The following is an 88,448-nucleotide window of genomic DNA, read 5'->3' on the forward strand; positions in this document are numbered from 1 at the left end:
GCTCGAGCGCCGCAGGAACGAGATCCGCGCCGCCAATGTCGGGCTCGAATTCGACGCCCATGAGGCGATCGCGCCGGGCGCCAAGATCGTCAAGGACGGCCAAGAGATCGGCACGGTCAACTCGACCACCTACAGCCGCTACCTGATGAAGTCGATCGGCCTCGGCAGCGTGCCCCCGCAGTTCGCCGCGATCGGAACCGCCCTCGAGGTCGAGACCCCCGACGGCCCCGTCGCCGCCGCCGTCGTCCGAACCCCGTTCTACGACCCACACCGCCTCAGAACCCACCCCCTCGAAGAACGCGCCTGAAAACGCGCGCTCAGAACGGCTCGCGCCGAAAGGCGCGGCCGAACGAACCAGGATCGATGAGGGCGTCCCGCGACGCCGAGGAGAAGAGAAATGGCCTCACGCATTGCGATTATCGGCGCCGGGCCAAGCGGCCTGGCCGTCCTTCGCGCCTTCGAGTCCGCCCGCCAGAAGGGCGCGGAAGTGCCCGAGATGGTCTGCTACGAGAAGCAGTCGAACTGGGGCGGCCTGTGGAACTACACGTGGCGCACCGGCCTCGACGAGTTCGGCGAGCCGGTGCACGGCTCGATGTACCGCTATCTCTGGTCGAACGGCCCGAAGGAGTGCCTGGAGTTCGCCGACTACTCCTTCGAGGAGCATTTCGGCCGGCCGATCCCGTCCTACCCGCCGCGCGCCGTGCTGCACGACTACATCGCCGGCCGGGTCGAGAAGTCGGGCGTGCGGAAATACGTCAAGTTCAACCACGCGGTGCGGGACGTCGCGTATGACGCGGCGACGGACAAGTTCACCGTCACGGTCGCCGATCTGGTGGGCGACACCCGCGTCACGGACGTCTTCGACTATGTGTTCGTGTGCAACGGCCACTTCTCGACGCCGAACGTTCCTCAGTTCGAGGGCATCGACAAGTTCCTCGGCCGTGTGCTGCACGCCCATGATTTCCGCTGCGCCGACGAGTTCGCCGGCAAGCACGTCCTGATGATCGGCTCGAGCTACTCGGCCGAGGACATCGGCACCCAGTGCCATAAGTACGGCGCGCGCAAGATCACCTTCAGCTACCGCACCAAGCCCATGGGCTTCGACTGGCCGGAAGGCTTCGAGGAGCGGCCGCTGCTCACCCGCGTCCAGGGCTCGACCTGCTACTTCAAGGACGGCTCGTCGGTCGACGACGTCGACGCCATCATCTTCTGCACCGGCTACCTCAACCACTACCCGTTCCTGCCGGACGAGCTGAGGCTCCGGACCAAGACCCGGCTCTATCCGCCGAACCTCTACAAGGGCATCTTCTGGCTGCCGAACCCGAAGCTGATGTATATCGGCGCTCAGGATCAGTATTATACGTTCAACATGTTCGACGCGCAGGCCTGGTACGCCCGCGACGTGGTGCTCGGCCGGATCGCACTGCCGGCGCGGGCCGAGCAGGAGGCCGACGCCGCCAAATGGCTCGAGCGTGAAGAGGCGCTGGAGAACCCCTATCAGGCGATCGACTTCCAGACCGACTATGTGCGCGACCTGCTGAGCGCGACCGACTATCCGCGCCTTGACGTCGACCGCGTCGCCGAACTGTTCAAGGAGTGGGAGCACCACAAGGAAGCCGGCATTCTGACCTATCGGGATCGCTCCTATCCCTCGACCATCACCGGCAACATGGCGCCGGTCCACCACACGGTGTGGATGAAGGCGATGGACGACTCGCTCGAAGCGTTCCTCGAGCAGCCCGCCCGGCAGGCCGCGGAGTAACCCCCTCGGCGCGCCCGTCGTCCCGGGAGGGCGGGCGCGCCGATGAGATAGTGGTTCCGGCGCCTGGCCGGGACGCATGATCGGAAGCCTCGGGGCAACGCGAACGCCGCGTCGGGCGGATGGTCCGTCCGACGCGCCCAATCAGGAGACCGTCATGGACGCCTATTCAGGCACGACGTCGCCGCTCCGCGTCGACCGCTTCGCGGCGCAGGGAACGCAGCCCTTCGTGTTCGACCTCGCCGTCGGCGATCGCGTCCGGATCGTCGATCCGGAGGGCGGGCAGCCAGGGCTCCTGTGGATCCTCGGCGAGGTGGAGGCTGATGGCCTTGCGCCCGCCGCCGACCTCGACGACAGGGCGGCGCGCGAGGCGCTGGCGCGCCGTGGCGCGGATCTGTTGCGCATGGCGGGCTTCCGCCTGTTCTCGGCCGACGGCGAGCCGGGCGCCTCGGCGCGTTTCGAAGCCGCCTCGAACGCGGTCTGCGTGCTCCTTGCGGAGGGCTCGCCGATGGCCCCCGACCAGCAGACGCCGCCGACCGAACTGCTGATCGAGATCGAGACCGCCTCGCCCGCGAAAGGCGTCGCGCCGCGGCCGCTCGCCGAGCCGAAGCTCGACCTCAGGGTCAAGGCTGCGACCGCCTCCGCCTATCGGGTCGCGGCGGGCGACTACATCCAGATCATCGACGTCGACGGCCGGCAGTGCTCCGACTTCCTGGCGTTCGACGCCGCAGCGCTCGAGCGGGGCGAGGAGTTCGGGCTCGACCCGACCGTCACCCGCACGCTGATGGGGACCGCGAATCCGGAGCCGGGCCTGCACTCCAAATATTTCGACGCGCGGATGACGCCGCTGGTCGAGATCGTGCGCGACACGGTCGGCCGGCACGACGCCTTCCTGCTCGCCTGCACGGCCAAGTATTATGAGGACATGGGCTATCCGGGGCACGACAACTGCACCGAGAACTTCAACCGCACGCTGAAGCCCTACGGGGTCGCGCCGCGCGCCGGCTGGCCGGCGATCAACTTCTTCTACAACACCTTCGTCGGCCCGGATGACTCCATCGGCATGGACGAGCCCTGGTCGCGGCCCGGCGACTACGTGCTGCTCAGGGCGCTAACCGATCTCGTCTGCGCCTCGTCCTCCTGCACGGACGACATCGATCCCGCCAATGGCTGGTCGCCGACGGACATCCATGTCCGCGTCTACGACAAATCCGAAAATTTCTCCAAAGGCATAGCGCACCGCATGACGCCAGACGCCGCGCCCCGGCTGACCCGGGAGACCGGGTTCCATCCCCGCACCTCCGCGCTGACCCGCAAATTCTCCGAATACCGGGGATTCTGGCTCGCGGACTGCTACTCGGACAACGGCCCGATCGAGGAGTACTGGGCCTGCCGCGAGCGGGTCGCGATCATGGACCTGTCGCCCTTGCGCAAGTTCGAGGTCATTGGCCCGGACGCCGAGGCGCTGATGCAGCTCGCCGTCACCCGCAACATGAAGAAGCTCGCCATCAACCAGGTGGTCTATACCGCCATGTGTTACGATCATGGCGGCATGATCGACGACGGCACGGTGTTCCGCATCGGGCAGAACAATTTCCGCTGGATCTGCGGCGACGATTATTGCGGCGTGCATCTGCGCGAACTGGCGAAGAAGCACGGCTTCAAGGTCTGGGTGAAGACCGCGACCGATCAGCTCTGCAATGTCGGGGTCCAGGGGCCCCGCGCGCGCGACGTGCTCGCGAGCCTCGTGGTGACGCCGCCGGCCGAGCCCACGGTGAGCGAGCTGAAGTGGTTCCGCTTCACGGTCGGGCGGCTCAGCGGCATTCCGGTCGTGGTGTCGCGCACCGGCTATACGGGCGAGCTCGGCTACGAGGTGTTCTGCCATCCCGACCGCGCCCCGGAGCTCTGGGACGCCATCATGCAGGCCGGCGAGCCGCACGGCATCCGGCCGCTCGGCCTCCAGGCGCTCGACATGCTGCGGATCGAGGCGGGCCTGGCCTTCGCGGGCTACGAGTTCTGCGACCAGACCGATCCGTTCGAGGCCGGCATCGGCTTCGCGGTCCCGAAGGAGAAGACCGACCCCTATGTCGGCTCGGAGGCGCTGAAGCGGCGCCGCGAGACGCCGTCGAAGAAGCTGGTCGGGCTCGACGTCTCGGGCAATGAGACGATCGGGCATGGCGACTGCGTCCATGTCGGCCGCGCGCAGATCGGCGTGGTGACGAGCGGGATGCGCTCGCCGATCCTCGGCAAGACGATCGCGCTGGCCCGGCTCGACGTCACCTATGCGGAGCTCGGGACGGAGGTCGAGATCGGCAAGCTCGACGGCCAGCAGAAGCGCATCAAGGCGACCGTCGTCGCCTTCCCGCATTATGACCCGACGAAGTCACGCGTCCGGACCGAGGCCGAGCCCACGGCCGTGGCGACAGCTTCGGCCTCAGACCCGGCGACCGTCGCGTCCGAGGACCCGCGAGGCTCACAGATCAGAGCCTAGCCGCCGGAGTCGTTCTCTCCCGCCGCGTCGGCGCCTGCGGCAAACGCAGGTTCCGGCGCGGCGCCTTTATGCTCGGCGGGAAGGTCTGCAGACGGCCTGCCGCGAGATGTGCTGCATGGGACAGGCGACGGCTTGGAGCGCCCGATCGCCCGTCAACGCCCAGAAGCTCAGGCGGCGCTCGACTGATCTTCCGCGGCGACGAACGGGTCGGCATGACAGTCTGACGGCGCCACCCCATTGTCGCGGGCGTATTTCTGGCAGGCCGAGACCAGTCCCGGCGATCCGCAGGTGTAGATCTTGTGGCCGGTGAGGCTCGAAAACCGCTCGCCCAGCATCTTGAACACGTCGTTCGACCGCTGGTCGGGGTTCTCGGCCGTGCGGGTCACGACGGGGCGGAACGTGAAATTCGGGTGTTTCGCCGCCAAGGCCGTCAAGGCGTCCACCATGTAGAGGTCAGCCTCGTTCCTGACGGAGAAGTAGAGGCTGATCTCGCGACCCGGCAGATCCGACAGCGCGTCGAGAAGGATCGACTTCGCCGGCGCGAGGCCCGTGCCGCCGACCACCATCGTGATCGGTCCGGGATGGTCCTTCCTCAGATAGGCGGTACCGAGCGGGCCGTGCAGCATGAAGCGGTCGCCGGGCTCGGTCTTGTCGAAGAGCTGACGGCTGACGCGCCCGCCCTGCCGCGCGCGCACGTGGAACTCGAGATCCGGAGCGCCGGGCCTGTTTGCGAATGAATAGTCGCGCGGGGGCATACCGGGCAGCGTCAGGCTGGCGAACTGCCCGGCCGAGAAGCTGACCGGCATGCCCGAGGTCGCGCGGGCGGTGATGACGGCGATGTCCGGGGTGACGCGTTCGACCTTGCGCACCACGCATTCGGCGTCGCTTGGCGTGAACAGAAGATCGTCGTCCTCGAGATACTCGATCTCGCAGGGGCCTTTCGGAGCCGCCCGGCACGCCAGGATGATCCCTTCCGCCTTCTCCTCTTCGGAAAGCGCAGACGAGTCGTAGGGCTTTATGTGTTCAGCCGCGCCCTTGAGCACCTTGGTCTTGCAGGAGGAGCAGTTTCCCTGCCGGCAGGCATAAGGATAGTCGAGACCGGCCTTGAGCGCGGCGTCGAGGATGGTTTGCCCGGGCTCGACCTGAATGGAGGTCAGGAACTGCGGGATGTTTACGCGATGGGACATTGAGCGCCTTGTCGAGAGGACGATGCGGCCGGAGCAAACGCCTGCTCCGACCGCACGGATCGGCCAAGATCAGCGGCGGTCGGCCGTCATGGCGCGGTAGTACATCGACTGGAAGTGATGGATCCCGTGCTCGCTGTTCGAGGTCAGGTCCTTATCGATGACGAGGCGGCCCTGAGTATAGACCTGCGAGTGCAGACCCCGCTGGACGCTCTCGACGAGGCCGATGTCCTCCGGCTGCAGGATGTCCTTGACATAGGCCATCGCGGCGACCTCTTCCTCGTTCGGCGTCGTCTCGTCGAGGAAGTAGTCCCAGTGCTCATAGGTGAGCTCCGGACCGACGGGCATGATGTGCATGAAGGACAGGTTGCGGCGGCCGGGGAAGACGTTGAACGTCACGTTCGGCCAGAGGTACCAGGCGGCGTACATCAGCTGGTTGCCGGCCTTGTTGGCGTCGAACTTGTAGGCCGAGTTGTCTTCGCGCGCCGGCGCGATGTGGCTCGAGCAGATGCCGAAGTTCTTGGTCCGGTAGATGCCGTGGTCGAACAGCTCGACCAGCGCCGGATGCGCCGGCGGGCAGTGGTAGCATTCCTGGAAGTTCTCGACGACGTTCTTCCAGTTCGCTTTGATCTCGAAGGTCTGACGGCCGGCGAACTTCAGCGTCTCGGGCGTGTCGACATATTTCCGGACGTCCTCCTCGAAGCCGCCCGACTGCTCCGCGAGCGAGACGGCGTTCATGTCGAGGTTGATCCAGACGAAGCCGAGGAAGATCTCGACCTTGACCGGCTTGAGGCAGAACTCCTCGGAGTTGAAGCCTTCGACCGTGTCGAGGATGCTGTTGGTCTTCAGCTTTCCGTCGAGCTCGTAGCTCCAGGCATGATAGGGGCACACGATCATCTTCGTGCGGCCTTCGCCGGAAAGCAGCTGGTGCGCGCGGTGGGAGCAGACGTTGTGGAACGCGCGGATCTGGCCGTCGCGGCCTCGGACCACCGCGATGTTCTGATCGCCGACCTTGACGGTCCGGTATGAGCCCGGAGCGTCGAACTGGCTCATGTGGCAGACGAAGTTCCAGGACTTGTAGAACACCGCGGCCTTCTCAATCTCGAACACGTCGGGATTGAAATACAGCTCGGCCGGAAGGGTGTAAGAATGCGCTGGATCGTCGGGCTTGAATTTGTCGAGACCGAACAGCGCGTGGTCGTTCTGCTGAAGCATAAGAGCCTCCGTCCCTTGCTGATGCGCCCTCTGAATTCTTCGTCTGCGAGAGCTATTCTAAGGGTAGTTTCATTACAGTGCCGGCCGGGTCGCAATAGTGCCCATTGGCACCACTGTGACCCGCGGGTGATCTGGTCGATCGCCTGACCGCGCCGACGAGAACGCGGCCAGGCGACGGGTCCTTGCCCGGTCAGCGGCTCATTTCAGCTTGTTCAGAGATGTGTCGAACGCGATCTTCGCGACCACGGCGCTCCCGCACCAGCTTCTGACGCCGGTGTTTCCGAAACACTCGTTCCGGGTGAGATTGGTGTCGCTGTAGCGAACATCGAGCGTCATGGCCTTGTAGGTTAGGCCGCCGCCCAGGTTCCAGGTCCAGAAGTCCTTGGGATTGAAGTTGAAGTCGTTCTTGCCGAGCCACTGCTTGCCGAGCTCGCCGGACACGTAGAAGGCGACGTCGGGAATCGAGCTGATCGGCAAATTGATCTTCGGGGCGAGCGACAGATAGAGGTCGTCGCCGCCGGTGTTGGCGTAGTCCGGGCTCCACCAGATGTTGCCGGTGATGGAGCCGAAATCGCCGATCGCGACGCTCGGAAGCGCCTTGATCTCCCAGTAATCGGTTTGCCGCTGGCCCGGGAAGGCCTTCGACTCGCCCGGATACCAATAGTAGAGATAGCCGGCGTCGAGCGAGAACGCGCCCCATGTGTGACGGAGGCCGGCGTAGAAATCGACCTCGGCGGAGGGATCGGTCAGTCCGTAGCGGTTCGGAAAGCTGACGCTGGAGGACCAGACGCCGGCGTAGATCCAGTCGAAGGCCTGAAGCTCGACATATCCCTGCACCGCGGGGTTCTTGGCGCTGTTGGACACGCCGCGGAACCGGTAATCGCTGACGCCCGCAATGCCGAACGCCACGTCGATCATCAAGGGTTCGGCGGGGGCGGGGAGCGCGCTCAGATCGGCCGCCACGCCGGCACTGGCGCTTGCCGACAAAGCCACGGCGGCTGCTACGGCCTTAAAGGTCGTTTTCATTTTCATCAAAGTCCCCCGAAGATCGCCGCACGTCCGGCGGCGCAAAAAAAGGGCTGGGCGCGGAGCGCCCAGCCGGTTCGTCAAGCGAGAACGAAGATCCAGTTCGCCAGCAGGACCACCGCGAGACCTCCGCCGAGCGCGAGGTACGGCAGCACTCCGGCCCGCTTTGGTCCGGTGACGTCGACGTCCGTGTGAGGGAATCGCCCGCCGTCTTGGACATAATGGCGGTAGAGGAAGACCGGGATGATCAGCAGGGCGGTGCCGAGCCCGGCCCAGAGCGCCATCGGATGCCAGATCTTCGCGCCCGCGCCCATGAAGAGCGCATTGACGAAGGAGAGGACTGTGCCGGCGGCCAGGATGGGCGTCGGCGCGCGGTAGGGCCGCGGACGATCCGGAGAATCGATCCGGTGGATCCATCCCGCGTTCAGGTTGAGGAAGTTGAACGTGATGTAGCAGACGTTAGAGACCGCCAGCAGGAAGAAGAAGCTGGTGGCGTCCGAGACCGCGACGGCGAGCACGAAGAGATTGAAGATGAAGTCCGTCCACATGGCGTTCGTGGGCGCGCCGTGGTGATTGAGCTTACCGAGATAGCGGGGCAGCCAGCCGTCCACCGACCCCTGGTAGAGGGTTCGCGAGGAGCCGGCCATCGACGTCATGATCGACAGAAGGATCGCCATGACCATCATGAGGATCAGCAGATAGAGGACCACCGGCCCGCCGCCGACCATGACGGCGAGCGCGCGTCCGACGCCTGAGCCATCCACGATCGACGGGTCGGTGACGCCCTCCACGCCGAGCACGCCCTGGAACGTGAAGGGCACCACGATGAAGAGGAACATGCACAGCAGGCCGGAGTAGATGATCGCTTTGGCGGTGTCAGTCGCCGGATTCTTGAACTCGCGCGTGTAGCAGACGGCGGTCTCGAAGCCGTAGGTCGACCAGCCGGCGATGAACATGCCGGCGAGCACGACGGTCCAGTCCGTCAGCGCCCAGCCCCCGCTCGCCGTCGTGAGAGGAAGGAAGTTGTTGACGTCCACCTTGCCCTGGAAGAGCGGAACGAGACCGACGATCGCCAGCGGAATGATGACCAGAAGGCCGAGATATTTCTGGACGCTCGCCGTGCCGCTGATCCCGCGATGCTGGATCGAGAACACGATCGCCATCATCACCGCGCCGATCCAGAAGGCGGCGTTGAGCGAGAAACTGACCGGGCCGATCTGGCCGGAGAACAGGGTCCAGTTCCGGATCGAGGGCGTGAGCGCGGCGATCGCCTGAGCCGCCTGCTGATCGGCCGGCACGTTGGCGAGCGTTGTGGCGTTGGCCGAGATCCAGGCCAGGACCTCCGGCGAATTCGCCGCCGGAATCGCCGCGAAGGCGTTCAGAACGTAGGCGGCGGCGATCGAGGAGCCCAGCGACAGGACCGAGGTCCAGGCCACCCAGTTGCACCAGACTGATAGCGGCGCGATCAGCTTGCCGTACCGGAGCCATGCCGACGCGCCATAGATCGAGGCTCCGCCCGACTTGTTCGGGTAGAGTCCCGCGATCTCGGCGTAGGTGAAGGACTGGATGAAGCCCATCACCATGGAAATCGCCCATATCAGGGCGGCCAGTTTTCCGACCGTTCCGGCCAGGCCGCCGATCGAGAACAGCACGAAGGCGGGGGCGCCGCTCGCCACCCAGAACGCGCCCTTCCACGATATGGCTCGGCGCATGATCGCGCCGTTTTCTTCATCTGCGGCCGCGACGTCGCTGATGGCTACCATCTACATCCCCGTCTTCTGTCGACTGGCTCCGGCACGCGCGACGCCGTACGCCGTCGCAGACGGTCGCCGCTGATGCTTGGCCGTTGAGCGTTGAGTGTCAGATCTTACGTGATACAGGCGTCGAGAGGCGCATGTATCTGTTGCGTCGCGACGGATCGCAGCGCAGTAGAAGGCAATAATCAGCGGGAAGGGCGGCTCGAGATCGCCCTTCGCGGCCGAACATATTGATGGTAACGAAACGTTGTTGCCTCACAATAGTGCCAGATGGCACTATCTGGCCGGCGGCGCGGGGCGGTCGCGGCGTGCGCGCGGCGCATGGACGACTTGGCTCAAGACGAGCGGCTCTTCTCGGCCAACTGAGCCTTCAGCTCGGAGGCGCAGGTCATCATCATCGCGATCAGCTCCCGCTCCGAGGTGACGCCGAATTTCCGGTACATGCGGAGGCGGTAGTTTTTGATCGAGCCCTTGGCGATCCCGAGTTTCTGCGCGATCGCGCCAGTGCTGTTGCCGTCGAGCAGCAGGGCGACGATGTCCCGTTCGCGAGGCGTCAACTGCTCGAAGATGGTCAAGGCCGCGTCGTGACCATGGTCGTCGTCCCGCAGCGCGAGCTGCACCAGCAGTCCGCCCGGCCCGATCGGGTTCATCTCGTCGAGCGGAACCACGTTGAACCGCAGTGAAGCAGCCTCCGTGGCCTCCGAGATCGCCGCGCAACTGAAGAGGTGTCTCAGCGCGCGCACCTGCTGATGGCGGTCTTCCGCCGCCCGCCATCGAGCCGTCGAAAACACCAGCTTGCCGCGGCGGTCGAACACCGCGGCGGCGCAATCCTCAAACGAGCCGAATCCTGCCGCGGCGCTCGTCATCGCGGCGAAAAGCGCTTTCAGATGCGCTGCGTGAAAGTCGAGCAGCATCGGAAAGACGTGGCGGAGGCGCGCGATGTCGCGCTCGGTGTAGCGTCCCTCCCGGCGCTCGAGGAACAGCGAGACGCAAGAGAGATCGGGCGACGGAAGATAGATCGCGACCTCGTCGGCGAACTCCATCCGCTTCATGAAGTCCAGCGTGTAGAAGTCGCGATCGACCGCCAGCGGCAGCGCCGCAGCCATGGTCTCGATCCGCGGCTGCGCATTTGCGCGCCACGAGCAAAAATACGGATCGCTCGAGATCGGCCGCATCTGCAGATAGTAGTCGACGATCGAGGAGCTGATGTCCTTCGTGTAGAGGACGTCAGGCTCGTCGCTCGCCGGGTACCGAACGATCCAGCTCGTCTCGTGCGGAAGCATCACGCCCACGAGCTCGAGGAGGGTCCGATGAAAATCCGGCTCCCCGATCTGCCGAGCGACCGCGCCGAGAGGACCGACCAATGCCTCCGCTTTGGTCACTCGACGCAACTCGATAGGCACATCCGCCACGCTCCACGGCCTTCACGTCACGGGGAGCGACGCTGGCAAGGTTCTTAGAACGAGTCAAAGCATCTTTTGGGCCAGGTGGAGCCAGACCGAGATACCGGGCCTTCGAAGGGCGAGGCTCATACGTTGAGCGGGCGCGGGCCGCTGAGGAACGGACTTCCCCGTAGATAGAACCGCAGCGGGCGATCCGCCTCGCGCGAGATGCCGATCCTGACGCTTTGGCCGATCTCGCCGGCAGGATCGTCGCCGCGCGCCAGCCACAGCGGGCCGTCGCGGCAAAGATCGATCCCGTCGAGCGAGCGGTCGACGCGCAATGCGGCGGCCAGCCGCCCCGGTCCGCGCGCCAGATCGCGCAGGACGCTCGTCCCACGGTTGAGCCGCATGATCGAGACGCCGTCGCGCGGCTCGATCGCCCTGATCAGGACCCCGGCGCCGACCCCTGGGGTCTCGCTCGAGACGTTCAGCATCCAGGAGCGGCCATAGATAAAATACACATAAGCGTGGCCGCGTTCGAGAAACAGCGAACGGTTGCGCTCGGTCATGCCGCCATAGCCGTGTCCGGCCGCGTCCCCGACCCCATAGGCTTCGGTCTCGACGATGCGGCCGCTGACGAGCCCGTCGGGCAGCGCGCGCGCCACGAGCTTGCCGATCAGAAAGCGGGCGAGCGCGGCGGTCTCGACCGGCAGCTCGGAGCGGGCGAGCGGCGCGAGGGCTCCCGGGCCGCCGGGTGCATCGGACGCGCTTGACCCGGTCGGCCCGCAAGGGAGCTCGCTTAAGCGCGTCACAGACGTATCGGGGCTCTCACAGGCGACCTCACCATCCGGATTCCATCATGGTGGCGGCGTAGGACGGCCGCCCGCCATAGCTCGGGACATATCTGGTGAGCCAGAGGCCGCGGGCGACCCGTGGCCTGCCCGACGATCGTCGACCGATTCCGAGTCTGCCTGACGATCGCCCGAGGAGCCTGGCGCTCGCGCTTAGGGGGTCAGTACGCGGCCACGCGGCTCGCCGCCTCGCAGATTTCGGCGTCGCTCGCGCGCCGCCACTGCGGATCGGTGGTGAACCTGTAGCTGCCGGGGCAGGCGGCGACGCGCGGCGGCACGCGGCTCTGGGCGAAGGCGTCGTAGCCGACCTTGAGCATCTCCCAGAACGGCATGTTCGGGTCTGCGGCGTGCAGGGCCATGTTCTCCTCCGTCATCCGGAAGGGGAACGCCTGGATCGGGATCGAACTTTGCCCCGACAGCAGCGCTTCGCGAACCAGGCCGTAAATCTCCTCCATCCGCTGATGGGTCATGGCGTAGCAGCCGACCGACTTGCAGCCGCCATGCACCATTAGATTGCTGCCGGAGCGTCCGAGCGAGCGGTCATAGGCGTTCGGAAACCCGATGTTGAAGGCGAGGTGGTTGCGCGAGAACGGGTTCAGGCTGCCGCGGTCGATCTCGTAGAAGCCTTCCGGGGCCTGGCGGTCGCCCTCCCGCTCCTTCGGTCCGAGCGCGCCCGAGAACTTGCAGATCGGGTAGGTGCGCAGCAGGCCGTAGCGGCCGTCGCGCTCCTGCTTCCAGACCTCGAGCACCGCCTCTTCCTTGAAGATGCGGATGAGGATCGGCGCCGAGCGCGGCATGTCGAGGCGGCTCATCAGGCTGACCGTCGCGATCGAGACGGACCCGGTCTTGACCCTGGGCCGCCCGGACGAGCACGCCGCAAGCGCCGCCGCCATGAGGATGATGAGAGCGACCGCGAACGGCCGCGCGCGCAACGACGACATACTCAAATCGTCGACTCCGAAGCTATGGCGGACCGCAATACTGGCGCGGCCCGAGCGGGCGCCCGGCTAGCCGGACCCTCCGCGTTGCTGCGCCGACAGGCGCTCGGCCAGCGTCGGCCCTAGCCCTCTAACGGCATGTTAATGCGGCCGGACCGGCGCCCGAGGCGCGGTCGCGGCGGAAGCCCGAACGGCTTTCGGCCTCAGCCCAGGCGGTCGAGGAGCGACGGAAGCCGGTCGACCGACCAATGCCGCATCTGCGGCTCGATCTTGCGCCCATGGACGGTCCGCATAGGCCGTGCGGCGCCGGGGCTCCTTTTCGCGGTATGCCACTGTCGCGCCGCCGCCGTTCTTAGCCTAGCATCCACGCCATCCGCTTGCCGGATCGCCCGGCTCGGTAACAAGAAAAGCCAAGACGACCGGAGGAACGCGATGATCGACCGACCCTTCAGGGCCTGCGCAGGAATGCTCGCCACCGCCGCATTCGCGCTCGGCACGTTCGCCGCGCCGGCCTCGGCGGACCAGTTCATCAATGTGCTGACCGGCGGCACCTCGGGGGTTTACTACCCGCTCGGCGCGGCGCTCGCCAAGATCTACTCGGACAACATTCCGGGCGTGAAGACTCAGGTCCAGTCCACGAAGGCGTCGGTGGAGAACATCAACCTGATCGCGCGCGGCCGCGGCGAGATCGGCTTTGCGCTGGGCGACTCCGTCAAGGCGGCGGCTGACGGGGACAAGGAGGCGGGCTTCCCGCAAAAAGTCGAGAAGCTGCGGGCGATCGCGGCGATCTATCCGAATTACGTGCAGATCGTCGCCTCCAAGGCTTCGGGCGTCACCGATCTCGCGGGCCTCAAGGGCAAGGCCCTGTCGGTCGGCGCGCCGGCCTCGGGCACCGAGCTCAACGCGCGCGCGATCTTCAAGGCGGCCGGCATGAGCTACGACGACCTGGGCAAGACTGAATATCTGCCCTTCGCGGAGTCGGTCGAGCTGATCAAGAACCGCCAGCTTGACGCCACGCTGCAATCGGCCGGTCTTGGCGTCGCCTCCATCCGCGACCTTGCATCGTCGCAGCCGATCCAGGTGGTCGCCGTCCCGGCCGAGATCGCCGAAAAGCTCGGCGCGCCGTTCCAGGCGGCCGAGATCCCCGCCGGCACCTATGAGGGTCAGGACGCGGCGGTGCCGACGCTCGCGATCACCAACATCCTCGTGACGTCGTCCGACGTGCCGGACGAAATCGCCTACCAGATGACCAAGCAGTTGTTCGAGCATCTGGACGTGCTCAAGGCCGCGCACAACGCCGGCAAGGCCATCGACCCGAAGACGGCCGCCAAGAACCTTCCCGTTCCGCTGCATCCGGGCGCCGAGCGTTACTACAAGGAAGCCGGCCTGCTCTGATCGAGTGCGTAATTTCGTTCACCGGGGCGGACGAAGAAGCCGCGCCGGTTTGGGAGGATCGTTTCTTTGACCGACCACGTCAGGGGCGGGCCTGCCCAGGCCCCCGGTGAACTCCTCGAACTGCACGACCCGCTATCGACCGGCTTTCCCGCGAGCCGCGAGGGCCGGGCGCTGTTCTGGATCGCGTTCCTGTTCTCCGTCTTCCAGCTCGCCGTCTCGGCGCATCTCTGGGATCTGCCCTCCCAGATCGTACGGGCCGTGCATGTCGGCTTCCTGTGTCTGCTGGGCCTTCCGCTTGTCGCCGCGATCAGGAACGAAAGCGTCGCGGTCAGAACGCTGTTCTGGATCCTCGGCCTCGCCGGCATGGCGGTCGCGGGCTACCAGTGGTGGGAATACAAGGCGCTGATCTTCCGCGCCGGGCTGCCCGAGCCGCAGGACACGGCGGTCGGCGTCGTCGCGCTCGTGGTGCTGTTCGTGGCGACCTGGCGACTTATGGGCCCGGCTCTGCCGATCATCGCCGGGCTGTTCCTCTGCTACTGCCTGTTCGGGACATATCTGCCGTCGCCGTTCGGGACGCGTTACTATCCGTTCAGTCAGGTCATCGACCACATGGCGTTCGGGGTCGAAGGCATCTACGGCATCCCGATCTACGTCTCGTCCTCCTACATTTTCCTGTTCATCCTGTTCGGCTCGTTCCTCGAGCGCGCCGGCATGATCAAGCTGTTCACCGACGTGTCGATGGGGCTGGTCGGCCGCGCCAAGGGCGGCGCCGCCAAGGTCGCGGTCGTCTCCTCCGCACTGATGGGCACGATCTCCGGCTCGGGCGTCGCGAACGTCGTCACCACCGGCCAGTTCACCATCCCGCTGATGAAGAGCTTCGGCTATCGCCCGGCCTTTGCGGGCGGCGTCGAGGCCACCGCCTCGATGGGCGGCCAGCTCATGCCGCCGGTGATGGGTGCGGTCGCCTTCATCATGGCCGAGACGCTGAACGTTCCCTACACGGCCATCGTCCACGCGGCGTTGATCCCCGCGATCCTTTATTTCGGTTCGGTGTTCTGGATGGTGCATCTCGAGGCCGGCAAACGCGGCCTCATCGGGTTGAAGGCTTCAGAGCTGCCTTCGGCGCTCGGCGCGCTCCGGCGCGGCTGGCACCTCCTGCTGCCGCTGATCGTCCTGGTCTGGCTGCTGTTCTCGGGCTACACCCCGCTCTACGCCGGCACCATCGGTCTCGCCATGACCGCCATGCTGATCCTCGGCGCTCCGCTCTCGAGCCAGATCCGGGTCCAGGCGCTGCGCTTCGTGTTCTGGATCGCGCTCGGGCTCGTGGCCGCCTCCTTCTTCGAATACGGCATACGTCCGGTGATGATCGCGATCGCCGCGATGGTTCTGGTCTGCGCCGTCTTCAAGGGCGGCCGGGAGACGCTTCGGCTCAGTCTCGAGGCGCTCGCGGAGGGCGCCAAAACGGCGCTGCCGGTCGGCATCGCCTGCGGCATCGTCGGGATCATCGTCGGAACCATGACCCTGACGGGTGTCGCCAACACGTTCGGCCAATACATCGTCTCGGTCGGCCACTCGTCGCTCATCCTTTCGCTGCTGCTCACGATGCTCACCTGCATCGTGCTTGGCATGGGCATCCCGACGATCCCGAACTACATCATCACCTCCTCGATCGCCGGGCCTGCTCTGCTGGCGCTGGGGGTGCCGCTGATCGTCTCCCACATGTTCGTGTTCTACTTCGGCATCCTAGCCGACCTGACGCCGCCGGTCGCGCTCGCCTGTTTCGCAGCCGCGCCCATCGCCAAGACGTCAGGGCTCAAGATCTCGTTCGAGGCCATCAAGGTCGCGCTTGCGGGCTTCGTGATCCCGTTCATGGCGGTCTACACGCCCGCGCTGATGCTGCAGGACGGCGGGCCGCTGGCGACAGAGATCGGCTACTGGCCCGCGGTCGCCTACATTCTGGTCAAGGCCTGTCTGGCCATCGCCCTTTGGGGTGCGGCCGCCATCGGCTATCTGTTCGCGCCGCTGAAATGGTGGGAGCGGCTCTGCGCGGCGGCGAGCGCCTTCACGCTGGTCGCCGCCTACCCGTTGACCGACGAGATCGGCTTCGCGCTGGCGGCGTTCATCATCGGCTGGCACCTCCTCCAGATCCGGCGCCACGGGGTGCCCGAGCCGGTGAACCAGACGGGCGGCGGCAGGGGCGCGTCGGCGCGACCCGCTTCAGGGATTTCCGCTCAATGAGGTCGGCTCGCGACGTCGGCGGCCGATGATCTGCGTTCTGGCGGCCGGCAAAACCGCGACTTTCGCGGCCGCAGCGTTCACGCTCGCATGGACGCATTCCGTCGAGAAGACGCGCTGGGAAGAGCGTTGGACCGGCGGCCCCAACGGACTGAGGGTGGTCGAAGGCCGGGTCGAAGGCTCGGGCGCCGGCATGGAGCCGCCCCCGGACGCCGTTCTCGAGGAGGGCGCCTATGTCTATCGGCCGACCCTCGCGCCGATCCCGGAACTCGTGCTCGCCGCCTCCGGGGCGACGGGCGGCGGCTGGACGTTCTGTGCGTCCGGCGACCCTTGCGTGACCCTCGGCGCCGCGCGAGGCGATCCCGTCAGGATCCGGTGGTGCGACGCGCCGGCGCCCGCGGCAAGCTCTGACGAGCGCCCATCGCGGTCCCCGTAGGCGGCCTGTCCGCCGCTTGCGGGGGCATCCGAATCCGCCAGAGGCCTGTGAAGGCGCGGACGAGAACCAATATCGAACTGAGCCTTTCGGCCCGCGGCGGCCACGGGCGAACGGCTAGACCCCGAGGAGCGCGAACGGCTCCGCAGAGACCGGAGCAAGACGTGGCACAGCCAGAAAGAGCGGACCAGCCGACGACTGCGGCCGCGCCGTTCGAATGGAGCGATCCGCTCCTGCTGGAGACGCAACTGACGGCGGACGAGCGGATGATCCGCGACGTCGCCCGACGCTACGCGCAGGAGAAGCTGCTTCCCCGCATCGCCGAAGCCTATGCGGAGGAGAAGACCGACCGCGAGATTTTTCGGGAGATGGGCGAACTCGGCCTGATCGGGGTCTCGCTGCCCGAGGCTTACGGCTGCGCGGACGCCGGCTATGTGTCCTACGGCCTCGTCGCGCGCGAGATCGAGCGGGTCGACTCGGGCTATCGCTCGATGAACAGCGTGCAGTCCTCGCTCGTGATGTATCCGATCTTCGCCTATGGCGATGACGTCCAGCGCGAGAAGTATCTGCCGAAGCTGGCGAGCGGCGAGTGGATCGGCTGCTTCGGGCTGACGGAGCCGAACGCCGGCTCCGATCCTGCGGGCATGAGCTCCCGGGCCGAGAAGGTCGCCGACGGATACCGGCTGACCGGCTCCAAGACGTGGATCACGAATGCGCCGATCGCGGACGTCTTTGTGGTCTGGGCGAAGTCCGCCGCGCATGAGAACCAGTTGCGCGGCTTCATACTCGAGAAGGGGATGCCCGGACTGAGCGCCCCGAAGATCGGCGGCAAGCTCGCGCTGCGCGCCTCCATCACCGGCGAGATCGTGATGGACGGCGTGGTGGCGCCGGAAGAAAGTCTCCTGCCCAACGTCTCCGGCCTCAAGGGGCCGTTCAGCTGTCTGAACCGCGCGCGCTACGGCATCTCATGGGGCGTCATGGGCGCGGCCGAGGACTGCTTCGAGCGCGCGCGGCGATATGCTCTCGACCGCAAGCAGTTCGGCCGGCCGCTCGCCGCGACCCAGCTCGTTCAGAAGAAGCTCGCCGACATGCAGACCGAGATCGCGCTCGGCCTGCAGGCGGCGCTTCAGGTCGGCCGCCTGATGGACGCCCGGAAGATGGCCCCCGAGATGGTCTCGCTGGTCAAGCGCAACAATTGCGGCAAGGCGCTCGACATCGCCCGGGTCGCCCGCGACATGCACGGCGGCAACGGCATCTCGAACGAGTTCCACGTGATGCGCCATTCCCAGAACCTCGAGGCGGTGAACACCTACGAGGGCACCCATGACATCCACGCCCTGATCTTGGGTCGCGCTATCACCGGGCTGAACGCATTCGGCTGAGCGGTCTGCGCGCCGGGGCGCACTGGCGCAGCTCCTTGTTCGGCGTGACGCAGGCTTGCTCTCCGCTCTGCCCTGGTGAGCTTGCGCAGGAGCAAGCAAACGCATCTCCCGCTTCTCCCGTCGAGTCCGTACATCAGCGGCGCGGGATCGCCTCCAGATCCCGCCCGACGCTTCAGCCGCCATTTCTCGGCGATCCCACCCAGAAGCGCGGCGACACGGAAGAACGCTCATGAAACGGATCGGCTTTCTCTCCTTCGGACACTGGTCGCCATCGCTCCATTCCGAGGCGCGCTCCGCAAGCGACGTGCTGCTGCAGTCGATCGATCTCGCCCTGGCGGCCGAGGAACTCGGCGCGGACGGCGCCTATTTCCGCGTCCATCACTTCGCGCGCCAGCTCGCCTCGCCGTTCCCGCTGCTCGCGGCCGTCGGCGCGCGAACGAAGCGCATCGAGATCGGCACCGGCGTGATCGACATGCGCTATGAGAACCCGGCCTACATGGCGGAGGACGCAGGCGCGGCTGACCTGATCAGCCGCGGCCGGCTGCAGCTTGGCATCAGCCGCGGCTCGCCCGAGCAGGTGATCGAGGGTTGGCGGCATTTCGGCTACGCGCCGGCCGAAGGCGAGACCGACGCCGACATGGGCCGTCGTCACGCCGAGGCCTTCCTTGAACTGCTAAAGGGGGAGGGTTTCGCCGAGCCCAATCCGCGCCCGATGTTCGCCAACCCTCCGGGCCTCCTGCGGCTCGAGCCTCATTCCGAGGGGCTGCGCGAGCGCATCTGGTGGGGGTCGGCCTCGAACGCCACCGCCGTCTGGGCCGCCAAGATGGGCATGAACCTGCAGAGCTCGACGCTGAAGGCGGACGAAACGGGCGAGCCGTTCCACGTCCAGCAGGCGAAGCAGATCCGCGTCTTCCGCGAAGCCTGGGCCGAAGCGGGGCATGCCCGCCAGCCTCGCGTCTCGGTGTCGCGCTCGATCTTCGCGCTGACGGACGACCGCGACCGCGCCTATTTCGGCCGGAGCGACAGCAGCGATCAGGTCGGGATCATCGACGACATGCGCGCGGTGTTCGGCCGGACCTATGCCGCGGAGCCTGACCGGCTGGTCGAGCAACTCCGGGCGGACGAGGCGATCGCGGCGGCCGACACGCTGCTTCTCACCGTGCCGAACCAGCTCGGGGTCGACTACAACGCCCACGTCATCGAGGCGATCCTGACCCATGTCGCCCCGGCGCTCGGCTGGCGCTGATGACCCCTGCTGGCGCATGTGCGGACTGACCCGCGACCGCTCGACGCCAGTTCAGACAGGCGCTGATCTGCAGAGCTGACCTTTGTTCAAGCCCTCGCGCCGGCTGAACCGAAACATTCGCTGCCGCTGATGTCACATCTCCCGTGAGCTCGCTCGTCATGTCTCCTGAAAGCCCGGTAGGGGGCGACACAGATGGAGAGTCACATGAAGATCGTGGTCATCGGCGGCACCGGCTTGATCGGTTCGCAGGTCGTTCCCCGGCTGAAAGCCGCCGGACATGAGGTCGTCGCGGCCTCGCCCAACACCGGAGTCAACGCGGTCACAGGCGAGGGCCTGGCGGAGGCTCTGACGGGCGCGAGCGTCGTGGTCGACGTCGCGAACTCGCCCTCCTTTGCGGACGAGGCCGTCCTCGACTTCTTCGTCCGCGCCGGCCGAAACCTCGCGGCGGCCGAGAAGGCCGCCGGCGTCGCGCATCACGTCGCGCTTTCAGTGGTGGGGACCGAGCGCCTGCTCGACAGCGGCTACTTCCGGGCCAAGCTCGCGCAGGAAGAGCTGATCGCCTCGGCCGGCATTCCATGGACGCTGGTGCGCGCCACCCAGTTCTTCGAGTTCGCCGCCACGATCGCCGCCGCTGCGACGGTCGACGGCGTGACGCGCGCAACCTCGGCTGCGATCCAGCCGGTGGCCTCGGCCGACGTCGCGGCCTTCGTCGCTGAAGTCGCGCTGGCGGAGCCGCTGAACCGCATGGTCGAGATCGCGGGACCCGAAAAGATGCCGATCGCCGAGCTCGTGGCGCGCTACTTCGAAGCTGTCGGCGAGCCGAGGACCGTTCTGTCCGACGACGCGGCAGGCTATTTCGGCACGATCATCGACGACCGCTCGCTGACGCCCGACGACGGAGCGCGGATCTCGGACAAGCGGTTCGGCGACTGGCTCGCCGCCCAACCTAAACCAGCCGTCTGAGCGGAAGATGCCGATGGACGCGGCCTACGTCTCGGCGCTCGCCGCGCTCGCCGGCTCGGCCATCGGCGCGCTGGCCTCGTTCGCGACCACCTGGCTGACGCAGCACTCCCAGGAACGCGCGACCCCGCTGGTGCAGGACCGCGCGCGCCGCGAAGCGCTCTATGGCGAATTCATCCGGGAGGCCTCGACCCTGTTTGGCGACGCCTTCCGGCATGAGCTCGACGATCCGGCCAAGCTCGTGAACCTCTATGCGCTGGTCAGCAAGATCCGGCTGTTCGGAGAGCCCGAGACGCTGAAGGAGGCCGAACGCGTCATGAGGCGGATCGGCGAGACCTACTTCTCGCCGAACAAGGACCTTGCGGCCTTTGCGGACATCCGACACGCAGGCGACCTCGACCCTCTCTGCGATTTCTCCAGCGCCTGTCGCGCCGAACTCGCCATCGCCCGGCGCTGACGGACGCTAGTGGGGCCTCGGCGACGCCACGCCCCCACCAAACCGCTCCACCAGGCGCCCCAATTTGTCAGGATTGCGCGTGAAGTAGATCCCGACGATCAGGCCGTTCTCGATCTCGAGCGCCACTGTCTGAAACGCGCCGCCCGGCTCCACGCTGAAGTAGCCCGGCAGGCCGTCGATCCAGAGATCGCGCAGCTTGCGCGCCTGCTGGATCCACGACTTGCGCGCCGCGCCCTCGAACATCCGCGACACCCGCTCGATCCCGATGATCGGCCGCGGAAAGGCGTGCGCCTTGCCGCCCCCATCGGAATGAACGACCACGGAGTCCGCAAGCATCGCCCGCAGAGCGGCGACGTCGCCGGACGCCGACGCTTCGAAGAACGCCTTCGCGATCCTGGCGCCTTCCTCCCGATCGACGGGGAACCGGGGCTTGGCCGCCTGAATATGTTTCCGCGCCCGCGACGCGAGTTGCCTGACGGCCGGAGGCTCGCGCTCAAGCGTGGTCGCGACGTCGTCGAGCGGGACCCCGAAGACGTCATGAAGGATGAACGCCGCCCGCTCGAGCGGCGAAAGCCGCTCCAGCGCCAGCATCAGAGTCAGGGTGATGTCGTCGTCGAGATCTTCCTCGGGGGTCGTGGCGAGCGGTTCCGGGAGCCAGGTTCCGAAGTAGGTCTCGCGCCGAACGCGCGCCGATTTCATGACGTCGAGGCAGAGTCTCGTGACCGCCCGCGAGAGGAAGGCGCCAGGCGAGGCGACCGCGGCGTGGTCGACCTGACGCCAGCGGATCCAGGCGTCCTGCACGACGTCCTCCGCCTCGCCGAAAGAACCCAGCATGCGGTAGGCGAGGCGCACGAGCCTCGGGCGTTCCGCCTCGAACGCCCTCGTCGCCTCGTCAGCGGCCAGCATGGCGCGCCGACCAGACCGTGAGGGCGATGGCGACGAGCGCGGGCGTCGTCACCGCCGGAAAGTCCCGCGCCAGCGCGTCGGGCCCGCAGATCCCCACTGCGACCTCCCAGAAGTGGAACAGCGCATGGCCTGACAGCCAGACCGCGCCCGCGCCCCACAGCAGCGTGCGAACGTCGGGGCGCGCCGCGCCAAGCGCGAATGCCGATCCAAGGAACACGAAGATCAGTCCGATGTCGCGGAGGAAGTGCTGGTTGAACGGACCGGTCGTGGTGACGCCCGGTATCGCGAAGTACCAGGCTTGCGGATCGGCCAGCATGTAAAGGCCGTTCGCCGCAAGGCCCGCGCCGAACAGAACTGCGAAGGTGAGGATAGCCTTGGTCATGAAGATGCCCCTAAACGGAATGGTCGGGGTCATGACGAACGGGCCTCGCTCAGTGTGACACGTCGCCGGAAATATCCGGCCTTCCGGATCGAACGCGCCAAGCCCTCCGCTCCTCTCCCGACATGAGGGCTAAGCCGGGATCCGCGCGCTGGCGGCGGGGATATTGGCTGTTCTAGGGAACTTCCCACGTCAGGCCGAGGTGCGGGCCATCAGTATGGCTTTTAGGACGCAGCTCAACTTCGTCCAAACCTCCTGTGGTCTGGATCGCGTCGGACGCCCACCAGATGGCGTCCGTGTGTTCATCTCCGGAATAGTCAGAATATTCAACCATAATTCCAACGGATATTATGACGTGCATGCCAATCGAAATATCTCCGGCATCAATACCGGAATGGAAGATCGGGTATGTCGCCGTTGGTCCGACAATCTGATTGACCTCAAGAGATGTCCATCCACCGCCGGCGCCAAATAGGTGATGGATTTTTTTAGTATTTAGGACGTTTGATTGAGATGTTTCCTTAAGTATCATAGCCCTTGTCTGACCGTTATTCCTAAGAACAAGTTTTATGTCGTAAGATAGGCTCCCATTGTCGCATTTAATTTTTGCCCATCCTTCGTATGCGTCAAGATATGGCCGGAGCTGCTGCTTTGCGCTGTCTTTAGCAACGCTGACAGCATCTTGAGCAGCTTTAGCCGCCTTTGCGGCAGCGAAGGCGGCCCACCCAGTGAAGATCAGGCTGATGACAAGCGCCAGAAACTCCAAGGCGGTGAGGCGAAGCGAGAGCCGGTTAAGCCTGTTACCCTCTTCTACAGCCATGACCGCCGCCCATTGGGCGCAGAGATCAGCGTCGTCCCGATCCTTGGGATGATCGCAATAGGGCTGATAGGGATTGGCAGTGACCGCGGGATTTTTTCCCGACGCCGGAGCAAGATGGTCGCGGGCTGGCTGATATTCTTGCTTGGGATATGATTGTTTCTCCGCGCGGTCGAGCTGCTGATAGCCGGCATGTAGTAACCCGAAAACGGCGATCAGTCCGACCATCGCGAGGACGTAGCGCCAACCGCTTCCAGACATTGCAGCATGAGCACCGCGGTGAGTTTCCCCGGGCGCGAGCTTATTGCGGATGTTCGGCTCTGTCTCGCTGACTCCCATCGCCGCCAGCTTCTCGCTCGGCGTGTTCGCGAAGCGGGGGGGGGGGCGCCGCCAAGAAGCTCATCCCACTTCGTCGTCGGAAGGCGGACGGCTCACCAGGGCTGGTCGTCCGCGCTGTCGCGGCCGGCGCATCCCTCCGCCAAGGGCGAAATCACGCCGTAGCGCATGCAGTAGTAGACAAGGTCGATGTCGGACGACACGCCGAGCTTCGTCTTCACCGCATAATGGTAGTTCGCGACGGTTTTGGTCGTGAGGTTGAGCGTGCTTGCGACCTCCTCGGTCGACTTGGCGTCGAGCAGCATCCGCAGCACCTCGAACTCCCGCGGCGACAGCCGTTCGAGCGCGGACGCCTCCTCCTCCAGCCGGGTCGCGGCGAGCGCCGCCGAGATCTCCGGACACAGCGCCGACCGGTTGCGCGCCACGCTCCGGACGGCGCCCGCCAACAGGTCCGGCGCGCTGCTCTTCGTCATGTAGCCCTTGGCGCCCGCGCGGAACGCCTGAAGGGCGTAGCTCGAATTGGCGTGCATGCTGAAGACCAGGATGCGGGCGCGCGGATCCCACTGGCGTATCTGGCGGATCACGTCGATGCCGCCGCGGCCGGGCATGCTGATGTCCACCACGGCGACGTCGGGCGAGGTTTCCTTGTAAAGCCGATAGGCGGCGACGCCGTCGCCGGCCTCCGCGACCACGGCGATCCCGGCTTCCTTCTCGAGCAGGCGCCGATAGCCTTCCCGCACGATGGCGTGGTCGTCGACCAGCATCACCCTGATCGAGCCGTCCATCATCCCGCTCCCCGCTTGTCGAGATGGACGGAGAAGCTCGCCCGCAGCTCGACGCCTCCCTCCGCGCGCTGATCGACTCTCAACGCGCCGCCGAGCGCGCAGACGCGTTCGCGAATGCCGACCAGCCCGGCGCCGGCCAGGGGGTCCGGCGACGTGACCGGGGAAAGGCCGACGCCGTCGTCCGTCACCGTCAGTTCGATGAGCCGGGATCGCTCTTCCGCCGGAGATGACGCGTCAGGTTTCTCACGCAGCACGACCTCGACGTTGCGCGCCGCCGCATGGCGCGCAGCATTGTTCAGGCCCTCCTGGACGATCCTGTAAATGTGGCCGGCCGCCTCCGCCGGGACATCCTCGAAGCGGCCGTGCGCCTGGAACGCGAAGCGGGTGCGGCCCTTCGCCTGGCGCTCATGGCCGGCGACCAGCCCCTGAAGGCTCGCGATGAGCCCGAGATCATCGAGCTCGGGAGGCCTGAGATGCGCGAGAGTCTCGCGAAGCGCCCGCATCGTTCCCGACGCCAGCGCGACAAGCTCGTCGCTTTCTCGGGAGGCTTCGGGCGCCGCGACGCGGACTGTCTTGCTGATGGACGCTGCGACGCAACTCACGGCCGTCAATCTCTGGGCGATGTCGTCATGGAGTTCGAGGGCGATCATCCGTCGTTCGCGTTCCTGCGCGTCGACGAGCTTGCGGGCGAATTCGGCGCGGTCCGCCGTGGTCGTTTGAAGGGTCCGCGCGAGTTCGTTGAACACCTCCGCGATCCTCTGCAGTTCGTAAAGGCGGAACGTCGGCAGGCGGCTCGACAGGTCGCCGTCGGACAGCCGGTTGACCCCAGAAAGGATCTCGGCGGCCGGCCGCAGCGCATGATCGACGACCACATAGACGAGGATGCACAGCGCGCCGATCATCATGACCCAAAGGCCGAGCGTCCGCGTCAGCTCGGCCCATGCGCTGCGCGCGACGGTGACCGGATCGATTGTCGCCCGGATCACGCCCCATGTTTCGCTTCGATGCACGAGGCGGCGCTCCGCCAACGACCGATCGAAAAACAGCGTCCGATAGATGCCCACAAACCAGTCGGGCGGGTTCGGCGCGCGCTCGTCGCTTCCGACGCAGCTTGAGTTCCGGACGTTCTCATCTGCGTCGAACAGCCGAACGCACTGGCCCGAACCGAGCGTGAACTTGAGAACGGAATCCCAATCGGGGAAGCGATCGGCGCGATCCAGGCCCCGCGTGATGCGGACGACCTGAACAAGAAGCTGCTTCTCGACCGCCTCCGCCGCGCCCTCGTTCTGGCGGCGCGCATCGGCGGCCACGTTGTGCAGGACGACGATCGCGCCGCCGCTCAGGCACAGCGCCGCGACCATGACGATGCGGCGGACCAGCGCCCATTTGAGATCGACGCCGCTGCGCCGCCGGGGCGGAGCGATTTCCCGCGCCGGGATCGCTGACGGGTCGGCTTGCGCCGCGACGCCGGCCCCGGACTGGTTCGGGAAAATTGCCCAAGGATTCATGTGCGGATCGCTGTTTCGGCCCAGCTCAGGGCGATCATTATGAATGGGCCGGATCTTGAGATGCTGATCCCGGATTAGCAAGTAGATCGGCGAAAAGACAGATAATTTCCAACGTAGACTTGGTCTGAGGGCCTGTCTGCGCGCGCAGTACTTAACGCAGGGGATCAGTCATGACTTCGTGGATACGTCAGGATCTTCGACTTGCCGCGCTGGCGGTCGCCGGCTGCCTCTCGACGGCCGCCTTGGCGGAGGAACCGGGCCATAAGCAGATGATCACCATTCAAGACGCGGCTGCGGTGCAGCGGAAGCCTGCGCCCGCCGCGCTGCCGAAAGGGATCGAGATCAGCGTCATCATGGGCGACCCGGCCAAGCCCGGGCCGTTCGCCCTGAGGCTGAGGATTCCGCCCAAGACCATCATCGCTCCGCACACGCACGCGACCGACGAGACCGTGACCCTGCTTGCCGGCGCCCTGGTCCACGACATGGGCGAGACGATGGTGGAGAGTCGTGGAGAGCCGTTCGGGGAGGGGGGCTTCCTCTATCTGCCGGCCAACATGCCCCACTCGCTTTGGACAAAGGATCAACCGGCGGTGATCCAGGTGAACGGCTCCGGTCCGTTCGGCCTGAACTACGTCAATCCCGCCGACGATCCGAGCAGGCCGCGCTGACGCGCGCGCTGAACGCCCCGACATCCGAAACACGCTACGAAGAGCCCCACGACATGGGATCGACGCGACTTGCGCTTTCGCTTGCAGGCGGCGCGATGCTGGCGATGGTCGCGAGCGCGCTCGCCTATGCGGCCCCGATCAAGAACGTGGTCATCGTCCATGGCGCGCTGGCCGACGGTTCGGGCTGGCGCAAGGTCCATGACCTGCTCAAGGCCAAGGGCTACAAGGTGACCGTCGTGCAGCCGCCGATGACCTCGCTGCAGGACGACGTGGCTGCGGCGCGGCGCATCCTGGATCTCCAGGACGGCCCATCCGTGCTTGTGGGCCACAGCTATGGCGGCATGGTAGTGACCCAGGCGGGTTCGGCGGAGAACGTCGCCGGCCTGGTCTACGTCGCGGCGTTCCAGCCGGACGAGGGCGAGAACCTGCTCGATCTCGCGGGCAGGACCCCGCCCGCAACGACCGGCGTCAAAGCTACCGCCGACCAGTACCTCTACCTCGACCCGAAGGTCTTCGCGGCCGACTTCGCCGCTGACGTGCCGGCGGCGGAGGCCGAGTTCATGGCGGCCTCGCAGGTCTTCCCGTCCAAGGCGAGCTTCGAAACCAAGATCAGCGAACCTGCGTGGAAAACAAAAAGGAGCTGGGCGCTCATCGCCTCCGACGACCGCGCGATCCATCCCGACCTGATGCGGACCATGGCCAAGCGAGCCGGCAGCACGGTGAAGGAGGTCAAGGCGAGCCACGCTCTGTTCATGTCGCAGCCGGCGGCGGTCGCTGACCTGATCGACACGGCCGCCAAGGCTCTCTCGAAATAGCCGCCGCGCACAGTCCAAGGCGCTGCGGACCAGCTAGACTTCATCGTCTGTGGCGGGGGGCGTCTGTCTCCGTGGCGGCCAAGCGGCTGGCGGAAAGTCGGGACAGCGACAGGCGATCGACTCCCGACGGGATGAGGCTCCATCCTCTGCGAATGCGACGCGGACCCTTTTGACGGGCGTTCGTCGCTCTATCGCTCGCACATAGAGCCGGCTTCTGACCTTAATTCCTTTTCCTACCGTCCTTTGAACCAGGTGCTGCTTCTCGCTCATCGAGCGGCGGAGCATGCGCGAGCTGTAGCCGGGCCGAGGCGATCGGAGAATTGGCAAGAGCGCCTTTTACGATATCGATCTCGCCAAAGGCCGACGGCTGCGATCAGCTTGGGCTGTAGCCGGTCTCGTTGAACAAAGGATCGCTCTGATGCGGAGAACGAGGGAAAGCCGAAATCCCAAGGTCGCTAAAGGGCCCAAGCCGCACCAGCCCGGGCCCGGACGGAATTCGGAACCCCCGGCTGCGGCGCGGCTTGAAGGAGCCGCGTCATGAGCCGCCTCGCTCATTCCGAAATCCACATGATCCATCGCATCGGCTGGTTGCGCGCCGCGGTTCTGGGGGCGAACGACGGGCTCGTCTCGACCGCGAGTCTCGTTGTCGGCGTCGCCGCCGCGGGATCCGGACGTTCGGAGGTCCTGATCGCAGGGCTTGCCGGACTCGTCGCCGGAGCGATGTCCATGGCCGCGGGCGAGTACGTCTCGGTCAGTTCACAGGCTGACGCCGAACAGGCCGACATCGCGCGCGAAACGCGGGAGTTGGAGGAGACGCCCAAGGAGGAGCTCGACGAGCTGACGCGCATTTACGTCGAGCGCGGGCTCGACGAGCCTCTGGCCCGGCAGGTCGCTATTCAGCTGACCGAGAAGGACGCCCTCGGCGCGCACGCACGCGACGAGCTCGGCATCTCCGAGACTGTGACCGCTCATCCGCTTCAGGCCGCGCTCGTCTCCGCGGTCACCTTCGCGGCCGGCGCCGTCGTCCCATTGATCGTTGCATCGATCGCGCCTGGCGCAGAGATCACGCTCTTCGTCGCGGCCTCGACACTTTTCGGGCTCGCGGCGCTCGGCGGCCTTGGCGCCTCGGCCGGAGGCGCAGGAATCGTCAAGGGAGCCGTCCGCGTGACCTTTTGGGGCGCGCTGGCCATGGCCGCGACAGCCGCGGTGGGGATGATCTTTGGCGTGAGCGCGGGATGAGAATGGCGTTGAGCGAATCCCTCGCCCGCGCGCGATCTTCCTTGCCGCCCGGATCGGCGCGAGACTTCATACCTCACGGGATATCAAGCCGGCTAAGCATCGCTATCCGCACCCGGCGCACTTGCGAACTTGGCGCTCGGCAGTGGACTTGGCCGCAGACGCGAAGGCGTTTGCTGGTTCGTGGCGAGCGGGCTTCGGGGCCAGGGCCCTAAACGTGGCGCGCGCTTGCTGGCGGTGCTGCGCTACGCCGTCGAGGGCAGGGATCCCGAAGCCGGAACGCGTGGCGGATCAAGCTCGCGTATTTGATCACGGCGCCACATGCGCCGCCGCGCCGAATGAGGACGTGACAATCCTGGCGCGCGGGCCCGCGGCCTCCTATAGCAATGACTTGGAAATCGAGGCGCCGAGCGTGTATTTGGGGTCGACCATGTTGCCGACCCGGAGCTTCCCCGCCTGCGTCAGCAGCATATAGGCTTCGAGCTCGTCATAGCCGTAGTCGGCGGCCATCCAGCGGACGAGCTCGCGATAGGCGATGCGCGCGGCGTCTTCCATCGGGCGACCTGAGCCGATCGTCATGATCGTCTCTTCGGTCTCGAGCCTCGGCCAGCGGAACGTCCAATTCTTGATCAGGTCGATCTGGACGGTGGTCACCGTCGGATGCTCGATCGCGAAGCCGCAGAGTTCGCCGTCCCCCTGCGTCGCGTGGCAGTCGCCGAGATAGAGCAGTCCTCCCGCGGCGTGGACCGGGAGGTAGATCACGGCGCCCGGCGCGACGTCCGGCAGATCCATGTTGCCGCCATAGTAGTCGGGGACGAGCGAGGAGATCGCCTCGATCTCCGGGGAGGTTCCGATCGTGCCGATGAAGGGTTCGTAAGGCAGGGTGATCCTGTCGTTCCAGACGACGCCCTTCTCCGGCGTGACCTCGAGCTTCTTGACGATCTCGGGCAGGGGAGGATTGAGCAGCGCGGTGTCTCCCGTGCCGACGAGACCCCCGAACTCCGGGATGATGCAGGTCGTGCCGACAGGCTGGGAACCGCGGGGCACGATCTTCTGGATGTAGACCGCGAGGCAGTCGCCCTTCTCGGCGCCGTTGACGAAGATCGGCCCGTTCTGCGGATTGAGGAACGGGAAGTTCAGGATGGCGCTCGGGCTGTCGCTCTCATTCCGGATCTGGCCTTCCATTGCGTCATGGGTCTCGGCCGAGACCACCGCGCCAGGGTCGACCCGCAGCACCGGCGCGGCGTAGGGGCCGTAGACGTAGTGATACTTCCCCTGCGACTCCTCGGTGATCGCGAAGGATGCCCCGGGCCGCCCCTTCGCTTCGCCGCGTTTCGCCATGATCGAGTGCTCGAGCCAGCTCATGATGCCGTTCTCCTGAGGGAGGGCGGGCTGGCGTCGATGGCAGCCGTCGTCCTGGGGTGCGCGACGGCGTTGCGCCGCCTGCGAGGCGATCGCCGGTCGACGCCGTCGCGCGTCGCGATGGGTCAGCGTCGGGCGAGCGTCAGCTCGACCGAATCGTCGTTAGAAGCTCCGGTCGGCTCTGACCGGCAGGCGAGTTGCTGTTCGCAGTAGTCTTCGAGGCTGAGACGACTGCGCATGCTGTCGCGGCGCAGGATGGCGTAGGCCTCGTCGTCGTCGACGGCGTGCTGTTCCATGATCCGCACGATGGTCTTGATCACCAGCCGCCGCCTGCGCCGCCGATCCTGATGCTCGCACAGTTCATCGGCAAGCGACCTGCGCTGCAGGTGTTGGTTCACCCCAAGGAACAACGTCATATAGACGGCGCCCGCGTAGACTGGCTTGCGCAGGAAGGCAGTCGCGCCCTGAGCCATCAGGCCCTTCAGTCGGCTCGGAGCCTCGACGCCGACGAGACCGATCACGGGCGCAGGCGGCAAGCCGTTGATGATCGCGCTCGGCCGCAGCACGCCCTCGAGGTCGCCGTCGACGAACAGCACATCACGTCCGAAGCTGAAGTCCGACGCGTCGACGGCGGTGGACGACGCGGGGGCGCCAGGCCGTTCGACCGCCAGGCCAAGCTTGGTGAGGACAGAGGCCAACGTATCCACGCCTCCGTCCGGGGAGGCGAAGATCACCGCTCGCATGCCGCGGAAGTTCTGGACTGGCGCCTGAGACATCAGTTCACCACTCGAAGTCGGGAGGCGGGAGATCCCCAGCCGTCTGTCGCTGAAAAGCGGACGAGGTACGGGTCCGGACGGATCGGCGCGGGCTCCTGGCGGATCACGTCGAAGGATGCGTCTGCTCGAGAGCGTCCGATCCGCGGGGTGAGGTAGAGGTGCATGGTCTCGGCGTCGACCAGCACTTCACCCTGCGGCGCGGCGAGGCGCTGGCGCCCGAGCGCGCTGCGCACCGCGCCGATCTCGTCGCTTCCGGCCTCGGCCATGGCCGCCGCGAGAAGCTTGACTGCGATGTAGGACGCTTCCGCATCCGCCGAAGCCCAGGGCCGGTCAGGGTAGGCGGCCGCATAGGCCGCCACGAAAGTCCGGCTCTCGACCGTCTGCAGCGAGGAGAAGTAGACGCTGGAGCTGATGTGTCCGTCCATGGCCCCGTCGCCGATGTCCACGAGGTCCGGCTCATTGAGGTTGCAGCTCGCGACCGGCATGACGGCCGGCTGGTCGATCCCGCGATCGCGGCAGGCCTCCCGAAGGCGTCGGATGAACGAGTAACCGCTGACGCCGATCAGCGACGAGAACACGAAGCTCGGCTGCGCCGCGAGGATCGCCTGGATCGTCTTGGCGAAGTCCGTTTCGCCGACCGGCAGGTAGGGCTCGGCGAGCACGGCGCCGCCTCGGGCTGCGACGACCTCCCGCAGGATGCGATTGTTCTCCCATGCCCAGATGTAGTTCGAACCGACGCAGAAAGCCCGATCGCCGTAAGACGACATCAGGTAGTCGATCAGCGGCAGGATATGCTGGTTGGGCGCCGCGCCCGTATAGACGACGTTGTCGGAACTCTCGAAGCCCTCGTAGTGCGACGGGTACCAGAGCATCCCGTCGTGCTTCTCGAAGGCCGGGATCACCTCCTTGCGGCTCGACGAAGTGTAGCAGCCGACGACCTGACGGATGCCTGAGGAGAGGAGCTGAGAGCTCAACGCCGCGTAGCGCGAGAGATCCCCTTCGGGGTTCACGACGACAGGCTCGAGCTTGATCGCGCCGGCGCCGTTGACCTCGGCGACGGCGAGCAGCGCACCGTTCAGCATGGGCCCTGCGACGGAGCCGTAGGGCCCGGTCGAGGAGAACATCAGGCCGATGCGGAAAGTGTCTGTCGTCATCAGGTCGCCGAACAAAAAAGCCCTCGCGCCGTGAGGCTTGAGGGCTTCGCTGCCTAACGCGTCGAGTGTCGCGCCGTAGTGTCTATCGAAACTCTGACGCTCGATTGGGCATCTTTGCCCAGCGCCTACGTCAAGCTTCAACTCCCGCCTTCGCTTGTCAAGCTGCGATCACTCAGTTGCTCCCGGCAAAACGAGTAAAATGCGCGCGTTACGGGGTCAAAAAATGTGCTTGACTGTCGATTGGGCGCGCCGCAATCTCAAATCAAGCGTCGGGCAGAGCTGCCCGTGTAGACGCAAGTCACTAGAACCACAGGAACTCGGCACAGTCGCCCGCAGCAAGATGCTGACGGGCTTTTTTGCGTTTGGCGGCCATAAACCGCCTTGCGGAAGGGCCTTGCATCTTCGTGTTTACTGGCCTGGGCGATCGCCGTGTGTGCGCCCGTCTGGCCCCGGCTCAATCGAGGCGACGGCTGCTCCTGAGCCGCGCCCATCGCCCGCGGAGGCTTCAGCGTGAAGGTCCAACACTATCTGGGGGGCATCGAGAATCTCGGGCCCGTGACCGTCGAGAAGCGCGTGTTCGTCGAGCCGTGGGAGGCGCAGCTCTTCGCCGTCCATACAACGATGATGGGCACCGGCATCTGGGCATGGCCGGACCTGCGCGTTCTCGCAGAATCCATGAATCCCCTCGATTACTTCAAATACCGCTACTACATCAAGTGGCTCGGCGGCATGTGCAAGTTTCTCATCTCCAAGAACTACATCTCGGAGAAGGAGCTCGAGGAAAAGACAAAGTACTACCTCGACAATCCCGAGGCCAAGCAGCCGAACTCTGGCGATAACGACGTCACCGAACGCGTGATCGAGTACTTCTACACCGGCGCGAACCCCTACCGCGACGTCGCGGTCAACCCGATCTTCAAAGCCGGCGACGCGGTGCGGGTGAAGGACATGCCGCCCGCCGTCCACACCCGCCTGCCGGGCTATCTCCGCAACAAGGTCGGCGTCGTCGAGACGGTCTACAAAGGCGCTTATCTGTATGCCGACAACGTCCCGACCGACGGCATCTGCACGGCTCAGCCGGTCTATCTCGTGAAGTTCAAGACCCGCGATCTCTGGAACGACATCCCGGACAAGGGCGACGTTCTCTACAACGACTTCTTCGAGGTCTACCTCGAGGCGGCCTGACCTGAGGTCACCTTCATCTTCACGATGGATAACGGCGGCGCGCCCGCCAAGATAAGGCGAAGTCCATGAGCGACGATCACGAACATCATCATCATCTGCGGGAGAGCGAAAGCTACTACGCGGCGCGCACCAAGGCGCTCGAGTCTCTGTTCCGCGAGAAGGGCCTGATCGGCACCGACACGGTCGACCGCGTCATCAACTTCTTCGAGCACGAGATGGGGCCGTTCAACGGGGCCAAGGTCGTGGCCAAGGCCTGGACCGATCCAGCCTTCAAGGCGCGGCTTCTCGCCGACGCCAATAAGGCGATCGCCGAACTCGGCATGCGCGACGGCATCGAGGGGGAGAACCTCAAGGTCGTCGAGAACACGCCGGGCACCCACAACGTGGTCTGCTGCACGCTCTGCTCGTGCTGGCCGTGGCCGCTGCTCGGCCTGCCGCCCTACTGGTTCAAGGATCCGGTGTTTCGCGCGCGGATCGTGCGCGAGCCGCGCGGGGTGCTCTCCGACTTCGGCGTCACGCTGCCGGACGAGAAGAAGATCGAGATCTGGGATTCGAGCGCCCAGGTCCGCTACTTCGTGATCCCCGAGCGTCCGGCCGGCACGGAAGGCTGGGACGAGGAGAAGCTCGCGGCGCTCGTCTCCACCGAGGCCATGCAGGGCCTCGGCCTGGCGACGGCCTGAGGGAGGGCGGACGATGGACGCCTATGTCGACGACCTGACCGGCCGCGAGGCCATTCCTCGCAACTGCGAGAGCCTGAAGTTCGACGAGCCCTGGCAGGGCCGCGCCTTCGGCATGGTGCTCGCGCTCGCCGAGGCGAAGTCCTATCCCTACGAGGACTTCCGCAAGAGCCTGATCAGCACCATCGGCGAATGGGACAAGACCCACGAGCCGGGCGACGAGACCTGGAGCTACTATGAGCAGTGGCTCGCAGCCTTCGAGAAGCTCGCGCTCGACAAGGGGCTGATCAACCCGGACGAACTCGACCGGCGCACGGAAGAGTTCCTGCACCGCACCCGCGACGAGGTCATCTGACCTCGATGTAGTCGGCTTCGATCTCACGCTTCGCCGGCGGCGCGCGGTTTCCTGCGCGCCGCACCGGGCGAGCCGTTTCCTCACGCGTCTTGGAAGGACGCAGCCATGATCATCCCTCTCGCAATCAGCGTGGGCCTGCTCGGGGGCGTATGCACCTGGCTGTTCCTCGCGACCAACGCCTTCCTGATATGGGCGGCGTTCGCGGCCTGGGCCTGCTTCTATCACTCGGGCGGCGACGCGGCCGCCTTCCGGACGACCATCGTGTCGAACCTGTTCGGCGTCGTGGTCGCCTGGACGGCGGGACTTGCGCTCTCGATGATCGCCCCCGGACCCGCTCTCGGCGCGACGATCGTGGCGGCCTCGATCGCGATCTACATCCTCGCGGCCTACATCCCGGCCTTCTCGTCGATCCCGGCCGTCACCTACGGCTACGCCTGCACCTTCTCGTTCCTGACCCAGAATGCGGACGCCTTCACGCCCGCCGTCATGCTCTCGGCTTCCGGCCGGAATGCGCTCCTGATCGTCCCGTTCTCGATGATCATCGGAGCGTGCTTCGCCTTCGCCTCGGCGAAACTCGCGGTCTGGATCCACAGCCTCGCGCCAAAGCCGTCCGTCAGCCCCCCGTAAGCGGGGGCGTCGGCAAACATCTCGCCGCGCGGCCCCGCGCGGCGGCCCACCGACAGTCGAACCTTGGAGATCCCCATGAGCAACGCAGCCTTCGCCGTCACCGCGCCGACCCCCGCGCGCGCCGAGCCAATCCCGGTCTCGGCGATCCTGCCCTGGGCCGTCTTCGGCGGCCTGATGCTCCTCCTCACCGTCTACTTCGTCGGCGCGGAGGAGGGAGCGACCTCGCTGATAGGAGGCTCGTTCGTCCACGAGTTCGTGCACGACGGCCGCCACCTGCTCGGCTTCCCCTGCCACTGACGGAGAGCGAGATGGTCGGCAACCTGCTGCTGAGGGGCATGATGATCGGCGTGCTCGCCGGCCTTCTCGCCTTCGGCTTCGCGAAGATCTTCGGTGAGCCCTGGGTCGAATACGCCATTGCGTTCGAGGACCATATGAGCCACGCCGCCGCGGCGTCCGACGAAGCCGGCGAGCCCGAGATCGTCAGCCGCGCGACGCAGGCGGGCGCAGGACTCTTCACCGGTCTCGTCGTCTACGGCGCCGCGGTCGGCGGCCTGTTCGCTCTGGCGTTCGCGTTCGCCAATGGACGGCTGGGCTCTTTCAGCCCGCGCTCGACCGCGGCGCTTCTCGCGGCTCTTGGCTTCGTCGCGATCGTGCTCGTGCCTCAGCTGAAGTACCCCGCTAACCCTCCTGCGGTCGGCAGCGCGGAAACGATCGGTGCGCGCACCGAGTTGTTCTTCGCGATGCTGGCGTTCTCGGTCGCATTGATGGCCGCGAGCGTCATGCTGGCCCGCCGCGTCGCCGAGCGGCTGGGAGGCTGGAACGGCGCCACGACGGGGGCCTTCGTCTATCTCGCGGTGGTCGCGGTGATGTTCGCGGCCCTGCCAAGCATCGAGGAGATTCCAGCGTCGTTCTCGCCGGCGGCGCTCTGGAACTTCCGTGTCGCGTCGATCGGGGCGCAGGCCGTGCTCTGGAGCGTCATCGGCCTCGGCTTCGGGGCCGTCACGGAACATGCGGCGAGGCGCGCCCGACCTGCTGCCCGTGCGGCCGGCGCGGCAGGGTGGCGATGACGCCTCGCCGATCTGATCTGCAGCTCGGAAGGGTTCTCCGAGCCGCAATCATGGCCGCGAGTCTTGCTGTGCCCGGCGCCGCGCTCGCCCATCCCGGCGGGCCGGCGCCGTCGGCAAAAAACGGCCTGCCGATCGCCGCGATCTCGCATGGCGAGATGGCCATAATCGACCAGCATCTCGATGACATCGTCGAGCTCGCCAGGGCGCAGGCGGCGACGGACGGACCCATGCGGCGGCTCATGAATCATTTCGGCGTGCAATACGCCTATTGCGGCTGGGGATTGGCGCCCGGCGGGGTCATGCGCGAGGACAGCCCGTTCAATCCGTGCGCCCATGCCTATCTGGCGGCCGCCAAGGAGCTTCTGCTCGCCATGACCCGCGCCCCTGCGAGCCGAACGCGGGCGCTCGAGATACTGGAGCGGATCGAGAGACGCCGCACGGCGTCGCCCCAGGCCGGAGAAATCTGCTCGTCGAGCGGAGACACGTTCACCACCGGCGCGATCGTCAGGCCCCGGCTGGCCGATGTCGCGAGCGATCCCATCACGGCTTCCCTGGGCTTCGGGTTCGTCTTTCTGGTCGCGGGGGGAATTCTCGCGGCGACGGCGGCTCGCCGCCGATCGCCCGAGCAGGACCGAATGCGAGCCGTCCAGTGAGCGGCGCAGCGGGCGCCGGTCCGGCGCGATGACGCTGCGCCTGATGCTGATATGTGCGGCCCGAGCGAAGCGCCCACGCTTCCCGGGCGTCGAAGGTCTAGACCCCATCGCGCCTGCCATCGACGCAGCGCCTGATTGGCGTGTCCCTCGGATCGACTTGTGCTGGCGCGCACCGGACGCGATGTCCCGCCGGACCGCCGAATGGCTGGACGTCGACGCGGTGATTTCGGAGGAACTCGCCGAGATCGACTACGGCTCATGGCGCGATCGGCCGCTGGACGAGGTGGCCAGAGAAGAGCCCGAGGTGTTCAAAAGCTGGATCGATGATCCGTCGGCTGCGCCGCATGGCGGCGAATCCTTCGCCGACCTCATGTCCCGCGTGGGCGACTGGCTCGCTGCCTGTCAGTCGCTCTCGGGCAGCGCTCTCGCGATCGCGCCGGCGTCGGTTATCAGGGCCTGCGTGCTTGCCGCGCTTCGCGCCCCTCCGGCGGCGTTCGCAAATATCGACCCGGACCCCCTCTCGCTCTCGAGGCTCACGAGCGACGGCCGCCGGTGGAGCGTGCGTTCGTTTAACGAGCCGCTGAAGCAGCGTAGATGACCGACGATCGGCTGGAGACGGACGCTCCGCCGCGGCCGGCCCCGGTCAGGTTCGCGCTGGGCTGGCCGCTGTCGGCGCCGCGAACATCCTGCCGCTCAGAAGTAACGCCAGGGTCATCACTGCGAGGCCGACGATCAGGCTGTTGGCGGCGACGAACAGCGCCGGAGCGAGGACGATGAGCGCGCCGGCGTCGCCGTGGGCGACAAGCAGAATGGAGGCCGTTGCCAAGGCGGTGGCGCCGAAGCTGAAGGCCCAGAGCCCGGGAACGGCCCCCGCTTTCGCGATCCAGGGCGAGAGCCGGGCGAGGACCAGAACCTGGAGCAGGGCGTAGCCGATCAGGGCATGCGCGGGCAGGTCGGGCGCCCCGCCCCCGACTGAGAGGTAAGCCACCGCCGCGACCGGCGCGGGCGCCAGCTGGATGCCCAGAGTCGGACGCAGCGCAACAGGCGTCTCGGGCCCGGTCAGCAGGCGGTGGAGCAGCACCGATTCCATCGCGAGCCATGAGAACAGGCCGGCGCCGAATGCGAGTTGGCCCCATTCCGGGTGGCCCAGCGCCGCCGCGCCGGTGGCCGAGACGAAGCTCCCCGCGACGCTGGGGAGGTACAGCACCGCGGTCGTGGCGCTGGGGTCCCGGCCGCCCTGCCAGAGCCCGCCCGTCCGCCAGACCGCGAAGCCGAGGGTGAAGAGGAGGCCGAGGCTGAACAGGACCGTCCCGGCGCCGGCGGCATGCGGCGCGAGCCCGCCTGCGACAAGCATGGTCGCCACGCCGGCGAGGCCGATAAAGCAGCATTGGACCGGGTGGGCGACCTCGGCGGCCAGCTTGTCCGGCGCGAGGACGGCCTTCACGGCATAGAGTAGGACGAGCACTGCCCAGACCGCGCCGGCGAGGATGTAGACCGCTTCGCCGATGAGCCCGGGCAGACGCCACGCGAGCGCGGCCGCCCGCCAGGCGCCGCCGAGGCCGGCCAGCCCGAGCACGATCCCGAAATACGCAGCGGGCGTGTTCGCGGCGACCTCCCTGAGGCGCGGCACGACGGGGAGGCGGGGACCGTCGATCAGCGGAACCGTGTTCATGACCGTTCTCCTGAAAACAGGGTGACCACCGGGGCGAGGCGCGCCGCGGACCACGCCCCTCGTCACCGGGCCGTGGTCCGCACAGGCCGGTCTCGGCCGTGCGAAACGTCAGCGTTTGGCGACCTGTTTGTCGAGGAAGCCGCGGATCAGGGGCGCCATCTCATCCAGCTTGTCCTCCAGCGCGAAGTGGCCGGTGTCGAGAATATGCAGGTCCGCGTTCGGCAGGTCTCGCAGGTAAGGACGCGCCCCTTGCTCGGGGAAGATCTTGTCGTTCTTGCCCCAGAGGATCAGCGTCGGCGGCTTGCGGTCGCGGAAGAACGCCTGGAACTGCGGGTAAAGGGGCACGTTCGTGCGGTAGTCGTAGAACAGGTCGAGCTGGATATCCTTGTTGCCAGGCCGGTCGAGAAGGGCCTGATCGTGGATCCAGTTGTCCGGGCTGATCCTCGAGACGTCCCGAACCCCGTCTGTGTATTGGAAGATCGTCGTGGGGAGCGTCACCAGACCCGACAGCGCTTCGCGGCTCCTGGCCGAACCGTCAGCCCAGTAGGTCTTGATCGGGTTCCAGAACTCGCCCAGGCCCTCGTCGTATGCGTTGCCGTTTTGGATGATCAGGCCAGTCACCCGCTCCGGATGCTTCAGCGCCAGCCGGTACCCGACGGGCGCGCCGTAATCCATCACGTACATCGCGTAGGACTTGGCGCCGAGCCGCCCGAGCAGGCCGTCGACGAGGTCGGCGTAGTGGCCGAACGTGTATGCGAACTTGGCGTGATCGGGCGCGTCGCTCTGGCCGAAGCCGGGGTAGTCCGGCGCGATCACGCGGTAGCGGTCGGCGAGCGTCGGGATCAGGTTGCGGAACATGTGCGAGGAGGTCGGGAAGCCGTGCAGGAGCAGCACGACCGGGCCATCGGCCGGGCCCGCCTCGCGGTAGAAGAGCTTCACGCCGTCGACCGTCGCGGAACGGTAGTGGACCGTCGCCGGCGCCTGGGCGGCGACCCGGGCGCTGCCCGCCTCGGCGTAAGAGGGAAGGCTGGCGCTCGCCGTCGTGAGCATCAGGGCAAGCAGAAGATGTTTCATCGGTCGTCTCCATTGGTAAGGCGATCGAGCACCTCGCCGCCTCATGGAGACATCTTCGGTCTTCAACCTGCAGGCGTTAATCAGCGTCGTGCGGAAGGCATTGTTGCCGCCTGCGGAACAACGGGGTCGCCTGCGCCTCGCGCTTGCCGCGCTCCGGCCTAGTTGAGCAGGCGGTTGGCCCGCAGGCGCGCCACGGCCAGGTCGACGAAGGTCCTCACCTTGGCCGGCGCCTGCCGTCCTTCCGGGTAGACCACGTGGATGGGCAGCGGCGGCTCTTCGTAGTCCGCGAGCACGATCTGCAGGCGGCCTTCCAGCAAGGCGGAGCCGATCTGGTAGTGCAGCACCCGCGTCACGCCCCAGCCCGCGAGCGCCGCGGCGATGCCGGCCTCGTTGGTGTTGCTCATCAGTGCGGGATGGACCGTCACGCGCTGGTCCTGCGCGAACCGCCATTCGGTCGACGCCCAGGCGCCCGTGGACATGGCGACACGGTGGTCCCTGAGGTCCTGCGGCGTCTGCGGAACGCCGCGCCGCTCGAAATAGGCTGGCGAGCCGCAGACGACGCGGCGCACCGACCCGACCCTCGCGGCCGTGAAGCCGGAATCCGAGAGGTGCCCGATGCGCACGGCGACGTCGACGCCCTCCTCGACGATGTTCACCTGCCGGTCCACGAACAGCGTGCGGGCCGCCATGGTCGGGTAGGCGTCGAGGTAGTCGGTCACGATGGGCAGCACGTGCATGTGGCCGAACAGGACCGACGCCGTGACCGCGATCGTTCCCGACGGCGTCGCGTAGGAGCCGGCCGCCGCCGCCTCAGCCTCGAGGATGTCGGTCAGGATGCGCCGGCAGTCCTCGTAGTAGCGCCCTCCCGCCTCGGTGAGCTTCACGGAGCGGGTGGTGCGGACGAACAGGCGGGCGCCGATGGTCTCCTCCAGCGCCGCCACCGCGCGGGTGACGGCCGGCGGGCTCATGTGCATGACGCGCGCGGTCTCGGCGAAGCTCGCCGTTTCCGCGACCTTTGCGAAGATCCGCATGGCCTGCCAGCGGTCCATGATCTGGCCTCTCGGTTCAGGCTGCCCAGCCGTGCTGGCCGTGAGAAATACAGCTGTTCGCCTCGGCGCGCCGCGAGACGGTCGTGGGATGGTAAACCGTGCGACGGGCCAATGCCGACTAACCTGCGGGGGTGAGCGCCAACCCGGCGTCCGGCGCCGCCGCAGAGCCAGCGAGGGCTTCGGCCAGGCTCTCGATCTCGCGACAGACCTCCTCGGGAATGCCCGACCTGACCGCCTGCGCGCGCTCCCAGGGAAGCCGCAGTCGCCCGCGGCCGCGGTCAGGGCCAGGGCCCGCGCCCGCGACATGCGCGCGTCGAAACTCCGGCCCCGGCGCGCGGCGTCGATCTCGGCGCCGCACATCCCAAGCCCCCGGGCTTCCGCTTCTCGCTCCGAAGAAACGGGCGCGTCGCGGCTCCCGTCCGCCAAAGCGAGCTCAATGGACAGGCGCACGCGCCCGTCCAGGCTGAAGGATGACATGGCGGCGCTCCGGTCTTGTGAGGACAGTCAGAAGCCGAAGTGGCTGAGACCCGGATGGTCGTCCGGCCGGGGCCCGAGCGGCCACCGGAACTGCCGCTCCTCTTCCCGTATCGGGTGCTCGTTGATGCTCGCGTGGCGGGCCCGCATCAGCCCGTCCTCGGCGAACTCCCAGTTCTCGTTGCCGTAGGCCCGGAACCACTGCCCGCTGTCGTCGTGATACTCGTAGGCGTAACGCACCGCGATGCGGTTGCCGGTGAAGGCCCAGAGTTCCTTGATCAGGCGGTAGTCGAGCTCACGGTTCCACTTGCGGGTCAGGAAGGCCTGGGCCTCCTCCCGGCTCCGCACGAACTCGGCACGGTTCCGCCAGCGGGTGTCGGGCGTGTAGGCCAGAGCGACCTTGGCGGGGTCTCGGCTGTTCCAGCCGTCTTCGGCGAGGCGGACCTTCTCGATGGCGCTGGCCTCGTTGAACGGCGGCAGTGGGGGACGAGACATTGGCTTCTCCTCAAGGTTTCAGGATGGGGGCGGGCGGAACTGAGGCGGGCGGCCGCGCCGCCGACGCAGGGGTCAGGCGGCGAGGCGGTCGACGGCGGGGGAAGTCGACGTCGGTGTTCAGCGCCCGGTTGAGGTCGTTGGTCAGGTGCTCAGAGCGACGTGGGCACAGCAATCGCGGCCCGGTCAGAGGGCGAGGTGGACGGGCCCGCTGCCCGCAGCGGGGGTCGCCGAGCAAATCAGGACCTCATCGTCGGCGTGGGGCGCCGAGGGCGGTTTCGCGTAGGTGACGGCGCCCGCCATCAGCCTGGTCCTGCAGGTGCCGCAGGTCCCGGTCCGGCAACTGAACTCCGGACTGAGGCCGCGGGCTTCGGCGAGCTCGAGCAGCGTTCCGGCGTCCGGCGTCCAGCGCGCCTCCTTCGACGAATTCAGGAAGGCGACCGGGACCGGCTCCATCGAGGCGGGCGGCAGCTTGGCCGCCTCGACGTCGGCCGGGACGCTCCTGGCCAGCGACGACGGCCCGAAGGTCTCGGCGTGGATGCGGTCGTCGGCGACGTTCAGGCCGCGCAGGCCGTCATAGAGCGTCTGCGTGAAGGCGGCCGGACCGCAGAGGTAGAAGTCGTAGTCGCCGAACGGCAGGACGCGCGAGAGGAGCGCGGCGTCGACCCGGCCGGCAATGTCGTAGTCGACGCCCTCGACGGCCTCCCCGGGCGCGCTCAGCACCCGCACGACTCTGACCGCGCCCTGGGCTGCACGCGCGAGCTCCGCCACCTCCCCGTCGAACGCACGCTCGTCCTTCGAGCGGGCCGCCTGGATCAGGATGGTCGGGCGGATGTTCCGGGTGCGCAGACCCTCGTAGACGAGGTGGCGCAGCATCGCGAGGAGCGGCGTGATGCCGACGCCCCCGGCCAGCAGCACGGCCGGCCGCTGGGCGTGCGCATCAATGGTGAAGCCGCCGGCCGGCGCCCGCGCCTCGACGATGTCGCCGACCCGCAGCGTGTCGTGCAGGTGGCGCGACACCGCGCCGTCGCGCTTGACGCTGATCCGGTAGACCGCGTCCGAGGGCGCGACCGAGAGCGTGTAGGTGCGGATGACCGGTTTGTCCGCGCCCGGAAGCGTCACGCGGATGGGCAGGTGCTGCCCGGCCTCGTGCGGGATCAGCCCGGCGCCGTCCGCGGGCAGGAGGTGGAAGGAGCGGATAGAGCGGCTTTCGTCCACGATTTTGGCGACGGTGAACGGACGCCACCGCGTCGCGAGGTCGGCGGCGCGGAGTCGGTCGGCGGCCTCGCGCCAGCCGCCGGTCATCAGGGAGTTCGGCGACCAGCCGTCCGTCCGCAAGGTCCAGCGCAGCGGCAGCGCGCCCCGCCGCCGGACGATCCGACGCGGCGTGAACGTCCAGAGCCGCTCTGCGCCCTGGAAGGCGGCGATCTCAGGCGAGGACAGGATGACCTCGGCGTCGCCGGTCATCTGCAGGAGGTCGCCGGTCGCGAAGTCGGCGAAGACGAGGCCCGCCTGGCCGTTCAGCAGGATGTTGCCGAGCGTCGCGAAGAACAGGTTGCCGGCGAAGTCGGGAATAGTCAGCGTGCCGTCGGCGGCGACCCGGACGAAGCCCGCCTTGCCGCCGCGATGCGAGACGTCGACCTGGCGGCGGTCGTCGCGCTCCGCGTAGGTGGCGACGAAGAAGGTGTCGGCGCTTTCGATCATGGCGCGCGCGTCGGCGTCGAGTTCGGCGCTCTCCTCGACGACGCCCCCGAAGGGCTCCTGCGGGTCGCGGATGGCGGCGGCGTCCCGAAGCTGGATGTACTGCGGACAGTTGCCGAAGCTCTGGTCGACGGCCAAGTTCAGGACGCCGTCCGCCGACGTGCGGATGACGCCGTTGACGCGGTTCCGGCGACGAGTGTGCAGCTCGATCCCGAGGAGTCCGATGGCGCTGCCGTCGCTCATCCCGTCGCTTGCCGGGTCGCTCGGATCGGGCGCAGCCTTGATCTCGAGGCTTGTCGGCGTCGGCGAGGCGATGAAGCCCGGACGGCCTGCGATCAGCGTGGCCCAGGCGTCGCCCCGGCCGTCGACGGCGCCCGCCACGACGAAGGGCAACTGGGCGTAGAACGCGCGATGCTGGTCGGGGATGAAGGGCCGCACCACGCGCCGGCCCACCTCCTCCATGCGTTCGGCGACGCCGACATGCTGCTGGATGGCCTTCTCGCCCGGATGCCAGGTCGAGAGCTTCCTCATCGTCAGGCCGTCGCTCATGATGATCTCCCGTCAGGGTTCAGCCGGGGCGCGCCCGGACACGCGAAGTCACGCCAGGGCGGTGAGGCCGGCTGGGGTTTGGGCGAAAGGGAGAAAGCCCGGCAGCGCCTCGATCCGACGCAGGAAGGCGGTGACGTTGGCGTAGCCCGAGAGGTCGACGTTGCCCTCGGGGGCGCGCGCCAGATAGCTGTAGAGCGCGACGTCCGCGATGGTGGGGCGCTCGCCGACCAGCCAATCGCGCCCATCGAGATGAGCTTCCAGGCGCCCGAGCAGCGTGTGCGCCCGGCCGATCACCTCCTCGGGCCGGAAGTTGGCGCCGAAAACGGTGACGAGCCGCGCGGCGGCCGGGCCGTAGGCGAGCTCGCCGGCCGCCACCGACAGCCAGCGCTGCACGGCGGCCTCGTCCTTGGCGTCCTGCGGCAGCCAGTCCGTCCGCCCGAGCTTGCGGGCCACGTAGACCAGGATGGCGTTCGAGTCCGAGACGACGGCGCCGTCATCGTCCAGCACCGGCACCTGCCCGAACGGGTTGAGGGCCAGGAACTCGGGCCGCTTGTGGGCGCCCGCCTTCAGGTCGACCTCGATCGCCTCGTGAGGCACGCCGAGCAGCGAGAGGAACAGGCGGGCCCGGTGCGCGTGGCCCGAGAGGGGGTGGTGGTAGAGCTTCATGACCGCGTTCCCTGACTTCGTGGCCGGGACCAATCCCGAACCGCATGAGCAAGGTGACGCGATCAGAAGACGGCGAGAATGCTCGCCCTCAGCAGTTCATTGTTGTCACAGGCGGAATAATCAGATGCGAGGGAGCCGGTCTCTCGTCGAAGGGCCGCGACGCCACCGGGCGGCGCAGACGGCGAGGCCGATGGCGCAGCCGCCCGATATCGCGGCGAGGAGCGAGAGGTGCGTCGCGCCCTCGCCGAACAGGCGGTCCGTCAGCAAGCCCACCAGAGGCGGCCCGAGGCCGAAGCCGATCAGCGTGTTGCAGCACAGGAAGAGCGCGCTCGCGCGGCCGCGCATCGGCCGCGGCGTCATGGTCTGGACGCCCGAGAAGCCGGCGGGCGTCGCGAGCCCGAGCGCATAGGTGAGCGCCGCAAGCCCCGCGAGCGCAAGCGGCCCCTGGGCCAGGCAAAACAGGAAGCCGCTCGGAAGCGTTGCGGCGAGGCTGAGCGCGAGCACCGCGTAGGGCGCGCGGTGACGTAGTCGGCGGCGAAAGGCGTCGAGCAGCGCGCCGCCGGTCAGGTGTCCGGCCGGACCCGCGGCGAGGACGATCACGCCGAAGATCGCGCCGGCGTGCGCAATCGCGTACCCTTCACGCCTGACGAGCACCGTGATGGTCCATGCGGTGACGGCCTGGATCACCATCGTCGCCGAACCTGCGGCCGCGATCAGCGCGGCGTAGCGGCGCCAGCGCCCCGCGAGCCATTTGCGCCACGCGACCTTGGCGCTGTCCCTTCTCAGCGGAGCCCGCGGCGGCTCGGGGAGCGCAAGCACGGCGAGGATCAGCGCCAGGTTGGGGATGACGATCGCGACGAACAGCGCGCGCCAGGCCTGCGGGTAGCCCAGGAAGGCGAGAGGCGCGGTCGCGCCGAGCAGCGGCAGCAGCGCGCCGCCGCCAAGGAAGGCGGCGCTGCGGCCGAGCGTCGATCCGGCCGTGTAGATCGACACCGCCTGACCGAGGCGCCCGCGCGGCGCCGTCGCAGCAATCAGCGAGAGCGCCGCCGGAGACAGCGCCGCCTGGCCGAGTCCTAGCGCGACGCGCGCGCCAAACATCTCGCCGAAAGTCGAGGCGAAGGCGAAGGCCGTGCTCGCCGCGCTCCAGCAGGCGAGGCTCGCCGCGATCACCAGCACGCGGCGCGAGCGATCGGCGATCGGCCCAAAGGCAAGCGCGCCGATCGCATAGACCAGCACGAAGGCTGCGCCCTGCAGCAGGCCGAGCTGGAAGTCGCTGAGGCCGATCTCGATCTTGAGCGCGGGGGCGGCGAGCGCGAGCAGATAGCGGTCCGTGAACGCCGCCAGATGCACAAGGCCGAGAATAACCGCCGCGCTCCAGCCCGTCCCCGCCACGGTCATGCACGTCACGATCGGCAGGCGCCGTTAGCGCATCTCGTCCCACCAGCGGGCGATCTCGGAGCGCCCGCCTGACGGCGCGATGGGTCCTCTCCGGCGCGCGGCGCGATACTCGCCCGGCGTCACGCCATAGGCGGCGCGATACGCGCGGGATGCGTCGCTGTCGCTCGCAAAGCCGCACGCGAAGGCGATCTCGCCGATCCGCCGGGTGTCGTCCGCCCGCCCGAGCAGAGCGCGCATCTTCGCGAGCCGCCGCGTGCGGATGTAGCGCGCGACCCCGCCGTTCCCGGCGAAGACGCGGTAGAGCGAGGAACGCGAATGGCCGACCGCGCGCGCGACGTCGTCAGGGCCTGCGGCTGGATTGGCGTCGATGAAGCGCCGCGCGCGCTCGCGGGCGGCGAGATCAGACGCCGAAAGCGCGGTGGCGCCTTCGCCCTCCGGGCGGCCCGACAGCGCGAGCGACAGAAGCTCGGTCGCCACCTGGGCCACCCGGGCGCGGTCCGTTGGATCCTGCTCGTCGGGAAACCGCAGGAAGGAAGCAAGCAGCCCGCCGAACATCGCCGCCCGGCTCTCGGGGACGACCGCGCCGTGGAGGCGGTCGGCGCCGGCGCTCAGACGCTCCACGACCGCGCGCGGCGTCGAGAGCGTGAGCACCCGCGCGTCGGTCGCGGTCGTCGCCATCGGGCGGGTCATGTCGATCATGACCATCTCGCCCCGCTTCACGACGCGCTCGCCCTCGTCCGCCTTGACGGAGAACGCGCCTTCGAGCGCGAGTTGAGCGGTGAAGTGGTCGAAGCCGTTGCGCGCGACCCGGCGCGCGCAACGGACGTGGCGGACGCTGCGCAGACGGCGGTCGAACAGGATCATCTCGTCGAGGCGCTGCGCCTCGACCGAGACCCCGAAACGACCGTCCAGCGCCACGACGTCGGCGACTGGACCGTAGAGGTCGTGATAGGCCTCGAACCCACCTTGCCCGCCTTTGCCGGCCTTCGCGGTCGAGAAGCCGACAACCGACCGGGCCGCCGCTCCTGATGCCATCGATGCGCACTCACATGCATGCCGAGGGCACGGAGTTAGCTGGCCCTGTCTAGAGCGCGCAAGCACGTAAAACTGCGTACGGGCCGCAACAGCCAAGCGGCTGCTGGCGCTACACCACCTGGAAGTCGCTGAAATTGAGCCCCGGATGGTCGTTCAGCGTCGCGAACTGAATCTGGCCATATCTATCGCCGCTGCCGTCTCGATCGAAGAACAAGGCGCCGCTGGCCGAGTCATAGATGATCCGGTCGTTCGCATCATGGGCCGCGAGGCCGATGTGGAAGGCCTCCTCGGACAGCCCGCCGGCCGTGAGGCCGGAAAACACCGAGGCGTTCAGCTGGATCTTGTCCACGCCGGTCGCGAAATCCCAGATCGTGTCGACGTTGGTCGGGCCAAGCTTGGTCGAGAACACGAAGGTGTCCGCCCCGCCTCCGCCAAACAGCGTGTCCATGCCAGACCACCCGTCGAGGATGTTGTCCGAAGAGGTTCCAGTGATGCCGTTGTTCAGCCCGTTGCCGACGCCCCTGACCGCCTCGTCGGTCAGCACCAGTTCCTCGATGTACTGGCCGGTAAGGGCGAAGTCGACCGAAGCAAAGACGATGTCGTAACCGCCCTCCTTGCCCTCGATCACCCGATCGCCCACGGAACGGATATCATAGTGATCGTCCCCGGCCCCGCCCTCCAGGGTGTCGGCGGCGCCGAACCCGCCATCCAGCGTGTCGTTGCCTGCGCCGCCATAAAGATGGTTGGCGCCGTCGTTACCGCCAAGGAAGTTGTCAAGGGCGTTCCCCGTGGCGTCGATGTCGGCTTCTCCAGTAAGGAACAGGGCCTCGACATGCTGACCCTGCACTGAATAGCTGACGGTCGAGTAGACCGCGTCGTAGCCCTCGCCCCTGTTCTCGAGGACCACATCGCCTTGGTTCTGGACGTAATAAGTATCGTCGCCCTCGCCGCCGGCGAGCACATTGACGCCCGCGTTGCCGGTGAGGACGTTGGCGAGATTATTGCCCGTGGCGTTGATGTCGCCGGAGCCTTCCAGCGTCAGATCCTCGACATACTGGCCTCTCAGCGAATAGCTGATGTTGGAGTATACCGTGTCGTGGCCTTCGCCTTTGCCCTCGAGGACACGGTCGCCGATCGTCTGGATGTAGTAGACGTCGTCGCCCTTGCCGCCTGAGAGAATGTTCACCCCGTCGTTGCCGACAAGGGTATTGGCGAGGCCATTGCCTGTGGCGTTGATGTCGGCCGGTCCGGTCAACTCAATGCGCTCGACATGCTGCCCTTGCAGGGAGTAGCTGATGCTTGCGTAGACTGTGTCGTAGCCGTCGTCTTTCGCCTCGATGACGCGGTCGCCGGGATCGTCGACCCAGAACCTGTCATCGCCGGCTCCGCCCGCAAGGGTGTCGGCTCCGCCTCGGCCGTTCAAATCATCTGCGCCATCGCCGCCGCTGATGCGGTTGCCGGCTCCGTTGCCAAAAATGCCGTCAGCGCCTTCAGAGCCATCTACGTTGACGAGACCATTTCCGGACAAGCTTACGACCTGCCCGTTACCAATCAATGATATCGTGAACAGGCTTGGATCATTGTAATATAGGTACAGCAAATTTCCGGAATAGGAAGCTGTTGTTCCACCTGCAGGCGAATAAAGAGCGACATCCGCTCCATTGTTAATATGATAGAAGTCTGTGAAAAACTCCCTTTCCGAAAAATACTCTGTTGTTTCGTTCGTCGAAAAGTCTTGGATTGTTGCGTAGAATGCCGCCACCATAGCTCGCGCCCGCCTGAGAAGTGTCGGACGCGCCGCCAGGGCCGCGTCACGCTGGGGCAGCGTGCGGGCTAGACGAAGAGCCAGACTGATGGACGCCAGTTTAGCATCGCCGCACGGAACGGGTTTCGACGGAGCGTCCCAATTTCTTGACGGAGCGTTCCAAACGAACAGGAGAGCGGGCGTCGTGGACGCGCATCTGAGGGGCTCATCGAACCCGCATGGCGGTTTCGGTTCAGCGTGTCGCCGCCTCCGCCCGGCCTTGCCAGGCGACGCGGTCATGCTGGACTAAATCTGCCGGCCTCAGGAGCCCTCGCTCACGGGGGCCGACGACCCGCCTGCGAACGCCCAGAGCATCCTTCGGAGGGACTGTCTCGCCGACGCCATAGGACCCAGGATCGGTCAAGCGCATCTCCCCGCGGCGCCACGGCGAAGGCGCTGGCCGACGCGCCGATGCTCTGGTCCACGCGCAGTAGCGAATCATCGGACTCGAGCACGGAGCCAGAGGCTCGCTACGACATCATCGAAGAGCCAGGGGAGCCGCGCGGCCTCTGCGCGCGGCCGGGTTGGCAAGCGCTGAGGCTTGCCGGCGAGCGACGCTGCGCCTTTGCCTTGGGAACTGCCTGTGAACTCCTCCTCCAGTGGGAAGAGCACCGTCCGCGCGCCGGCTGATGGTGACGTCGCCACCGTCCCGCGACCTCTATGCGGACCTCCGCCTGACGATTGAAACGATCTCGATCAGTCAGATCAAGGGCTACGCCCGACGACGCTCAGAAGCGTGCGCTGCGGTTGGCCGACAACAAGATCGCCGAGAACGCAGGCTGGGACGAAAAGCTCCTCGCAATCGAATTCGCCGAGTTAGTCGAGCTCGATCTGGGCATGGATCTGTCGTTCGACCTCGCGGTGAGGGGCTTTGCCTCCGCTGAGATCGATCGGCTAGTCGAGACGGGCGGGGAGCCAACTCGCCGGACATCGAGGACGAAGCCATTCCGGAGATGCCGGCGGAGCCGGTCGCTCGCCTCGGCGACATCTTCGAGCTCCGCGATCACCGCATCATCTGCGCCGCGGTCCGGGCTTAGAACGCGCCGAATGGACGCTTGTCACGTACTCATTCTAAAGTTAGTACTATAGAACGATATCAGGAAACCTCTCGTGGGGGCGCATGGCGGCTGAAACGCGGTTCGTTCAAAGGCCGGAGATCGAAGATGCGAACGTGCGCAGACGCGCCATCGAGCGTGCCCGGGATCGCGGCGTAGCGCTGCCGACCTTCGCTGAGCTCGCCGGGTTCACGCCCATCTCCGAGGCCGTGCTCGATCGGGTGGCGAGGGTCGATCCGGATGCCCCGGACGCAGCCAATCTTTGGCGCATCAACTGGTTCAACGCTCCCGACCGACGCTCGCGAGTTTCGCTTCCCGATCATCTGGTGCTGCCACCCCAGCTGACCGGCGTCGAGGCGCCGATCGTTGTGCTTCTTGGGTCGCGCTTCCCGATGATCGGGGCCCACAAGGTGCTGCCGGCCTACGCCTGCCTGGTGACGAGGCTGGTGGTCGGCGGCTTCGATCCCGCCGACCAGCGCGCGGTGTGGCCCTCGACCGGCAACTACTGCCGCGGCGGCGTCGCCGTCTCCCGCATCCTCGGCTGCTCGGGCGTCGCCGTGCTCCCCGAGGGGATGAGCCGCGAGCGTTTCGAGTGGCTCGCGGGCTGGGTTTCGGACTCCTCTGACATCGTCCGCACCATCGGCACGGAGAGCAACGTCAAGGAGATCTACGACAAATGCCATGAGCTGGAGAGCGATCCGCGCAACGTGATCCTCAACCAGTTCTCGGCCTTCGCCAACTACATGGCGCACCGCGCCTGCACGGGCGCGGCCGTGGCGGACGTGTTCAAGCGCATGCAGCGCGAAGCGCCGCGCCGGAAGCTCGCTGCCTTCGTGAGCGCCACGGGCTCGGCTGGGACGATCGCGGCCGGCGATCATCTGAAGGAAGCGTTGGGAGCCAAGATCGTGGCGGTCGAGGCGCTCGAATGCCCGACTCTGCTCGAGAACGGATACGGCGAGCACAACATCCAAGGCATTGGCGACAAGCACGTGCCGCTGATCCACAACGTCATGAACACGGACGTTGTGGTGGCGGTCTCCGACTCGATCTCGGACCGGCTCAACCTGCTGTTCAACACGCCGGAGGGCCTCGCCTGGCTCGAGGACGAGCTTTGCCTCGAGCCCGAGGTTATCGGGGCGCTCGGCGAGATCGGCCTGTCGGGTCTCGCCAACATCGCGGCGTCGATCAAGCTGGCTCGCCACATGGGCTACGGCCCCGACGACGTCGTCGCCACGGTCGCGACCGACAGCGCGCGGCTCTACCGCACTGAAGCCCCGCTTGCGCGAAAGAAGTACTTTGGCGACGAGACAGCGAAGATTTCGGCCGAAACCATCTGGTCGACCTGCGTCGGCGCGCTGTCTAACGACCACGTGCTCGAACTCGATCAACAGCAGCGGCGGCGGATCTTCAACCTCGGATACTATACCTGGGTCGAGCAGCAGGGCGTTGCGCTCGAGGACTTCGATCGCCGCAAGGATCAGGCGTTCTGGGGCGAGATCGGACGCTCGATTCCGGCCTGGGACGGGCTGATCAAATCCTTCAACGCAGAAGCAGGGCTCCAATGAGCGAGCAGTCGACATCGTCCGGCGCGGCGGCCTCGAAGCTCGCGTCGCGGGACCCCGGCGCGCGGCCCTACGGGGATCTCCGCGCGGACCTGCTGAAGCGCGACCGGTCGTTGCGCGAGAAGGTGATGTCGCTCTCCGACGCCGCCTCCTTCGTGCAGGACGGCATGACGCTTGGGGTCGGCGGCTCGACCATGTCGCGCACCCCGATGGCGATGATCTGGGAGCTGATGCGCCAGAAGAAGCGCCATCTCTCGGCGTCGCGCTGCATCGTGTCGACCGACGGCGACCTTTTGTTCGGCTCCGACGTCGCGGACGAGATCACGACGAGCTGGTTCGCGCAGGGCATCCTGTGGGGACTCTCCAAGGTGATGCGCCACCACGTCGAGAGCGGCTCCAAGCTTTATCAGGAGTGGAGCCACATGGCCGTCGGCATGCGGTTCCGCGCCGGCGCCATGGGCGTGCCCTTCATGCCGACCCGCGCGATGCTGGGCTCCGACATCGTCGGCCAGCGGCCGGAAGCGAAGGAGTTCGACTGCCCGTTCACCGGCGAGAAGCTGCTGCTTGTGCCGGCGCTGAACCCGGACGTCGCGATCATCCACGTCCAGCGCTGCGACCCGTACGGCAACGCGCAGATCGACGGCCTGCAGTTCATGGACATCGACCTCGCGATGGCCGCGAACCGCGTGATCCTGACCACCGAGCGGATCGTCTCCAACGACCAGATCCGCCGCGCGCCCGACCAGACCAAGATCCCGTTCTTCTGCGTCGACGCCGTCGTGGAGGTCCCGTTCGGCTCCGCTCCGCACGAATGCTTCGGCGTCTACGAGCCGATGATGAACCACATGGAGGCCTACGTCTCCCAGGTGAACGCCGATCCGATCGGCGGGATGAAGGCCTATCTCGACCGCCATGTGTACGGCCCGTCCTCGTGGAACGAGTTCCTGTCGCTGATCGGCATGGACGAGATCATCGAGGCCTCGCGCCGCGGCCGGAGCATCTACAATGACTGAGGCGCGCCGCTACACCGCGACCGAGATCCTCGCGATCCTGAGCTCGCGCCAGCTCACCGATGGGCAGGTCGTGTTCGCTGGCGTCGGCATCCCGCTGCTCGCCGCGACGCTCGCCCAGAAGCTGCGCTGCCCGGGACTCACCATCCTGTTCGAGGGCGGCGTGGTCGGCGCCTTCGTGGAGCCCGGCAAGCTGCCGCCGTCGACCAACGACCAGCGCTGCACCAAGCGCGCCAATATGGTGCTGGGGTCGGCCGAGGTGCTACTGCTGCTGCAGCGCGGCTACGTCGACGTCGGCTTCATGGGCGGCGCCCAGATCGACCAGTACGGCAACCTGAACTCCTCCTTCATCGGCGATCCCGCGAAGCCGAAGATCCGGCTGCCGGGCTCCGGCGGCGGCAACGACATCTCGAGCCTGACGAACATGATCGTCGCCATGAAGCACGAGAAGCGGCGCTTCGTGGAGCAGGTCGACTTCATCACGAGCCCCGGCTTCATCCGCGGGGGCAAGACCCGCGCCGAGAGCGGCCTTCCCGCGGGCGGCATGTTCCGGGTGATCACCGAGCTTGCGGTGTTCGGCTTCGACGAAGAGACCCGGCGCATGACGGTGCTGGCGCTCAACCCCGGCGTCAGCCGCGAGGAGGTGCAGGACAACACCGGCTTCGAGCTCGCCTTCAGCCCGTCCGCGACCGTCACCGAGCCGCCGACGGACCACGAGCTCGCGACGCTGCGCTCGATCGATCCCGACCGCCTCTTCACCGCGTGACGCCACAAGAACCGGAGAGTTCAAGAATGACGATGATCTCAAACACCTTCGGCATCGCGGCGCGGAACTTCGTGGCCTATCCGAACATGCCGGACGCGCGCGCCCTGGTGGACTACGGCGTGAAGGTCGAGGAGCTCGGCTACGACAGCGTCTGGGTCTGGGACCACATGCTGCTCGGCGTCGATCCCAACTTCCCGATCATCGACTCGCTCACCGTGTTGACCGGCATCGCGGCCCGCACCACCAAGATCAAGATGGGCACCGGCGTGCTGGTGCTGCCGCTGCGCAACCCGGTCGCGCTCGCCAAGCAGCTCTCCAGCATGGACCAGCTGTCGCAGGGCCGGCTGATCATGGGCATGGCGGTCGGCTGGTATAAGCGCGAGTTCGACGCCGCCGGCATCCCGTTCGACAAGCGCGGCAAGCTGATGGACGAGAACCTCGAGATCATGACCCGGCTGTGGACGGAGCATTCGGTCTCGGGCGAATACATGGCGCACAACATCAGCAAGGCCGTCATGTATCCGAAGCCCTACCAGCAGCCGCGCATGCCGCTGTTGCTCGGCGGCTACGTGGATCGCGTGCTGAAGCGGGCCGCGGTGAAGGGCGACGGCTGGCTCACCTATTTCTACACGGCGGAGGACTTCAAGAAGTCCTGGGACAAGATCCGCAACTTCGGCGAAGAGGCCGGCAAGAACCCCGACGAGCTGATGAACGCGTCGCAGCTGCCGATCTGCATCGGCGAGACCCGCGCCGCCGTCGAAGATAAGATGATGGACTGGCTGAACAAGGAATGGGACTTCCCCGAGAACAGCGACTGCAAGCGTGAAAGCGCCGTGATGGGCAATGTCGACGAGTGCGTCGCCCAGCTCCAGGAGCAGATCGACGCCGGCGTCCAGAAGATCATCTTCGTTCCCTACAAGTACGAGATGGATCAGGTCGAGACGATCGCCAAGGAAATCATCCCGCGCCTCAGGAAGCGCTGAGACTTATACGTTGCCGCGCCGTTATGCCCGGCTGCAGCCGGGCATAACGGCGCCCGTCCTTATTCGACGCCGTTCGACAGATCGCAGAGACCGCCATGACCGACGCCAACCGCCAGAAGATCCTCGACAAGGTGGACCAGAGCCGCGACCACGCGGTCGGGTTCCTGCAGGACATGGTCAAGATCCCGTCCGTCACGGGCGACGAGGCGGCGATCCAGAAGTTCATGTCCGACTACTTCAACAAGATCGGCCTCGAGGTCGACATGTGGGAGACGGATTGGGAGGAGCTGAAGAAGCACCCGGGTTACCGTCCGGTGGCGCGCGGCTATGAGAACCGTCCCAACATCGTCGCGACCCTGAAGGGCACGGGCGGCGGGCGCTCGCTGCTGCTGAACGGTCACACCGACGTCATTCCGGTGGGGAACGGCGAGGGCTGGAGCGACGATCCGTGGTCGGCCAAGATCGAGAACGGCCGCATCTACGGTCGCGGCTCCTGCGACATGAAGAGCGGCGTCGCGAGCCATGTGCTCGCCGTTCAGTACCTCAAGGAGCTCGGCCTGACGCCCAAGGGCGACGTGATGATCAACGTCGTGATCGACGAGGAGGTCTCGGGCCACGGCACGCTCGACACCGTCGCTCGCGGCTACAAGGCCGACGCGGGCATCTCGGGCGAGACCAGCGACCTGCACGTCCAGCCGGCCTGCATCGGCCGGATCTGGTTCGAGATCGAGATCCAGGGCAAGCCGGCCGGCATCCAGCAGCGCTACCTCGGCGTCAGCGCGATCGACCTCGGCAACAAGGTGACGGCCGCCGTCGCCGAGCTCGAGGCCGAGCGCATCGCGACCGTCACGCATCCGCTTTACCCGAGCGCGATCGACTCGCTGCCCTGCATCATCGGCTCGTTCCAGGCCGGCAACTATCCGAGCGCCTTCCCGTCGAGCGCGCTGCTCAAGGGCTCGATCGGCACCGTGCCGGGCGAGGACCACGAGGGCGTCAAGCAGAGCCTCGTCAAGAAGATCGCCGAGTGCGCGCAGAAGGACGAGTGGATGAAGGATCATCCGCCGGTCGTGCGCTTCGTCGGCTACGACGCCGAAGCCTCGGAGATTCCGCGCGACCACGGCATCGTGCAGACCGTGTCGAGCGCCTACACCGAGATCACCGGCAAGCAGCCCACGATTTCGGGCCGTCAGGGCGCCGCGGACACGCGCTTCCTGAACAGCTACGGCGAGACGCCGACCGTGATCTTCGGTCCGGGGTCCACCGCCGTGATGCACGCCAACGACGAATGGGTGTCGGTCGACGACTACCTGACGTCCATCAAGGTCATGGCGCTCAGCATCTACGACTGGTGCAACGGCGAAAAGACCGCGTGAGGAACGACGGCCGGCCCGTGGTTCGCCGCGGGCAAGCCGTCGCGGACGGGACGTGACGATGTTGGACAAGCCTTCCGGTTCGGTGGAGCTCCACCGCGAGATCGTGCCGGCGAAGGGACGCTGGTCGCGCCGGCTCGAAGCCGGGCAGTCGCTGACACTGATCGACCTCGAGGGCCAGCAGGCGGTCGACTTCCTCTGCTACGCGGCCGAGCTTCCGCTCGACCGCCTGAACCTGCCCAACACCGTCAAGCTCAACCGCTCGCTCTACGTGACGAAGGGCTCGAAGCTCTATTCCGACCGCGCTCGCGTGCTGATGTCGGTGACGGAGGACAGCTGCGGCTTCCACGACACGCTCGCGGGCTGCTGCAGCTGCGAGATCGATCAGGTGCGCTACGGCGTCCAGAAAACGGAGAGCTGCCGCACCAACTTCATCGCGGAGCTCTCCGGCTGGGGGCTCGGCCCGTCCGAGATCGTGTCCAACATCAACTTCTTCATGCGCGTCGTCTTCAAGGAGGACGGCGAACTGTTCATCTCGGACAGCGTCTCCAAGCCGGGCGACCGCGTGACGCTGAAGGCGGAGACCGCGGTGATCGCCGTGCTCTCCAACTGCCCGCAGGAGCACAATCCGGCCGCCGGCTTCCAGCCGACGCCGATCGAAGTGGTGGTGACGGCCGAAGCATGAGCGCGCGCGAGGACGTGAGGGATCGGGGGGCGAAGCCGCAGGGCGTCGGCGCGTCGGTGCTGCGCAAGGAGGACGACCGCTTCCTGCGCGGCCGCGGCGAATATGTCGGCGACGTCCGCCTGCCGGGCATGAAGGACGTCGCCTTCGTCCGCTCGCCGCTCGCGCATGCGAACCTGCGCGGCGTCCGCATCCCCGACGAGATCCGCGACCGCGTGTTCATCGCAGGCGATCTTGAGGGCGTGAAGCCGATCGTCGCGAATTCCGGCCTCGCGGGGTTCAAGCCCTCCGAGCAGCCGATCCTGGTCAAGGAGAAGGTCCGGCAGGTCGGCGAGCTCATCGCCATGTGCGTCGCCGACACCCGCGCGCAGGCCGAGGACCTGGCGGCCGCCGTCGAGGTTGATCTCGACGAGCTTCCGGCCGTCCACGACATGCTCAAGGCGCGCGAGCCAGGCTCCGCGCTGCTGCACGAGCAGTGGGGCGACAACGTCTTCCTCGAGACCTTCGTGGACGTGAACATGGAGGCGGCGCTCGACGCCCCCATCAAGATCACGCGCACGATCTCGACCGCGCGCCAGAGCATGGCCCCGATGGAGGGGCGCGGCACCGTCGCGTACTGGGACAAGCGGCTTGAGCAGCTGGTTCTGATCACCGGCAGCCAGATGCCGCACATCGTCCGCAACGGCCTCGCCGAATGCCTCGGCCTCAACCAGGAGCAGGTGCGGATCGTGTCGCCGGACGTCGGCGGCGGCTTCGGCTACAAGGGCATCCTGCTTCCCGAGGACGTCTGCCTCGGCTGGCTCGCCATGCGGAGCGGCCACCCGGTGCGCTGGATCGAGGACCGCCGCGAGCATCTGACCGCTGGCGCGAACTGCCGCGAGCACCACTACGAGATCACTGTCTACGCGGATCGCGACGGCACGCTGCGCGGCGTCGACTGCGAGGCGACGGTGGATAGCGGCGCCTACTCGTCCTATCCGTTCTCGGCGTGCCTGGAGGCCGCGCAGATCGCGAGCATCCTGCCGGGACCTTACGACTTCCCGTCCTATCGCTGCCGCACCTGGTCGGTCGCGACCAACAAATGTCCGATCCTCCCCTATCGCGGCGTGGCGCGGACGGGCGTCTGCTACGCGCTCGAACTGATGCTCGATCTGGTCGCCCGCGAAGCGGGGATCGAGCCCCACGAGGTCCGCTTCAAGAACCTCGTGCGGCCCGAGCAGATGCCGTTCGACAACATCACCCGAAAGCACTTCGATTCGGGCGACTATCCCGAGGCGCTGCGCCGTGCGCTCGCGATGATCGACCTCGCGGACATTCGCGAACGCCAGAAGCAGCCGCTGCCGGACGGCCGGCTGCTCGGCGTGGGCCTGTCGATCTATTGCGAGCAGGGCGCGCACGGCACCTCGGTGTATTCCGGCTGGGGCATCCCGATGGTGCCGGGCCACGAGCAGGCGACCGCGCGCATGACGCCGGACGGCGGGCTCGAAATTCGGGTTGGCGTCCACAGCCATGGCCAGAGCATGGAGACGACGCTCGCCCAGGTCGCGCACGAGATCCTCGGGATCGAGGTGGAGCGCATCAAGGTCGTGCACGGCGACACGCAGTATACGCCGTACTCCACCGGCAGCTGGGGCTCGCGCTGCGCGGTGATGGCGGGCGGCGCGGTCGCCACCGCCTCGCGCGAGGTCGCGGAGCTCGCCAAGGGCATCGGCGCGCATCTGCTGCAGACCACGGTGGACCAGGTCCGGCTGGAGGACGGCTGCGTCCATGGGCCGAACGGCGGCGTCACGCTGAGGGAGATCGCGCACACCTGGTACCGGCGTCCGCAGGACCTGCCGTCCACGGTCGACCCGCGGGGCCTCGAATCCACGATCGGCTTCAAGCCGGTTCGCGACACCGGCACCTTTAGCTACGCCGCCCACATCGCGACCGTCGCGGTCGATCCGGAGATCGGCGACATCGAGATCCTCGACTACGTGATCGTCGAGGACGGCGGAAAGCTCATCAACCCGATGGTGGTGGACGGCCAGATCTATGGCGGCCTCGCGCAGGGCATCGGCACCGCGCTCTACGAGGAGATGAATTTCGACTCCTCCGGCCAGCCGCTTGCCTCGACCTTCGCCGACTACCTGCTGCCCGGGCCGACGGAGGTGCCGGCGCCGCGGCTCGAGCACATGGAGATCCTAGCACCCTACACGGAGTTCGGCGTGAAGGGCATCGGGGAGGGCGGCGCCATCGCGCCTCCCGCGGCGATCGGCAACGCCGTCAACGACGCGCTCAAGACGATCGGCGCGGAGCTGCTGCATTCGCCGATGACGCCGCGCCGCGTGCTGGAGGCGATCGAGGCCGCCACGGCGGGCAAGCCGGCCGAGAGGACGTTCGCGTGAAGCCGGTCAATTTCGACTACACCCGTCCGCGCGACGTCGCGGACGCCGTTAAGCTCGTCGGAGACGAGTCCGCCTCGGTCAAGATCATGGCCGGCAGCCAGTCGCTTGGGCCGATGCTCAACATGCGCCTGGTGCAGCCGGACCTCGTGGTGGACATCACCGGCGTCGAGGAGCTCGGCGGCTTCGAGGAGCGCGCGGACGAGCTCGCGCTCGGCGCCTGCATCACACACGCCGACATCGAGGATCTGCGGGCGCCGGACGTGACGCGAGGCGCGCTGCCGGCGGTCGCGCGCAACATCGCCTACCGGGCAGTCCGCTCGCGCGGGACGATCGGCGGCAGCCTGACCCACGCGGATCCGTCGGCCGACTGGATCTCCATGTTCGCCGCGATCGGCGCGCGCGTGACGTTGCGCGGCCCTGCCGGCGACCGCACGATTCCGGTCGAGGACTACATGCTGGGGGCGCTCGAGGCGGACATCCGCCCGGGCGAGGTGCTGGTGTCGGTGCGCGTGCCGAAGCTCAGCGCCGCCGCGCGTTGGGGCTATTTCAAGATCTGCCGCAAGACCGGCGAGTTCGCCCACGCTATCGGCGCCTATGTCGTCGATCCCGAGCGGGGCGTGACCCGCGCCGTGATCGGCGCGACCGAGCAGCGCCCCTTCGTGATGGCGGACGCCCGCGAGCTGATCGGCGACGGCGCCCCGGGCGCCTTCGACGCCGCGGCCGTCGACCGCTTCGCGGAGCGGAATGGCATGCACGATCCTTTGGAGCGCCGGACGCATGTCGCCGCGCTTCGTCGCGCCGTGGAACGGACCAGCTTGCAATGACCGCCGTTTCCCTGAACGTCAACGGCCGCAGGCTGTCCGCGGACATCGAGCCGCGCACGCACCTCGCCGACTTTCTGCGCGAGTCGCAGAACCTGACGGGCACGCATCTCGGCTGCGAGCACGGCGTCTGCGGCGCCTGCACGCTGCTCGTGGACGGCTCGCCGACGCGCTCCTGCATCACCTATGCGGCGGCCTGCGAGAACGCGGAGATCACCACCATCGAAGGCCTCGACGACGACGAGGTCGCGACGGAGCTGCGCGCGGCGTTCCGCGAGGAGCACGCCCTGCAGTGCGGCTACTGCACGCCGGGCATGATCGTCTCCGCGCGCGACCTCGTGCTCCGGCTCGAGACGCCCGACGAGGAGACGATCCGCGTCGCGATGAGCGGCAATCTCTGCCGCTGCACCGGCTATGTCGGCATCACGCGCGCGGTCCAGAAGGTGATCACGGATCGCCGCGGCCGCGGGATCGCGGCGATCCCGGGCGCCGGGCGCAAGCGGCTCGGTCCCGCGGGCTCCCGCAACGCCTCCGGGCTCGCGCCTGCGGCCGCCGCTCCGCAGGCCGTGAAGGCGCAGGCGAAGCCCGCCGCAAAGGCCGCCGCAGCCTCTGGCGCGCCGCGGCTCGACGAGGACTGGAAGCCGCAGGCAACGCTGTCGCAGACTTTCACCGTCTCGCACCCCGCCGACGAGGTGTGGGCGTTCTTCGGCGACATCCGGGGCGTCGCCTCCTGCCTGCCGGGCGCCTCGCTCGACAGCGTCTCCGAAGACGGTCATGTCGAAGGCCGGATGCGCGTGAAGGTCGGGCCGATCTCCGCCGAGTTCGGCGGCGTGGCCGACGTCACCCGTGACGAGGCTTCGCGCACGGGCACGATCAACGGCGCCGGCAAGGACCAGAAGAGCAACTCCGCGACCCGCGGCCTCATCCGCTACGCGGTGAGCAAAGCGGAGGGCGGTGGCGCGAAGGTCGACGTCGACGTCGGCTATGCGCTGACGGGCATGCTCGCCCAGTTCGGCCGCTCCGGCCTCGTGCAGGACGTCGCGAACCGCCTGACGGCCGCCTTCGTGCAGAACCTCGAGGCTCGCCTAGCGGGCGGCGACGCGGCCGAGGCCGCGCCGGTCAAGGAGCTCGACGCGGGCTCGCTGGTGTTCAGCGTGATCAAGGGTTGGTTCGGCGGCCTGTTCGGAAAGCTGTTCGGCCGTCGCTGACGGTCGCCTTCGGCCGAGGTCGGCCCGTCATCCCGGCCGAAGCGTAGCGAGAGCCGGGATCGGCTTCAAAGATCGCGAGCATCGTAGCCCGGGGGGTCTCACCGGCGGGGGCTCGCTCGCTCGGGTCATGCTCGCCGTCGATCCGCTCGCCCTGCGATTTGGCTTTCAATTGTGAGGACGATCCCGGCTCTTCGCTAGAGCTCCGGCCGGGATGACGCCGCGTCAGCTCATCCGACCGCCGCCGGCGCGACGCCCATCGTCTCCTCCATGCGCTCCTCGACGCTCTCGAAGGCGCGCCGGCGGCGCTCCTTGGAGACGTCGCGGTAGAGGGTGTCGCGCATGCGGGGATGCCGGCCGGCGGCGCGGATCGTCGCCTCCATCATCTGTGGCGTCATCTCCTGGCCGTGGCTCGCGCCGGCGGCGCGGGAGATCGACTCGTCCATCAGCGTGCCTCCGAGATCGTTCACGCCCGCGTCGAGGCAGGCCGCTACGCCCTCCGCCCCGAGCTTGACCCAGGAGGCCTGGATGTTCGGGACGTGCGGATGAAGCGCGAGCCGGGCCACAGCGTGCATCAGGATCGCCTCTCGGAAGGTTGGCCCTCGGCGCGACCGGCCCTTGAGGTAGATCGGGGCCTCCATGTGCACGAAGGGCAGCGGCACGAACTCGGTGAAGCCGCCTGTCTCGATCTGCAAATCGCGGATCCTAATGAGGTGCCGGGCCCAGTGCTCGTAACCTTCGACATGGCCGAACATGATGGTGGCGGTGCTGCGGAAGCCGAGCTCGTGTGCGGTCCGCATCACCTCCAGCCACTCGGCGGTATTGACCTTGTCCGCGCAAAGCGTCGCCCGCACCTCGTCGTCCAGGATTTCTGCAGCCGTGCCGGGGAGAGTGGCGAGGCCCGCCGCCTTGAGCTCCACGAGAAACTCACGAAGCGTGAGGCCGAGCGTCCGCGCCCCCTGAAACACCTCGAGCGGTGAGAAGGCGTGAAGGTGCATGCCGGGCGCGGCCTCGTTCACCGCCCGCGCGATCTCGAGGTAGCGGACGCCCGTATAGGACGGATGGATGCCGCCCTGCATGCACACCTCGGTCGCGCCACGGTCCCAGGCGTCGCGCACGCGGCCTGCGATCTCGCCGAGGTCGAGGTCGTAGGGCCGGCCGCGCAGGTTCTCGCTCATCTTGCCTTTCGAGAAGGCGCAGAACTGGCAGCGATACGTGCAGATGTTGGTGTAGTTGATGTTGCGCGTGACCACGTAGCTGACGGCCTCGCCGCTGACGCGGCGCCTCAGCGCGTTCGCGGCCGTGGTTACCGCCGTGAACTCGGGCCCGCGGGCGCGGAACAGCCGGACGATCTCGGTTTCGGCGAGCGGCCGGCCCTCCGAGGCCTTGTCCAGGATCGCCGCGAAGGCCGGCGCGAGCGGCTCGCTGCGGCGGGCGCGCAGGAGCGCCAGATCGGCAGCCGGCAGCGGGTCGGCGCGGCCTGGCGCCCAGCCGTCTGCGCGCGGCCATCCGTCGGCGTCGACCAGGTCGAACAATGGTTTGCGCAGCTTCTCGTCCACGAACCGGCCGGCGTGGCGCGCATAGGACGGGTAGATCGCAAGCCGCTCGGTCAGCGTCTTGCCGGCGGCGCGGGTGGCGGCCTCCAGGATCTTGAGGTGCGGCCAGGGCGCTTCCGGGTTGACGTGGTCGGGTGTGACCGGCGAGACGCCGCCCCAGTCGTTGACGCCGGCGGCGACCAGCTGCCCGAGCGCGCCGGGGCTGAGGTTCGGCGGCGCCTGGATGTTCATCTCCGCGTCGAACACCAGGCGCGCGACCGCGATCGTCCAGAGATGCTCGTCGAGTGAGGGCGCGGGCGCGTCAGCCATGCGGGTCGACGGCTTCGGCCGAAAATTCTGGACGATGATCTCCTGCAGGTGGCCATAGGCGTCCTGCAGGTCACGAAGCGCGATCAGGGAATCGATGCGTTCGGCGCGGGTCTCGCCGATGCCGATCAGGATGCCGGAGGTGAACGGCACCTGCTGGCGCCCCGCGGCCCGCATCGTTTCGAGGCGAGACTCCGGGATCTTGTCGGGCGATCCGAAATGCGGGCTTCCTCGGCCGCAGAGCCGCTCCGACGCGCTTTCGAGCATGATGCCCTGCGAGATCGACACGCGCCGGAGCGACGCGACGTCGGCTTCGGTCATGAGGCCGGGATTGACGTGCGCCAGCAGGCCGGTCTCGCGCCACACGAGGTCGGCCATCTCGGCGAGATAGGACAGGGTGGTCTGGTGGCCGAGCTCGGCGAGCTCGCGGCGCGCGACCGCGTAGCGGAGCTCCGGTTTGTCCCCAAGCGTGAACAGCGCCTCCTTGCAGCCGGCGCGCTTACCCGCATGCGCGATGTCGAGCACCTGCTCACGCGTGAGATACGCGCGCTCGCCCTTCTTCGGCGCCTGCGCGAAGGTGCAGTAGTGGCAGACGTCACGGCAGAGCTGCGTCAGCGGAATGAAGACTTTTCGCGAGTAGGAGACGAAGCCGCCATGCGCGGCGTCGCGCCGCGCAGCCGCCGCGGCGAGCAGCGGCGACAGATCCTGCAGTTCGACAAGCGATATAGCCTCGTCGCGCGACAGGCGCGGCGCGTCGGCGGGACGCGCAAGGAAGCGGGACAACGTCATGTGGGCATGATCCTCTCGACGAGGGGATGGGCGCGCCGGGGCGCCGCAGCGCCCCAAAGCTCCTGCAGAAGCGCGCCTGAACGCGTGGCCGCGCCGCGGCGGGCCAGGATGTCGAGGTCGTCCGGCACGTCGATGTCGAGGCTGGCGCCAGCCAGCGGCAGGATGCGCGGCTCGACGCCGGCGCCGCGGGCCGCCACGACGTGGCGCTCGAGGCTGTTCGGCCCATAAGCCGGCGCGACGAGGTCGATCGGCGAGAGCGCAAGCGCGTTGGTGCCGCCGTCACGCTCGGCGGGCGCAAGGACGACACCCGTCTCATCGAGCGCCGCGACGATCGCCTCGACTTCCCCGCTCGCGAGGAGCGGCAGGTCGGCCGGGACCACGACGACGCGGCCTGCCCGCCAGCGCGAGAGACATTTTAGCCCCTGACGGACCGCCGGGTTGACGCCGGCGTTTTCGGCATCGTCGGCGGCGGCGGCCCCGACGCGGCGGGCGATCGCTGCGGCGACCGGGTCGCTGGTGACCACGAGCGCGCCGTCGAGCGCAGAGGAGCCGCTGAGCGCCGCCAGCACGTCTTCCAGCATCGCCTCGGCGAGCGTCGCCCGGGCCGTGGGATCGAGCGCCTCGGAGAGCCGGGTCTTGGCGAACTCGAAGCGCTTGACCGCGATCAGCGCCCAGGTGTTGCGGCCGGCGCTCATGCGGGCGAGGTTCCTCTGGCGAGTTCCTTTCCGGCGGCGAGCGCGTCCGCGAAGGCTAGCGTCTCCTCGGCAAGCCGGACGCGGTCCTCGTCGCTGCTCATCAGCGTGCGGGTGACGAGCACCGCGACGCCAACGTCACCCTGATTCGCGGCGTCGGTCTCGTCGATGACGAGGCCGTCCAGCAGGCCGCCGTAGTGCTTGGCGATCGCGGCGGAGGTCGCGGGGAGCGACAGTTCGGCGAAAATCTTGGCGGTCGGCCCTTTGACGGCCGCGCCGCCGATCAGCGGCGACACCGCGACCACGGGGGCCGCGACGTTCTCGAGTAGCCGGCGGAGGCCGGGCACGGCGAGGATCGGATCGACGCTGAGGAAAGGGTTTGACGGGCAGATCACCACCGCCCGCAGGTCGGGCGCGGTGAGCGCCTCCACGACCGCGGCCGACGGCTCAGCCTCTGCCGCGCCGTTGAATCGCACGCCCGTCAGCACGGGCTCGGCGCGGCGCCCGACAAAATAGCGCTGGAACGGCATCTCGCCCTCCGTGGTCTCCACCACGGTCGAAACGCGTGCGTCGGTCATCGGCGCGATCCTGGCCGCGATCCCGAAGCTTGTCGCGAACCGGCCGACGACCGCGCTCAAGGACTCGGCGGCCTGGAGCCGGCGGGTGCGTTCGACGTGGAGCGCGAGGTCGCGGTCCCCGAGATTGAACCAGGTTTCGCCGCCGATCTCGGCCAGCGCCGCCATGAAGTTCCAGGTCTCGTCGGCGCGGCCCCAGCCACGCTCGCGGTCCGCCCGGCGACCGAGCGTGTAAAGCACTGTGTCGACGTCGGGCGACACGAACAGGCCGAGGTGCTCGAAATCGTCGCCGGTGTTGACCACGATCGTGAGGCGAGAGCCGAGGGTCTCTGCGAGCCCATAGGCCAGCTTCGCGCCGCCGACGCCGCCGCACAGAGCGACGACGCGGCCGGTCTCCGTCTTAGAAGGCGCGTGGCCTGTCATCGGAACATGTCCCGTTCGCGCGCCCGCAGGAGCGATGAGGCGGGAAGCTCCGGCGCGTCGAAGGCGAGCCCCCTGATCAGCACCGCCGGCACGCCCTCCGCGGCCTGGCCCATCAGCAGCGACGCCGCCGCCGCGATCTCGTCCGCGACCGCGATCTCCGTTACTCGCATAGGACGGCCGAACAGGTCGAGCGCGCCGACCCTGTCGATGAGCGACGGCACGCCCGCCGCGCCAAGCGCCACGCCCACCACCCCGTTGCGCCAGGGGCGCCCGAAGCTGTCATTGATCACCACGCCGGTCGAGACGCCGAACGCGGCGTCGAGCCGGCGCTTTAGCTCGGCCGCGGCCGCGTCGGGGTCCTGCGGAAGCAGCAGGACGCGCTCGCCTGCAGGCCCGTCCGCGATGTTGGACTGGTCGATCCCGGCGTTCGCCATGACGAAGCCGAGCCGATGCTCGGTCACCACGACCCGCGGGCCGGCCCTCACGACCTCGCGCGACTCGTCGAGCACGATCTGGACGATGCGCGGGTCCTTCTCGACCTTTTGCGCGATCTCGACCGCGCGCTGGGTCGGCTGAACGCCCTCCAGGTCGCGGTAGCGGCCTTCCGCCTTCGAGACGATCTTCTGCGCCACCACCAGCACGTCGCCGTTCATGAGCGGCACGTCGTTCGCGCGAAGAGCCGCCTCGAGCAGGCCTGCGAGATCGTCGCCCGGCTCGACCAGGGGTATGTCCGACAGGCCGAAGAAGGAGACCGCTTGGCGCATCGCCGGCTCAGGCCTTAGGGGTGTCGAGCCCGGTAATGCTGATGCCGGCGCCGAGGCACTTGTAGGTGCGGTTGATCCAGATCAGCACGGAGGTCAGCGCTTCGGCCGCGGCCGAATTCGCCAGCGAGCCGCCGCCGACCCCGCGGGTCGCGACGGCCGAGCAGAGCTCGATCACCGCGTTGCGCGCGTCCTTGTCGTCGCTGAACACCAGCACGTCGCACTCGACGCGGCCGCCGGCGTGCAGCTTGGCGGCCCCGACATTGTGGAAAGCGGACACGACCTTCACGCCCTCGCCGAGAATCGTCTGCGCCATCTGGGCGGCCGACCCCGCAACCGGCAGTTGCACGACCGAGACCTTCGGGGGCACCAGCGGAACGGCAGCGTCGACCACGATCTTGCCCTGTACGACCGGCTTGATCTCCTCGAGCGTGGCGTCGTGGCTGCTGAATGGTACGGCGATGATCACGATGTCTGCCTGGGTCGCCGCGTCGAGATTAGCGGCGCCCAAGACGCCTTCGCCGAGCTCGGAGGCCGCGGCCGCGGCCTTCTCGGCTGACCGGGAGCCGATCACCACCCGATACCCGGCGCGCGCCCAGGCCTTAGCGAGGCCGGAGCCCAGGTCGCCCGTCCCGCCCATGATTCCGATGACCGGCTTGCCGTTCTCAGACATCCCGAAGCTCCTGCTGGTTCGCGCCGTCAGCGGCCCGCGCGTGATGTCTCCAAAAGGTACTATGTGTAGGATAATATGACAAGTTGTGGCGCGCGCCCCTCGGAGTGATGATTTCGACTCCGCCAGCCGCACCGTCGCGTGACAAAGCCGTGTGATGTCCTCCGCACCCTGGGGGAGAGCGTAAAGGTGAGGGGTCGCGTCCGGATAAGGTGTGGCGGACCGCCAAGACGACCCTCATCCGACCCACGCCTTTGGGGTCGGAAACCTTCTCCCGCAAGGGGAGGAGGGGAGAACGGAAGGAGCGGCTTCTCCTGCGTCAGGCGTGCAGGCCCGCGCCGAGGTAGGCTTCGCGAATGTGCGGGTCGTTGATCAGCGCCGCGCCCGTGCCGTCTTTGGCCATCTGGCCGGCTTCGAGCAAGTAGGCGTAGTCGCACATCTCGAGCGCTGCAAAAGCGTTCTGCTCGACCATCAGCACGGTCGCGCCTCCCTCCCGCACTCCCTTGATGATCTCGAAGGTCTGCTCAACGATGTTGGGCGCAAGACCGAGGGACGGCTCGTCGAACATCACGAGCTTCGGCCGGGACATCAGCGCCCGCCCGATCGCGAGCATCTGCTGCTCGCCGCCAGATAAAGTCCCGGCTATCTGTTTCCGTCGCTCCTTCAGCCGCGGGAACATGCCGAAGATGCGCTCCATGTCGGATTCGGTGTCCTTGTCGCGCCGCAGATAGGAGCCGAGCTCGAGGTTCTCGGTGACAGTCATCTGCCCGAAGACGCGCCGCCCTTCCGGACAGTGCGCTACGCCAAGGCCGAGGATCTTGCTTGCGGGGAGGCGGGTGATGTCCTGGCCGTCGAACCTGATGCTGCCGGACGCCGCCCGCGCGAGGCCGGAGATCGCTCTCAAGGTCGTGCTCTTGCCGGCGCCATTCGCGCCAACCAGCACCACCAGGGACTTGGCCGGGACCCTGAACGAAACACCTTTCACGGCTGCGACCTTGCCGTAGCGGCAGATGAGATTGTCGACCTCAAGCATGCCGGATCCCTTTGCCCAGATAGGCCTCGATCACGTTCGGATCGTTCTGGATCTGGGACGGCGTGCCGTCCGCGATGATCCGGCCGTAGTTCAAAACGACGATGCGATCCGAGATCCGCATGACCATCGGCATGTCGTGCTCGACGAGCAGGATGGTCATGTCCCGTTTTCTGAGCTTGTTGAGGAGCTCGATGAAGCGGTTCGTCTCTGAGGCGTTCATGCCCGAGACTGGTTCGTCCAGCAGCAGCGCGACCGGGTCTGCCGCAAGCGCCAGGGCGACCCCGAGCAGGCGCTGGTCGCCATAGGGCAGGCCCGAGGCGCGCTCGTCGGCCTGCCGCTCGATCCCGACTGTTTTCAGGATCTCCCAGGCCTGGTCGCGGAGCTCGCGCTCCGCCCGCCGCTCGGCCGGCATCCGCAGAAGCGAGCCGAGAAGGGTCGGGCTCGTGCGGCGATGCAGCCCGATCATGACGTTCTCGAACACGGTGCACTTGTCGAACAGGCTTGTGCGCTGGAAGGTGCGCGCGAGGCCGAGCAGCGTGATCTGGTGTGGCTTCAGCCCGTTCAGCGTCTTGCCGCGGAAGGTCACCTCGCCCTTTGTGGGCTTCAGGAAGCCCGAGACGACGTTGAACGCCGTGGTCTTGCCGGCGCCGTTCGGCCCGATGAGACTGAGGAGCTCGCCGGGTTTGACATGAAAATTCATGTCCTTGATCGCGACGAGGCCGCCGAAGTGGACCGCGACGCCCCGAATGTCGAGCAGCGGCGCCTGGGCTGCGGGAGCGGGCGTCGCGACGTTCGCCTGCGCGCTCATGCCCGCGCCTCCGTGCCGATCGTCGGTTGCTTGGGCGCGCTCGGCGCTTCCGCGTCGGAGCGGCCGAACCAGCGCTCGATCGCCGGCACGATCCCTTCGGGCAACACGTAGACGATCAGGATCATCAGGACGCCGTAGAGGATCCACTGGACCTCGGGGCCGACATAGGCGCGCAGCACCACCGGCGCGAGGCCGAAGATCAGGCCGCCCACCAGCGGGCCCGCGAGCGTGCCCTTGCCGCCCGCGATCACCATGATGACCATCGTCACGGTGTTGAGGAACATGAAGATCTGCGGGTCGATGATCTGGATGTAGTGGGCGTAAAGGCCGCCCGCCGCGCCCGCGATCGCGCCGGAGATCACCGTGGCGAGCGTCAGATAGCGGGTGACGCTGATGCCGGCCGAGACCGCAAGATTCTCGTTCTCGCGCAGCGCGATCATGGCGCGTCCGAACGGCGACTCGATAAGGCGCCGGATCAGGATGTAGGCGACCACGATGAAGGCGAGAACGACGTAGTAGTTCGGGATTTTGGTCCAGAGCGTCGTGTAGCCAAGGCCGGGCAGGCCGATCGTGAGCGGAGGGATGCCGGGAAGCGCGAGCGGGCCGTTGGTAAGCTCGACCCAGTTCAGCGCCACGAGACGCACAACCTCGGCGAAACTGATGGTGACGATGACGAAGTACGCGCCGCGCACCCGGAACGCGAGCTTGCCGATCAGGAAGCCGCACAGCCCGGCGAACACGATGCCGAGCGCTAGGCCGACGACCGCCGGCCAGGGCTCATGCGTTATCTGGACGCCGAAGATCTCGACGCTGAAGCCGAGCGAGGTCAGCGCGCTGACATAGGCCCCGATGCCGAAGAACGCGACATGGCCGAGGCTGAGCTGACCGGTGTAGCCGAGCAGCAGGTTGAGGCTCATCGCCGCCAGCGTGAAGATGCCGGCGCTGATCAGCGCGTTGAGGTAGTACTGGTCCTTCAGAAACAGCGGAACGAGGGCGAACGCTAAGACGGCCGCGTAAGGGAGGAGCCTTCTCATCCAATACGCTCCGCGCGGGAGAAAATGCCGGTCGGCCGCATGATCAGAACGGCGATGATGATCAGGAAGCCCATGGCGTCGCGGTAGCCGGACGAAACGTAGCCGGCGCCGAACTCTTCGGCGAAGGCGAGCATAAAGCCGCCGATCGCCGCGCCCGTGATGTTGCCGAGGCCGCCGAGGATCACGATCGCGAAGGCCTTCAGCGAGGCGATGTCGCCCATATTGGGCGCGACCACGAAGACCGGTCCGAGCAGCGCGCCGGCCGCCGCCGCAAGCCCGGAGCCGAGCGCGAAGGTCGAGGTGTAGATGGCGTTGACGTTGATCCCCATCAGGGCCGCCGTGTCGCGATCCTGGAAGGTCGCCCGCATCGCTTTGCCGAGTCGGGTACGGTTGATCATGTAATAGGTGGCGGCGATCAGCGCGACCGCGACGCCGAGCACCACGACGCGCAGCCACGAGATTGACACCGGCCCGAGCTCGAGCGGCTGGTTGGGAAGCGGGGAGGGGACCGACTTCGCGACCGAGCCCCAGGTCAGGATCTCGACGTTCTGCATCACGATCCACGCGCCGATCATGATCAGCATCGTGGTGTCGATGTCAGCGTTGCGCTTGCCTCGGAGCAGCGTAAGCTCGATCGTCGCGCCGAGCGCCATGCCGGCCACGATCGCGAACAGGATCGCGACGTAGAAGTTCACGCCGAGCATCACAGAGAAGAAGAACATCATGTACGCCCCGAAGGTGTACAGCTCTCCGTGCGTGAAGTTCACGATCCGCATGATGCCGAAAATCAGCGTCAGGCCGATCCCCAGGAGGGCGTAGGTGCCTCCCATGATCGTCGCGTTCGCGACGTGTTGAAGGACTAGGTCCATCCTATCGCTCATCTCCCTCACCGGGCGCTTCCGGCCCTCGGCAGTCTTGTTCTTAACCGCGGGCGTCGATCGCGGCCGATCTCTTCATGCAGCGCCGTCTTCGATGCGGCGTTGAGCGTGCGAGATGCGGCCGACCTTACGCTCAGATGGTCCTAACATCCTAGTGTTAGGTACAATCCTGCATCGCTCCGTCCCGCCCGACAAGCGCCGCTCCGCTGAAATCGAATGCGCGAACTGCTTAGAGAACGATCAGCGCCGCCCAAAAATGGCCTGTTGCCCTATCATACTAATGATAGCATCATCTGGTCGTTGCACGGCAGGCCTCTGACCCGCCGGCGCGTTGACGTCGAAAGGGCCGGTCACGCCGCGCGCGTCGTTCGGCCGCAACTCTCCGGAGGACTCGCATGGCCGCACGTTCGCTCGCCTACGGGCTGCTTGTATCCCTGACCGCACTCATGACGGCCGGCGGCGCCAACGCCCAGGACGCCATCAAGATCGGCGTCAACCAACCCCTCACCGGCCCGTTCGCCGCGTCCGGCAACTACATCGTGGATGGCGCGAAGATCGCGGCTCAGGAGATCAACGACGCCGGCGGCGTGTTGGGCAAGAAGATCCAGCTCGTCATCGAGGACAACAAGAGCAACCCGACCGAGGCCGCGGCCGTCGCCGAGAAGCTGATCCAACGCGATAAGACCCCGGTGCTTCTCGGCGCCTGGGGTTCCAGCCTTACCTTGGCGGTGATGCCAAAGTTGCAGCAGAACGAAGTCCCAATGTTGGTCGAGACTTCGTCGTCGTCCAAGATCACCAAACAGGGGAACCCCTGGATCTTCCGCATCTCGCCGCCTTCCTGGGTCGAGGCGAAGCTGTTCGAAAAGCTGCTGCCAGAGCTGAAGATCAAGAAGGTCGACTTCCTGGTCATCAACAATGACTGGGGCCGCGGCACCATGGAGGATTTCTCCAAGATGTTCACGGCGCACGGTGTCGGGGTCGGCCTCAAGGAGATCATGGACCAGGCGTCGCAGGACCTCAGCGCGCAGCTCGCCAAGATCAAGGCGAGCGACTCCGACACGATCATCGTGACCTCGGCGGTCGAGCAGCTGACGCTCGTGCTGAAGCAGGCCGCCTCGCTCGGCCTGAAGAAGCGGATCATCACCACTGGCGGCTCGCAGAACCCCGATCAGCTGATCGACCAGGCGGGTTCGGCCGCCGACGGCACCATGCACATGGTGTTCTTCGCGCCATGGGATCCGTCCCGCACCCCGCATCCGGAAAAGAGCCAGGCCTTCATCGACGCCTGGGCGAAGTCTGGCCACAACAAGGCCGGCCTCACCGAGAGCTACCGCGGCTATGACGGGATCTACGTGATCAAGGCCGCGATCGAGAAAGCCGGCAAGGCCGAGCCGACCGCGATCCGAGACGCCTTCTGGGAGGTCGCCGTGCCGACCATCAACGGCGACGTGAAGTTCCAAAAGGACGGGCCGGAGGGTCGCGAAAGCGGCCAGTACATGGCGAACGGCACGCTGATCCAGATCGAGGGCGGAAAGGTCGTCTATCCGTTCAAGTAAGGGCTCTGCGCCCGAGCTCGAAAGCCCCGCGTCTCACGCGGGGCTTTTTTCGTTCCCGATCGGGCGGACGGGCGTGCCGAGCCCGACCTTGACCTTGTTCATCACCACCAGCGACCGAAACCGCGTCACGTTGGGATCGCCGTGGAAGAGCTCTCGCGTCAGCGCGTCGTAGTGGTCCATCGAGGCGACGTTCACGACCAGCACGAAGTCGGCCTCGCCGGTCACGTAGTAGCACTGCTGCACGTCGGGATGGTCACGGAAGCGGCGGCGCGTGCCGTCGAGCAGGCGGAGCTTTTCGCTCTCGACCCGGACCTCGACCACGATCGCGATGGGCCGCCCGACCTTTGCCGGATCGACCACCGCGACGTTGGACGTGATGAAATTTTCATCCTCCAGCCGCCGGATCCGCCGGTGGACCGACGCCGCGGACAGGTTCACCCGCTCGCCGATCTCGCGATGGCTGAGAGCTCCGTCTTCCTGGACCACCTCGAGGATGGCGAGATCGAATTGGTCCGGCTGAAACGATCCCACGGCGATGACTCCAAGTTCGAGAAAATCTCTCGGAGAGTCCGCTGCTAGCAGAACGAATTCAAGTTCGTTCCGAGATAATATCGCTCCTGATCAACACGGGGCCGACATGCTGCTGCTCAATCACCATCCCGATCATCTGAAGCCGCTCGACCCCCGCGATGCTGAAACGCTGGGGCTCGCGGCGGCCGATGAGGTCGAACGCTTTCTGGCCGAGCGTCACAATCATCGCGAGACGCCGCTTCATCGCCTCGAGGGGTTGGCGGCCTCGCTCGGCGTCAAGTCGATCCACGTCAAGGACGAGTCGTTCCGACTGGGGCTGAACAGCTTCAAGGCGCTGGGCGGGTCCTATGCGGTGATCCGGCTCGTGCTCGAGGAGGCCTCGAAGGCGCTCGGCCGCGCGGTCGACGTCAAGGAGCTGCAGAGCGCCGACGTCCGGCGCGTGGCAGGCGCCATGACCGTTGGCTGCGCGACTGACGGCAATCACGGCCGTTCGGTCGCCATGGGCGCCCGGATGGTCGGGGCGCGCGCGATGATCTTCGTGCATTCGGGGGTGAGCGACGAGCGCGTCGAGGCGATCCGGCAATGCGGCGCCGAGATCATCCAGGTCGAGGGCTCCTACGACGACTCGGTGGCCGAGGCCGAGCGCGTCTGCGCCGAAAAGGGCTGGATCGTGGTGTCCGACACCTCCTGGCCGGGCTACGAGCGCATCCCCGCTTTGGTCATGCAAGGCTATCTCGCGCTGCTGGCGGAATCCGCCCGCGACTGGCCGGAACAGCCCACCCACGTCTTCGTCCAGGCCGGCGTCGGCGGGCTTGCGGCCGCGGTCGCGGGTCATTTCGCCGTCCGCTTCGGCGCCGACCGCCCGCGCTTCGCCGTTGTGGAGCCTGACCGCGCCGCCTGCCTATTCGAAAGCGCCAAGGCCGGCGAGCCGCTGAAGATCGAGCCCGGCGAGCCGACCATCATGGCGATGCTCGAATGCTACGAGCCGTCGCTGGTCGCCTGGCGCGTGCTGTCGCGCGCGGCCGACGCGTTCATGACCATCAGCGAGGAGGACGCCGCTGAGACGATGCGGATCCTGGCCGCGCCCAAGGCGGGCGATCCCGCGATCGTGGCTGGCGAAAGCGGCGCGGCGGCGCTGGCCGGCCTGAGGGCGGCGCTCCAGGATCCGGAGGTTCAGCGTTCGCTGGGGCTCGACGCGTCGTCCCGGATCTTCGTCATCAACACCGAGGGCGCGACCGATCAGGCGCGTTACGCGGCGATCGTGGGCCGTCGCCCGGACGAGGTGCTGGCCGCGGCGTGACAACGGCTCAAGCCGTCGCCTTCTCCTGCTCGGCTCGACCGCCGAGCAGGTCCTTCTTCATCCGGAACGAGTCCTTGTGATAGTGGATGTCCGCGATGTAGATCGCGATTCCGGCGTCGTTCACGAGAACAAGACGGCAGTCCGAGATCGGCTCGCCGAGCCCGATCTTCAGAAGTTTTGCGGTCTCGTACTCAGCGATCCCGATCATCACCGTCTGATAGGCGTGGACGATCTTGATCTTCTCGTGCTCCATCAGGAACGGCAGCGCCGGGCGGTGCTTAAACCCGTCGCTGTCGAGCGCGAAAACCTCCTGGTCAAGCCAGAGGTTGACGACCGAGAACGGCTCGCCGTCTTTGTACTGGACGCTCTGAAGGAACGCGTACTGCGGTGCGTATTCACCTTCGCCTGACGCGAGGATCGGCGGCGCAACGTTTTCTTTCACCCGGACGCGCTTCAGCACGTTGTTCTTCAGCGACGCGACCAGCGATGAGATGTCGTCCGAAACGTTGAACCAGCTGGTGTCCTTCGGCTTCCCCGACACGAAGGTGCCGCGGCCCTGCTGGGCGTCCAGCAGCCCTTCGGCCTGCAGCATCTCGATCGCCTGCCGCACCGTCACGCGGGCGACCGAAAACTCCTGCTCAAGCTTTTCGAGAGTCGGGATCTTGGCTCCCTGCTCCCACCGTCCGGACGAAATCCGCTGCCGCATCACAAGCGCGACCTGTAGATACAGCGGGGCCCGACTGCGCTCATAGATCTGGGCATATTTGCTCATGATACTATGTTATTGCAGTTGGTATGAATGTGCCAGTCCGCGTGGGGCGGTGCTCGGGAAGATGGGAAGGCTCTGCTAGGGTTTAATCCCAAGGGCAATCTAGTGCCGCTGAGCGGCAACCCGACACATGCTTCTGCCAAATCCCACAGGCACGCTTCGCACCAGAGCTACGAGCGCAGGCTGGCAAGCGGACGCTGAGGCGACCTGTTCAGACCGAGCTTATCGAGGTTCGGCCGTTCCAGCGCCGGATGGACTGCACGGAAACGCCGAAAAGGTCGAGCGCTCGGGCGATCGTCTGGTTGACGATGTCGTCGACCGTTTCGGGCCGGTGATAGAAGGCCGGTACCGGCGGCATCACGATCGCGCCGTTGCGAGTCGCCTGGGCCATCAGCTCGATATGCCCGAGGTGGAATGGGGTCTCGCGTAGCAGAAGCACAAGCCGCCGACGCTCTTTCAGGCAGACATCCGCGGCGCGCACCACCAACTCATCATTGTAGCAATGCGCGATGCCGCTGAGGCTCTTGATGGAGCACGGCGCGACCAGCATGCCTTCCGTCACGTAGGACCCGGACGAGATCGATGCGCCGATGTCCTTTGGGTTGTGGACGTGGTCCGCCAGCCCGCGCACCTCGTCGACGCTAAGGTCGAGCTCGGCATTGACAGTCCGGATGCCGGCCTGCGTCAGGATGAGATGGGTCTCGAGGCCCTCTACGTCCCGCAGCATCTCCAGCGCGCGCACACCGTAGATCGCGCCTGAAGCGCCCGTGATCGCGACAATGAGCCGTCTCATGCGCTTGATCCGATGTCCGTATTCGATCCGATTGCCGCGGCTATCGCGGCGACATGCGCCTCCGCGCCTCCCGGGTCGCGCGCTAGCGCGGTGACAATCGTTCGAATGTTTGCGAGCGCGAGCTCCGAACTCGGCGCCGCTGCCTCGCCGACCTCCGCGCCAAGGCGATCGAGTGCGTCAAGCTCGATGAGTTCCGCCTCGAGCTCGACCGCCTTTACCTTCGCGCGCAAGGCGTCCCCGCCAGCGAGGCCGGACGCCATGGACTTCATGTCGCGCCGGACGGAGCGAAGCGGCCCCACGACCCGCTCACGCCAGGCCGCCACGGCCTCGTCCGCGGTCCGAGCGTCGCTCGCCCCCAAGGCGCGGCCGAGAGCCGCTCCGGTCCAGGCCGCGAACAGCACGACGTTTACGTCGAGGCCGTGGACGTCCTGCAGGGCGAGGCAGGCGGCCTGCACGACCTTTCGGTCGTAGAGAGCCACCGCGAAGGTCCGCAGTGGGGAGGCGCCGGGCGCCGGACTGGTTTCGGACGGCCTCAAGCGCCGCGGACCGAACCGGCGGGGTTCGGGGCGCGCACCGACCACGAGGTCATGCGGCGCTCGAAGAAGTCGAACACGGCGTACATGCCGATGCCCATCACGCCCACAACGACCAGCGCCGCGAATACGAGCGGCATGTTGAAGTTCGAGCTCGCGACCAGCATCACGTTGCCGATGCCGCTGTTGCCGCCGATGATCTCGGCGATCACGGAGCCGACGAACGACAGCGTGATGGCGATCTTCAGCGACGCGAACACGTAAGGCAGCGAGCGGGGGATGCCAATCTTCATCACCATGTCGCGCCGCGAGCCGCCGAGTGAGCGCATCAGGTCGTCGAGCTCTGGCTCGATCGTCGAAAAGGCCAGGGCGACGTTCGCGACCACCGGGAAGAAAGACAGCATGAACGCAGTCAGAATTGCCGGCACGGTTCCAAGGCCGAACCAAACCACGAGGATCGGCACCAACGCCGCCTTCGGCACGCTGTTGAAGGCGACGATGATCGGATAAAGCGCGCAATAAACAAGGCGCGACGAGCCGACCAGAATGCCGAGCGCCATTCCGAACACGACGGCTATGAGGAAGCCCGCGACAGTCGTGCCCAACGTAAAGAGGCCGTTCGTCGCCAGCGGCCGCCAGTACTGGAACAGCGCCACGATCGTCTCGATGGGCGTCGGCATGACGTAGTGCTGGACATTGAACAAGACGATGACGGCCCACCACAGCGCGACAAGGAGGGCCGCTGTGATCCAGGGCGCGATGCGTTCATAGGCGGTCGGGCTCATAGGTTTTTACCGTCGCTGATAGCCTGGCGAAGCTGATGGACGAGTTCGACGAACTGCGGGTCGAAGGTGGTGGCGAGCGTGCGCGGCCGGTCGATATCGACGGAGCTTTGCTTGATGAGGCGCCCGGGGCGAGCCGACATCACGTGCACGGTCTGAGCGAGATAAACAGCTTCGCGCAATTCGTGCGTCACAAGAATCACGGTGCACTGGCGGAACTGCCAGAGATCCTGTAGGGCGGCCCAGAGATCCTCTCGCGTGAAAGTGTCGAGGGCGGCGAACGGTTCGTCGAGCAGCAGGATCGAGGGTTCGTGTATTAGGGCGCGGCAGAGTTGGGCGCGCTGCTGCATCCCTCCTGAAAGCTCCCACGGCATCTTGTCGGCGAAGCCGGTCAGGCCCACCCGCGCGAGCAGCGCGTCGACGCGCGCGACGTTCTTGTCACGATCCTGCTTCAGCGTGCGGCGGTGCGGCTCTACGATCTCGAGCGGCAGCATGATGTTGTCGCGGATGCTCCTCCACGGCAGCAACGTCGGGTTCTGGAACGCCATTCCGACGATCTTGAGCGGGGCAGTGACCTCCGCACCGCCGACCCGAACGCGGCCGGCCGTTGGACGCACGAGGCCCGCGATGAGCTTCAGCAACGTTGACTTCCCGCAGCCGCTCGGACCGACCAGAGCGACGAACTCGCCGTGGCCGATCGTGAGGTTCGCTCCGGAGACCGCGAGGGTGCCGCGGGCGGCGCCCCCATAGGCGAGGTCGACGTTCTCGATCTCGATGAAGCTCATGCCGAGGGCCTTGGTGAGCGCGTCAATTGGCGGGCGGAACGTGGAAATCTCCGGACCCGAGGTGCGAGTCCGGGACAGCGCCCGGCAAGCGGCGCCGTTAGCGAACCAGCCGGTCCTGCTGCGAGGGCAGGAAGGAAGGATTGTAGATCTCCTCGACACCCGGCGCGCGCGGTAGGTTGTAAGCCTTGGCGATCACGTCGATGTCTTTACGCAGCCGGTCCATGTCGACCACGCCGTACCCGTCCTTGAGGACGTTCTCGGTCGCAATGCAGCACTTGAGGGCTAAGTTGAGCCGCTCCCGCTCAACATCGGCGTTGAGCAGCGGCTGATAGGCGAGCGCCGCCTTCACGCCTTCCTCCGGGTCGCGCACCATGTCGCGAACCCCCTTCACCGTAGCCCGCAGGAAGCCGCGCACCGCATCGGGGTTCTCCTTGAGGAACTTGCGCGATACGGCGATGGAGTTGCCGTAGAGCGCTAGGCCGTGCTCGTTGTACATGAAGTAGCTGATCTCATCCTCCTTCACGCCCTTCGACTTGAGCATGATGTAGGAATTGAAGAACTGTCCCGGAATCGCGTCGACGTCGCGTCGGGTCAGCAGCACTTCGCGCAGGTTCGGCTCGATGTACTGCACCTGCACTGAGTTCGGGTCCAGGCCGTTGAGCTGGGCGAAGGCCGGGAACAGCTTGAAGGTCGAGTCGTGGGCGGCGGAGCCAAGCTTTTTGCCTGCGAGTTGCTTCGGCTCGGTGATGCCGCTCGATTTCAGCGTGAAGATCGCCGCCGGCGCCTGCTCGTAGCCGCTCATCACGACCGGAAAGCCCTGATCGGGGTTCTTGGCCACGAACTCCATCAGGATGTTGATGTCCGGATAGCCCATGTCATAGAGGCCGGAGGCGAGCTGCCGGACGACTTCGCCGGATCCCTTGCCAGGGTCGATCTGGACGTCGAGTCCTTCCGCTTTGTAGTAGCCCTTCTGCTGCGCGATCATGAAGGGCGCATGCACCGAGCCTGGTATCCAGTCGAGGGCGAACTTGATCTTCGTCTCGGCGGCGACGGCCTGAACGCCCAGCAGCAACGTTCCAATTGCGAGCCCAGATTTAACGATACGCCCGATCATCGCATTCTCCTTCTTGCCTTTGATCAGCGAAAATGACGTCGATGGGATGCTTCCTGGGCCTCGAGACGCGCCGCCTTCGCGGCTCAGATCCGGACGCCGGCTCGTTCGAGGATCTGTCGCGCTTTCTCCCGCTCCTCGTCGGAGATCACGAGGCGTTCCGCGAAGTCGCGGCCGGTGGGGCGAGTCGCGTCGATGCCCATTTTCGTCAACGTGAAGTTCTCGGGGTCTGAGCTCGGGTCGAGGATCGCGCCTTTGCAGCCCGGAACGAAGAAAATGTCCTTCTCTGCGCGCACACGCGTCGCGATAGCCCAGAACACGTCGTTCATGTCAAAGATGTCGACATCCTCGTCCACGACGATGACGTATTTCGTGTAAAGCTCGGTGCTGAGCGCTGCCATCGCGGCCATCTGCGCCTCGCCTTCGGCGATCTTCTTCAGCGAGATCACGGCCATGAAAGCGCCGCATGTCGAATGCGGCACATGGACGGCCTGGACGTTCGGGATGTTGCGCCTCAGCGCGTTCAGGATCTCGCCCTCCCGCGTGATGCAGGAGATCAGGATATGGTCCTTGGCCATGCCGGCCGTGACGCTGTGGAACATGGCGTCCCGTCGCATCCGCACGCGATGGGCCACGAACACGTTCTGCGTACTGCGATAGGAAGCATAGCCGGTGAACTCGCCGAACGGACCTTCCGGCTCGTGCACGTTAGCGAGGATTTCGCCCTCGATGATGATCTCCGCGCCGGCCGGCACTTCGAGATCCTGAACCCCGCAGCGGGCTAGTCGGTAAGGCTCGCCGAAGAGGCCGCCGATGATCTCGAACTTCCGCACGTGCGGCGGATACGCGTAGGTCATCGAGCCCATGTAATGGAGCGGATGCACCCCGAGGGTGATCGCGACCGGAAGCGATTGACCCATGTCTTCGGCGCGACGGTGAAATTCGTGCATCCGACGGCGCGAATGGAGCGAGACGCCGAGTCGGTTCTTGCCCTTCAGCATCAGTCGGTGGAAGCCGGTCGTGTCTACGCCGGTCTTGGGATCGCGCGCCGTGATCTGACCGGCCGTGATGTACGGAGCCGCATCGACCGTGAACTGGTGCGGGATCGGCAGCCTCGTCAGGTCCACGTCGTCGCCTTCGAGAACGATGTCGTTCCAGGGCGCGTCGTCGACCGTCTCGCAGGGCGTGTAGCGCTGACTGCGGTCGCGGAAGACGGTCGGAAGATCCTGCTCGGCGACATCCAGACAGGCCGCGAGCAATTTGCGGCTCGCCGCGACGTTCGTGACGCAGGGCATGCCCTTGCCGCCGATGTCGTCGAACATGACGACGGGGCTGCGGCCTGCGCGCTCGAGCTCGAACACGATGGAGGTCGACTGATAGAGCGTCTCGATCCGATCGGGAAGCCGCAAGAATTCTTCGGGAAAGCGCTCCTGAACCATGTTTAGGAAGCCGCGGAGGCTTTGCCGGTCGGCATTCTCGAAATACGTCACTTTGACTCCATCTCGAACCGAATTCCGAATAAGAGGCAAAAAAGAACCTCGTGACTTTTCAATATTCGCCCTTTGACAGCATCCGAAGGCGTTTCGCGACGGAGCGCCCGTCGTCGACGCTCACGAATACATGAGCGATGCTCACATCTACAGACCGAACATTCAGGTCGTCAGCATGCTGATGATATGAATGTTCGGAAAGGCGAGGCGTCAGCTTCGCCCGTTCACGATCATCAGCATGATGATGATCTTTGAAATCGTCAATCTCGATTGTTGGGCGCCGCCTGCTGAAATCGTTCGCAAGCGCTCGGATGCGAACGGGCACAGCGCCGCCGCCGTGGCCGAGAGCGAGCGTCGACACTGGAGAAAGCTCTTGAAATCAGGCCGCTAGCTCCTGCGGGCAAGATAACTGTGCGATGGCGAAATCGAGGATTTTGATCTTTAGTCGATCACGGAGTCGGAACGGCTCTCACAACATCGGCGATCACTCTCGGAACGGTCGGAGCGCGCGTTGAACGAGCAAGCCAAGTCGAAGGCGAAGGGGCTGTTCGAGCGCCCGGGCTTCATGATCCGGCGCCTCCACCAGATCTACGTGTCGATCTACCTTCAGGAATGCGAAGGCTTCGGCACCACGCCGGTGCAGTCCAGCGTTCTACAGGTGCTCCTGGTCAGGCCCGGCGCCGACCAGGTGTCGCTCGCTGCCGACATCGGAATCGATCGCACGACAACATCAAACGTGCTCTCGCGGCTCGAAGCGCGAGGATTGGTGCGGCGCGAGGCGACCGAGAAGGACCGGCGCATCCGTCGGAGCTATCTCACCGAAGCCGGCCAGACGTTGATCATCGAAATGCAGGACGCTCTCGAACGCGCCCATCGCCGGCTCATTGCACCGCTTCCCGAAGATGAGCGTCGGCTCTTCATAACTCAGCTGCACCGGTTGGTCGAAGCGAACAACGACGTCGGCCGCGCACTGCTCCGCTATCTTTAGCCTTTCTCGGTGGAAGGGATGTTCGCGGGCCGGATGGCGAAGATCAACATCGTCGGAGAGACAATCGCGGCCCCCAGGGGCGTTCGGCGGCGATCGAGCATTTCGCAGGGCGACGGCAACCACATCTTCTATGTGGGACGCCGCGCCTCGACTGGCGACGTGACGCTCGTGACCATCACGGGTCGATCTGAAGGGGGTCAAGTCCGAGGTCGAACAGAACACCTCGGCGGTCGTCGGCGCGCGCTGCATGAGCGTCCTGCCCAAGAACGAACGGGGGCGGGCTGTCCAGCGTCACCAACAAGAAGGGGATCCACTATCGCTGTTATATTTCCTGCATGGTGGCGCAGGGAAGGGGAGCCGACGCGGGATCGGTCAAGCGCATCTCGGCGCCGGCGATCGACAGCGCCGTGATCGCGGCGCTTCGCGCGAGATCAGCGTCGGACGCTGATGACCGCACGGTGGTCGACGAACATCTGAGCCGAGCCGTCCTCTCCGGGGACGTCATCGGATTGCAGCTTACCGCCGGCGATGTGATTCGAATCGCCTCACCCAAACGATCGGGTGGGCGAGGCATCATGGGTCTGACCGACGCAACTGCTCTCCCGATGAAGGCGGAGGCGCGGGCGGTCCTGCTGAGATGCATCGGTCTGGGAAGGCAATGCGTCGCGGAGCTCGAGCGCGGGCGATCCGTCGATCTGGATCAACTCGCCGCAAAACATGGCTGCAGCCGGCGGCACGTCGAGCGGATGATCGACTACGCCCTTCTCGCGCCGGACCTCGTGAAGGCCGTCGCTGACGGTCGTCTGCCGCGCGGCGTTACGGCAAAGAGGCTCGCTGACGCGCCGATGCTGTGGTCCGCACAGTGGCGGATGATCGGGCCCGAGCAGCCCGGAGCCTGAGGCTCCCAAGCTTATTCATCGAAGAGGTACACCGCCTAGCGCTCTCAGCGCGTGCGCGCGTTGGCGCATCACGCACGTCGTACGACATTGCACTGTCTCGCCGGAGACAGGCGACGCTTGTCGCGCGTGAGGCGGCATGTGCTCGCCCAAAGAGACGCGATGGTGCGGGAAAGTGGCGCTAAGTTGCGGACAGGGCGCGAGCTAACTCGTCGCGCCGAAAGTCCGGGTTCTCAAAAAGTGTTTGGTGGTGGAGGCAGTCCGCAGCGAACCGGTCTCACCCAGACCGCTTTCACTGCTCTGAGGGAAATCAGCAGAGAAATTCTCCGCGGAGACGTTCTTGGCATTACCATTGACGAACAACTTAGCCTAGCGCGAGGTGCCGAGTGTTCGCCAAGTCTAGCTCTTGACGATCGCGCGAATCTCCGCCATTAGTTGCTGATCATTCCAGCAGACCCGATTTTGGGCATTTGGATCAGCTTTGCAAGAGCGCCGGGCAAGCACTGAGGCTTGTGGGTGTGCGGCTGACCTGTGTCTCGGGAACTGCTCCTATGAACTTCTCTCCAACGACTAAGACCATCGATCGCCCGATAGCCGCGGGCGATCTCTCAGCGCAGTCAAACGACCTGTACGCCAACCTTAACCTGACGATCGAGCAGGTGCCGATCGGCGAGATTAAAGGCTACGCACGCAGTGCGCGGACGCACTCGCCGGCACAGATCGAGCAGATCAAAAACTCGATCCGCGCCTTCGGCTTCGTGATCCCGATCACGCTCGAAGATGACGGCACGCTGATCGCAGGTCACGGCCGTGTGGCGGCGGCCAAACTGCTCGGCCGCAAGACCGTGCCGGCGGTCCGCGTGAGCCACCTCGACGATGCGCAGAAGCGCGCTCTGCGCTTGGCGGACAATAAGACAGCCGAGAACGCGGGCTGGGACAAAAAGCTCCTGGCGATCGAGTTCGCCGAGCTGATCTCGATCGAGCTCAAGACGGACATCTCGTTCGACCTGACTGTGACTGGCTTCGCTTCCCCGGAGATCGACCGCCTCATTGAGACGGACGACGCCGAGAGCGAGCAGAAGGACGAGGATGAGGACGTTCCGGAGGCGCCCGAGCAGCCGGTCGCCCGTCACGGCGACGTATTTGAGCTCGGCGACCACCGCATCATCTGCGGCGACTCTACCGATCCCGCGACCTACGCCGCGCTGCTCGACGATGAGAGGGCGGTGATGAGCGTCAGCGACGCGCCGTATAACGTCTCGATCAAGAACCATGTCGGCAGCAGCCGTCACGGTGAGTTCGTGATGGGCGTCGGCGAGATGACCGTCGACGCCTTTACGGCGTTTCTCGCGCGCTTCCTCTCGCAGTGCTCGGCCTTCTGCCGTCCCGGCTCGATCCACATGGCATTCATGGACTGGCGCCACATGGGCGAGTTGCTGGCGGCAGGCTCCGCGTCCAAGCTCGAGCTCAAGAACCTCTGCGTCTGGGACAAGGGTTCGGGCGGGATGGGCTCGCTCTATCGCAGCCAGCACGAGCTGGTGTTCGTGTTCAAGGAGCCGAGCGCTCCGCACGCAAACAACGTTCAGCTCGGCAAGTTCGGCCGCAACCGCACCAACGTCTGGTCCTATCCGGGCGCGGCGAGCCTGCGCAAAGAACTCGAGCTGCACCCGACGCCGAAGCCGGTGGCGTTGATCGCCGATGCGATTCGCGACGTCTCTAACCGCAACGACATCGTGCTCGACGCCTTCTCAGGGTCAGGCACCACGATCATCGCCGCGGCCAAGACCGGCCGCCGTGCGCGGGTGATTGATCTCGACCCGGCTTACGTCGACGTCGCGATCCGCCGCTGGGAGGCGTGGTCGGGCGGCGTCGCCCGCCACGTCGGGACGGGCGCGACGTTCGCCGAGCTCGCAGCTATGCGCGGCGCAGAGAGCGGTGAACGGGCGCCGGAGCCCGACATCGATCCGCAAGCGCGCGCCATCCGCGTGCGCCGCCGTGTTCCCGCCGCCCTCGCTGCGGAGTGACGGACATGACGAAGCCGAAGAAGCCCAGCCGCGGCGATGGTTACGAGGTCGGCTACCGCAAGCCCCCGAAAGCGAGTCAGTTCAAGAAGGGCCAGAGCGGCAACCCAGGCGGCCGCAAAAAGGGAAGCTTGAACCTCAAGACTGTGTACAGCGAGGTCTATGGCGAGATCATAGAGCTCAGCCTGAATGGCGAGAAGCGGAGAGTGACGGGTCTGGCGGCCTTGGTCATCCGGGAGTTTCAGCTCGGCTTGTCTGGCGACGGCCGCGTGATCGGTCAGGTCATGAACCGGTTTGAGCGCTTCCAGGCGACAGAGCCGTCGGAAGGTCTCGAGGAGACCAGCGAAGATGACCGCGCCATCATCGACCGGGCTATCCGGCGGCGCGGGCTGGCTTCCGCGGATAGTGCGGACGAGTCGCCGGACGGCGGTTCGGAGGAGGGCGATCCCGACATAGACGACGGCGACGCCGATGTGTGACGCCCGTCTGCTCCGCGCGCTCCTCCGGCACGATCTCGCAGCCTTCGTGGAGAAGACGTTCGTGACGCTCGAACAGGGCGTCGTGTACCAGGACAACTGGCACATCCAGCATCTGTGCTGGAAGCTCGAGAGGGTGGCGCGCGGAGACGTGCGCCGCCTCATCATCAACGTGCCGCCGCGGTCGATGAAATCGATCACGGTGTCGGTCGCGTTCTCGGCCTGGCTGATGGGGCGCGATCCGACGAAGAAGATCATGGCCATCTCCTATGCCGAGGACCTCGCGAGGAAGCTCTCGGTCGACACCAGGAGCGTCATGGCGACTGACTGGTATCGAGCGACGTTCCCTGAGTTCGCCTTCTCGGGGCGGCCTCGCAATCTGGAGCTCGGCACGACGCTCGGCGGCTACCGGTTCGCCGCCGGCATGAACGGGTCGATCCTCGGCCGCGGCGCCGATCTGATCCTAATCGACGATCCGATCAAAGCGACCAACGCCCTGTCCGAGGCAGAGCGCCGGAGGGTCAACGAGGCCTTCGACAACACGATCCGCACGCGGCTCAACGACAAGGTCCGGGGCGCCATCGTGATCATCATGCAGCGGCTCCACGAGGACGATCTTGTGGGGCATGTGCTCGACAAGGACGATTGGGAGGTGGTCTCCGTACCGGCGATCGCGACCGAAGATCAGCTCTACCAGCTGAGCGATAACCCGACCGACATCCACGTTCGCCGCGCCGGCGACGTGCTCCACCCGTCACGTGAGCCGAGAGACACCCTCGAGCAGATCCGCCGTGCTCAGGGCAGCCTCACTTTCTCCAGCCAATATCAGCAGCAGCCTCTGCCGCTCGAAGGCAACATCGTGAAGCGCGAGTGGTTGCGCTTCTACGATGAAGCGCCAGAGGAGTTTGACCTAGTTATATCTAGCTGGGACACAGCCTCGACGCTGTCCGAGACCGCCGACTGGTCCGTTGGAACCGTCTGGGGTGCAAAGGGTCTCGACTTCTATCTGCTCGACTGCCTTCGTGTCCGAAGCGAGGTTCCGGATCTCCGCCGTCAGATCGTCGGGCTCGCTGAGCGCTGGGACGTCGATCAGACGATTGTGGAAGAGGGAGATATGGGGCGAGCGATCGTTCAGGATCTTCGGCGCACCGGACACCGCAACGTCGTCCTGCAGCCGGTGAGGATCGACAAACAAGCGCGGTTCCTGGCTCAGTCTGCTCGCTTCGAGTCCGGGCAGGTGCACGTCCCGGGCTGGGCGTCTTGGTATGCTGACTGGCTGAAAGAGCTCCTGGGGTTCCCGAACGGCAAGCACGATGACCAGGTAGACTCTACCAGTCAGGCGCTCGCATATCTGACCCGCCGCACCAAAACGCGTAATCCGACGAAGAAGCCCGACGGCCGGCGGCAGCGCCCCAACCCGGAACGGCCGCAGGGGCAGAGTTTTCGTTCACCGAGGTTATAGGGTCGGTAGCCGTCACGTTCCTCCATGGTCCCCGCGACCCTGCGCCGGGACTACGGTCTGAACGACCGCTTCCTCAGCGGAGCTGACCTGCTTCCGCCCTGACGTCTACGGGCCGGTCTCGTCGAATATCGAAGTCGCACTCGTAGATCATGTTCTGCCAGGCCCCGAAGCCATTCTGGAATTTGATGGCTCCCCCGTAGTAGGTAACAATACCGGTTTGGCTTCCCCAGCGGTAATATGGGAACTTCTGCTCTACCCAACCATCTGTCCACTCAGACTGATACTTTGCGAGTCGCTCGACGGCCATCGAGCAATAAGCGTTCGCAATCGCGCTTTTCTCGCGGCCAATACAATCGAGATCCTTGTCGCAATTCTGCTCCTTCCAAGCCGAGAGCTTCATCTCGGCTGCTTTACGCTCCGCCGCCGCCGCTTTCTCGATCGCAGCCGTTCGCTCTTCCTCTTTGTGGCGCTTCGCGGCTTCTGCGACTAGCTCTGCTTTGCGGACGCGCCAGGCGGCTGGATCGTCGATGCCCTCAGACTGGGCCTTCTGGCGGTCCGCTGAGTTTTGGAAACCTAGTGCGACAGCCTCCTCGTCCAATTGGCGCATCTGGACGATCGTCACAGCCGCCAGACAGAGCACAAATGCGCCGCCAGAGAGTTTAAGCCATTTCCGAGCCGATGCTCTTTGCGAGCGGAATATCAGTCTGACGAGACTGACTACGAAAATGACCTGAAAGATCATGCTGACCGCGATGATCGCCTGAAGCATGGGATCGCCTAGATTAGTAGGAATGTTGATGGAGATTGGTCGCCGTTACGCGCGGCGCGTGAGTGGTCTGAGGCCATGAGCCGTCTCGTGGCCGCCAACCGAAGAAGAGGTTGAGAGGGCGACTTTGCGTCCGCCCGGTTGCCAAGGCTTCAGCCTTCGACTTCTAAACCCGCACTCGCACAACGCATCCAACGCTTTCCGCATGAGACTCATGGTCGTCATAGTGCTCGGAGGAACGGCCTTGTCGAGCAAAATGAGACTCATAGTCTGTAGATCCATAGGCAACATCACCCTGACCGTCCGTTCATGGACGTGCGTCGCCGGGTCGGCCTTAATGTGAAGCGTTACCGGCGGGAGAAGGGCTGGTCTCAGGAGGCGCTCGCCTTCGAGGCGAAGCTCCACCGGACCTATGTCTCGGGCGTCGAGCGCGGCGTGCGCAATCCCACGGTGACGGTGCTCGAGGGGATCGCAGTCGCGCTCGGAGTGCCGAGCTCCAAATTGCTCCACGAGCTCGAAGAGTCACGATCGACCGAGTAAGGCTGCGGCCGCTTCTCTGATCGGGTTCCCCGCCGCCAGCATCTCGGGCACGGTCGCTCGCCGACCTCTCCATCATGCTGGTTGACCAAGCACCGGTCGTGATCGCGAGTGGACAGAGCGTCTCTGCGGGCGTGGCGAAAATCTGTGCGCAGCGCTCTGGCCGCGTTGACGGTTCTTGTGCGGCCGAGCAAATCCCGTCCCCGCGAAACCGTCAGCGTGAGCGCCCGCCGTCCGTGTCCAGAAGCCTCACCCCCAGAATGTTGGAAAGCTTTTTCGGCCGCCGCCTGGATGCGAAATTGGACGCCGAAGAACGGCGAACGCTGTACGACCATCTCCTGCTTCATATCGAGGTCCGAACGTTCCCGGCCTTGTTGACACGGCGGAACGCGCGCCTGTCACTAAGAAGCGCCGACTTGCTGTAGTGGCAAAGCAAAGCCAGCGCCAAAGAACGAAGGCCAGCCGAGCCCGCTTTGGACCACTTGGAACGACGCCCGCCGGGAAGGGCACCGGGGTGGGCCTTTCCATGATCTATGGCTTTACAAAGCAATCAGGCGACCAAGTCCGGATCTACTCGGAGGTGGGTCACGGCACCACGGTGAAGATTTATCTGCCGCGCCATACGGGCGATCCGGCCGAAGATGAGGTCGGCCCGGACCAGACGCAGCTGCCGCGTGCTGAGGCTGGCGAAACGGTTCTTGTTGTGGACGATGAGCCGACGGTGCGTATGCTGGTGGGATACCCTCGGGGACCTCGGCTATCAGGCGATCGAGGCGGTGGACGCTGCGTCAGGGCTGAAGGTCCTGGAATCCGACGTTAAAATCGACCTGCTGATCACCAATCTCGGTCCGCCTGACGGGATGAACGGAAAGCAGATGGCGGACAAGGCGCGGATGCGTCGGCCGAACCTCAAGATCCTCTTCATAACGGGCTACGCGAAAAACGCCGCTGTTGCGAATGGGCATCTCGAACCGCGATGCACGTCATGAGCAAGCCGTTTCCGATGGACAAGCTCGCTGTCCGAAATCCGGTCGATCATCGAAGAAATCTGAGGAGACCCCGCCGCCACGGCGGTTAATCGGCGCGGTGGTGCTCGCGGCGCTGGCGCCGACGCTGGAACGTCCGATCTGATCAGCGCCTAGCGGCGGCAGGGACCGTTGGGGCGCTTCGTCGTCTTAGCCCGAAAACTCCTCGATCGGGTGCGTCAACATACCGAGGACGCTGGATCGACGTCGTGCGCTGGCTGAGAACACTGGGGTCGCGCTGAGCGCCTTCTCGAGGTCCGTCTTGATCTCCAGCCGCTCTGTGACGCCATCTGCCGAACCGCCGGCGACCCGCCGACCCGACCTCCGCGTAAATCGGCCCCTAATAGGTAGAAGATTGGTTCAATCCGCATTACGTCGGCCCGGTTTTTGTCCCAGAACTGCAAACGCTGCTGCAATGTCCCAGGTCCTGGTCGGGAGCGCGACGATCTCCGTTCGAATGATGATCAACGGAAGGGTCGAGGCTGTTCTGAAGCAGCGGAACGGCGGAGCTGAATGCGCCCGCCTCAGCGATCGTGATCAGCGAGCGATAGCTCCCGCCTCGAAATTCTCGAAGGCGAAGTTCGCAAACGTGTTCTTCAGGATTTCGTCGCTCGCGATGGCGTGGCCGAGGGCGGCCAGATTGCCGCCCAGCGCGGCGTCCTTGAGGGCGGAGTGGCTTTCGTCGAGCGAACCGAGGATCTGCTCGAGCCGCCCAATCTGCTGTTCAGTCTCGCCGCGATGACGGCGCAACTGCTCGGCGACCTCCTCGTAGTTCTTTAGCCGGTCAAGCTGCCGGTCGATGAGCGACAGCGCCTTCGACGGCGTGCGCGTCACGCAACCCGACGACAAAGGTGGAACGGACGACGTCTTGATCGAAACTGGCCATGAGAGCGCTCCGAAAAAAAGGAGCGGGCGCCCGGGCGCCCGCGAATGGGGGAGGAAACGGAAGATGAATTACTCCGCCGCCTTCGCCGGAACCGGAGCAGGCGGCGTGCCGTAGGTGCGTGGATCGACCGGCGCGAGCAGGCCGTCGTCATCCGTCAGCGGCTCGAGCCGCACGGCAGTGATCTCGCCGCGACCGTCGGCCGAAACGCCGCTGGCCCACCGGCCGGTGGTGCTGACGCCGCCTTCCGATCCAGCGACGTAGAGATAGGAGACGTCGGTTTTCTCGAGCTCCTGCGGAAAGGCTGAGGGCACGGGCGTGCTCTCGAGGCCGTCTTCCTCAAGCTCGCGGATCGCCGCCAGCCACTGGTTCTGGTGCATGGTGTCGCGCGCGAGCAGGAAGGAGAGCATGCGCCGCACGCCGTCGTCCTGCGTCATGTTGTAGAGC

83 protein-coding genes and 1 pseudogene are annotated in these 88,448 nt (G+C 66.4%); 39 read left to right on the forward strand and 45 right to left on the reverse strand.

Translation table 11 applies throughout. The features are described 5' to 3' along the window. The 3 genes from VM780_RS00005 to VM780_RS00015 form a co-directional block, all read left to right on the forward strand. Positions 1-307: glycine cleavage T C-terminal barrel domain-containing protein (locus VM780_RS00005; protein WP_325443845.1), on the forward strand; the 307-nt coding region annotated here is incomplete at its 5' end. A 90-nt stretch (positions 308-397) separates the two neighbouring features. Next, positions 398-1,762: an NAD(P)/FAD-dependent oxidoreductase gene (locus VM780_RS00010; protein WP_325443846.1), complete on the forward strand. Its 1,365-nt coding sequence runs from the start codon at positions 398-400 to the stop codon at positions 1,760-1,762. 154 nt (positions 1,763-1,916) lie between these two features. Then, on the forward strand, positions 1,917-4,250 hold the full coding sequence (locus tag VM780_RS00015; protein WP_325443847.1) for a DUF1989 domain-containing protein: 2,334 nt from the start codon (positions 1,917-1,919) through the stop codon (positions 4,248-4,250). Between the two features lie 167 nt (positions 4,251-4,417). On the opposite strand, the gene VM780_RS00020 is transcribed toward VM780_RS00015, so the two are convergent. The 7 genes from VM780_RS00020 to VM780_RS00050 all read right to left on the reverse strand — a co-directional run bounded on the left by VM780_RS00020 (position 4,418) and on the right by VM780_RS00050 (position 12,606). Beyond that, on the reverse strand, positions 4,418-5,437 hold the full coding sequence (locus VM780_RS00020; RefSeq protein ID WP_325443848.1) for a 2Fe-2S iron-sulfur cluster-binding protein: 1,020 nt from the start codon (positions 5,435-5,437) through the stop codon (positions 4,418-4,420). 69 nt (positions 5,438-5,506) lie between these two features. Further along, positions 5,507-6,649 (reverse strand): aromatic ring-hydroxylating dioxygenase subunit alpha, encoded by a 1,143-nt coding sequence (locus VM780_RS00025; RefSeq protein ID WP_325443849.1) that lies wholly within the window; start codon positions 6,647-6,649, stop codon positions 5,507-5,509. A 198-nt stretch (positions 6,650-6,847) separates the two neighbouring features. Then, on the reverse strand, positions 6,848-7,681 hold the full coding sequence (locus tag VM780_RS00030; RefSeq protein WP_325443850.1) for a TorF family putative porin: 834 nt from the start codon (positions 7,679-7,681) through the stop codon (positions 6,848-6,850). 74 nt (positions 7,682-7,755) lie between these two features. Beyond that, positions 7,756-9,438 (reverse strand): APC family permease, encoded by a 1,683-nt coding sequence (locus tag VM780_RS00035; RefSeq protein ID WP_325443851.1) that lies wholly within the window; start codon positions 9,436-9,438, stop codon positions 7,756-7,758. Positions 9,439-9,767: 329 nt separating this feature from the next. Continuing rightward, a complete protein-coding gene (locus tag VM780_RS00040) occupies positions 9,768-10,814 on the reverse strand; it encodes a helix-turn-helix transcriptional regulator (RefSeq protein WP_325443852.1) in 1,047 nt (348 codons plus the stop codon). 146 nt (positions 10,815-10,960) lie between these two features. After that, complete coding sequence (locus VM780_RS00045; protein WP_325443961.1) at positions 10,961-11,527, reverse strand: DNA-3-methyladenine glycosylase; 567 nt, start codon at positions 11,525-11,527, stop codon at positions 10,961-10,963. Positions 11,528-11,826: 299 nt separating this feature from the next. Further along, positions 11,827-12,606 carry a murein L,D-transpeptidase family protein gene (locus tag VM780_RS00050; RefSeq protein WP_325443853.1) on the reverse strand — a complete coding sequence of 260 codons (780 nt, stop codon included), beginning with the start codon at positions 12,604-12,606 and terminating at the stop codon, positions 11,827-11,829. 429 nt (positions 12,607-13,035) lie between these two features. Between VM780_RS00050 and VM780_RS00055 the strand changes: the two genes are divergently transcribed. The 7 genes from VM780_RS00055 (at position 13,036) to VM780_RS00085 (ending at position 20,711) form a co-directional block, all read left to right on the forward strand. Beyond that, complete coding sequence (locus VM780_RS00055) at positions 13,036-13,998, forward strand: TAXI family TRAP transporter solute-binding subunit (protein ID WP_414652756.1); 963 nt, start codon at positions 13,036-13,038, stop codon at positions 13,996-13,998. Between the two features lie 66 nt (positions 13,999-14,064). Next, positions 14,065-16,236 carry a TRAP transporter permease gene (locus tag VM780_RS00060; RefSeq protein WP_414652757.1) on the forward strand — a complete coding sequence of 724 codons (2,172 nt, stop codon included), beginning with the start codon at positions 14,065-14,067 and terminating at the stop codon, positions 16,234-16,236. Positions 16,237-16,261: 25 nt separating this feature from the next. Beyond that, positions 16,262-16,669 (forward strand): DUF1850 domain-containing protein, encoded by a 408-nt coding sequence (locus tag VM780_RS00065; RefSeq protein ID WP_325443854.1) that lies wholly within the window; start codon positions 16,262-16,264, stop codon positions 16,667-16,669. Positions 16,670-16,830: 161 nt separating this feature from the next. Further along, positions 16,831-18,048 carry an acyl-CoA dehydrogenase gene (locus VM780_RS00070; RefSeq protein ID WP_325443855.1) on the forward strand — a complete coding sequence of 406 codons (1,218 nt, stop codon included), beginning with the start codon at positions 16,831-16,833 and terminating at the stop codon, positions 18,046-18,048. 229 nt (positions 18,049-18,277) lie between these two features. Further along, positions 18,278-19,294, forward strand: a complete 1,017-nt coding sequence (locus VM780_RS00075; protein WP_325443856.1) for an LLM class flavin-dependent oxidoreductase — start codon at positions 18,278-18,280, stop codon at positions 19,292-19,294. 204 nt (positions 19,295-19,498) lie between these two features. Beyond that, positions 19,499-20,257: an SDR family oxidoreductase gene (locus VM780_RS00080; protein ID WP_325443857.1), complete on the forward strand. Its 759-nt coding sequence runs from the start codon at positions 19,499-19,501 to the stop codon at positions 20,255-20,257. Between the two features lie 13 nt (positions 20,258-20,270). Beyond that, positions 20,271-20,711, forward strand: a complete 441-nt coding sequence (locus VM780_RS00085; protein ID WP_325443858.1) for a hypothetical protein — start codon at positions 20,271-20,273, stop codon at positions 20,709-20,711. Positions 20,712-20,717: 6 nt separating this feature from the next. Here the strand turns inward: VM780_RS00085 and VM780_RS00090 are convergent, their stop codons facing one another. The 5 genes from VM780_RS00090 to VM780_RS00110 all read right to left on the reverse strand — a co-directional run bounded on the left by VM780_RS00090 (position 20,718) and on the right by VM780_RS00110 (position 25,442). Next, entirely contained in the window at positions 20,718-21,617 is a 900-nt protein-coding gene (locus tag VM780_RS00090; RefSeq protein WP_325443859.1) for a sigma-70 family RNA polymerase sigma factor, read from the reverse strand. Further along, complete coding sequence (locus VM780_RS00095) at positions 21,604-21,999, reverse strand: hypothetical protein (RefSeq protein WP_325443860.1); 396 nt, start codon at positions 21,997-21,999, stop codon at positions 21,604-21,606. Before VM780_RS00095 ends, VM780_RS00090 begins: the two co-directional genes overlap by 14 nt. A 172-nt stretch (positions 22,000-22,171) precedes the next feature. Continuing rightward, a complete protein-coding gene (locus VM780_RS00100) occupies positions 22,172-23,152 on the reverse strand; it encodes a hypothetical protein (RefSeq protein WP_325443861.1) in 981 nt (326 codons plus the stop codon). 92 nt (positions 23,153-23,244) lie between these two features. Then, on the reverse strand, positions 23,245-23,937 hold the full coding sequence (locus VM780_RS00105; protein WP_414652758.1) for a response regulator: 693 nt from the start codon (positions 23,935-23,937) through the stop codon (positions 23,245-23,247). Then, positions 23,934-25,442 carry a HAMP domain-containing sensor histidine kinase gene (locus tag VM780_RS00110; RefSeq protein WP_325443863.1) on the reverse strand — a complete coding sequence of 503 codons (1,509 nt, stop codon included), beginning with the start codon at positions 25,440-25,442 and terminating at the stop codon, positions 23,934-23,936. Before VM780_RS00110 ends, VM780_RS00105 begins: the two co-directional genes overlap by 4 nt. A gap of 170 nt (positions 25,443-25,612) precedes the next feature. On the opposite strand from VM780_RS00110, the gene VM780_RS00115 reads away from it, so the two are divergent. The 3 genes from VM780_RS00115 (at position 25,613) to VM780_RS00125 (ending at position 28,164) form a co-directional block, all read left to right on the forward strand. Further along, complete coding sequence (locus VM780_RS00115) at positions 25,613-26,110, forward strand: cupin domain-containing protein (protein ID WP_325443864.1); 498 nt, start codon at positions 25,613-25,615, stop codon at positions 26,108-26,110. Between the two features lie 53 nt (positions 26,111-26,163). Then, positions 26,164-26,925 (forward strand): alpha/beta fold hydrolase, encoded by a 762-nt coding sequence (locus VM780_RS00120; protein ID WP_414652759.1) that lies wholly within the window; start codon positions 26,164-26,166, stop codon positions 26,923-26,925. Positions 26,926-27,462: 537 nt separating this feature from the next. Next, positions 27,463-28,164: a VIT family protein gene (locus VM780_RS00125; protein ID WP_325443865.1), complete on the forward strand. Its 702-nt coding sequence runs from the start codon at positions 27,463-27,465 to the stop codon at positions 28,162-28,164. Between the two features lie 375 nt (positions 28,165-28,539). On the opposite strand, the gene VM780_RS00130 is transcribed toward VM780_RS00125, so the two are convergent. The 3 genes from VM780_RS00130 to VM780_RS00140 form a co-directional block, all read right to left on the reverse strand. After that, entirely contained in the window at positions 28,540-29,526 is a 987-nt protein-coding gene (locus VM780_RS00130) for an acetamidase/formamidase family protein (RefSeq protein ID WP_325443866.1), read from the reverse strand. 122 nt (positions 29,527-29,648) lie between these two features. Next, the gene (locus VM780_RS00135; protein ID WP_325443867.1) at positions 29,649-30,299 is read right to left on the reverse strand and encodes an ANTAR domain-containing response regulator; all 651 of its coding nucleotides are present in this window, start codon (positions 30,297-30,299) and stop codon (positions 29,649-29,651) included. Beyond that, the gene (locus VM780_RS00140; protein ID WP_325443868.1) at positions 30,299-31,453 is read right to left on the reverse strand and encodes a transporter substrate-binding domain-containing protein; all 1,155 of its coding nucleotides are present in this window, start codon (positions 31,451-31,453) and stop codon (positions 30,299-30,301) included. The genes VM780_RS00135 and VM780_RS00140 overlap by 1 nt, the downstream gene beginning before the upstream one ends. A 510-nt stretch (positions 31,454-31,963) precedes the next feature. Here VM780_RS00140 and nthB point away from each other — a divergent pair. The 8 genes from nthB (at position 31,964) to VM780_RS00180 (ending at position 36,615) form a co-directional block, all read left to right on the forward strand. After that, positions 31,964-32,638, forward strand: a complete 675-nt coding sequence (gene nthB, locus VM780_RS00145; protein ID WP_325443869.1) for a nitrile hydratase subunit beta — start codon at positions 31,964-31,966, stop codon at positions 32,636-32,638. 65 nt (positions 32,639-32,703) lie between these two features. Then, positions 32,704-33,318, forward strand: a complete 615-nt coding sequence (nthA, locus tag VM780_RS00150; RefSeq protein ID WP_325443870.1) for a nitrile hydratase subunit alpha — start codon at positions 32,704-32,706, stop codon at positions 33,316-33,318. Positions 33,319-33,331: 13 nt separating this feature from the next. Beyond that, positions 33,332-33,670, forward strand: coding sequence for a nitrile hydratase accessory protein (locus VM780_RS00155; RefSeq protein ID WP_325443871.1), 339 nt, complete (start codon positions 33,332-33,334; stop codon positions 33,668-33,670). Between the two features lie 105 nt (positions 33,671-33,775). Then, positions 33,776-34,297: a DUF1097 domain-containing protein gene (locus VM780_RS00160; protein ID WP_325443872.1), complete on the forward strand. Its 522-nt coding sequence runs from the start codon at positions 33,776-33,778 to the stop codon at positions 34,295-34,297. A 75-nt stretch (positions 34,298-34,372) separates the two neighbouring features. Further along, positions 34,373-34,594, forward strand: coding sequence for a CbtB domain-containing protein (locus tag VM780_RS00165; protein ID WP_325443873.1), 222 nt, complete (start codon positions 34,373-34,375; stop codon positions 34,592-34,594). A gap of 11 nt (positions 34,595-34,605) precedes the next feature. Then, positions 34,606-35,364, forward strand: a complete 759-nt coding sequence (locus VM780_RS00170) for a CbtA family protein (protein WP_325443874.1) — start codon at positions 34,606-34,608, stop codon at positions 35,362-35,364. Between the two features lie 50 nt (positions 35,365-35,414). Next, entirely contained in the window at positions 35,415-36,017 is a 603-nt protein-coding gene (locus VM780_RS00175; RefSeq protein WP_325443875.1) for a hypothetical protein, read from the forward strand. A gap of 28 nt (positions 36,018-36,045) precedes the next feature. After that, positions 36,046-36,615 (forward strand): histidine phosphatase family protein, encoded by a 570-nt coding sequence (locus VM780_RS00180; RefSeq protein ID WP_325443876.1) that lies wholly within the window; start codon positions 36,046-36,048, stop codon positions 36,613-36,615. 45 nt (positions 36,616-36,660) lie between these two features. On the opposite strand, the gene tehA is transcribed toward VM780_RS00180, so the two are convergent. The 9 genes from tehA to VM780_RS00225 form a co-directional block, all read right to left on the reverse strand. Beyond that, on the reverse strand, positions 36,661-37,689 hold the full coding sequence (tehA, locus tag VM780_RS00185; protein WP_325443877.1) for a dicarboxylate transporter/tellurite-resistance protein TehA: 1,029 nt from the start codon (positions 37,687-37,689) through the stop codon (positions 36,661-36,663). Between the two features lie 108 nt (positions 37,690-37,797). Further along, positions 37,798-38,763 carry an alpha/beta hydrolase gene (locus VM780_RS00190; RefSeq protein WP_325443878.1) on the reverse strand — a complete coding sequence of 322 codons (966 nt, stop codon included), beginning with the start codon at positions 38,761-38,763 and terminating at the stop codon, positions 37,798-37,800. A 158-nt stretch (positions 38,764-38,921) separates the two neighbouring features. Further along, positions 38,922-39,812, reverse strand: a complete 891-nt coding sequence (locus VM780_RS00195) for a LysR family transcriptional regulator (RefSeq protein WP_325443879.1) — start codon at positions 39,810-39,812, stop codon at positions 38,922-38,924. A 504-nt stretch (positions 39,813-40,316) separates the two neighbouring features. Then, complete coding sequence (locus VM780_RS00200) at positions 40,317-40,781, reverse strand: nuclear transport factor 2 family protein (protein WP_325443880.1); 465 nt, start codon at positions 40,779-40,781, stop codon at positions 40,317-40,319. Positions 40,782-40,964: 183 nt separating this feature from the next. Next, entirely contained in the window at positions 40,965-43,028 is a 2,064-nt protein-coding gene (locus VM780_RS00205; protein WP_325443881.1) for a pyridoxamine 5'-phosphate oxidase family protein, read from the reverse strand. A 48-nt stretch (positions 43,029-43,076) separates the two neighbouring features. Further along, positions 43,077-43,694: a glutathione S-transferase gene (locus VM780_RS00210; RefSeq protein WP_325443882.1), complete on the reverse strand. Its 618-nt coding sequence runs from the start codon at positions 43,692-43,694 to the stop codon at positions 43,077-43,079. A 120-nt stretch (positions 43,695-43,814) separates the two neighbouring features. Continuing rightward, positions 43,815-45,092 (reverse strand): MFS transporter, encoded by a 1,278-nt coding sequence (locus VM780_RS00215; RefSeq protein WP_325443969.1) that lies wholly within the window; start codon positions 45,090-45,092, stop codon positions 43,815-43,817. 24 nt (positions 45,093-45,116) lie between these two features. Next, positions 45,117-46,127: a helix-turn-helix domain-containing protein gene (locus tag VM780_RS00220; RefSeq protein ID WP_325443883.1), complete on the reverse strand. Its 1,011-nt coding sequence runs from the start codon at positions 46,125-46,127 to the stop codon at positions 45,117-45,119. Positions 46,128-46,236: 109 nt separating this feature from the next. Beyond that, entirely contained in the window at positions 46,237-47,892 is a 1,656-nt protein-coding gene (locus VM780_RS00225; RefSeq protein ID WP_325443884.1) for a calcium-binding protein, read from the reverse strand. A gap of 1,210 nt (positions 47,893-49,102) precedes the next feature. On the opposite strand from VM780_RS00225, the gene VM780_RS00230 reads away from it, so the two are divergent. The 9 genes from VM780_RS00230 (at position 49,103) to VM780_RS00270 (ending at position 59,775) form a co-directional block, all read left to right on the forward strand. After that, positions 49,103-50,551 (forward strand): pyridoxal-phosphate dependent enzyme, encoded by a 1,449-nt coding sequence (locus tag VM780_RS00230; protein WP_325443885.1) that lies wholly within the window; start codon positions 49,103-49,105, stop codon positions 50,549-50,551. Between the two features lie 125 nt (positions 50,552-50,676). Next, positions 50,677-51,561, forward strand: a complete 885-nt coding sequence (locus tag VM780_RS00235) for a CoA transferase subunit A (RefSeq protein ID WP_325443971.1) — start codon at positions 50,677-50,679, stop codon at positions 51,559-51,561. Then, on the forward strand, positions 51,554-52,324 hold the full coding sequence (locus tag VM780_RS00240; RefSeq protein WP_325443886.1) for a CoA-transferase subunit beta: 771 nt from the start codon (positions 51,554-51,556) through the stop codon (positions 52,322-52,324). The genes VM780_RS00235 and VM780_RS00240 overlap by 8 nt, the downstream gene beginning before the upstream one ends. A 26-nt stretch (positions 52,325-52,350) precedes the next feature. Continuing rightward, positions 52,351-53,307: an LLM class flavin-dependent oxidoreductase gene (locus VM780_RS00245; RefSeq protein WP_325443888.1), complete on the forward strand. Its 957-nt coding sequence runs from the start codon at positions 52,351-52,353 to the stop codon at positions 53,305-53,307. Positions 53,308-53,402: 95 nt separating this feature from the next. Then, positions 53,403-54,680, forward strand: coding sequence for an ArgE/DapE family deacylase (locus tag VM780_RS00250; protein WP_325443891.1), 1,278 nt, complete (start codon positions 53,403-53,405; stop codon positions 54,678-54,680). Positions 54,681-54,738: 58 nt separating this feature from the next. Beyond that, positions 54,739-55,362 (forward strand): DUF1989 domain-containing protein, encoded by a 624-nt coding sequence (locus tag VM780_RS00255; protein ID WP_325443893.1) that lies wholly within the window; start codon positions 54,739-54,741, stop codon positions 55,360-55,362. Beyond that, positions 55,359-57,746 carry a xanthine dehydrogenase family protein molybdopterin-binding subunit gene (locus VM780_RS00260; RefSeq protein WP_325443895.1) on the forward strand — a complete coding sequence of 796 codons (2,388 nt, stop codon included), beginning with the start codon at positions 55,359-55,361 and terminating at the stop codon, positions 57,744-57,746. The genes VM780_RS00255 and VM780_RS00260 overlap by 4 nt, the downstream gene beginning before the upstream one ends. Continuing rightward, complete coding sequence (locus tag VM780_RS00265; protein WP_325443897.1) at positions 57,743-58,570, forward strand: FAD binding domain-containing protein; 828 nt, start codon at positions 57,743-57,745, stop codon at positions 58,568-58,570. The genes VM780_RS00260 and VM780_RS00265 overlap by 4 nt, the downstream gene beginning before the upstream one ends. Next, positions 58,567-59,775 carry a xanthine dehydrogenase family Fe-S subunit gene (locus VM780_RS00270; protein ID WP_325443900.1) on the forward strand — a complete coding sequence of 403 codons (1,209 nt, stop codon included), beginning with the start codon at positions 58,567-58,569 and terminating at the stop codon, positions 59,773-59,775. The genes VM780_RS00265 and VM780_RS00270 overlap by 4 nt, the downstream gene beginning before the upstream one ends. Positions 59,776-60,002: 227 nt before the next feature. Here the strand turns inward: VM780_RS00270 and cofH are convergent, their stop codons facing one another. The 9 genes from cofH to VM780_RS00315 all read right to left on the reverse strand — a co-directional run bounded on the left by cofH (position 60,003) and on the right by VM780_RS00315 (position 69,288). After that, entirely contained in the window at positions 60,003-62,423 is a 2,421-nt protein-coding gene (cofH, locus tag VM780_RS00275) for a 5-amino-6-(D-ribitylamino)uracil--L-tyrosine 4-hydroxyphenyl transferase CofH (protein WP_325443902.1), read from the reverse strand. Then, entirely contained in the window at positions 62,420-63,118 is a 699-nt protein-coding gene (cofC, locus tag VM780_RS00280) for a 2-phospho-L-lactate guanylyltransferase (RefSeq protein ID WP_325443904.1), read from the reverse strand. Before cofC ends, cofH begins: the two co-directional genes overlap by 4 nt. Beyond that, positions 63,115-64,113 (reverse strand): 2-phospho-L-lactate transferase, encoded by a 999-nt coding sequence (gene cofD / locus VM780_RS00285; protein WP_325443906.1) that lies wholly within the window; start codon positions 64,111-64,113, stop codon positions 63,115-63,117. Before cofD ends, cofC begins: the two co-directional genes overlap by 4 nt. Further along, a complete protein-coding gene (cofE, locus tag VM780_RS00290) occupies positions 64,110-64,877 on the reverse strand; it encodes a coenzyme F420-0:L-glutamate ligase (protein WP_325443908.1) in 768 nt (255 codons plus the stop codon). The genes cofD and cofE overlap by 4 nt, the downstream gene beginning before the upstream one ends. Positions 64,878-64,884: 7 nt before the next feature. After that, positions 64,885-65,547 carry an NADPH-dependent F420 reductase gene (npdG, locus tag VM780_RS00295; RefSeq protein WP_325443910.1) on the reverse strand — a complete coding sequence of 221 codons (663 nt, stop codon included), beginning with the start codon at positions 65,545-65,547 and terminating at the stop codon, positions 64,885-64,887. 316 nt (positions 65,548-65,863) lie between these two features. Then, on the reverse strand, positions 65,864-66,577 hold the full coding sequence (locus VM780_RS00300) for an ABC transporter ATP-binding protein (RefSeq protein WP_325443912.1): 714 nt from the start codon (positions 66,575-66,577) through the stop codon (positions 65,864-65,866). After that, a complete protein-coding gene (locus VM780_RS00305; protein ID WP_325443914.1) occupies positions 66,570-67,385 on the reverse strand; it encodes an ABC transporter ATP-binding protein in 816 nt (271 codons plus the stop codon). Before VM780_RS00305 ends, VM780_RS00300 begins: the two co-directional genes overlap by 8 nt. Beyond that, a complete protein-coding gene (locus VM780_RS00310; RefSeq protein ID WP_325443916.1) occupies positions 67,382-68,419 on the reverse strand; it encodes a branched-chain amino acid ABC transporter permease in 1,038 nt (345 codons plus the stop codon). Before VM780_RS00310 ends, VM780_RS00305 begins: the two co-directional genes overlap by 4 nt. Further along, complete coding sequence (locus VM780_RS00315) at positions 68,416-69,288, reverse strand: branched-chain amino acid ABC transporter permease (RefSeq protein WP_325443918.1); 873 nt, start codon at positions 69,286-69,288, stop codon at positions 68,416-68,418. Before VM780_RS00315 ends, VM780_RS00310 begins: the two co-directional genes overlap by 4 nt. Before the next feature lie 404 nt (positions 69,289-69,692). Here VM780_RS00315 and VM780_RS00320 point away from each other — a divergent pair, with 404 nt between their 5' ends. Next, a complete protein-coding gene (locus VM780_RS00320) occupies positions 69,693-70,853 on the forward strand; it encodes an ABC transporter substrate-binding protein (RefSeq protein ID WP_325443920.1) in 1,161 nt (386 codons plus the stop codon). A 33-nt stretch (positions 70,854-70,886) separates the two neighbouring features. On the opposite strand, the gene VM780_RS00325 is transcribed toward VM780_RS00320, so the two are convergent. Then, a complete protein-coding gene (locus VM780_RS00325; protein ID WP_325443922.1) occupies positions 70,887-71,384 on the reverse strand; it encodes an Lrp/AsnC family transcriptional regulator in 498 nt (165 codons plus the stop codon). 106 nt (positions 71,385-71,490) lie between these two features. Between VM780_RS00325 and VM780_RS00330 the strand changes: the two genes are divergently transcribed. Further along, positions 71,491-72,684, forward strand: coding sequence for a diaminopropionate ammonia-lyase (locus tag VM780_RS00330; protein ID WP_325443924.1), 1,194 nt, complete (start codon positions 71,491-71,493; stop codon positions 72,682-72,684). A 7-nt stretch (positions 72,685-72,691) separates the two neighbouring features. Here the strand turns inward: VM780_RS00330 and VM780_RS00335 are convergent, their stop codons facing one another. From VM780_RS00335 to VM780_RS00370, 8 genes are all read right to left on the reverse strand, one after another. Then, entirely contained in the window at positions 72,692-73,456 is a 765-nt protein-coding gene (locus tag VM780_RS00335; protein ID WP_325443926.1) for a GntR family transcriptional regulator, read from the reverse strand. A gap of 208 nt (positions 73,457-73,664) precedes the next feature. Beyond that, positions 73,665-74,246, reverse strand: coding sequence for a UbiX family flavin prenyltransferase (locus tag VM780_RS00340; RefSeq protein ID WP_325443928.1), 582 nt, complete (start codon positions 74,244-74,246; stop codon positions 73,665-73,667). After that, on the reverse strand, positions 74,243-74,827 hold the full coding sequence (locus tag VM780_RS00345; RefSeq protein WP_325443930.1) for a TIGR02444 family protein: 585 nt from the start codon (positions 74,825-74,827) through the stop codon (positions 74,243-74,245). Before VM780_RS00345 ends, VM780_RS00340 begins: the two co-directional genes overlap by 4 nt. Next, the gene (locus VM780_RS00350; RefSeq protein ID WP_325443932.1) at positions 74,779-75,564 is read right to left on the reverse strand and encodes an ABC transporter permease; all 786 of its coding nucleotides are present in this window, start codon (positions 75,562-75,564) and stop codon (positions 74,779-74,781) included. The genes VM780_RS00345 and VM780_RS00350 overlap by 49 nt, the downstream gene beginning before the upstream one ends. Continuing rightward, positions 75,561-76,346 carry an ABC transporter ATP-binding protein gene (locus VM780_RS00355; RefSeq protein ID WP_325443934.1) on the reverse strand — a complete coding sequence of 262 codons (786 nt, stop codon included), beginning with the start codon at positions 76,344-76,346 and terminating at the stop codon, positions 75,561-75,563. The genes VM780_RS00350 and VM780_RS00355 overlap by 4 nt, the downstream gene beginning before the upstream one ends. A gap of 97 nt (positions 76,347-76,443) precedes the next feature. Then, on the reverse strand, positions 76,444-77,460 hold the full coding sequence (locus tag VM780_RS00360) for an ABC transporter substrate-binding protein (RefSeq protein ID WP_325443936.1): 1,017 nt from the start codon (positions 77,458-77,460) through the stop codon (positions 76,444-76,446). Positions 77,461-77,543: 83 nt separating this feature from the next. Beyond that, a complete protein-coding gene (locus tag VM780_RS00365; protein ID WP_325443938.1) occupies positions 77,544-78,947 on the reverse strand; it encodes a UbiD family decarboxylase in 1,404 nt (467 codons plus the stop codon). Between the two features lie 58 nt (positions 78,948-79,005). Continuing rightward, positions 79,006-79,308 carry a hypothetical protein gene (locus tag VM780_RS00370; RefSeq protein WP_325443940.1) on the reverse strand — a complete coding sequence of 101 codons (303 nt, stop codon included), beginning with the start codon at positions 79,306-79,308 and terminating at the stop codon, positions 79,006-79,008. 150 nt (positions 79,309-79,458) lie between these two features. Here VM780_RS00370 and VM780_RS00375 point away from each other — a divergent pair, with 150 nt between their 5' ends. From VM780_RS00375 to terL, 5 genes are all read left to right on the forward strand, one after another. Next, positions 79,459-79,935, forward strand: a complete 477-nt coding sequence (locus tag VM780_RS00375; RefSeq protein WP_325443942.1) for a MarR family winged helix-turn-helix transcriptional regulator — start codon at positions 79,459-79,461, stop codon at positions 79,933-79,935. A 335-nt stretch (positions 79,936-80,270) separates the two neighbouring features. Next, the gene (locus tag VM780_RS00380) at positions 80,271-80,834 is read left to right on the forward strand and encodes a hypothetical protein (RefSeq protein ID WP_325443945.1); all 564 of its coding nucleotides are present in this window, start codon (positions 80,271-80,273) and stop codon (positions 80,832-80,834) included. Between the two features lie 548 nt (positions 80,835-81,382). Then, the gene (locus VM780_RS00385) at positions 81,383-82,855 is read left to right on the forward strand and encodes a DNA methyltransferase (RefSeq protein WP_325443947.1); all 1,473 of its coding nucleotides are present in this window, start codon (positions 81,383-81,385) and stop codon (positions 82,853-82,855) included. A 5-nt stretch (positions 82,856-82,860) separates the two neighbouring features. Then, positions 82,861-83,331: a DUF5681 domain-containing protein gene (locus VM780_RS00390; protein ID WP_325443949.1), complete on the forward strand. Its 471-nt coding sequence runs from the start codon at positions 82,861-82,863 to the stop codon at positions 83,329-83,331. 61 nt (positions 83,332-83,392) lie between these two features. Further along, positions 83,393-84,790, forward strand: a complete 1,398-nt coding sequence (gene terL, locus VM780_RS00395; protein WP_325443951.1) for a phage terminase large subunit — start codon at positions 83,393-83,395, stop codon at positions 84,788-84,790. Positions 84,791-84,863: 73 nt separating this feature from the next. Here terL and VM780_RS00400 read toward each other — a convergent pair whose 3' ends face one another. Continuing rightward, positions 84,864-85,559, reverse strand: coding sequence for a hypothetical protein (locus tag VM780_RS00400; protein WP_325443953.1), 696 nt, complete (start codon positions 85,557-85,559; stop codon positions 84,864-84,866). Positions 85,560-85,865: 306 nt separating this feature from the next. Between VM780_RS00400 and VM780_RS00405 the strand changes: the two genes are divergently transcribed. Beyond that, positions 85,866-86,096 carry a helix-turn-helix transcriptional regulator gene (locus VM780_RS00405; protein ID WP_325443955.1) on the forward strand — a complete coding sequence of 77 codons (231 nt, stop codon included), beginning with the start codon at positions 85,866-85,868 and terminating at the stop codon, positions 86,094-86,096. 469 nt (positions 86,097-86,565) lie between these two features. Then, a pseudogene (locus tag VM780_RS00410) lies at positions 86,566-87,171 on the forward strand (response regulator); the annotation flags it as partial. 484 nt (positions 87,172-87,655) lie between these two features. Here VM780_RS00410 and VM780_RS00415 read toward each other — a convergent pair. Together VM780_RS00415 and VM780_RS00420 are read right to left on the reverse strand one after the other, a co-directional pair. Beyond that, positions 87,656-87,952, reverse strand: coding sequence for a DUF892 family protein (locus VM780_RS00415; protein ID WP_325443957.1), 297 nt, complete (start codon positions 87,950-87,952; stop codon positions 87,656-87,658). Between the two features lie 120 nt (positions 87,953-88,072). Beyond that, positions 88,073-88,448 (reverse strand): manganese catalase family protein (locus VM780_RS00420; protein ID WP_325443959.1); only part of this gene is annotated, 376 nt, incomplete at its 5' end.

This window comes from Hansschlegelia sp., assembly GCF_035538955.1.
Classification (GTDB): domain Bacteria; phylum Pseudomonadota; class Alphaproteobacteria; order Rhizobiales; family Methylopilaceae; genus Methylopila.

Coding starts and splice junctions, on each gene's coding strand:
- VM780_RS00010 (WP_325443846.1), top strand. CDS start 398: ATGGCCTCACGCATTGCGATTATCGGCGCCGGGCCAAGCGGCCTGGCC.
- VM780_RS00015 (WP_325443847.1), top strand. CDS start 1,917: ATGGACGCCTATTCAGGCACGACGTCGCCGCTCCGCGTCGACCGCTTC.
- VM780_RS00020 (WP_325443848.1), bottom strand. CDS start 5,437: ATGTCCCATCGCGTAAACATCCCGCAGTTCCTGACCTCCATTCAGGTC.
- VM780_RS00025 (WP_325443849.1), bottom strand. CDS start 6,649: ATGCTTCAGCAGAACGACCACGCGCTGTTCGGTCTCGACAAATTCAAG.
- VM780_RS00030 (WP_325443850.1), bottom strand. CDS start 7,681: ATGAAAATGAAAACGACCTTTAAGGCCGTAGCAGCCGCCGTGGCTTTG.
- VM780_RS00035 (WP_325443851.1), bottom strand. CDS start 9,438: ATGGTAGCCATCAGCGACGTCGCGGCCGCAGATGAAGAAAACGGCGCG.
- VM780_RS00050 (WP_325443853.1), bottom strand. CDS start 12,606: ATGTCGTCGTTGCGCGCGCGGCCGTTCGCGGTCGCTCTCATCATCCTC.
- VM780_RS00055 (WP_414652756.1), top strand. CDS start 13,036: ATGATCGACCGACCCTTCAGGGCCTGCGCAGGAATGCTCGCCACCGCC.
- VM780_RS00065 (WP_325443854.1), top strand. CDS start 16,262: ATGATCTGCGTTCTGGCGGCCGGCAAAACCGCGACTTTCGCGGCCGCA.
- VM780_RS00075 (WP_325443856.1), top strand. CDS start 18,278: ATGAAACGGATCGGCTTTCTCTCCTTCGGACACTGGTCGCCATCGCTC.
- VM780_RS00080 (WP_325443857.1), top strand. CDS start 19,499: ATGAAGATCGTGGTCATCGGCGGCACCGGCTTGATCGGTTCGCAGGTC.
- VM780_RS00085 (WP_325443858.1), top strand. CDS start 20,271: ATGGACGCGGCCTACGTCTCGGCGCTCGCCGCGCTCGCCGGCTCGGCC.
- VM780_RS00090 (WP_325443859.1), bottom strand. CDS start 21,617: ATGCTGGCCGCTGACGAGGCGACGAGGGCGTTCGAGGCGGAACGCCCG.
- VM780_RS00095 (WP_325443860.1), bottom strand. CDS start 21,999: ATGACCAAGGCTATCCTCACCTTCGCAGTTCTGTTCGGCGCGGGCCTT.
- VM780_RS00100 (WP_325443861.1), bottom strand. CDS start 23,152: ATGGGAGTCAGCGAGACAGAGCCGAACATCCGCAATAAGCTCGCGCCC.
- VM780_RS00105 (WP_414652758.1), bottom strand. CDS start 23,937: ATGATGGACGGCTCGATCAGGGTGATGCTGGTCGACGACCACGCCATC.
- VM780_RS00110 (WP_325443863.1), bottom strand. CDS start 25,442: ATGAATCCTTGGGCAATTTTCCCGAACCAGTCCGGGGCCGGCGTCGCG.
- VM780_RS00115 (WP_325443864.1), top strand. CDS start 25,613: ATGACTTCGTGGATACGTCAGGATCTTCGACTTGCCGCGCTGGCGGTC.
- VM780_RS00120 (WP_414652759.1), top strand. CDS start 26,164: ATGGGATCGACGCGACTTGCGCTTTCGCTTGCAGGCGGCGCGATGCTG.
- VM780_RS00125 (WP_325443865.1), top strand. CDS start 27,463: ATGAGCCGCCTCGCTCATTCCGAAATCCACATGATCCATCGCATCGGC.
- VM780_RS00130 (WP_325443866.1), bottom strand. CDS start 29,526: ATGAGCTGGCTCGAGCACTCGATCATGGCGAAACGCGGCGAAGCGAAG.
- VM780_RS00135 (WP_325443867.1), bottom strand. CDS start 30,299: ATGTCTCAGGCGCCAGTCCAGAACTTCCGCGGCATGCGAGCGGTGATC.
- VM780_RS00140 (WP_325443868.1), bottom strand. CDS start 31,453: ATGACGACAGACACTTTCCGCATCGGCCTGATGTTCTCCTCGACCGGG.
- nthA (WP_325443870.1), top strand. CDS start 32,704: ATGAGCGACGATCACGAACATCATCATCATCTGCGGGAGAGCGAAAGC.
- VM780_RS00155 (WP_325443871.1), top strand. CDS start 33,332: ATGGACGCCTATGTCGACGACCTGACCGGCCGCGAGGCCATTCCTCGC.
- VM780_RS00160 (WP_325443872.1), top strand. CDS start 33,776: ATGATCATCCCTCTCGCAATCAGCGTGGGCCTGCTCGGGGGCGTATGC.
- VM780_RS00165 (WP_325443873.1), top strand. CDS start 34,373: ATGAGCAACGCAGCCTTCGCCGTCACCGCGCCGACCCCCGCGCGCGCC.
- VM780_RS00170 (WP_325443874.1), top strand. CDS start 34,606: ATGGTCGGCAACCTGCTGCTGAGGGGCATGATGATCGGCGTGCTCGCC.
- VM780_RS00175 (WP_325443875.1), top strand. CDS start 35,415: ATGGCCGCGAGTCTTGCTGTGCCCGGCGCCGCGCTCGCCCATCCCGGC.
- VM780_RS00180 (WP_325443876.1), top strand. CDS start 36,046: ATGACGCTGCGCCTGATGCTGATATGTGCGGCCCGAGCGAAGCGCCCA.
- tehA (WP_325443877.1), bottom strand. CDS start 37,689: ATGAACACGGTTCCGCTGATCGACGGTCCCCGCCTCCCCGTCGTGCCG.
- VM780_RS00190 (WP_325443878.1), bottom strand. CDS start 38,763: ATGAAACATCTTCTGCTTGCCCTGATGCTCACGACGGCGAGCGCCAGC.
- VM780_RS00195 (WP_325443879.1), bottom strand. CDS start 39,812: ATGGACCGCTGGCAGGCCATGCGGATCTTCGCAAAGGTCGCGGAAACG.
- VM780_RS00200 (WP_325443880.1), bottom strand. CDS start 40,781: ATGTCTCGTCCCCCACTGCCGCCGTTCAACGAGGCCAGCGCCATCGAG.
- VM780_RS00205 (WP_325443881.1), bottom strand. CDS start 43,028: ATGAGCGACGGCCTGACGATGAGGAAGCTCTCGACCTGGCATCCGGGC.
- VM780_RS00210 (WP_325443882.1), bottom strand. CDS start 43,694: ATGAAGCTCTACCACCACCCCCTCTCGGGCCACGCGCACCGGGCCCGC.
- VM780_RS00215 (WP_325443969.1), bottom strand. CDS start 45,092: ATGACCGTGGCGGGGACGGGCTGGAGCGCGGCGGTTATTCTCGGCCTT.
- VM780_RS00220 (WP_325443883.1), bottom strand. CDS start 46,127: ATGGCATCAGGAGCGGCGGCCCGGTCGGTTGTCGGCTTCTCGACCGCG.
- VM780_RS00225 (WP_325443884.1), bottom strand. CDS start 47,892: ATGGTGGCGGCATTCTACGCAACAATCCAAGACTTTTCGACGAACGAA.
- VM780_RS00235 (WP_325443971.1), top strand. CDS start 50,677: ATGTCGCTCTCCGACGCCGCCTCCTTCGTGCAGGACGGCATGACGCTT.
- VM780_RS00240 (WP_325443886.1), top strand. CDS start 51,554: ATGACTGAGGCGCGCCGCTACACCGCGACCGAGATCCTCGCGATCCTG.
- VM780_RS00245 (WP_325443888.1), top strand. CDS start 52,351: ATGACGATGATCTCAAACACCTTCGGCATCGCGGCGCGGAACTTCGTG.
- VM780_RS00250 (WP_325443891.1), top strand. CDS start 53,403: ATGACCGACGCCAACCGCCAGAAGATCCTCGACAAGGTGGACCAGAGC.
- VM780_RS00255 (WP_325443893.1), top strand. CDS start 54,739: ATGTTGGACAAGCCTTCCGGTTCGGTGGAGCTCCACCGCGAGATCGTG.
- VM780_RS00260 (WP_325443895.1), top strand. CDS start 55,359: ATGAGCGCGCGCGAGGACGTGAGGGATCGGGGGGCGAAGCCGCAGGGC.
- VM780_RS00270 (WP_325443900.1), top strand. CDS start 58,567: ATGACCGCCGTTTCCCTGAACGTCAACGGCCGCAGGCTGTCCGCGGAC.
- cofH (WP_325443902.1), bottom strand. CDS start 62,423: ATGACGTTGTCCCGCTTCCTTGCGCGTCCCGCCGACGCGCCGCGCCTG.
- cofC (WP_325443904.1), bottom strand. CDS start 63,118: ATGAGCGCCGGCCGCAACACCTGGGCGCTGATCGCGGTCAAGCGCTTC.
- cofD (WP_325443906.1), bottom strand. CDS start 64,113: ATGACAGGCCACGCGCCTTCTAAGACGGAGACCGGCCGCGTCGTCGCT.
- cofE (WP_325443908.1), bottom strand. CDS start 64,877: ATGCGCCAAGCGGTCTCCTTCTTCGGCCTGTCGGACATACCCCTGGTC.
- npdG (WP_325443910.1), bottom strand. CDS start 65,547: ATGTCTGAGAACGGCAAGCCGGTCATCGGAATCATGGGCGGGACGGGC.
- VM780_RS00300 (WP_325443912.1), bottom strand. CDS start 66,577: ATGCTTGAGGTCGACAATCTCATCTGCCGCTACGGCAAGGTCGCAGCC.
- VM780_RS00305 (WP_325443914.1), bottom strand. CDS start 67,385: ATGAGCGCGCAGGCGAACGTCGCGACGCCCGCTCCCGCAGCCCAGGCG.
- VM780_RS00310 (WP_325443916.1), bottom strand. CDS start 68,419: ATGAGAAGGCTCCTCCCTTACGCGGCCGTCTTAGCGTTCGCCCTCGTT.
- VM780_RS00315 (WP_325443918.1), bottom strand. CDS start 69,288: ATGGACCTAGTCCTTCAACACGTCGCGAACGCGACGATCATGGGAGGC.
- VM780_RS00320 (WP_325443920.1), top strand. CDS start 69,693: ATGGCCGCACGTTCGCTCGCCTACGGGCTGCTTGTATCCCTGACCGCA.
- VM780_RS00330 (WP_325443924.1), top strand. CDS start 71,491: ATGCTGCTGCTCAATCACCATCCCGATCATCTGAAGCCGCTCGACCCC.
- VM780_RS00335 (WP_325443926.1), bottom strand. CDS start 73,456: ATGAGCAAATATGCCCAGATCTATGAGCGCAGTCGGGCCCCGCTGTAT.
- VM780_RS00340 (WP_325443928.1), bottom strand. CDS start 74,246: ATGAGACGGCTCATTGTCGCGATCACGGGCGCTTCAGGCGCGATCTAC.
- VM780_RS00350 (WP_325443932.1), bottom strand. CDS start 75,564: ATGAGCCCGACCGCCTATGAACGCATCGCGCCCTGGATCACAGCGGCC.
- VM780_RS00355 (WP_325443934.1), bottom strand. CDS start 76,346: ATGAGCTTCATCGAGATCGAGAACGTCGACCTCGCCTATGGGGGCGCC.
- VM780_RS00360 (WP_325443936.1), bottom strand. CDS start 77,460: ATGATCGGGCGTATCGTTAAATCTGGGCTCGCAATTGGAACGTTGCTG.
- VM780_RS00380 (WP_325443945.1), top strand. CDS start 80,271: ATGGTGGCGCAGGGAAGGGGAGCCGACGCGGGATCGGTCAAGCGCATC.
- VM780_RS00385 (WP_325443947.1), top strand. CDS start 81,383: ATGAACTTCTCTCCAACGACTAAGACCATCGATCGCCCGATAGCCGCG.
- VM780_RS00390 (WP_325443949.1), top strand. CDS start 82,861: ATGACGAAGCCGAAGAAGCCCAGCCGCGGCGATGGTTACGAGGTCGGC.
- VM780_RS00400 (WP_325443953.1), bottom strand. CDS start 85,559: ATGCTTCAGGCGATCATCGCGGTCAGCATGATCTTTCAGGTCATTTTC.
- VM780_RS00405 (WP_325443955.1), top strand. CDS start 85,866: ATGGACGTGCGTCGCCGGGTCGGCCTTAATGTGAAGCGTTACCGGCGG.